94 protein-coding genes are annotated in these 107,360 nt (G+C 71.7%); 33 read left to right on the forward strand and 61 right to left on the reverse strand.

Going from position 1 to position 107,360, the window contains the following annotated elements:
- The 5 genes from V5O40_RS08715 to V5O40_RS08735 all read right to left on the reverse strand — a co-directional run.
- Window positions 1-203, reverse strand: a 203-nt coding sequence (locus V5O40_RS08715; RefSeq protein WP_332905002.1) for a hypothetical protein, incomplete at its 3' end; no start/stop codon positions are given.
- Between the two features lie 242 nt (window positions 204-445).
- Window positions 446-1,120 (reverse strand): HAD family hydrolase, encoded by a 675-nt coding sequence (locus V5O40_RS08720; RefSeq protein WP_332905077.1) that lies wholly within the window; start codon window positions 1,118-1,120, stop codon window positions 446-448.
- 161 nt (window positions 1,121-1,281) lie between these two features.
- A complete protein-coding gene (locus tag V5O40_RS08725) occupies window positions 1,282-2,277 on the reverse strand; it encodes an acetyltransferase (RefSeq protein ID WP_332905003.1) in 996 nt (331 codons plus the stop codon).
- Between the two features lie 314 nt (window positions 2,278-2,591).
- A complete protein-coding gene (locus V5O40_RS08730) occupies window positions 2,592-3,164 on the reverse strand; it encodes a TetR/AcrR family transcriptional regulator (protein ID WP_332905004.1) in 573 nt (190 codons plus the stop codon).
- 74 nt (window positions 3,165-3,238) lie between these two features.
- Window positions 3,239-5,935, reverse strand: coding sequence for an MGH1-like glycoside hydrolase domain-containing protein (locus V5O40_RS08735; RefSeq protein ID WP_332905005.1), 2,697 nt, complete (start codon window positions 5,933-5,935; stop codon window positions 3,239-3,241).
- A gap of 41 nt (window positions 5,936-5,976) precedes the next feature.
- On the opposite strand from V5O40_RS08735, the gene V5O40_RS08740 reads away from it, so the two are divergent.
- From V5O40_RS08740 to V5O40_RS08750, 3 genes are all read left to right on the forward strand, one after another.
- A complete protein-coding gene (locus tag V5O40_RS08740; RefSeq protein WP_332905006.1) occupies window positions 5,977-7,908 on the forward strand; it encodes an amylo-alpha-1,6-glucosidase in 1,932 nt (643 codons plus the stop codon).
- A 140-nt stretch (window positions 7,909-8,048) separates the two neighbouring features.
- Complete coding sequence (locus V5O40_RS08745) at window positions 8,049-9,380, forward strand: glycosyltransferase family 4 protein (protein WP_332905007.1); 1,332 nt, start codon at window positions 8,049-8,051, stop codon at window positions 9,378-9,380.
- A 124-nt stretch (window positions 9,381-9,504) separates the two neighbouring features.
- Window positions 9,505-11,325, forward strand: a complete 1,821-nt coding sequence (locus tag V5O40_RS08750; protein ID WP_332905008.1) for a serine/threonine-protein kinase — start codon at window positions 9,505-9,507, stop codon at window positions 11,323-11,325.
- A gap of 8 nt (window positions 11,326-11,333) precedes the next feature.
- Here V5O40_RS08750 and V5O40_RS08755 read toward each other — a convergent pair whose 3' ends face one another.
- Both V5O40_RS08755 and V5O40_RS08760 read right to left on the reverse strand, forming a co-directional pair.
- Entirely contained in the window at window positions 11,334-11,711 is a 378-nt protein-coding gene (locus tag V5O40_RS08755; RefSeq protein ID WP_332905009.1) for a VOC family protein, read from the reverse strand.
- Window positions 11,712-11,788: 77 nt separating this feature from the next.
- Complete coding sequence (locus V5O40_RS08760) at window positions 11,789-12,175, reverse strand: bleomycin resistance protein (protein WP_332905010.1); 387 nt, start codon at window positions 12,173-12,175, stop codon at window positions 11,789-11,791.
- Window positions 12,176-12,445: 270 nt separating this feature from the next.
- Here V5O40_RS08760 and V5O40_RS08765 point away from each other — a divergent pair, with 270 nt between their 5' ends.
- Window positions 12,446-13,255, forward strand: a complete 810-nt coding sequence (locus tag V5O40_RS08765) for a metal-dependent hydrolase (RefSeq protein WP_269742430.1) — start codon at window positions 12,446-12,448, stop codon at window positions 13,253-13,255.
- A complete protein-coding gene (locus V5O40_RS08770) occupies window positions 13,252-14,169 on the forward strand; it encodes an amidohydrolase family protein (protein WP_408631844.1) in 918 nt (305 codons plus the stop codon). The genes V5O40_RS08765 and V5O40_RS08770 overlap by 4 nt, the downstream gene beginning before the upstream one ends.
- A gap of 123 nt (window positions 14,170-14,292) precedes the next feature.
- On the opposite strand, the gene V5O40_RS08775 is transcribed toward V5O40_RS08770, so the two are convergent.
- The 5 genes from V5O40_RS08775 to rox form a co-directional block, all read right to left on the reverse strand.
- The gene (locus V5O40_RS08775) at window positions 14,293-14,886 is read right to left on the reverse strand and encodes a nucleotidyltransferase family protein (protein ID WP_164448187.1); all 594 of its coding nucleotides are present in this window, start codon (window positions 14,884-14,886) and stop codon (window positions 14,293-14,295) included.
- A gap of 219 nt (window positions 14,887-15,105) precedes the next feature.
- Window positions 15,106-16,212 carry a hypothetical protein gene (locus V5O40_RS08780; RefSeq protein ID WP_332905011.1) on the reverse strand — a complete coding sequence of 369 codons (1,107 nt, stop codon included), beginning with the start codon at window positions 16,210-16,212 and terminating at the stop codon, window positions 15,106-15,108.
- A 203-nt stretch (window positions 16,213-16,415) separates the two neighbouring features.
- The gene (locus V5O40_RS08785) at window positions 16,416-18,122 is read right to left on the reverse strand and encodes a bifunctional 3'-5' exonuclease/DNA polymerase (protein ID WP_332905079.1); all 1,707 of its coding nucleotides are present in this window, start codon (window positions 18,120-18,122) and stop codon (window positions 16,416-16,418) included.
- Window positions 18,123-18,147: 25 nt separating this feature from the next.
- Window positions 18,148-18,522: a nitroreductase family deazaflavin-dependent oxidoreductase gene (locus tag V5O40_RS08790; protein WP_332905012.1), complete on the reverse strand. Its 375-nt coding sequence runs from the start codon at window positions 18,520-18,522 to the stop codon at window positions 18,148-18,150.
- 27 nt (window positions 18,523-18,549) lie between these two features.
- A complete protein-coding gene (rox, locus tag V5O40_RS08795; protein WP_332905013.1) occupies window positions 18,550-19,980 on the reverse strand; it encodes a rifampin monooxygenase in 1,431 nt (476 codons plus the stop codon).
- A 223-nt stretch (window positions 19,981-20,203) separates the two neighbouring features.
- Here rox and V5O40_RS08800 point away from each other — a divergent pair, with 223 nt between their 5' ends.
- Both V5O40_RS08800 and V5O40_RS08805 read left to right on the forward strand, forming a co-directional pair.
- Complete coding sequence (locus V5O40_RS08800) at window positions 20,204-20,845, forward strand: GyrI-like domain-containing protein (RefSeq protein ID WP_332905014.1); 642 nt, start codon at window positions 20,204-20,206, stop codon at window positions 20,843-20,845.
- Between the two features lie 31 nt (window positions 20,846-20,876).
- Window positions 20,877-21,845 carry a GNAT family N-acetyltransferase gene (locus tag V5O40_RS08805; protein WP_332905015.1) on the forward strand — a complete coding sequence of 323 codons (969 nt, stop codon included), beginning with the start codon at window positions 20,877-20,879 and terminating at the stop codon, window positions 21,843-21,845.
- Between the two features lie 112 nt (window positions 21,846-21,957).
- Here V5O40_RS08805 and V5O40_RS08810 read toward each other — a convergent pair whose 3' ends face one another.
- The 4 genes from V5O40_RS08810 to V5O40_RS08825 all read right to left on the reverse strand — a co-directional run bounded on the left by V5O40_RS08810 (window position 21,958) and on the right by V5O40_RS08825 (window position 24,246).
- Window positions 21,958-22,335 carry a YybH family protein gene (locus V5O40_RS08810; protein WP_332905016.1) on the reverse strand — a complete coding sequence of 126 codons (378 nt, stop codon included), beginning with the start codon at window positions 22,333-22,335 and terminating at the stop codon, window positions 21,958-21,960.
- 58 nt (window positions 22,336-22,393) lie between these two features.
- The gene (locus V5O40_RS08815) at window positions 22,394-22,576 is read right to left on the reverse strand and encodes a hypothetical protein (RefSeq protein WP_332905017.1); all 183 of its coding nucleotides are present in this window, start codon (window positions 22,574-22,576) and stop codon (window positions 22,394-22,396) included.
- Window positions 22,577-22,759: 183 nt separating this feature from the next.
- Entirely contained in the window at window positions 22,760-23,515 is a 756-nt protein-coding gene (locus V5O40_RS08820) for an alpha/beta hydrolase (RefSeq protein ID WP_332905018.1), read from the reverse strand.
- A gap of 134 nt (window positions 23,516-23,649) precedes the next feature.
- The gene (locus V5O40_RS08825; RefSeq protein ID WP_332905019.1) at window positions 23,650-24,246 is read right to left on the reverse strand and encodes a hypothetical protein; all 597 of its coding nucleotides are present in this window, start codon (window positions 24,244-24,246) and stop codon (window positions 23,650-23,652) included.
- 127 nt (window positions 24,247-24,373) lie between these two features.
- On the opposite strand from V5O40_RS08825, the gene V5O40_RS08830 reads away from it, so the two are divergent.
- From V5O40_RS08830 to V5O40_RS08840, 3 genes are read left to right on the forward strand one after another with little or no spacing between them, the layout of a single operon-like run.
- On the forward strand, window positions 24,374-24,922 hold the full coding sequence (locus V5O40_RS08830) for a TetR/AcrR family transcriptional regulator (RefSeq protein WP_332905020.1): 549 nt from the start codon (window positions 24,374-24,376) through the stop codon (window positions 24,920-24,922).
- Window positions 24,919-25,674: a class I SAM-dependent methyltransferase gene (locus V5O40_RS08835; RefSeq protein ID WP_332905021.1), complete on the forward strand. Its 756-nt coding sequence runs from the start codon at window positions 24,919-24,921 to the stop codon at window positions 25,672-25,674. Before V5O40_RS08830 ends, V5O40_RS08835 begins: the two co-directional genes overlap by 4 nt.
- Window positions 25,664-26,164: a polyketide cyclase gene (locus V5O40_RS08840; protein ID WP_332905080.1), complete on the forward strand. Its 501-nt coding sequence runs from the start codon at window positions 25,664-25,666 to the stop codon at window positions 26,162-26,164. The genes V5O40_RS08835 and V5O40_RS08840 overlap by 11 nt, the downstream gene beginning before the upstream one ends.
- Before the next feature lie 78 nt (window positions 26,165-26,242).
- On the opposite strand, the gene V5O40_RS08845 is transcribed toward V5O40_RS08840, so the two are convergent.
- From V5O40_RS08845 to V5O40_RS08865, 5 genes are read right to left on the reverse strand one after another with little or no spacing between them, the layout of a single operon-like run.
- Complete coding sequence (locus V5O40_RS08845) at window positions 26,243-27,205, reverse strand: carbohydrate ABC transporter permease (protein ID WP_332905081.1); 963 nt, start codon at window positions 27,203-27,205, stop codon at window positions 26,243-26,245.
- Between the two features lie 13 nt (window positions 27,206-27,218).
- Window positions 27,219-28,160, reverse strand: a complete 942-nt coding sequence (locus tag V5O40_RS08850; protein ID WP_093407322.1) for a carbohydrate ABC transporter permease — start codon at window positions 28,158-28,160, stop codon at window positions 27,219-27,221.
- Between the two features lie 23 nt (window positions 28,161-28,183).
- The gene (gene ngcE, locus V5O40_RS08855; RefSeq protein WP_332905022.1) at window positions 28,184-29,587 is read right to left on the reverse strand and encodes an N-acetylglucosamine/diacetylchitobiose ABC transporter substrate-binding protein; all 1,404 of its coding nucleotides are present in this window, start codon (window positions 29,585-29,587) and stop codon (window positions 28,184-28,186) included.
- Window positions 29,588-29,613: 26 nt separating this feature from the next.
- Window positions 29,614-30,363, reverse strand: a complete 750-nt coding sequence (locus V5O40_RS08860) for an SIS domain-containing protein (RefSeq protein ID WP_269742440.1) — start codon at window positions 30,361-30,363, stop codon at window positions 29,614-29,616.
- Window positions 30,360-31,358, reverse strand: a complete 999-nt coding sequence (locus V5O40_RS08865; RefSeq protein ID WP_332905023.1) for a MurR/RpiR family transcriptional regulator — start codon at window positions 31,356-31,358, stop codon at window positions 30,360-30,362. Before V5O40_RS08865 ends, V5O40_RS08860 begins: the two co-directional genes overlap by 4 nt.
- A gap of 251 nt (window positions 31,359-31,609) precedes the next feature.
- Here V5O40_RS08865 and V5O40_RS08870 point away from each other — a divergent pair, with 251 nt between their 5' ends.
- On the forward strand, window positions 31,610-32,974 hold the full coding sequence (locus V5O40_RS08870; RefSeq protein ID WP_332905024.1) for an acyltransferase family protein: 1,365 nt from the start codon (window positions 31,610-31,612) through the stop codon (window positions 32,972-32,974).
- Here the strand turns inward: V5O40_RS08870 and V5O40_RS08875 are convergent.
- The 3 genes from V5O40_RS08875 to murD all read right to left on the reverse strand — a co-directional run bounded on the left by V5O40_RS08875 (window position 32,946) and on the right by murD (window position 36,167).
- Window positions 32,946-33,776, reverse strand: coding sequence for a hypothetical protein (locus V5O40_RS08875; RefSeq protein ID WP_332905025.1), 831 nt, complete (start codon window positions 33,774-33,776; stop codon window positions 32,946-32,948). The genes V5O40_RS08870 and V5O40_RS08875 overlap by 29 nt on opposite strands.
- Window positions 33,777-33,783: 7 nt before the next feature.
- Window positions 33,784-34,647 (reverse strand): hypothetical protein, encoded by an 864-nt coding sequence (locus tag V5O40_RS08880; RefSeq protein ID WP_332905026.1) that lies wholly within the window; start codon window positions 34,645-34,647, stop codon window positions 33,784-33,786.
- Window positions 34,648-34,817: 170 nt separating this feature from the next.
- The gene (gene murD, locus V5O40_RS08885; RefSeq protein WP_332905027.1) at window positions 34,818-36,167 is read right to left on the reverse strand and encodes a UDP-N-acetylmuramoyl-L-alanine--D-glutamate ligase; all 1,350 of its coding nucleotides are present in this window, start codon (window positions 36,165-36,167) and stop codon (window positions 34,818-34,820) included.
- An 83-nt stretch (window positions 36,168-36,250) separates the two neighbouring features.
- On the opposite strand from murD, the gene V5O40_RS08890 reads away from it, so the two are divergent.
- On the forward strand, window positions 36,251-37,606 hold the full coding sequence (locus V5O40_RS08890) for a hypothetical protein (protein WP_332905028.1): 1,356 nt from the start codon (window positions 36,251-36,253) through the stop codon (window positions 37,604-37,606).
- Window positions 37,607-37,716: 110 nt separating this feature from the next.
- Here the strand turns inward: V5O40_RS08890 and V5O40_RS08895 are convergent, their stop codons facing one another.
- From V5O40_RS08895 to V5O40_RS08920, 6 genes are all read right to left on the reverse strand, one after another.
- Window positions 37,717-40,014 (reverse strand): PucR family transcriptional regulator, encoded by a 2,298-nt coding sequence (locus tag V5O40_RS08895; RefSeq protein WP_408631845.1) that lies wholly within the window; start codon window positions 40,012-40,014, stop codon window positions 37,717-37,719.
- Window positions 40,015-40,061: 47 nt separating this feature from the next.
- On the reverse strand, window positions 40,062-40,871 hold the full coding sequence (locus V5O40_RS08900) for a TrmH family RNA methyltransferase (RefSeq protein WP_332905030.1): 810 nt from the start codon (window positions 40,869-40,871) through the stop codon (window positions 40,062-40,064).
- Window positions 40,872-40,968: 97 nt separating this feature from the next.
- The gene (locus tag V5O40_RS08905) at window positions 40,969-41,355 is read right to left on the reverse strand and encodes a VOC family protein (protein WP_332905082.1); all 387 of its coding nucleotides are present in this window, start codon (window positions 41,353-41,355) and stop codon (window positions 40,969-40,971) included.
- Complete coding sequence (locus V5O40_RS08910; protein ID WP_408631846.1) at window positions 41,355-41,651, reverse strand: ArsR/SmtB family transcription factor; 297 nt, start codon at window positions 41,649-41,651, stop codon at window positions 41,355-41,357. The genes V5O40_RS08905 and V5O40_RS08910 overlap by 1 nt, the downstream gene beginning before the upstream one ends.
- Window positions 41,652-41,684: 33 nt before the next feature.
- Window positions 41,685-42,230: an RNA 2'-phosphotransferase gene (locus V5O40_RS08915; protein WP_332905032.1), complete on the reverse strand. Its 546-nt coding sequence runs from the start codon at window positions 42,228-42,230 to the stop codon at window positions 41,685-41,687.
- Entirely contained in the window at window positions 42,227-43,090 is an 864-nt protein-coding gene (locus tag V5O40_RS08920) for a LysR family transcriptional regulator (RefSeq protein ID WP_332905033.1), read from the reverse strand. The genes V5O40_RS08915 and V5O40_RS08920 overlap by 4 nt, the downstream gene beginning before the upstream one ends.
- A gap of 71 nt (window positions 43,091-43,161) precedes the next feature.
- On the opposite strand from V5O40_RS08920, the gene V5O40_RS08925 reads away from it, so the two are divergent.
- On the forward strand, window positions 43,162-43,683 hold the full coding sequence (locus V5O40_RS08925; RefSeq protein WP_332905034.1) for a hypothetical protein: 522 nt from the start codon (window positions 43,162-43,164) through the stop codon (window positions 43,681-43,683).
- Window positions 43,684-43,847: 164 nt separating this feature from the next.
- On the opposite strand, the gene V5O40_RS08930 is transcribed toward V5O40_RS08925, so the two are convergent.
- Window positions 43,848-44,141 carry a hypothetical protein gene (locus V5O40_RS08930; RefSeq protein WP_332905035.1) on the reverse strand — a complete coding sequence of 98 codons (294 nt, stop codon included), beginning with the start codon at window positions 44,139-44,141 and terminating at the stop codon, window positions 43,848-43,850.
- 221 nt (window positions 44,142-44,362) lie between these two features.
- Here V5O40_RS08930 and V5O40_RS08935 point away from each other — a divergent pair, with 221 nt between their 5' ends.
- Together V5O40_RS08935 and V5O40_RS08940 are read left to right on the forward strand one after the other, a co-directional pair.
- Complete coding sequence (locus V5O40_RS08935) at window positions 44,363-45,160, forward strand: helix-turn-helix domain-containing protein (protein ID WP_332905036.1); 798 nt, start codon at window positions 44,363-44,365, stop codon at window positions 45,158-45,160.
- The gene (locus tag V5O40_RS08940) at window positions 45,147-45,335 is read left to right on the forward strand and encodes a DUF397 domain-containing protein (RefSeq protein ID WP_332905037.1); all 189 of its coding nucleotides are present in this window, start codon (window positions 45,147-45,149) and stop codon (window positions 45,333-45,335) included. The genes V5O40_RS08935 and V5O40_RS08940 overlap by 14 nt, the downstream gene beginning before the upstream one ends.
- Window positions 45,336-45,524: 189 nt before the next feature.
- On the opposite strand, the gene V5O40_RS08945 is transcribed toward V5O40_RS08940, so the two are convergent.
- Together V5O40_RS08945 and V5O40_RS08950 are read right to left on the reverse strand one after the other, a co-directional pair.
- Window positions 45,525-47,765: an ATP-binding protein gene (locus V5O40_RS08945; RefSeq protein ID WP_332905038.1), complete on the reverse strand. Its 2,241-nt coding sequence runs from the start codon at window positions 47,763-47,765 to the stop codon at window positions 45,525-45,527.
- Window positions 47,766-48,114: 349 nt separating this feature from the next.
- On the reverse strand, window positions 48,115-49,206 hold the full coding sequence (locus V5O40_RS08950) for a DNA glycosylase AlkZ-like family protein (protein WP_332905039.1): 1,092 nt from the start codon (window positions 49,204-49,206) through the stop codon (window positions 48,115-48,117).
- Between the two features lie 138 nt (window positions 49,207-49,344).
- Here V5O40_RS08950 and V5O40_RS08955 point away from each other — a divergent pair, with 138 nt between their 5' ends.
- On the forward strand, window positions 49,345-51,195 hold the full coding sequence (locus tag V5O40_RS08955) for a thiamine pyrophosphate-requiring protein (protein ID WP_332905040.1): 1,851 nt from the start codon (window positions 49,345-49,347) through the stop codon (window positions 51,193-51,195).
- Between the two features lie 116 nt (window positions 51,196-51,311).
- On the opposite strand, the gene V5O40_RS08960 is transcribed toward V5O40_RS08955, so the two are convergent.
- From V5O40_RS08960 to V5O40_RS09000, 9 genes are all read right to left on the reverse strand, one after another.
- Window positions 51,312-53,510 (reverse strand): transglycosylase domain-containing protein, encoded by a 2,199-nt coding sequence (locus tag V5O40_RS08960; RefSeq protein ID WP_332905083.1) that lies wholly within the window; start codon window positions 53,508-53,510, stop codon window positions 51,312-51,314.
- Window positions 53,511-53,604: 94 nt separating this feature from the next.
- Window positions 53,605-53,994, reverse strand: coding sequence for a hypothetical protein (locus V5O40_RS08965; protein WP_332905041.1), 390 nt, complete (start codon window positions 53,992-53,994; stop codon window positions 53,605-53,607).
- Window positions 53,991-56,726 carry a hypothetical protein gene (locus V5O40_RS08970; RefSeq protein WP_332905042.1) on the reverse strand — a complete coding sequence of 912 codons (2,736 nt, stop codon included), beginning with the start codon at window positions 56,724-56,726 and terminating at the stop codon, window positions 53,991-53,993. The genes V5O40_RS08965 and V5O40_RS08970 overlap by 4 nt, the downstream gene beginning before the upstream one ends.
- Window positions 56,727-56,790: 64 nt before the next feature.
- Entirely contained in the window at window positions 56,791-58,290 is a 1,500-nt protein-coding gene (locus V5O40_RS08975; protein ID WP_332905043.1) for a class I SAM-dependent methyltransferase, read from the reverse strand.
- Between the two features lie 12 nt (window positions 58,291-58,302).
- Window positions 58,303-59,190, reverse strand: coding sequence for an L-histidine N(alpha)-methyltransferase (locus V5O40_RS08980; protein WP_332905044.1), 888 nt, complete (start codon window positions 59,188-59,190; stop codon window positions 58,303-58,305).
- 336 nt (window positions 59,191-59,526) lie between these two features.
- Window positions 59,527-60,522, reverse strand: coding sequence for a hypothetical protein (locus V5O40_RS08985; RefSeq protein WP_332905045.1), 996 nt, complete (start codon window positions 60,520-60,522; stop codon window positions 59,527-59,529).
- A gap of 274 nt (window positions 60,523-60,796) precedes the next feature.
- Window positions 60,797-61,606 (reverse strand): hypothetical protein, encoded by an 810-nt coding sequence (locus V5O40_RS08990; protein WP_332905046.1) that lies wholly within the window; start codon window positions 61,604-61,606, stop codon window positions 60,797-60,799.
- Window positions 61,607-61,961: 355 nt separating this feature from the next.
- Window positions 61,962-63,071 (reverse strand): SPFH domain-containing protein, encoded by a 1,110-nt coding sequence (locus V5O40_RS08995; protein ID WP_269742464.1) that lies wholly within the window; start codon window positions 63,069-63,071, stop codon window positions 61,962-61,964.
- 4 nt (window positions 63,072-63,075) lie between these two features.
- Window positions 63,076-63,546: an NfeD family protein gene (locus tag V5O40_RS09000; protein ID WP_332905047.1), complete on the reverse strand. Its 471-nt coding sequence runs from the start codon at window positions 63,544-63,546 to the stop codon at window positions 63,076-63,078.
- Between the two features lie 82 nt (window positions 63,547-63,628).
- On the opposite strand from V5O40_RS09000, the gene V5O40_RS09005 reads away from it, so the two are divergent.
- Window positions 63,629-64,948, forward strand: a complete 1,320-nt coding sequence (locus V5O40_RS09005; RefSeq protein ID WP_332905048.1) for a serine hydrolase domain-containing protein — start codon at window positions 63,629-63,631, stop codon at window positions 64,946-64,948.
- 105 nt (window positions 64,949-65,053) lie between these two features.
- Here the strand turns inward: V5O40_RS09005 and V5O40_RS09010 are convergent, their stop codons facing one another.
- Both V5O40_RS09010 and V5O40_RS09015 read right to left on the reverse strand, forming a co-directional pair.
- The gene (locus tag V5O40_RS09010; protein ID WP_332905049.1) at window positions 65,054-66,358 is read right to left on the reverse strand and encodes an AI-2E family transporter; all 1,305 of its coding nucleotides are present in this window, start codon (window positions 66,356-66,358) and stop codon (window positions 65,054-65,056) included.
- A gap of 74 nt (window positions 66,359-66,432) precedes the next feature.
- Window positions 66,433-67,245, reverse strand: coding sequence for a DUF3097 domain-containing protein (locus V5O40_RS09015; protein WP_332905050.1), 813 nt, complete (start codon window positions 67,243-67,245; stop codon window positions 66,433-66,435).
- 204 nt (window positions 67,246-67,449) lie between these two features.
- Here V5O40_RS09015 and V5O40_RS09020 point away from each other — a divergent pair, with 204 nt between their 5' ends.
- A complete protein-coding gene (locus V5O40_RS09020; protein WP_269742469.1) occupies window positions 67,450-68,244 on the forward strand; it encodes a hypothetical protein in 795 nt (264 codons plus the stop codon).
- Window positions 68,245-68,461: 217 nt separating this feature from the next.
- On the opposite strand, the gene V5O40_RS09025 is transcribed toward V5O40_RS09020, so the two are convergent.
- Window positions 68,462-69,067 (reverse strand): TetR/AcrR family transcriptional regulator, encoded by a 606-nt coding sequence (locus tag V5O40_RS09025; protein WP_332905051.1) that lies wholly within the window; start codon window positions 69,065-69,067, stop codon window positions 68,462-68,464.
- 28 nt (window positions 69,068-69,095) lie between these two features.
- Here V5O40_RS09025 and V5O40_RS09030 point away from each other — a divergent pair, with 28 nt between their 5' ends.
- A complete protein-coding gene (locus V5O40_RS09030; protein WP_332905052.1) occupies window positions 69,096-69,872 on the forward strand; it encodes an alpha/beta fold hydrolase in 777 nt (258 codons plus the stop codon).
- Window positions 69,873-69,900: 28 nt separating this feature from the next.
- Here V5O40_RS09030 and V5O40_RS09035 read toward each other — a convergent pair whose 3' ends face one another.
- From V5O40_RS09035 to fabG, 4 genes are all read right to left on the reverse strand, one after another.
- Window positions 69,901-70,770 (reverse strand): HAD-IIA family hydrolase, encoded by an 870-nt coding sequence (locus V5O40_RS09035; RefSeq protein ID WP_332905053.1) that lies wholly within the window; start codon window positions 70,768-70,770, stop codon window positions 69,901-69,903.
- Complete coding sequence (locus tag V5O40_RS09040; RefSeq protein ID WP_332905054.1) at window positions 70,719-71,750, reverse strand: ferrochelatase; 1,032 nt, start codon at window positions 71,748-71,750, stop codon at window positions 70,719-70,721. The genes V5O40_RS09035 and V5O40_RS09040 overlap by 52 nt, the downstream gene beginning before the upstream one ends.
- 82 nt (window positions 71,751-71,832) lie before the next feature.
- Window positions 71,833-72,600, reverse strand: coding sequence for an enoyl-ACP reductase FabI (gene fabI, locus V5O40_RS09045; RefSeq protein ID WP_332905055.1), 768 nt, complete (start codon window positions 72,598-72,600; stop codon window positions 71,833-71,835).
- 26 nt (window positions 72,601-72,626) lie between these two features.
- Window positions 72,627-73,331, reverse strand: a complete 705-nt coding sequence (gene fabG / locus V5O40_RS09050; protein WP_164448237.1) for a 3-oxoacyl-ACP reductase FabG — start codon at window positions 73,329-73,331, stop codon at window positions 72,627-72,629.
- A 153-nt stretch (window positions 73,332-73,484) separates the two neighbouring features.
- On the opposite strand from fabG, the gene V5O40_RS09055 reads away from it, so the two are divergent.
- From V5O40_RS09055 to V5O40_RS09070, 4 genes are all read left to right on the forward strand, one after another.
- Entirely contained in the window at window positions 73,485-74,771 is a 1,287-nt protein-coding gene (locus tag V5O40_RS09055) for a sensor histidine kinase (RefSeq protein WP_332905056.1), read from the forward strand.
- Window positions 74,768-75,430 carry a response regulator transcription factor gene (locus tag V5O40_RS09060; RefSeq protein ID WP_332905057.1) on the forward strand — a complete coding sequence of 221 codons (663 nt, stop codon included), beginning with the start codon at window positions 74,768-74,770 and terminating at the stop codon, window positions 75,428-75,430. The genes V5O40_RS09055 and V5O40_RS09060 overlap by 4 nt, the downstream gene beginning before the upstream one ends.
- A 97-nt stretch (window positions 75,431-75,527) precedes the next feature.
- On the forward strand, window positions 75,528-76,457 hold the full coding sequence (locus tag V5O40_RS09065) for an alpha/beta hydrolase (protein ID WP_332905058.1): 930 nt from the start codon (window positions 75,528-75,530) through the stop codon (window positions 76,455-76,457).
- On the forward strand, window positions 76,454-77,581 hold the full coding sequence (locus V5O40_RS09070; protein WP_332905059.1) for an acyltransferase family protein: 1,128 nt from the start codon (window positions 76,454-76,456) through the stop codon (window positions 77,579-77,581). The genes V5O40_RS09065 and V5O40_RS09070 overlap by 4 nt, the downstream gene beginning before the upstream one ends.
- A 565-nt stretch (window positions 77,582-78,146) precedes the next feature.
- Here the strand turns inward: V5O40_RS09070 and V5O40_RS09075 are convergent.
- The 3 genes from V5O40_RS09075 to V5O40_RS09085 are packed head-to-tail and all read right to left on the reverse strand — an operon-like array spanning window position 78,147 to window position 81,192.
- Window positions 78,147-79,097 carry a VWA domain-containing protein gene (locus tag V5O40_RS09075; protein WP_164448242.1) on the reverse strand — a complete coding sequence of 317 codons (951 nt, stop codon included), beginning with the start codon at window positions 79,095-79,097 and terminating at the stop codon, window positions 78,147-78,149.
- A complete protein-coding gene (locus V5O40_RS09080) occupies window positions 79,094-80,107 on the reverse strand; it encodes a DUF58 domain-containing protein (protein WP_332905060.1) in 1,014 nt (337 codons plus the stop codon). The genes V5O40_RS09075 and V5O40_RS09080 overlap by 4 nt, the downstream gene beginning before the upstream one ends.
- A complete protein-coding gene (locus tag V5O40_RS09085) occupies window positions 80,086-81,192 on the reverse strand; it encodes an AAA family ATPase (protein ID WP_332905061.1) in 1,107 nt (368 codons plus the stop codon). The genes V5O40_RS09080 and V5O40_RS09085 overlap by 22 nt, the downstream gene beginning before the upstream one ends.
- Before the next feature lie 236 nt (window positions 81,193-81,428).
- On the opposite strand from V5O40_RS09085, the gene V5O40_RS09090 reads away from it, so the two are divergent.
- The 3 genes from V5O40_RS09090 (at window position 81,429) to V5O40_RS09100 (ending at window position 83,866) form a co-directional block, all read left to right on the forward strand.
- Window positions 81,429-81,659: a hypothetical protein gene (locus V5O40_RS09090; protein WP_332905062.1), complete on the forward strand. Its 231-nt coding sequence runs from the start codon at window positions 81,429-81,431 to the stop codon at window positions 81,657-81,659.
- 81 nt (window positions 81,660-81,740) lie between these two features.
- Entirely contained in the window at window positions 81,741-82,271 is a 531-nt protein-coding gene (locus V5O40_RS09095; protein ID WP_332905063.1) for a PH domain-containing protein, read from the forward strand.
- 119 nt (window positions 82,272-82,390) lie between these two features.
- Window positions 82,391-83,866, forward strand: coding sequence for a PH domain-containing protein (locus tag V5O40_RS09100; RefSeq protein ID WP_332905084.1), 1,476 nt, complete (start codon window positions 82,391-82,393; stop codon window positions 83,864-83,866).
- Between the two features lie 18 nt (window positions 83,867-83,884).
- Here V5O40_RS09100 and V5O40_RS09105 read toward each other — a convergent pair whose 3' ends face one another.
- A complete protein-coding gene (locus V5O40_RS09105; RefSeq protein WP_332905064.1) occupies window positions 83,885-84,907 on the reverse strand; it encodes a phosphatase PAP2 family protein in 1,023 nt (340 codons plus the stop codon).
- 109 nt (window positions 84,908-85,016) lie between these two features.
- On the opposite strand from V5O40_RS09105, the gene V5O40_RS09110 reads away from it, so the two are divergent.
- Window positions 85,017-85,421: a thioesterase family protein gene (locus V5O40_RS09110; protein WP_332905065.1), complete on the forward strand. Its 405-nt coding sequence runs from the start codon at window positions 85,017-85,019 to the stop codon at window positions 85,419-85,421.
- Window positions 85,418-86,254, forward strand: a complete 837-nt coding sequence (locus V5O40_RS09115; RefSeq protein ID WP_332905066.1) for an MBL fold metallo-hydrolase — start codon at window positions 85,418-85,420, stop codon at window positions 86,252-86,254. The genes V5O40_RS09110 and V5O40_RS09115 overlap by 4 nt, the downstream gene beginning before the upstream one ends.
- A gap of 37 nt (window positions 86,255-86,291) precedes the next feature.
- Here V5O40_RS09115 and V5O40_RS09120 read toward each other — a convergent pair whose 3' ends face one another.
- The gene (locus V5O40_RS09120) at window positions 86,292-87,227 is read right to left on the reverse strand and encodes a PfkB family carbohydrate kinase (RefSeq protein WP_332905067.1); all 936 of its coding nucleotides are present in this window, start codon (window positions 87,225-87,227) and stop codon (window positions 86,292-86,294) included.
- 397 nt (window positions 87,228-87,624) lie between these two features.
- Between V5O40_RS09120 and V5O40_RS09125 the strand changes: the two genes are divergently transcribed.
- Window positions 87,625-88,734 (forward strand): lytic polysaccharide monooxygenase auxiliary activity family 9 protein, encoded by a 1,110-nt coding sequence (locus V5O40_RS09125; RefSeq protein WP_332905068.1) that lies wholly within the window; start codon window positions 87,625-87,627, stop codon window positions 88,732-88,734.
- Between the two features lie 61 nt (window positions 88,735-88,795).
- Here the strand turns inward: V5O40_RS09125 and asnB are convergent, their stop codons facing one another.
- Window positions 88,796-90,757 carry an asparagine synthase (glutamine-hydrolyzing) gene (asnB, locus tag V5O40_RS09130; RefSeq protein ID WP_332905069.1) on the reverse strand — a complete coding sequence of 654 codons (1,962 nt, stop codon included), beginning with the start codon at window positions 90,755-90,757 and terminating at the stop codon, window positions 88,796-88,798.
- A 134-nt stretch (window positions 90,758-90,891) separates the two neighbouring features.
- Between asnB and V5O40_RS09135 the strand changes: the two genes are divergently transcribed.
- The 3 genes from V5O40_RS09135 to V5O40_RS09145 all read left to right on the forward strand — a co-directional run bounded on the left by V5O40_RS09135 (window position 90,892) and on the right by V5O40_RS09145 (window position 96,498).
- Entirely contained in the window at window positions 90,892-92,373 is a 1,482-nt protein-coding gene (locus tag V5O40_RS09135) for an aminopeptidase P family protein (protein WP_332905070.1), read from the forward strand.
- A 367-nt stretch (window positions 92,374-92,740) separates the two neighbouring features.
- The gene (locus V5O40_RS09140) at window positions 92,741-94,474 is read left to right on the forward strand and encodes a right-handed parallel beta-helix repeat-containing protein (RefSeq protein WP_332905071.1); all 1,734 of its coding nucleotides are present in this window, start codon (window positions 92,741-92,743) and stop codon (window positions 94,472-94,474) included.
- 353 nt (window positions 94,475-94,827) lie between these two features.
- The gene (locus tag V5O40_RS09145) at window positions 94,828-96,498 is read left to right on the forward strand and encodes a hypothetical protein (RefSeq protein WP_332905072.1); all 1,671 of its coding nucleotides are present in this window, start codon (window positions 94,828-94,830) and stop codon (window positions 96,496-96,498) included.
- A 108-nt stretch (window positions 96,499-96,606) separates the two neighbouring features.
- On the opposite strand, the gene pulA is transcribed toward V5O40_RS09145, so the two are convergent.
- The 5 genes from pulA to V5O40_RS09170 form a co-directional block, all read right to left on the reverse strand.
- Window positions 96,607-102,099, reverse strand: a complete 5,493-nt coding sequence (gene pulA, locus V5O40_RS09150) for a pullulanase-type alpha-1,6-glucosidase (RefSeq protein WP_332905073.1) — start codon at window positions 102,097-102,099, stop codon at window positions 96,607-96,609.
- Window positions 102,100-102,231: 132 nt separating this feature from the next.
- Complete coding sequence (locus V5O40_RS09155; protein ID WP_332905074.1) at window positions 102,232-102,927, reverse strand: cellulose-binding protein; 696 nt, start codon at window positions 102,925-102,927, stop codon at window positions 102,232-102,234.
- A 79-nt stretch (window positions 102,928-103,006) separates the two neighbouring features.
- A complete protein-coding gene (locus V5O40_RS09160) occupies window positions 103,007-103,858 on the reverse strand; it encodes a hypothetical protein (RefSeq protein ID WP_332905075.1) in 852 nt (283 codons plus the stop codon).
- Between the two features lie 155 nt (window positions 103,859-104,013).
- Window positions 104,014-104,403: a hypothetical protein gene (locus tag V5O40_RS09165; RefSeq protein ID WP_164448257.1), complete on the reverse strand. Its 390-nt coding sequence runs from the start codon at window positions 104,401-104,403 to the stop codon at window positions 104,014-104,016.
- A 37-nt stretch (window positions 104,404-104,440) separates the two neighbouring features.
- Window positions 104,441-105,100 (reverse strand): hypothetical protein, encoded by a 660-nt coding sequence (locus tag V5O40_RS09170; RefSeq protein ID WP_281603512.1) that lies wholly within the window; start codon window positions 105,098-105,100, stop codon window positions 104,441-104,443.
- 19 nt (window positions 105,101-105,119) lie between these two features.
- On the opposite strand from V5O40_RS09170, the gene V5O40_RS09175 reads away from it, so the two are divergent.
- Entirely contained in the window at window positions 105,120-105,308 is a 189-nt protein-coding gene (locus tag V5O40_RS09175; RefSeq protein WP_269742497.1) for a hypothetical protein, read from the forward strand.
- An 8-nt stretch (window positions 105,309-105,316) separates the two neighbouring features.
- Here the strand turns inward: V5O40_RS09175 and V5O40_RS09180 are convergent, their stop codons facing one another.
- Window positions 105,317-106,990 carry a right-handed parallel beta-helix repeat-containing protein gene (locus tag V5O40_RS09180; RefSeq protein WP_332905076.1) on the reverse strand — a complete coding sequence of 558 codons (1,674 nt, stop codon included), beginning with the start codon at window positions 106,988-106,990 and terminating at the stop codon, window positions 105,317-105,319.
- Window positions 106,991-107,360: the final 370 nt, after the last annotated feature.

The following is a 107,360-nucleotide window of genomic DNA, read 5'->3' on the forward strand; positions in this document are numbered from 1 at the left end:
TTGGGCCGGGGGGCGGTCGCCATCGTCCGCGGCGCCGCCACCTGACGGGCGCAGCTCGCCCGCCCCGACCGGGCCCGGGTCAGGACCGGGCCCACCGGCTCCGGTCCTGACCCGTCCGGAGGTGGACGGCGGGCCTGCTGAGCGCCGTCCGGCGGACCGGCCAGCCCCAGCACGGCAACCGACCCGCCCGCACTCAGCTCCACGGTGCCCCACGTCCGGACAGCGGCGCGCGACTCACCCCGGCGAGCCGCGACGCCGCGGCCGAGGCTAGGCACTGCCACCGGCAGCGGACAAGGTCCGCCGAGTCCCAGCCCGCACTATTCCCACCAGGGAACAATCCCGGCAGTCCGGCGTAACGCCTCACCCGACTCCGACGCTGATCGGCGTCGAACCGCCGTCGCGCGGTGGTGGCCTTCGCTGGGTGCGCCGCCTTCGATGGCGGTGGTCAGAAGTGACGCAGCAGGTCCGGGAAGGCTTGCAGGTGCAGCACACCGGCGTCCGCCGGGTCCAACTCGTCGTGCTCCAGCACCCAGGTGTTCGCGTTCGGGATGAACACCGCGTTCCAGCCGGCGGCCCGGGCGGGCAGGATGTCCGAACGTGGCGAGTTGCCGACCATCCAGGCCCGGCCCGGATCCAGCGCGTGCCGCCCAGCCAGCCACCGGTAGGTCTCGACGTTCTTCTCCGCCACGATGTGCGCGGCGGAGAAGTGGTGCAGCAACCCGCAGGCGTCCAGCTTGCGCTGCTGCTCCGCACGCTCGCCCTTGGTCAGCAACAGCAGCTCGTGCCGGCCGGCCAACTCGTCCAGGGCGTCGGCCACCCCCGGCATCAGCTCGACCTGGTGCGTCACCAGGGCCACCGCCAGCTCGTCGATCTCCCGGCGCTCCGCCTCGGTGGCCGGACGCTGGCGCAGCCGTTCCAGGCACTCCCGCAGGCTGCGCAGGAAGACCTTGCTGCCGTACCCGTGGGTGACGGCGTTGGCCCGCTCGATGTCGTCGAGCACGGCCCGCAGCTGCGCCCGGTCCAGCGTGGGATGGTCCAACCACTCCAGGAAGTCGTCGATCACCCGCTCGAACACGACGTTGTTCTCCCAGAGGGTGTCGTCGGCGTCGAAGACCAGCACCCGTCCCGGCTCGATGGCTGTCTCACGCGTCACCTGGCGGACTCTAGGCGAACCGGCGCACGCCCGACGACCCGATAACCGGAGACCTGTCCCCGATCGGCTGCATTCCAGTGACCGTCGTACCGGCGTGTGGAGTCACTGGAATGCAGCCGATCGTCGGCTCAGGCCGGCGTGAAGACCACCCGGGAGCGGATCCTCCGGAAGCCGGTCCGCTCCAGCTCCGCCACCACCGCCACCCGGTGCGCGTCCACGTCGGCGACCACCTCGTACGCCCCGCCGCCGGCCAACGCCGCGACCGCGTCGGCCAGCAGCTCACCCAACACCGACTCGTCCAGCAGGCCGAGGTAGGCGATCATCGGGAAACAGGCGTCGGCCGTCGGCCCCGCCAGCCCCACCGGTTCGTCGCCGTGCAGTCCGACGCGCCAGTTGCCGAGCGGCGTACCGGTCAACCAGGCCATTGGATCGCGGGCCAGGTCCACTCCGGCCACCGCCCGGGCGGTCTCGGCACCGGTCAGCACCACCGGTTCGGCGATCCGGGCCACCAGCGCCTCGATCTCCGCCGCGTCGGCGGCGGGGCGGAACGAGAACCGGCCGGACGGAGCCGGCAACGGACCACCCGCCCAACTGAACCGCAGCCGCTCCCCCCGCTCGACCAGTCCCGCGAGCCGGGCCGCAGCCATCGTCGCCTCGGCGACCGCCCGCACCTCGGGCTGCCGCCGCCAGTACGCCGGCAGCGCCGCGTGGTACACCTTCGGGCCACCCAGCGCGTCATGCGCGGCGCGCAGCAACGCCGCACCGACCTCCGACGCCGTGCCGACCGGCCCCGTAGGGTCGACCGGCCCCGCGGGATCGACCAGGCGCACGGCGTCGACCGACCCGGCGGGCTCGGCCGGCCGCGCCGCACCGGTGAACGAACTGAGATCCAGGTCGAAGCGTTCCAGCCACGGTTCGCCGACGGCACCGGGCAGCAGCAGCCAGGCGGCGCGCCCCACCACCCGGTCGCCGCGCAGCGCGACGAAGGTGTGCTCCGGCCGGTAGCCGCCACCGGCGATCCCGTCGGCGTAGCTGATCTGTCGCAGTTGCGGCAGCGGGTCAGTCATCGAGTCGAACAGTTTCTCCTCGCCCGCGACGAGCGGGCGGATGACCACATCGGTCATGGCAGATCCTCCGGGACAGCGACGCCCCGGGTCAGATCCGCGTGGACGCCGGGCCGCGGACGGGGCGCAGAACATCGGACATTGTTCTGACCTCCTCTCCACTCGATCGGCGTGCCCGCGAACCTACGCCCCCACCCCACCCCCCGCAACCACCCGCCCCCTCCCCCTCCCCGTCCTCCTTCCCCCTCTCGGTTGATCAAGAAGTTTGCGTCGTTCCCGCGCACGAACTCCGACCAAAACTTCTTGATCACCGCGCCGGGATGGGCCGGGAGGGGCCGGGAGGGGGCGGGGAGGGGGCGGGAGGGTGGGGTGGGTCAGTGGGGGTTGAAGAGGGTTTCGCTGAGGAGGTGTTCGCGGTGTTCCTGGGTGTCGGGGCGTAGGCGGCCGCCGCGGGTGAGCATCACCATGCCGTGCAGCAGGCTCCAGCCCAGCTCGGCGAGGATGTCGGCGTCGCGGCCGGCGGCCAGGGGCGTCAGCGCGGTGCGCAGCTCCGCGAAGGTCGCCGCGACCGTCTCGGGCACCTGCTCGGCGCCGAGGGTCAGCTCCGGTGTGTGGGCGAACATCGCGTCGTAGACCTCGGGATTGGCGTACGCGAAGTCCAGGTAGGCCGCCGTCACCGCCGGCCAGATCTCCGTCGGGTGGTCGACCGCCTCGCGTGCGCCGGTCAGTGCGGCGGCCAGGTCGGCGAAGCCGCGCACCGCGACGGCGGCGACCACCGCGTCCCGATCGGCGAAGCGCTGGTAGAGCGCACCGAGGTCGACGTCGGCGCGTTCGGCGAGCCGGCGGGTGGTCACCGCGGCCAGGCCCTCGGCCTCGGCCAGCTGCCAGGCGGTGGTGACGATAGCGTCGCCGTCCCGCCCGGTGCCTGGTTCGTCTGCTCCGGACACGCCGCCGATGCTAGCCCCACGTCACGCAGGGTCACCCGGTCGCGACGGATTGGCGACTGAAGGCGGCGGCCCGGTCAGCGGCGCAGGGTGAGGATGAGGTCGGCGACCAGGGCGGTCCAGCCCGTCTGGTGCCACGCGCCGAGACCGGCGCCGTTGTCGCCATGGAAGTACTCCGGGAAGGCGACCAGGTCGCGCCAGTCCGGGTGGGTCTGGAACAACTGGGCCGCCCCGTAGATCGGCCGGCGGCCCCAGCCGTCGCGGGTGAACAGCGCGATCAGCCGGGCCGACAGATCGTCGGCGATCTCGTCCAGGGTCTTCTTCACCCCGGAGCGGGTCGGGTACTCCACCTGCAGGTCGTCACCGAAGAACGCGGCGTAGTCACGCAACGCGCTGATCAGCAGGAAGTTGGTCGGCATCCAGATGGGGCCACGCCAGTTCGAGTTGCCACCGAACAGGCCGCTCGTCGACTCGGCGGGCTCGTAGCCGACGCAGAACTCCTGCCCGCCCAGGGTCACCGCGAACGGCTTGTCCAGGTGGGCGCGGGACAGCGTCCGCAGCCCGTACTCGGAGAGGAACTCGTCGGTGTCCAGCATCCGGGCGAGCAACCGCACCACCTGCTCCGGGCCGCACATGGACAGCAGCCGCTGCTGCCGCCCGTCCGGGCCGAGCCGCCGCGCGCCGACCACCGAGGCGTACTCGGGCCGGTTGGTCAGGAACCAACGCAGCCGGGCACCCAGTTCGGGCAGCCGGTGCAGGGTCCGCGCGGTCAGTCGGGTCACCGCGGCCAGCGGCAGCAGACCCACCACCGAGCGCACCTTCAACGGCACCTTCGTGCCGTCGGCCAGCCGCAGCACGTCGTAGAAGAACGCGTCCTCGTCGTCCCACAACCCCTGGTCGTACGCGGCCGCCGCGATGTAGGCGAAGTGTTCGAAGAACTTCGTCGCGGTGTCCACCCAGGTGCGGTCGTGCTCGGCCAGCACGATCGCGATGTCCAGCAGGTTGAGCGCGTACATCGCCATCCAGCCGGTGCCGTCGGACTGCTCCAGCACCCCGGCCACCGGCAGCGCGGCCGAGCGGTCGAACGGGCCGACGTTGTCCAGCCCGAGGAACCCGCCCTCGAAGACGTTGTTGCCGCCGGTGTCCTTGCGGTTGACCCACCAGGTGAAGTTCATCAGCAGCTTGTGCATCATCCGGGCCAGGAAGTCGTGGTCCCGGCTCCCGTCGATCTCGAACACCTTCAACGCCGCCCAGGCGTGCACCGGCGGGTTGACGTCGCCGAAGGCCCACTCGTACGCCGGGATCTGCCCGTTGGGGTGCAGGTACCACTCCCGCAGCAGGAGCAGCAACTGTTCCTTGGCGAAGTTGGGGTCGACCCGGGCGATGCTCACGCAGTGGAAGGCCAGGTCCCAGGCGGCGTACCACGGGTACTCCCACGGGTCCGGCATGGAGATCACGTCGAAACTGGTCATGTGCCACCAGTGGCTGTTGCGCCCGTACCGTCGACCGGCCGGCGGGGTCGAGCCGGGGTCGCCCTCCAGCCACCGTTTGACGTCGAAGTGGTAGAACTGCTTGCCCCACATCAGCCCGGCGATGGCCTGCCGCGCGATCAACGCCTCGTCGGCGCTGGCCTCGGCCGGGATGACCGCGTCGAAGAACCGGTTCGCCTCGGCGCGACGGGCCCACACCACCGCGTCGAAGCCGTCGCCCAGGTCGGCCGGCGGCGGCTGGCCGCCGCCCGGCGGCGGGGCGGTACGGGTCAGCCGCAGCCGGATCCGCCGTTGCTCGCCGGCCGGCACGTCCAGCACGTAGTGCAACGCCCCCTTGGTGCCCTCCAGGTCCGGGTTGACCGTCTCCGCCCCGTCGACCACGTGGTCGTTGATGCCGTCCTTCGGGTACGGGGTACGACTCGGCAGCCCCCACAGCCGCTCGGCGTTCGTGTCGTTGTCGCAGAGCAGCGGCGTCGGGTCGCCGTCGCCTTCGAGCATGATCTGACCGAGCACCCAGTGCTCGCCGACGAGCCGCCGTCCGGCTCCGACGATCCGGGGCACCCGGTCACCGCCGGGCAACCCCCATGCCCAGGTGTTGCGGAACCACAGGTGCGGCAGCACGTGCAGCCGGTCGGCCTCCTCACCACGGTTGGCCACGGTCACCACGACGCACATGTCGGTCGGGCCGGCCTTTGCGTAGTCGACGGTCACCGCCCAGTACCGGTCGTCGTCGAAGATGCCGGTGTCGACCAGCTCGTACTCGGTGTCGTCCCGGCCGCGCAGCCCGTTGACCGCGACCAGTTCGTCGTACGGGAAGGCGGCCTGCGGGTAGTGGTACCGCCACCGCATCCAGGAGTGGGTGGGCGTGGAGTCCTCGTACCACCAGTACTCCTTGGCGTCCTCGCCGTGGTTGCCGCCGTCGCCACCGAGGCCGAACATCCGCTCCTTGATGATCGGATCCCGTCCGTTCCACAACGCGAGCGCGAAACAGAACGTCTGCCGGTCGTCGCACACGCCCGCCATGCCGTCCTCGGACCACCGGTAGGCTCGGGACCGCGCATGGTCGTGGGGAAAGTAGTCCCAGGCCGTGCCGTGCTCGCTGTAGTCCTCCCGTACCGTCCCCCACGCCCGCTCGGACAGATAGGGACCCCATGCGCGCCAGTCCTGCTCCCCGGCATCGGCCTGGGCGAGCCGGATCCGCTCGACGTCGGGGGCGGAGGGCGAACTGTCATTGATCACCTGAACATCTTCGACGCCGCCGGGGTACTTCTCCACAGCGGCCATTGTCGTCGTGTCGTGTTACGCCTCGCCGCCGTGGAGGAAAGTTGATCGAGATTCGCTACGGTTCGCAGGTCTGCGGCGAGCTGACCAGCGCCGCCAGCCGCGAGTGGCTGGTCCCCGACGGCCTGGGCGGATTCGCGATGGGCACCGTGGGTGGGTTGCGCACCCGCCGATACCACGGGCTGCTGGTGGTCCCGGGCGCGACGCCGGCCTCCCGCACCGTGGGACTGGCGAGCCTCGATCCGGCGGTGCTGCTGCCCTCCGGCGCCCGGGTGCGCCTCGGCGCGCACGAGTGGGTCTCCGGCGACGTGGATCCGCGCGGCTTCGAGCTGCTGGAACGCTTCGACCTGGCCGACGGTCTGCCGCGCTGGCGGTGGCGGGTCGGCGACGTGGTGATCGAGCGGGAACTGGCCATGCTGCCCGGCCGTTCCTGTGTCGCGGTGGTGCATCGGCTGGTCAGCGGCCCTCCGGTCGAGCTGGAGCTGGCCGCCGCCGGCACCTGGCGGGACGCGCACGGCGAGCGACGCGGCGACGGGCCACCCCTGCGGATGGACCCGGTCGACCGTGGCGCGGTGATCGAGGGGGCGTACCGGCTGTCCGGGCCCGGCTGGTCGCCGCAGGGCCACTGGTGGCGGGGCGTGTACCACCGCGAGGAGGCGGCCCGGGGCCTGCACCCGGACGAGGACCTGTGGTACGCGGGCCAGTTCCGCGACACCCTGCACCGCCCCGGCGACACGCTGTCGGTGCTGGCCTGGGCCACGGACCTGGAGCAGGAACCGCCGCCCGGCCCGCAGGTGGTGGCGGCGGCGCGGCACCGCAACCGGCAGGTGGTCGCGGCGGCCAGGCCGGCCGACGCGGTCGAGGCGACCCTGGCGCTCGCCGCCGACGCGTTCGTGGTGCGGACCGCCACCGGGCCGGACGTGGTGGCCGGCTACCCGTGGTTCGGCGCCTGGTCCCGGGACACGATGATCTCGTACGAGGGGCTGTTTCTGCGTACCGGCCGGGCCGACCTCGGCCGCGAGCTGCTGCGCTCGTACGCGGCGACGCTGTCGGAGGGGATGCTCGCCAACACCGCCGACACCGGGCGGGTCGAGTACAACACCGTCGACGGCACGTTGTGGTTCCTGCACGCGGTCAGCCGGCACGTCACCGTCACCGGCGACACCGACCTCGGCGACGAACTGCTGCCGGCGCTGCGCGCGGTGGTCGACGCGCACGTGGCCGGCACCCGGTACGGCATCGCCGTCGACCCGGCCGACGGACTGCTCACCTGCGGCGCCCCCGGGGCCGCGCTGACCTGGATGGACGCCCGGGTGTACGGAGTGCCGGTCACCCCTCGGCACGGCAAGCCGGTCGAGGTCAACGCCCTGTGGATCAACGGGGTGGCCGGGATCGCCGAGCTGGCCGAACTCGCCGGACAGGACGCCGACGAACTGCACCGGCTGCACGATCGGGCGGTCAAGGCGTTCCGGGACCGCTTCCCCACCCCGGCCGGCTGGCTGCACGACGTGGTCGACGCGCCCGCGCCGGCGTACCCGCTCGGTGGTGCCGCCCACCACGACGACGACCTGCTGCGTCCCAACCAGCTGCTGGCCTGGTCGCTGCCGTTCGCGCCGATGGAGCCGGACGCCGGGGCACTGGGCCACCTCGGCGCGGGGCTGCTCACCCCGCTGGGCCCGCGCAGCCTGTCCCCCGACTGTCCCGGCTTCCTCGGCCGGCACCGGGGCGGACCGGCCGAGCGGGACACCGCGTACCACCAGGGCACGGTCTGGCCGTGGCTGATCGGCCCGTACGCCGACGCCGTCCGGCGGGCCGGGCTGCCGGTCGACGACCTGTTCACCGGTCTGGAGGCGCACCTGAGCGAGTACGGCCTCGGCTCGGTCAGCGAGACCGCCGACGGCACGGCCCCGCACACCGCCACCGGGTGCCCCTTCCAGGCGTGGTCGGTCGCGGAGCTGCTGCGCGTCCGCCGGTAGCGCTTTACACCCCCGCAACGGTTACGTCTCCGCCGGTTAGCCAGCTACGACCAGGATTGGTCCCGATCCGGCCGCAACGCGAACGCCACCCGTCAGGGGGCTTCCCAGGGGTGCGCGGAGACAACTCAAAGGGGGCGCGTATGTCACCGAACGCCGACGTGATCGACATCAACCCCGCACGCTCGCAGCGGGTGCTGATGCTGTCGTGGGAGTACCCGCCGGTGCTCGTCGGCGGGCTCGGTCGACACGTGCACGCCCTGTCGGTCGCCCTGGCCGCCGCCGGTCACCACGTCACCGTCGTCACCCGCCACACCGACGGCGCACCCCTGGAGGAATACGTCGACGGCGTCCACGTCGTCCGCGCCGCCGAAGACCCCGTCACCTTCCCCCTCGCCACCACCTCACTACTGGCCTGGACCATGGCCTTCAACCACACCCTCACCCGCGCCGCCCTGCACGCCACCACCACCGCCACCTACGACGTCATCCACGCCCACGACTGGCTCGTCGCCCACACCGCCATCACCCTGCGCGACCACCTCCACCTCCCCCTCGTCACCACCATCCACGCCACCGAAGCCGGCCGACACCAAGGCTGGCTCCCCGACGACATGAACCGCACCATCCACGGCGTCGAACACTGGCTGAGCAACGCCTCGAACCGGGTCATCGCCTGCTCCGGCTACATGCGCGATCAGGTCACCACGCTGTTCGACACCCCCGGGCACCGCGTCGACGTGGTGCCCAACGGCGTCGACGACCGGGCCTGGCGGGCCCGGCCCCGCGCGGTCGCCTCGGCCCGCGCCCGCTTCGCCGGTGACGGTCCGCTGGTCGGGTACGCCGGCCGGCTGGTCTACGAGAAGGGCGTGCAGCACCTGGTCGACGCGGTGCCGAAGCTGCGCGCGCGGCATCCCGGGCTGCGGGTGCTGATCGCCGGAGACGGCCCCTACCGGGGCGAGTTGGAGGACCGGACCCGTCAGCTCGGGCTCGGCGGCACCGTCCGCTTCACCGGTTTTCTCGACAACACCCAACTGCCGGCGGTGCTCGGCGCCACCGACGCGACGGTGGTGCCCAGCCTCTACGAACCCTTCGGCATGGTGGCGCTGGAGGCCGCGGCGGCCGGAGCCCCGCTGGCCGTGGCCCGCACCGGCGGGCTGGCCGAGATCGTCGAACCGGGCGTCACCGGCGTCACCTTCCCGCACAGCGACCCGTCGGCGCTGGCCGGTGCCGTGGGGCAGCTGCTCGGCGACGAGGTCTTCGCCCGCCGGGTCGCCCGGCAGGCACGCAGCATGGTCGGCCGGCGGTACGGCTGGGCCACCATCGCCGCCCGCACCGCCGAGGCGTACGCCGCGGCCCGCCGCGAGCACGTCACACCGCAGCCCCGGCGCACCGCCGCCGAGCTGCCCACGCGCCGACAGACCATCGCCATCCCGGACGGCAACCTCCTCGCGGTGGGCGGGGCCGCCTCCTGAATGGACCGGCCGGATAGGTGAATCCCGATCCGCTGGCTAGGGTCTGTGTCGACGTCCACGGTCCGACCGAAGACGTCGACACGGACCCTGGGGGTGTACGCCGGACGCGGCGGATGGGAGCGATGTGCGAACGGTGATCGCCGGCCGGTACCGGCTGCTCGACCAGGTCGGGCGCGGCGGGATGGGGACGGTCTGGCGGGCCGAGGACGAGCTGCTGCACCGCCAGGTGGCGATCAAGCAGGTGGTGCTGCCGGCCTGGCTCGGCGGGGACGAGCTGGACCAGTTGCGGGCCCGTACCCTGCGTGAGGCGCGGACCGCGGCGCGGCTCAACCACCCCAACGTGGTCCGCGTCTACGACGTGGTCTCCGAGGCCGACGTGCCGTGGATCGTGATGGAGTACGTGCCGTCGCGCACCCTCCAGGACCTCCTCGACGCCGGCGGGCCGCTGCCGCCGCAGCGGGCCGCTCGGATCGGTCTGGCCCTGCTGGACGCGCTGCGGGCGGCGCACGACGCCGGGGTGCTGCACCGCGACGTCAAGCCGGCGAACGTCCTCGTCGCCGACGACGGTCGGGTGCTGCTCACCGACTTCGGGCTGGCCGTGTTCGACGGTGGCGATCAGACGATGACCGGGCCCGGCACCATCCTGGGCTCGCCGCAGTACGTCGCGCCGGAACGGGCCGCCGAGGGGGTGTCCAGCGAGCAGGCCGACCTCTGGTCGCTCGGCGCCACGCTGCACGCCGCGGTCGAGGGCCGCGCCCCGTACGCCCGCAGCACCGCCATGGCGACGCTGAGCGCGCTGGCCGCCGCACCACCGGACCCGGCGCCGCATGCCGGGCCGCTGTCGGCGGTGCTGGCCGGGCTGTTGCGCCGCGACCCCGCGCACCGCACCGACCACACCGAGACGCGCCGTCGGCTGCTGGCCGCGGTCGGGCCCGCCGACGAGCCCGACCGGTCGGGTGCGGAGACCGCTGCCCTGCCCACGGCCGGATCGTCGCCCGCCGACACCGCCGCGTCGCCCGAAGCCGCAGCCGCTCCGGCGACGCACGAGCCGGACCGGGCCCACCGGCACGACGCGGACCGGAGTCACCGGAACGAGCCGGAGCAGACCAGCGGGCACGGCTCGGACCGGATCGGCGGCTCCCCGTCGCCCACGTCGTCCGCCGGCACCTCGACGGTCACGCCGGACGGCGAGCCGCGCCGGGATGCCGTGGCCCGGCCCTGGGCCCTGGCGGCGGTCGCCGTGCTGGTCGCCATGGCGGCCGGGATCGGCACCGCCCTCACGGTGGTCGGCACGGGCGCGGACCAATCCTCGGAGCCGGGCAGCCCTCAGTCGTACGACGTGGGCGCGCCCGGGCCGGACAACCCGTTACCGCGCGACGGACGACGCCCGCCCCCGCCCGGTCCGCCGCCCGGCGGCCTCGTCCCTCCGCCGCTGCCCTGCGTACGGCCGTGGGTGGACGGTGCCTCGCTGCGCTCCGCCCCGCCCCGGCCCGCCGACGGGTTCCGGCCGCCCGCCGGGTGGGTGTGGCATGCCGACGCCGGCGGCTTCCGGGTGGCGTTGCCGGCCGACTGGCGGCACTCCCGCGAGGACGACGTGGCCTGCTTCCAGGATCCGGCCACCGGTCGCGCGTTCACCGTGGCGGACAGCGCGGACGCCACCACCGAGCCGACGGCCCGACTGCGGGCGGTGCGGGATCGGGAGTTGGCCGGCGGCACCCTGCCGGGCTACCAGGAGTTCCGGCTCGGTCGGGTCGGCGAGGCGATCGAGTGGGAGTTCAGTTGGCTGACACCGCACGGTGACCGGCTGCGCGCCACGCAGATCGTGCCGGACGGTCCGGCGCGGAGCCGCTCCTGGACGCTGGGCTGGATCACGCACGAGCGGGACTGGACGACCGCGGCGAGCCAACTGGCCACCGTCCGGCTCGGCTTCCGAACCGGACGGTAGAACCGGTGTCAGCCGGTGAGTGCCACGATGCCGCGGATGGTCCAGCGGTTACCCTCCGCGTCTTCCGTGGTGAACGCACAGTCGCCGAAGATGTCGTCGGTGAGAACGTCCGTGACCGGGGCACCGGCCGCTCGCACCCGTTCCAGGAGTGTCTCGACCTCCCAGCCGTTGGTCCCGATGGTGAATCGGTGGTGTGCCCCGTCGGAGGCAGCCGGTCCGTTCGGACCGGCGCCGGCCTGACCGATCGTGACCCGGTTGAAGTAACCCAGCGAGAGGTCGACCCGGTGGACCGCACCGGTCCCGTCGGTTTCGACCGCCTTCTCCTCAAAGCCGAGGACGTCGACGAGGAACCGTCGACCGATCTCGATGTCCCGGTAGAGAACCATGAGACCTCCTGGCGTCGGAGCATCAAACGGTACGGGTCGATTCAGCGTAGCGACAGGCGGCAACACAGCCACCGGCGTCAACCGCCCGACACCGCACGGGAAATCGGCGAGCCCACCCGGTGCAGCGTGCCGTCGGGATCGACGAGAGCGAACTCGCGCAGGTCGTACGGGGTGTCCCGGGGACCGGTCAGCCGGCCCTCGACACCTGACGCGGCCCACTCGGCGTGCAGCGCGTCGACGTCGGAGACATAGAGGTAGACGGTCGAGGCGGTGCGGGCGGGATCATGCTCGGCCCACTCGGTGAGGTGCAGCGAGACAGCGTCGCGTTCGACGAATCCGTACCGCTCGCCCCCTGGGTAGGCACGCACGGTGAAGCCCAGCCTGCGGTAGCGGTCGAGCGCGGCATCCAGGTCGCGTACCGGCACGACCGGGGCGACACGCTCGAACCTGATCTTCTCGGCCATCCGGTCCTCCCGCCAGCACTCCGTCGGCCAGGACGGTAACCCGCCCCACCGACATCCACCCGGGCCTCGGGCGACACCGCCGTCCCATGGCCGACAGATCGTGCCGACCAACCGCCACGCGCTGCCATACTCCCTGGTGGTCGGCGCGGTCCACGGACCTACTCCGACAACCGTCCGAAGTGGACGACGAAGACGGTCCCCCTGCGGCGCCGCCGCGAACTACAGTGGCGTAGTTTTGGCGCTCAAGATCCCTGGGGAGGGCGAGCCGAGATGATGGGACCGTCGCACGCGCTGTCTGGCGCGGCGGTATGGCTGAGCGGGTCCTGGGCGCTACAGCACTTCTACGACTACGAGCAGTCGCCGTTGGCGTTGGCCGTCGGCACCGCCGTCTGCGCCGGTGGGGCGCTGCTGCCCGATCTCGATCTGTCCGGCAAGGTCACCCGCAACCAGGGTGGCGCCACCGTGGCCCGTACGTTCGGCGTCTTCTCGCTGTTCGTCGCCGAGGTGGTGGAGAAGGTCTCGCTGGGCGTCTACTACGCCACCAAGCTCAGCCGTGATCCCAAGCGCAGCAACGGTCACCGGACGCTCACCCACACCATCCCGTTCACGGTGCTGGTGGGTTGGGGCACCACCACGCTGTGCGCCCGGTACGGCAAGTGGGCGGTCATCGGCATCCTGTTCTTCATGATCGGTCTCGCCCTGCGTGGCCTGTTCGACGAGTGGGCCGAGCGCGCGGGCTGGGTCATCGTCACCCTGGTCTCGGCCGGCGCGGCCACGTTCACCGCGGCGAACCTGCCCGGCGACCGGGGTTATCCGATGATCGGGCTGGCCGTCGGCGTGGGCTGTTTCGTGCATATCATCGGTGACATGATCACCCGGGCCGGCGTACCGATCCTGTGGCCGATTCCGATCAAACGCCGGATGTGGACACCGATCAGCCTGCCCGACAGCATCGCGCTGCGGGCCGGCGGCAAGACCGAGATCGTCGTGGTCCGCACCGCGCTGACCGTCGTCTCGGTGCTGGCCGCGGTCGGGCTGGTCGCTCCATCGGTGCTGCAGAAGTTCAATCTCGACCTGTGAGCGTCGAAGCCGTCGACCCGGCGGTCGTGGCCGCCGACGAGGTGGTGCCACGGTTCTGGCAGCGGCTCGGCCTGCCCGGCCTGGTCGACGTGCACGTGCACTTCCTGCCGCCGAGGCTGCGCCGCCGGGTGTGGGAGTACTTCGACTCGGCCGGCCCGCTGGTGGGGCTGGAGTGGCCGATCCGGTACCGGTGGAGCGACGCCGAACGGGTCGACCACCTCCGTCGGCTGGGGGTGCGGGCGTTCAGCGCGCTCGCGTACGCCCACCGGCCCGGCATGGCCGAGCAGCTGAACCGGTGGACGCTGGACTTCGCCCGCGACACCCCCGGATGCCTGCCGTCGGCCACTTTCTTCCCCGAGCCGACGGCGCCGCGCTACGTCGCCGAGGCGATCGACGCCGGCGTCCGGGTGTTCAAGGTGCACGTCCAGGTCGGCGGTTTCGCGCCCACCGACCCGGCGTTGGCCCCGGTGTGGGACCTGCTCACCGAGGCCGGCGTGCCGGTGGTCGTGCACGCCGGGCACGCCCCGGTGGGCACCGCGCACACCGGGCCGGAGCCGTTCGCCGCACTGCTCGCCCGGCACCCACGGCTGCCCGCGATCGTCGCCCACCTGGGTGCTCCGGACTATCCCGCCTTCCTGGATCTCGCCGAGCGGCACGAGCGGGTACGCCTGGACACCACGATGGCGTTCACGCCCTTCTTCGACCGGTTCGTGCCCTTCCCCGCCGACGAACTGCCCCGACTGCGTGAGCTGGGCCTGGCCGGCAAGGTGCTCCTGGGCAGCGACTTCCCCAACATCCCCTACCCGTACGCCGACCAGTTGACCGGTCTGGCCCGACTCGACCTGGGCGACGACTGGCTGCGGATGGTCTGCTGGCGAGCCGCCGCCACCCTGTTCACCCTGCCCCCACCCTGACCGCCCCCACCCCACCCCACCCCACCCGTTGATCATGAGGTTAGCGGCAGTACTTGATCTTCAACCTGCCGCTAACCTCATGATCAACGAGGAAAAGGGTGGGTGGGGGTAAGGGGTGGGTGGTCAGACGCCGACGCGTTGTTCGGGGACGGTTAGGCCGTAGAGGGCCATCAGTTCGGGGGTGTCGACGCGGCTGCCGTCGGCGACCGCGTCGCAGGCGATGTCGACGATCTGGTCCTTGTGCGCCAACAGGTACGGGCGGGCGCCGACATCGGCGCTGGCCAGGGTGGCGATGCCCGGCCAGTGTCGACGGCCGAACAGCATCGGGTAACCGCGTAGGCCGTTGTAGGTGGCACAGACCAGCACGTCGGGGAAGGGCAGCGCGGCCACCCGACGGACCGCCGCGGCGGTGAGCCCCGGCATGTCCACCGGCACCACCACCGCCGCCTCGACCCGGTCGTCGTCGATGCCGGCCAGGCCGGCCCGGATGGACGAGCCGACGCCGGTGCCCCAGGCGCGGTTGACCACCACGGTGGCGCGACTCAGGTCGGCGGTCTCGCGGACCTGGTCGGCCGCGGCACCGAGGACGACCACGATCTGCCCGCAGCCCGCCTCCGTCAGCGTGTCGATCATCTGGTCGACCAGCGGCTTGCCGCCCTGGTGCAGCAGGGCCTCCGGCCCGCCGATCCGACGGCCACCCCCCGCAGCGATGATCATTCCTGCGATCCGGTTCAGAGCTGCGCTCCCTCCAGCGTGGAAGCGGTCGGGACCGCGCACGGCCCCGACCCTCCCGTCCTACGCACACCGTTTGCAACGACAGCGGTCGGAGGAGAGTGGCGGGGCATTTGGTGTAAATTGGGTATCTATCCGGACTGCATGGACACTTTTCGGGTACGACCGGCAGCGGCCGGCCACCAGTGCGTTCAGGATGCCGGGCTATGGCTCACGACGGGTGGCCAACCGCAGCCGGCGCTTGACACCGCCGGCCGCGCGGGTCCGCAGCCGGGAAAGGACGTTCACCTTGTCGGGTGGGGCGTCCAGCTGCCGGCTGAGGAGGTCGGCGTTGTCCAGCATGCCGACGATCGTCTCGACGGCGACCTGGAGCAGCTGGTTCTCGTCCAGTTCGTCGGGGCTGATGCTCTCCCGCATCACGGTCGGCCGCAGCTCGTCGAGGTCACCGACGATTCGACACGGATAGTCCTGAAGCTCCTTGATCTGCTGCTCGGCCAGCTCCCGCACCCAGTCGGCCCGGTCCAGACCGACACCGAACGGCGTCCCCTCGCGCTGCTTGAGCACGGCGTCGACCAGGTGCCGGTGTACCACCTTCTGGTACGGCGTCCGCAGCGGATACCTGTCGCCCAGCGCCAGGTTGACCCGGCGGAGCAGTTCGATCTCGGCGGCGCCGAGCGACGGATTCGAGGTGGGTTCGGCCAGTTCACACAGCCCGTCCGGGATACCGAGGATGCCGGCGAACCGCTGCCACAGCAGGTCCCTCGGTGCGCCGGGCGGCGGCACCGTCACCAGGTACCGGTGCTGCGCGGGGACCAGGTCGCCCCAACGGCGCAGCATGGCCGGTGCGGTGTGGTTGTGCCAGAAGGTGTCGGCCCTGCCCTCCTCGACGGCGCGCAGGAAGGCCCCGAACCGCCAGCCGCTGCGCGCCCGGACGCTCTGCTGCCAGAAGGACGGGAACGTCCGCCACAGGTCACGGCCGGCCGCGATGACGTGGACCTCGGTGGCCTCCAGGCTCTGCACCGCCCGGGCGGCCTGGGCATCGGTCGCCGCGCCCAGCCCCTCGTTGCTGATGATCGCGTCACCGGGCCAGTCGCGTACCTTCTCGGCCAGCCGGTCCCACGTCCAGTAGGCGTCGCTGTCCCGCCAGGGCGCCACGCGCAGATCGGCCATCGCGTGGTCGTGCGCCGCCGCACTGGCCGGCAACAGAATGCCGGCGTCCGCCAGGGCGGCACTGTTGTTCCAGAGCACGTTCTGCACATAGGTGCTTCCCGTTTTCGGCGCACCGATGTGCAGATAGACGCGCCTGGCCATGCCGCCTCCCTGGAATCGACATCACGTCGACCGACGTGGTCACGTTTGCGGAGCCAGGGTGACATACCGCAGGCGTACGCCAAAACAGCGGGCGACGCCTTTTCAGGCGGGCGAATTCCCGGTTGTTCGACGATGCACGGACCACGAAAAAAAGGTGAACATCTGGTTGCCGGCGTACGCGGTCGGCGGTTCGTCGAGGGCGATCACGCCGCGTCGGCGTAACACTCCACGATGGACAGATCCACCGGAAAGCGGACCGGCGTGTCACCGAACAGCAGCGTGGTGGCGCGCCGACCGGCCCGGTCGACCGCCTCGGCGACCTGCTCGGCCTGCTCCGCCGGACAGTGCACGATCACCTCGTCGTGCTGGAAGAAGACCAGCTCGGCCGGGCTGCCGGCCAGCTCGCCGCGAAGCACCGCGAGCAGGGTGGACGCCCACTCGGCCGCGGTCGCCTGGATGACGAAGTTGCGGGTGAACCGGCCCCGGGACCGGGCCGCCCGGGCGCGCGGCGACTGGACCTCACCGGCCTCGTCCGGGTCCGCCGGGGCGTCGTCGGCACCGAATCCCCCCGTACCCGGCGGACAGGTCCGCCCCAGCCAGGAGCGCACCAACCCGCCCGCCTCCCCGGTCCGCGCCGCCGCCTCGACGTAGTCGAACGCGGTCGGGTAGCTGTGTCGCAGCACCGCCAGGGCCGGCACCGCCGCCCCGCCGGTCTGCCCGTACATGGCGCCGAGCAGCGCCAGCTTGGCCCGGGCCCGGTCGCCGGCGAACGCGTCGCGGGCCAGCGCGGCGTAGAGGTCACCGGTCGCCCCGGCGGCGGCGAGCCGGACGTCACCGGAGACGGCCGCCAGCACCCGTGGCTCCAGCTGCCCGGCGTCGGCCACCACGAGCCGCCAGCCCGGGTCGGCCACCACCGCCCGGCGGATCACCTTCGGGATCTGCAACGCGCCGCCACCCCGGGTGGCCCACCGCCCGGACACCACCCCGCCCGGAACGTACTCCGGTCGGAACCGCCCGTCGCGGACCCAGGCGTCCCGCCACGCCCGGCCGTGTGCCGTCCAGATCCGGTACAGCTCCTTGTACTCCAGGACCAGCGGCACCGCCGGATGGTCGACGCCGCGCAGCACCCAGGCTCGGGTGTTCGGCAGCTCCACGCCGACCCGCGCGAACGCCTTCAGCAACTCGGCCGGGCTGTCCGCGTGCACCTGCCGGACCCCGAACGCGTCGGCGATCCGCGCGGCCAGCTCCGCCAGCCGGCGCGGCGGCCCACCCACCGGAGAGGGCTCGCCCAGCAACTCGGCGAGCACCGCGTCGTGCACGTCGGCCCGCCAGGGCAGCCCGGCCGTGCCCATCTCCGCCGCGATCAGCGCACCGGCCGACTCGGCCGCCACCAGCAGCCGGAACCGCCCCGGGTCGGCGGTCGCCGCGACCCGGGTGAGCTGGTCGGCGTACACCCGGGTCAACGCGTTGACGCCGGGGCCCGGCGGACCCGGAACGGCGTCGAAGAGCGCGGCCTGACCCGCGCCGGGCGGGGTGGCGGCGCGCGGCGGCGGATCGGCCGGCACCGGCGCACCGGTCAGCCGCGCCCAGGCCGCCGCCAGCGCGCGGGGCTCACCCCACCGGCCGGCGTACCCGAGCAGCAGCGCCTCGGTCAGCTCCACGTCGTGACACCGCTGCACCGCGACCCCGGCGCGGAGCAACGTCGGGTAGAGCGTGGCCCCGGACGCCCACACCCAGCGCGGCCGATCGGTGCGCTCGCGGGCGGCCACCGCGGCGGCCAGGTCGACGACCGGTTCGGGCGCGCCCAGCGGCGCACCGGTCGGGTCGAGGGGGTGCAACACTCCCCCACCCCGCTCGTCAGAGACCACCGCCACCAGCACGAACGTGATTCTGCCCGGCCCGTGCGACAGCCCGGTGCCGGCCTCCGTCCGCTCGTCAGCCCGGCCGGACGTTCATCCGCAGCAGTTCGGACTCGTCGGAGATGCCCGGTGGCGCCTTGGTGCCCGCCGGGAGCAGCGACCACACCTCCTGCTTGCGCACCAACCGGGGACCATCCAACTGCACCTGCTCGCCGCCGACGGACAGCCGCGCCGTGCCCGCCGCCAGGACGTTCCGCACCCAGTCGGTACGCGGCCCGTACAGGGGCACGAAGAGATATCCGTCGGGCAGCGGATGGGCGTCGAGCGGAGTCTGGTACGTCCTGCCGGACGACCTGCCGACGTGGGTCAGGATCGGCCGGACCCCCCGACGGATCTCCCGGGGGTTGACGACCCGCTTGTTGAACCGGGCGAGCCAGCGCGGTAACGGCATGCCGACCTCCTCGTTCTTCAGTGCGCGTCAGCGAACACCACCGAACCACCTGGCCAGCGCCACCTCAAGGGTCCGCTGGTCCTCGCCGACCCAGGCGACGTGTCCGTCGGGCCGAAGCAGCACCGCCGCCACGTCCAGTTCCTCGCTGGTGTCGACGACATGGTCAACCCGGTCACGCCAGCCGTCCACCGAGAGTCGCCCGGTCTGGTCGAGCAGCAGCCCGGCGCCGGAGCGCAGCAGCTCGAACAGTCGCCCGCGGGTGAGCTGGATGTCACGCAGCCGCCGCCCGAGCAGGGCATGGCCCTCGCCGAGGTCGTACCGGACGCCGATCGCCGTGATCTTCTCGATCAGGTACCGGTTGACGTCGTCGAAGTCCATCAGCTGCGTCAGCAACCGTCGGACGGCCCGCGGCCCCGGTTCGTTGGTGGTCAACTCCATCTGGGCACGCGTGTTGTCGAGCACGTCCGCCGCCACCGGATGCCGCTCGGACTCGTAGGTGTCCAACAGGTCGTCCGGCGCCCAGCCGTCGATCGCCGCCGCCAACTTCCAGCCCAGGTTGAACGCGTCCTGGATTCCGAGGTTCAGCCCCTGCCCACCCAGCGGCGGGTGGACGTGCGCGGCGTCGCCGGCCAGGAACACCCGTCCGACCCGGTAGCGCTCGGCCTGGCGGGTCGCGTCGCCGAAACGCGACAGCCAGCGGGGCGAACGCACTCCGAAGTCGGTGCCCGCGTACGCCCGCAACTGTTGCGTGAACTCGGCGAGCGTCGGCGGTGTCGACCGGTCCTCGGCCACGCCCTGCGCCGGCACGACCACCCGGAAGACCCCCGGTGTGCCCGACGGTCCGACGCCGAACCGTTTCTCGGTCCTGCGTACCCGCGCCACCACCGCGCTGATCTCCTCCGCGGAGGCGGTCACCACCATCTCGCCGAGCAGCGTGTCCACCCGCGACGGCTCGCCGGGAAACCCGACCCCGAGCAGCTTGCGCACGGTGCTGCGCCCGCCGTCACAGCCGACCACGAACCGCGCGCGCACCGGCGACGCGCCGTCGCCGAGCTGGACGGTCACCCCGTCGTCGTCCTGCTCCAGCCCGACCGCCGCGCAGCCCCGCCGGATCTCCGCTCCCACCTCGGCCGCGTGCGTGGCGAGCAGCCGGTCGGTGAGCGGCTGCGGAATGCCGAGCACATATCCGTGGGCGGTGTCCAGCCCGTCGGGGGCGGGCTTGTCGATGCCCGCGAAGAATCCCCGGATCGGAAACTGCTTACCGCTGCCGAGAAACCGTGCCAACAACCCGCGCTGATCCATCACCTCGATACTGCGCACATGCAGCCCGAGCGACCGTACGAACGGTGGCGGTTCGACCTCCTTCTCCAGCACGAGCACGCTGGCGTGCCGCAGCCGCAATTCGCTCGCCAGCATCATGCCGGTCGGCCCGCCACCGACGATGATCGCATCGAACATGAATCCCCCCGGGAATGCCGTTTCTTTCGCTCGGCGGACGATTGTGCGTCACGACCGGGGTCTTGCCGCAATACCGGGGGTGCGGTATATGTTGACAGTGGCAAGGAATTCTCCTCCTTGCCTTTGTGCTTTTCGAGTCCAGCACGCCGGTCCGCCTCCCGGGTCGTTAGGCTGGGCGCGTGATGGTCGACCTCTTCGCCGGGCGCACAGGTCCAGGCACGCGATGACAGAAAAGATCGACTTCAAGAAGACCATCGACGCCTACCGGGCACCACGGGGACGGTTCCGGATCGTGGACGTGCCCGACCTGCGGTATCTCATGATCGACGGCCACGGCGACCCGAACACCTCACCCGCGTTCACCACCGCCGTCGAAGCGCTCTATCCGGTGGCGTACAAGATGAAGTTCGCCAGCAGGCGCGACCTCGGCCGCGACTACGTCGTCCCGCCGTTGGAGGGCCTGTGGTGGGCCGACGACATGGCCGCCTTCACCACGTCGCGGGACAAGTCACAGTGGAACTGGACCCTGCTGCTCATGGTCCCGGACTGGATCGACGGTGCCATGTTCGACGCCGCCGTCGGGCAGGCAGGGGCGAAGAACAAGCCGGTACGCCTCGACGACATCCGCCTGGAACCGCTGTCCGAGGGACGATGCGTCCAGACACTGCACGTGGGCTCCTTCGACGACGAAGCCGCCGTGCTCGCGGAACTGCACGACGAGTTCATCCCGGCCCAGGGGCTGCGCATGACCGGCAGACACCACGAGATCTATCTCAGTGACTTCCGCAGGGTCGCGCCCGACAGCCGGCGCACCCTCCTGCGGCAGCCGGTCACCGCCGGGGTCGCGCCGTCGAAACCAGGATGACCGCGACACCGGCGGCACGTAGGGTCCGGCCATGTCCCGCACCGAGCTGCGGCCGTTCACGGCCGCCGACCTGGCTGCCTGCGCCACATTGCTCGCCGAACGGCACCGCCGGCACCGCGTCGCCCAGCCGCTGCTGTCCGCCCGGTTCGAGGACGCCGCCGCGACGCTGGCCGAGCTGACCACCGCGTACGAGACGCCGGACGCGTCGGGGGCGGTCGCCTACCGCGGCGGCGTCCCGGTGGGTTTCGTCCTCGGTGCGCCGAAGCCGTCCCCGCTGTGGGGGCCGAACATCTGGGTGGAGGCCGCCGGGCTGGCGGCCACCGACCCCGAGCTGCTGCGCGACCTCTACGCGCTCGCCGCCACCCGCTGGGTCGACGAGGGCCGCACGGCGCACTACGTCGTCGTGCCGGCGCACGACCCGGAGCTGGTGCAAGCCTGGTTCCGGCTGGGCTTCGGCCAGCAGCACGCGCACGCCATCCGGCCCGCCGCCGCACCGGCGGTGGTCACCCCGGCCGGGCTGTCGGTGCGTCGGGCGACCCGGGCCGACATTCCGGCACTCGCCCAACTTGATCTTGAGTTGCCGCTGCACCAGGGACAGTCGCCGACGTTCTCCGCCGGCCCGCTGGGCACGCTTGAGGAAGCCGCCGCCGAATGGACGGCGGACATCGACAACCCCGCGTACGCCACCTTCGTGGCCGAAGCGGACGGCCAGGTCATCGGCTCCGCCATCGGTTGCGCGCTGGAGAAGTCGAGCTCGCACCTGAGCCTGGCCCGCCCCGAACACGCCGGGTTCCTCGGCTTCGCGGCGGTCCTGCCGCACGCCCGTGGCGTCGGCGCCGGACGAGCCCTCGGCGCCGCTGTCGTCGACTGGGCGGTGTCGGCCGGTTTCGACAGCGTGGTCACCGACTGGCGAGTCACCAACCTGCTCTCCTCGCGAGCCTGGCCGAAGCTGGGCTTCACCGAGACGTTCCTCCGGCTGCACCGGCTGATCCGCTACTGACCGCGAAATCCGTCGCCGTCGTGGACGTGGGCCGGCTCGTCACGCCAGCCGGCAGTGAGCTACCACCGTCGACCCGGTCCGGCCGCTGCGATCAGGTGGCCGGCTGCTGCGATCAGGTGGCCGGCTGCTGTCCCGGCCAGAACGGCCACTCCTCGAACGACCGGCATCGACCGTCGTCGGCGAACCGCATGACCCAGAGGTCGCGGTACTCCTGGTCGACCGGGTCACCGTAGCGGACCTCCTGGCGCGACACCGCGGTGTCGCCGTCGACCGCGACGATGTCCGTGGTCATCTCGAACACCTCGTCGGGGCCCTTGCGCTGCTGCTCCCACATCCGGGCGATGGCCGGCAGGCCGACCACAGGCGTCCAGTACGGTCCCTGCTGATAGCTCGCATCCTCGGTGAAGAGCGTGACCAGCGCCTGGGTGCCCGGCGTCCGCCAAAGCCGCTCGTAGGCGGTGATCCAGTCGGCGACCTGCGTCCTGTCCATGGACAACACCCTGCCATCCGGCGGGCGGCCGGCGGCGGGATCGTGGACACCTCCGAGGCTATTCGCCGGTCCGAGTGCGCCGCTCGCGCAGCCACACGAGCAGCACCGTGCCGATGTTGACGACGGCGAGGATCAGTAGGGACGCGTCGTTCCACCAACTCATCCGCAGCTGGGCGCCGAAGGGTCGGGAGCTGTCGACCGCCGGTCGACTGGGGTTGCGGGCCAGGCGGATGGTGCACATGTGATCCATTGCAGCGCTCACCGCACCCCTCGGGACGTGCCACCAGGTCATCACCTGACCGTGACATCCAGCGGGCAGAACCATGACGCGTTGTCACTGGTGACCCGGCGCGAGGGCGGGCGGAACCACCTGGTCAGGGCTCTCGGTGGTCGGTCTTCGGGCACGGACGTGGACTTCTGCCGATCACGTCGTCGCGATCCGGTCGAGGAGGAACAGCGCCGTGGCATCGATGACATCGTCGAAGTGCCCGCCGTCGCCGGGGTAGTGGAACCCGTGTCCGGCGCGGTCGTACTCAACGAGTGTGCACTCGTTACCGGAGCGCACCATCACGTCCCGGAACTGCCGCACAGAGTCGATCGGCTCGACCTCGTCGCGGGTGCCGTGGTGAATCTGCATCGGCGGGTGGCCCGGCCGCGCGAACTCGATGAGTGAGTACTCGGTGAGTCTGCCCGCCGCGATACCGACCTGCTGTTCGAGGCGGCGCTGCGCCGCCGGCTCGAAGGAGCGCAGATTAAGTCCCGCGGGGTTGAGGGCCACCACGGCCGCGATTCCGGGCCCCGGTGCCGTGGTGGACTCCGGCGGGGTCATCGCCGCGACGAGCGCCAGATGAGCACCGGCTGAGCTGCCGCCCGAGGCCAGGTGCGGTACCTCGAGCCCGCGCATCGCGGCCAGCCCGGCGAACTGCTCGACCGCGCACCGAACATCGACGATGCAGTCGTCGATGCTGGCAGCGCCACGACCGAGCAGCCGATACCCGGCTGACCCGGCGAGGATCCCGCGCGACGCCATCTTCCGGCAGTGCGGGGCGAGCCCGTCGGGCGAGCCCTCGCGCAGGGCACCGCCATGGAACAACACGATTCCGGCCAGCGGCCGGGTGCCGCCGACCGGCTCGAAAACCAGCATGGGCAGCTCACTGCCGTCGGCGGCGGGAAAAAGCATCGAGGACTCTCGACAGGCCGCTGTCATGACCGGCATTCGACCACTCACCCCACGCGTCGGCAACCGAACGGGTGAACTCTGACACTGTCATCCCGCGAGTCCGGGTAGCACGGCCCCACCGGACCCGGCGAGGTTCATCGGCCGAGTGGATCAGTGTTGCTGGAATGCGGTCCGGTAGGCGAGCGGGGTGGTGGCGTAGGCCCGGCGGTCTCGGGGGTCGACGAGTGGGCCGGCGTTTCCGGCTCGGCCCGCAGCGACTCGATCGCCCGGATGTGCCGGTACGCGAACCACAGCGGCGGGAACGCCCCGACGGCGAAGGACAGGTCCACCACAGTCCAGAACCAGGGGATGTCCCGCAGCGGCCCGCAGATCAGCGCCAGCGGCACGATCCCGACACAGGCGATCATGCCGAGTTGGACCACCCAGACGTTGCGCACCGGGTCGCGCAGCGGCCCCCAGAACGCCACCGCCAGCACCAGGTGGGCGTAGGCGAGCCAGTCGGTCCCGTAGCGCATGAACGGGTACCGCTCTCCGGTCTCGACAAGTCCGACATGGACCCGCTCGATCCAGCCGACCAGGGCCGGGAACTGCCCGGCGAGCGGATCGGCCGCCCGCAGCAGCCAGCGCACCTCGATCTCCAGGGGAAACGCGGTGACTCCGCTCAGGAACAGGCCCACCACCACGATCCACAGCCAGCCCCGGATCCGCCGCAACCGCTCATCGACGCCCATTCCCGCAGCGTAGTGACGAGCCTCGGGCGCCCGTGGCCGGCCACGTGCGCCGTGAGCTGACCCACGGACCCGAGAGCGGACGGGTCCGGTCTTGTTTGTAAGTGGTTACTAGTGTCAGGCTCCGGTCGTGGCGGAACAACGGAGCACGGCCCGACGACGGCGTGCGGACGCGATCGACATCGGCATGCGGGTCTTCGCCGACCACGGGCTGACCACGGCGTCGATCCAGCGGGTGGCCGACCGGATGGGCGTGTCACAGCCGTACGTCTTCCGGCTCTTCGGCAGTAAGCGCAACCTGTTCCTGGCCTGTCTGGACGAGTTGGAGACCCGGATCGGGCAGGTGCTCCAGCAGGAGGCCGGCACGCACCCGGCCGACCCGTTGCCGGCGATGCGCGCCGGCTTCCGGACGCTCATCGCGGACGGCGTGATGACCGGCCTGTGGTTGCAGGCCTGCGCTGTGGCCCGCTCCGACGACGTGGTCGCGGCACACTGCCGGGCCGTGATCGGCCGGACTCTGGGGCACGCCGGGCGGCTGTCCGGCGCCGGGCCGCAGGAGCTGCGGGGCACCCTCGCGCTCGGCTCGTTGGTGGTGATGCTCCAGGCGTTGGGCATGGACCTGAGCGAGGGCAGCCAGGCCGCGATCGACTCGCTACGCGAGGCGGAGGCGGCGTCATGACCGGAAGGAGGACGGTGGTGGACGTCTTCGGGTCGACAGCCGAGCTGTACCAGAGCGTCCGGCCGGGCTATCCGCCCGAGATCGCCGACCGGCTCGTCACCTACCACGGCGGCACACCGGCGTCGGTTGTCGAGATCGGTGCCGGCACCGGCAAAGGGACCGACGTGCTCGCCCGCGTCGGCGCACCCCTGACCTGCCTCGAACCCGACCCACGAATGGCCGCGCTGTTGGCCACCCGGCATCCGCACGTTCGCATCCACGGCGACACCTTCGAACAGTGGGCACCGCCCGCCGGCGGGGTCGACGTGCTGGCCTGCGCCATGGCCTGGCACTGGCTGGACCCGGCCACCCGCAACACGCGCGCTCGGCAGGCCCTCGCGCCCGGCGGCACCTTGGCCATCTTCGGGCATCGCTACGACTACGCCGACCCCGGTCAACGAGCGGCGGTCCGGGCCGCGCTGCACGCGATCGACCCGACCGCACGGGAAAGGCCGGCGGACTGGTTCCATCAGGACGTCGTCGACCACGGGCAGTTTCTCGACGTCCGCAAGGAGGTCTTCGGTCACGAACTGCCGCTGGCCAAGGAACGCTACCTCGACCTGGTACGGACCTTCGGACCGTTCCTGACCCGGTCGCCGGAGCAGCAGCAACGCGGGCTGGCCGCGCTCGGCCGACTGGTCGACGAGTTCGGTGGCGCCGTGACGCTCAACCTGCGTACCACCCTGGTGCTGGGCCGTGTCGATGCTCGCTGACCGGTGGGGAGTGACCGAGACCGAGGTTCGGCGTGCCTATCCGTGTGACGACTTCGTCGACTCACCAACCCTGCGGCTGTGGCGGGGGGTACGGGTCGACGCCCCTGCCGCAGCGGTGTGGCCGTGGGTCGCGCAGGTACGGCTGGCACCGTACTCCTACGACTGGATCGACAACCTCCGCCGCCGCTCACCCCGGCAACTGGTCGGTCTCCCGGAGCCTCGGGTGGGCGAGGCGTTCACCACCGCGGGCGGGCGCAGGCGGGGCCGGATCCTCTCGGTGGAACCCGGGAAGCAGCTGACCGGGACGGTCATGGGTGCCGTCCTGTCCTACGTCCTGGTGCCGGAGCAGCACGACGCGACGCGGTTGCTGCTCAAGGTGGTGATGCGGACGAACCGGCTGCTCGCCGTCGGGTTGTCCGTCGGGGATCTGGTGATGGCCCGCCGGCAGCTCCGTACCTTCAAACACCTCGCCGAACATGGTCCCGAGTGAGCCGGGACGGCTTTTCGGGACCGGGCCCGATGTGAGGGTCGAGCCCGGTCCCGGTCCCGGAGCCGCTGGCGCGCCGGGCTACTTGCTGACGCCGGCGGTGAGGCCGGACTGCACCTGGCGCTGGAAGACGATGTAGACGATGAGCACCGGCAGCATCGCCATGGTGACCCCGGCGAACAGGCCGGACCAGTCGGAACGGTAGCCCTGGTTGACCGACAGCTCGATCAGGCCCTGGGAGATGACCTGGTTCTTCGGCTCCCCGGCCACCGACTGCATGAGCAGGGTCGGCAGGTACCACTGGTTCCACTGGCCGAGGACGTTGAAGATGCCGATGCTGATCAGGCCCGGCTTGGCCATCGGCAGCATCACGCTGAAGAACAACCGGCTGTGCGAGGCACCGTCGACCATGCCCGCCTCGGCGATCGCGTTCGGCAGGGTACGGAAGAACGAGTGCATGAAGAAGACGGTGAACGACAGCGACCAGGCCACGTAGACCAGGATCAGCATGAAGTGGCTGTTCGGCCCGAGGAACGGCAGCACCACGCCGGTGTTGTAGACGCCCTTGAACAGCGGCACCGCGGCCAGGTAGATCGGCAGCGTCAGCCCGGACAGGAACATGTAGTAGATCAGCCGGTTGCCCCGGAACTCGTAGCGGGCGAGCACGTAGGCGGCCATCGAGCCGAGCAGCATGGTGAGGAAGACGCTGCCGGTCAGCACCAGGACGGTGTTGAGGAAGAACGACCCGATGTGCCCCTCGGTCCAGGCCCGGGCGAAGTTGTCCCACTGCAACCGCTCGGGGATCAACGACAGCGGCTTGCGGATGACCTCCGAGTCGGTCTTGAGCGCCGACATCACCACCCACAACAGCGGGTAGACCACCATGATCGCCCAGACGGCGAGGAACAGGTGCGAGAAGCCGTTGAAGAACCGGGCCCCGGCCCGGCCGCCGCCGACGGCGGCGCGCGGTGCCGGCGTACGGGCCGGTGGTGGAGTCTGGTCGGGGCCGGCCAGGCCACCCGGGGTGTGGGTCACCGTGCTCATCGTCCAGGTCTCCTCAGTACTCGATCCGCTCACGACGGGTGATCCTCAGCTGGAGAGCGGCCAGCAGGATCGTGAAGATCGCCAGTGCCACGCCCATCGCGCAGGCGTAGCCGAACTGGCCCTTCTGGAAGGCGGTGAAGTTCAGCACCGACGCGAAGATCTCACTGGCGTGGTTCGGGCCGCCCTGGCTGGGCGTCATGACGAACACCAGGGCGTACATGTCCAGGGCGATGAAGCCCAGGTAGACCCAGGCCACCGAGACGGTGTCCCGCAGCAGCGGCAGGGTGATCCGGAAGAAGGTGTGGAACCGGCCGGCACCGTCGAGGATGGCCGCCTCGTAGACGTCCTTCGGGATGGACTGCATGGCCGCGGAGAAGAGCACCATGTAGAAGCCGGCGCCGCTCCAGACCGCGATCAGCAGCAGCCACCACAGCACCGCCGGTACGCCGAGGAAGGGCTCGGGGTCGTACATGAAGGTGATCGGGTCGTCCTCGCTGACCAGCCCGATCTTCATCAACATGCCGTTGATGAGGCCCTGGCCGTCGGCGCGGTAGATCTGCTGCCACATCACCGCGATGACGACCAGGGACAGCACCTGCGGGAAGAAGAAGATCACCTTGTAGAGCCCGGAGCCGAAGACTCCCCGGATGCCGGCCTTGTCCTCGCGTCCGCCCACGTTCAGCAGGAACGCGAGGAACAGGGCCAGCGCGATGGTGAACAGCGGCACGGTGATCAGGAAGAACACGTTGTGCCAGAACGCCTTCCTGATCAGCTCGTCGGAGAAGAGCCGGAGGTAGTTGTCCAGCCCGACGAACTGCTGCCTGTCGGAGTAACCTCCCCAGTCGGTCAGCGAGTACCCGGCGGCCTGCAGGAAGGGCCACACCACGTAGAAGAGGTACAGCCCGACCGGCAGGGCCAGGAAACCCGTGACGAAACGCGCAACACCGTGCCGCATGGGACTCACTCTTTCCGTTCGGATCAGGCGTCGCGGGTCTGCTTGGTGATCGACGAGTCCTTGGCGACCTTGTCGGCGGCGGCCTGCATCTTGTCGACGAACTGCGCGGCGGTCAGCCGGCCGGCCATCAACTCGGCGGACAGGTTCTGGCTCTCCTTGTCCAGGTCGGCGTAGAAGTTCCAGAGCTTGATCGAGATCAGGTCCGAGCTGGCGTTCTTCATCAGCTCGTTGGCGCTGGCCAGGGCGGCGTCCTGGACGTTGTCGCCGGAGCCCTTGGTGGAGGCCAGCGACTTGGTCAGCTCGGCGAACTTCGCCGAACCGGCCTTGGAGAGCACCGCGCGCAGGAACTCCTTCGCGGCGGCCTTGTTCGGCGCCTTGGCCGGGACGACGATGCCCTCGCCGGCACCGGCGTAGACGTCGTTGGGCGCCTTGTCGGTGGCGCCCAGGCCCCAGTAGTCGGAGATCTTCATCTCGAAGCCCGGCGGGATGGTCGCCGCCATCTCGTTCTTCAGCCAGGTGCCGACCTGGATGAACGCGGCCTTGCCGTCGAGCCACGCCTGCTGCGACTGGGTGTGGTCGAGCTTGCCCGGCAGCAGCAGCTTGTCCTTGACCAGCTTCTCCCACGCCTCGAGCGCCGGCAGGACGCCCTCGGCCCGCCAGGCGTTCTCCTTGAGGTTGTCGATGTCGATGACGGCCTGCTTACCGGCGGACTTCCAGACCGTCGCCATCAGCGCCCAGCGCGGGTAGTAGCCGTGCACGGCGTCGTACACGTACGGGGCCATGCCCTTGGCCTTGATCTTCGGAGCGAGCGCGAAGAACTCCTCGAAGGTCTTCGGCGGGGTCCAGCCCTCCTTGTCGAACAGCACCGAGTTGTACCAGTTGCCCCAGACCGTGTAGGCCACGTTCACCACGAAGAACTTGCCCTGGTAGGTGCCGTCGCCGACGGTGCCCGGCAGCAGCGTGTCGGCCACGGTGCCCTCGCTGTCCCAGGCGGGCGCGGCGAGCAGGTCGTCCAGCGGCTCGATGGCGCCCTCGTTGACCAGGGTGCTGATGTCCATCATGTCGGCGCCGGAGTTCATGACGACGTCGCTGGGCTGCGTCGCCATCTTCGGCTGCTCTTCGGTCTTGATCTTCTGGGTGGAGCTCATGTTGACGGTGACGTTCGGGTACTTGGCGTTGAAGATCGCCTGGTCCTCCTTGGCCCAGGCGTCACCCAACCCACCGTTGAAGATGACCACCTTGACGGCGCTGCCGTCCTGCACACCGAAGGGGTTGTCGTTGCTCTTCTCCCCGGCGCTGTCGTCGTTCTGGCTCGGCGTGCTGCCGGCGCAGGCGCTGAGCAGACCGGCGGCCGGGGTCACCAGGAGGCCCGCGGCCGCCGCGCGGCGCAGCAGGGTCCGGCGGTCGAGATCGGGGGTAACGGACATCGTGTGACTCTCCTTGTGATGTCGGGTCAGGCGGTACGCCGGAGACGCCCGGCGTACCGCGACTCGAGGGCGAGGTTGTGCTCGTCCCCACCGGGGACGTTGGCGGAGAGGTAGATAGGGGGTACCTCTCCGGCCTGGTGGAACCGTCGTACGACCTCCGCGGTCAGCAGCTGCGCCAGCAGCGCCGAGGTGACCGAGGAGACCGCACAGACCGCGCCGCCGCCCTCGAGCGGCAGCAGTGCGTCGCCGTACGGCGCGCCGTTGTCCAGCACGACGTCGGCGAGATCGACGAGCCGGCGGCCGGAGGGGTGCCGCGGGGACACCCGTCCGGTGTGCTCGACCGAGGTGACCGCGATCAGCGGGTGACCGCGCCCGGTGGCCAGCAGTGCCAGTTCGACCACCGAACCGTTGATGCCGGACTGGGACGCCACCACGAACACGTCCTGCGGCTGGGGTGCGGCGATCGCGTAGAGCTGATGCGCGACGGCGGGGTCGCGCTCCAGTTTGGGGTCGGCGAGCACCTGGCGCGCGGCGTCGCCGTGCAGCACCAGGTCGTGCAGGGAGATCCGGTTGGTGGGTACCAGCCCACCGGCCCGGGCGACCAGTTCGGCGGCGAAGACCTCCGAGTGCCCGGCGCCGAACGCCTGCAGCACCCCACCGGCGCGCAGGCTGGTGGCGATCAGGTCGGCGGCCCGGCCCACCGTCTCGGACCCCCGCTCGATCAGCCGGTCGAGAACCGGCCGGACCGCGTCGGCGTACCCCTGGGCGCTGATCATGCGGTGGCCTCCCGCGCGGCCTTGTGCCCGTCGACGGCCTGGGCGGTACGCCGGAAGGCCGCGTGGGCGCGGTCGTGAGTACGTTGGGCGACGGCGATGTAGAGCAGGTCGAGCACGACCAGCTGGGGGTGCCGGGCCGACAGCGCGTCCGGCCGGAACGTGGTGGCCTGGCTGGCGGTGAGCAGCACGATGTCGGCCAGTTCGGCCAGCGGCGACCGGCGGAACCCGGTGAGCGCGATGGTGGTCGCGCCCCGGCTGCCACCCTCGGCGAGCATCTCGATGGCCTCGCGGGTCTGTCCGCTGTGCGAGATGCCCAGCGCGACGTCACCGGGGCGCAGCAACGCGGCGGCGGCCAGCCCGGAGTGCACGTCGTTCCAGGCCCACGCGGCCACGCCGATGCGGTGCAGGCTGAACTGCATCTCCTCGCCGACGAGCGCGCTGCCGCTGGCGCCGAAGATGTTCACCCGCTCGGCCCCGGCGATGGCGACGGCGGCCCGCTCCACCTCGTTCAGGTCGAGCAGCGCGGCGGTGTCGTGCATGGCGCGGGTGTCGGCGGCCATGATCTGCTCCAGCACCCGCTCCAGCGGGTCACCGGGCTGGATCTCGCGGCCGATGTCGACGGTCCAGCCGGCCGAGCGGGCCCGGCCGGTCTCGGCGGCGATGCCCAGCCGCAGGTCGGCGTAGCCGTCGAAGCCCATCGCCCGGCAGAACCGGGTGACCGTGGCCGGCGACGTGCCGCTGCGTTCGGCCAGTTCGACGATGGTGGCCCGGGCCGCGGCCTCCGGGTCGCTGAGCACGTGCTCGGCGACCCGGCGCAGCGCTCCGGTCAGTTCGGCGGCACCGGTACGGACCCGAGCCAGTGTCCCGTCGGAGGTGACGAGGGCGGCGCGCCGGTCGATCCCGTCGGCGACGACGCCGAGGGCACCCCGTCGATCGATCTCGTCGGCGTCGGCCACCGCGGTGCCCGCGGAGGTGTCCGACTCGTGATCAACCATGGGATGCCTTTCGGAAAAGACTGTTAACTGTTAGTGGTAAAAGTTCTTACTGAAGGCCCCTCCGTGTCAAGACCATGGGCGAAGTTTTCAAACTGTTACCTGGCGCACAGCCCGCCACCGGGCCCGGCCGCTGCCCGGCATCGATGCCGTGACCAGCATGAACGCGAGCCGGACCAGGAGCCGACGCGGGTGTGCCCGGGCCGGCGCCGCAACCACCCCGACCGCCGCCGGGACTGGCCTACGCTCGAAGGATGCGCCGCGTGGCCCGCCTCGCCGCCCGTACGCCGCCGGACCGGGAGCGCTACCTCGACCTGCTCCGGGCTGTGGCCATCCTCCTGGTGGTGCTCGGCCACTGGGCGATAGCCGCGGTCGAGTACGACGAGAGCGGCCGACCCGACGGGCACTCGGCCCTGACCACGATCCCCTGGGCGTATCCGCTGACCTGGGCGGTCCAGGTCATGCCCGTGTTCTTCCTGGTCGGCGGGTACGCCAACGCCGCCTCGCTGGCCGCCCACCGGTGCCGCGGCGGCGACGCGATCGGATGGCTGCTCGGCCGCAGCGCCCGCCTGCTGCGCCCGACCAGCGCCCTGGTCCTGGTGCTCGCCGGTGGTGCGCTGGTGGCCCGGCTCGGCGGCGCCCAGCCGGACGAGGTTCGCCCGGTCGTCTGGTTCGCCACCATCCCGCTGTGGTTTCTCGCCGCCTACCTGGCCGTGGTGCCGCTGACCCCGGTCATGTACGCGCTGCACCGCCGCCTCGGGCTGCTGGTGCCGCTGGCGCTGGTGCTGCTGGTCGCCGTCGGTGACGCCGGCCGGGCCCTCGGACCGGCGAACCTGGCCCTGCCCAGCTACCTGCTCGGCTGGCTCGCCGTCCACCAGCTCGGCTTCGCCTGGTACGACGCCCGGCAGGGACACTGCCGCCCGGGCGGCCCACGCACCCGGTGCCTGCCGATGTCGCGCCGCGCCGCGATCGTCATGCTGCTCGGCGGTCTCGCCGTGGCGGTCCTGCTCACCGGCCCTGGCCCGTACCCGATCAGCATGATCAACCTGCCCGGTCAGCGGTTGGCCAACGCCGCCCCACCCAGCGTGGCGCTGCTCGCGGTCGCCACCGCCCAACTCGGGCTGATCCTGCTGCTCCGGCAGCGGGCGGAACGGTGGCTGCACCGCGTCCGCCCGTGGCAGGCGGTGATCGCGGTCAACTCGGTCGTGCTGACGGTCTTCCTCTGGCACCTGAGCGCGGCCGTACTGCTTGTCGGCGCGCTGCACGGCCTCGGCCTGCTGCCCACCCCGCCGGCCGGCACGGCGAGCTGGCTGGCCTGGCGGCTGCCGTGGGTGTTGATGCTGACGGTGGTGCTGGCCGTCCTGGTCGCCATCTTCGGTCCGATCGAGGCGTCCACCGGTCGTCCCCGGCACCTGCGGGCGCCGGCCAGGTGGGCGGGTGCCCGCGCCGCGCTCACCGTCGCCGGATTCGCCGCCGTCGGGTACGCCCTGGCGGCCAACGGCGTGGCGGCCAAGACCGCGCCGGAGCCGCTCGGGTGGCCGGTGGCGGCGCTGGTGGCCTACCTGGCCGGCGCGGGCACACTGCGCCTGCTCAGGTCCGGTTGGGGCAGCCGAGATTGACCGGGTGGCGGCTGCCGTGGCGCCGGGCGGGAAGGTGCAGCGCCACCGCGACCAGCGCGAACCCGGCCCAGCCGGCGACCAGCGCCACCACGGTCGAGACGTCCTGGCCCAGGTGGACCCCGACCAGGAACCCGATCAGCGCCAGGCTGTTGCGGGCGAAGTGCCGGCAGAAGGCCGGCAGATCCCGCCGCACCTCGACCGCCACCAGCACCCCCGCGTACGGGAAGGTCACCACCAGCCCCCGCAGCACCTGGCCGAGCAGCCCGGTCAGCACCGCACCGGCGAGGACCAGCAGCAGCCGGGCCACCACCGGCAACCGCGCCGGACCAGCCGGATCGGCCGGATCGGCCGGATCGCCCGGACCAGCCGGATCGGCCGGATCGCCCGGACCAGCCGGATCGGCCGGATCGCCCGGATCGGCCGGCTGCCCAGGCCCCGGAAGGCGGTGCAGCACCAGCATGGTGAGCAGCCAGCAGGCGACCGTGGCGGCCAGTGTCGGCCCGAACGGCAGCGTGATCGGACGCAGCGCCGCCGCGACCGCGAGGTAGCCGGCGACACCCGCCAGGTCGGCCAGCAGGATCGGCCACCGGAAACGGTGATGGGTCAGTGCCACGACGCCGAAGAACAGGTTGAGCCCGACCACCCCGACGAGTTGCGCGCCGTCGACGGGAAGACCGGTGGCCAGCAGCGCGGCGGTCATGGGCAGGGGCAACGCGGCCACGAGGGCCCGCCACCGGACCGGACGGATCAGGGTCACCGCCCAGACCACCGCGGTCACCAGCAGTACGCCCTCGGCGGTCATCCGTGCGTCAGGTATCGAAGGAGGCCCGGCTGAGGCACGCCTGGAACGTCTCGTCGGTCCAGGCGAGGTCGGCGGCGTTGACCGAGAACCGGTTCTCGTTGATCTCGCCGTGCGCGCTCATGCCGGCCGTCCAGCACGCGGTGCCGTCCCAGCGGATCAGGTTGACGTGCAGGTCGGCCGGGACCGCGCCGGTCGACAGCAGACCCACCCGGACACCCGCCCGACGCTGCGTCGCCACCAGGTCCGCCAACTCGTCGGAGAACTCGGCGTAGGTGAAGATCCGGGTGATCTCCACTCCCCGGGCCAGTGCGGCGAGATTCTCCGACCAGTACCGCCGGCCGATGTCACCGCTCCACCAGGCCAGTCGAGGCAACACGTTGGTCAGCGCCTCCAACCGCCGTACGCAGTCCCGGGTGGCACCCAGCATGTCCTGGTAGTCCGTACCCGGTCGGATGATGCGTCCCTGCCGGAGCTGCGCGAGGTCGGCCTGGAACCGCTCGAACCGGCGCTGGGTCTCCTCGGCGACCCGGGTGCCCGGATGCCGGTCGACCGCCTCGGTGGCGGCGGTGGCGACTTCCGGCACCGCCCGCACCAGCCAGTGCGGTCCGGCCAGCAGCGACCGCAGGTGGAACCGACGCTCGGCCCGGGCGATGGAGTCCACGAGCAACGAGATGGTGATACCCATCAGACCGGCCAGCAACGACTCCACGCCGGTGGCGGCACCGGTCAGGTCGAGCGTCACGGAGAGCGAGATCGACAGGGCGACACCGACCAGCGCGACCGGGTCGGTGTGCGCCATCAGCCGCGCGACGCCGACCGCGTGCGCACGGGGTCCGGTACGCGGACGGCGCAGCAGCTGAACCACAACCACCTCCGGGAACCGACTCCCGTCAGCGTAAAACCCCCCAACCACATCCCCCGCCGCCCGCACCTCAGCAAGGTTGATCATGAGGTTAGCGGCAGCTGGGGAGATCGACAGTGCCGCTAACCTCATGATCAACAAGGGAGGGAGGGAGGGAGGGAGGGAGGGAGGGAGGGGTGTTAGGCGGGGGCGGTGGTGCGGATGGCTTCGGCGAAGACCTCGGAGCGGTGTTCGAAGTTGCGGAAGCGGCCGTAGCTGGGAGCGGCGGGCGAGAGCAGCACCACCCCGCCGGCCGGGGTCACCTGCCGGGCCAGTTGGACCGCCTCGGCGAGTTCGTCGACCAGTTCGGTGCGTACCTTGGGCAGCCCGTCGAGCGCCCCGATGATCCGCGGGCCACTGTCCGGGATGCCGATCACGGTCAGTTCCCGCTCGGCCAGGTGCTCGCGCAGGGGCGTGTAGTCGACCCCCCGGTCGTTGCCGCCGACGATCACGGTCAACGGCCGCCCGTCGTAGGCGTCGATGGCGTGGATGGCCGCGTACGGGCTGGTGGCGAGGGTGTCGTCGACGAAGGTCAGGCCGGACGGGTCGGCGATCTCGGTCAGCCGGTGGGCCAGTCCCTGGAACTCGGCGACCGCCACGGCCAGGGCGTCCTTGCGGTCGACCAGGTCGATGCCCAACGCGTCGAGCACGGCCAGGGCCACACAGAGGTTGCCCTCGTTGTGCCGACCGACGAGGGGCAGCACCGCCCGGGGGAAGAGTGGCTGGTCGACCCGGTGGAACCAGGGGGTACCGTCCGGGCCGGTGGCGACGTTCACCGAGTCGGCGGTGCCGGCGCGTACCGCCGCGCGGTCGCCCAACTCGAACGCCAGCCGGGGGTCCGCGCCGTTGACCACCACGGTGCGTGGCCCGTACGCCAGCAGGTTGAGCTTGTCCCGGTAGTACTCCCGTTCTCCGCCGTGCGCGTCGAGATGCTCGGGGAACAGGGCGGTGACCACCGCCACCCGGGGCGAGTCGGTCAGGTCGCTGCACTGGTAGCTGGACAGCTCCAGCACGTACAGCTCCGCCTCCGGCAGGTCCAGCGTGGGTACGCCGATGTTGCCGCCGAAGACGTTCGGCCGGTCGACCGCGGTCAACAGGTGGCTGATCAGGCTGGACGTGGTGCTCTTGCCCTTGCTGCCGGTCACCCCGATGGTGCGGTCGCCGTGGTCGGCCATCCACAGCGAGGTGCCCTGGGTGACCGTCGCGCCCTGGCGGCGCAGCTCCATCAGCCAGGGGTGCGTCTGCGGCACGCCCGGCGAGCGGACCACCACGTCGGCGGCGGCCAGCCGGGCGAAGCCCTCGTCACCGGTGACCAGCGGGGCGGCCTCCGCCAGCGGGCCGTCCCAGGGCAGGGTGAGGAAGTTCGCGCTGTCGTCGACCGCGACGAGGTCGGCGGGGCCGTGGGCGGCGATGGCGGTCACCGCGGCCCGCCCCTCTCGGCCGGCCCCCCAGACGGCGACTTTACGTCCGCGCAGGTCAGACAGGCGCACAGGCTCTCCTCGGGTACGACGGCGGTAGGGCGCGGTCCGGCCGAGCCGGGCACGACCGGACGAACCAGGGCCTAGTATGGCGTGTGCTCAACACGCAGCTGGCGCGGATGGACGCGTTCACCTTCCCGTCCTACTCGATCGACCTGGCCACCGGCGAGGTGTTGCTCGACTACGCCCTGACCGGACCCGACGGCGAGCAACGGTTCACCGAGGTGGTCACGTTGCCGGTGCCGGCGGAGTCCCCGTCGGACGCCGCCGTGGCGGCGCTGGGCCGGGTACTGGAGCTGCTGCACGTGGTGGCCGGGGTCAGCTACTACAAGACGGCCGCGCCGGGGCAGCTGGTGCTGCCGGCACCGCTCGGCCCGGCCGCCGTCGAGTTCGTCACGGCCGTCTACACCAAGGGCCTCGCCGAGTACGCGTACCGCAACCAACTGCCGCACGTGCTGGAGCTGACCCCGCGCGTGCCCGACGGACGGGTCAAGCCGGCAGCCGAGTACGACAACTCCGACCGGCGTCCGCTGTCGGCGGTCGGCGGCGGCAAGGACTCGATCGTCAGCCTGGAGGCGCTGCGTCGCGCCGGCCTCGACCCGGTGCCCTTCTCGGTCAACCCGAACCACGTGATCAACGCGGTGAACGCGGCGTCGGGGCTGCCCGCCCTCGCGGCCCGGCGGCGCATCGACCCGGTGCTGTTCGAGCTGAACGCGGCCGGGGCCCGCAACGGCCACATCCCGGTCACCGCGATCAACTCGCTGATCGCGGTCGCCACGGCGGTGCTGCACGGCCTGGGCCCGGTGGTGATGTCCAACGAGCGCTCGGCGTCGGACCCGAACCTGATCTGGAACGGTCACGAGATCAACCACCAGTGGTCCAAGGGCGTCGAGGCCGAGGGGCTGCTGCGGGCGGCCCTCGCGGAGCACGCCGGGTTGGCCGAGCCGTACTTCTCGCTGCTGCGCCCGCTGTCCGAGCTGCACATCGCCCGGCTGTTCGCCGGCATCGACCGCTACGACGACGTGGTCACCAGCTGCAACGCCGCGTTCAAGCTCCGCGACGCCAGTGAGCGGTGGTGCCGCGACTGCCCCAAGTGCCGCTTCGTCTTCCTGGCCCTGGCTCCGTTCATGCCCCGCGAGCGGATCACCCGCATCTTCGGCGGCGACCTGCTCGCCGACTCCGCGCAGCTTCCCGGTTACCGCGAGCTGCTCGGCATCGACGGGCACAAGCCGTTCGAGTGCGTCGGCGAGGTGGAGGAGTCGGTGGTCGCGTTGAGCCTGCTCGCCCAGCAGCCCGACTGGCGCGACACACCGGTGGTGACCGCCCTGGTCGCCGCCGTCCCCGACAGCGCCTGGACGACGGCCGCCACCTCCGACACCTTCACTCCCGCCGCCGCCGACCACCACATCCCCCCCACCTACCAGAAAACCCTCCAAACCCTCACCCCCTAACACCCCCCACCCCCACCCCTACCGCGCCGCCGCGTTGATCAAGAAGTTTTGGTCTTCAGGAAGATCCAAAATGACGCAAACTTCTTGATCAACGCCGAAGGTGGGGGTGGTCAGGGGGTGCGGATGGCGTCCAGGGCCAGGAGGGCTACGTGGAGGGAGAGGCAGGCGTCGACCGAGTCGAGGTCGACGTCGAGGATCCGGCCGATCCGGGCCAGCCGCTCGTAGAACGCCGGGCGGGACAGGTGGGCGGCGGACGCCGCCGCCGACTTGTTCCGGCCCTGCTCCAGGTAGGCGCGCAGGGTGCCGAGCAACTGCTCCCGAGGATGCTGCGCGTCGTAGGCGAGTAGTGCGCCGAGCTGCCGTTCGACGAAGGTCTGCACCCGGGGCTCGTCCCGCAGCAGGTGCAGCAGCCCGGCCAGCCCGACGTGCGGCAGCCGGAAGACCGGCAGGTCACGCCGGTCCCGGCGGGCCGCGTCGGCGACCTGACGGGCCTCGATCAGTGACCGGCGCGCCTCCCGCAGGCTGCCCACACCGGATCCGGCGGCGATCAGCAGCCCGGCGACGGACCGTCGGCCGGCGCTCAGTGCCAGCGCGTCATCGGCACGGCTGGACGCTCCGGAGCGTCCCAGCGGGTCAGCGCGCCCAGACAGGTCGACGCGCCGTAACTGGTCAGCACGCCCAGACAGGTCGACGCGCCGCGACTGGTCAGCACGCCCAGACTGGTCAGCACGCCCAGCGGACAGGTCGACGCGCCCAGACTGGTCAGCACGCCCAGCAGACAGGTCAGCACGCCGCGACTGGTCAGCGCGCCCGTACAGGTCAGTCCGACCTGGCGGGTCGGTCCTACCTGACGGGTCGGTCCTACCTGACGGGTCGGTACGCCCGGGCAGGTCGAGGCGGGTCCGGCGCAGCGCGGCGGCGAAGGCGGACAGCGCCCGCTCCTCCGCCGCCGCATCGGGCAGGGCCAGCAGGACACCGACCGTCTGGTCGTCCAGGGCGCTCGTGAGCCCGGTCAGCCCGGCCTCGCGCAGCGCCTGTCCGGCGGCCTCGGCGAGGTCACGCAACCGGGCCGGCCCGGTGTCGGCGTGGTCGAGCACCTCGCCGGGGTGTCCCGGCTCGGTGCGCGGTCCGCTGCCCGCCGGTTGCCGGTGGGGCACGGTCTCCGCACCGCCGTCGTCGGCCCGGTGCCGGACCACCACGCCGACGAGCAGACGACGTTCCAGCACCACCCCGAGCGCCCGCGCCCGCAGGGCCACCTCGTCCACCGGCCAGGAGTGATCGAGCAGGGCGGTGAGCAGGCTCCGGTGCAGTTGACGTTCCAGCCCTTCGGCGTCGCGTCGGATCAGCCGACCGAGGGCCAGCGTCGAGGCCGCCCGCTCCACCAGAATGGTCAGCCTGGTCGGCGGCGCCGACAACGAGCCGCCACCTCCGGCCGGAACCGCGTCGGCCCGTCCCCAGGCCGACGCCGAGGCGGACCGCCCACCAGCCGACGTTGAGGCCGACCGCCCACCAGCCGACGCCGAGGCCGACCGCCCACCAGCCGGGGACGAGGCCGACCGCGAACCAGCCGGGGACGAGGCCGACCGCGAACCAGCCGGGGACGAGGCCGACCGCTTACCGGCCGACGCCGGAGCGGACCGTCCGTCGGCTGGCGTCGGCAACGGCTGCCCGCCGGCCAGGTCGCCGCCGGGCGGCCAGCGCAGCAGCAGCCGCCCCCAGTCCTGCCCCCGGGCGCCCACCATGGTGACCAGCCAGCCCCGGTCCGGGTCGTACGCCGTGCGCCCCTCGGGCCGGATCCGCCGTGAGTGCTGCTCCCACCCGTCCAGCAGCAGCTCGGCGTTCTCCCCCGCCGGGTCGTACGCCAGCACCTGGCGGGACAGGTTCTCCAACACCACCGGGCAGCCGGACAGCTCGGCCGCCTGCCGGACCACCTCGCCCGGGTCCGCCCCCTCCACCGACAGCTCGGTGAACCGCTGGTGGATCTCCTCGGTGGCCCGCAGCTCGGTGAGCTGGGCGTCCACGATCAGGGCGTGCACCGCCTCGGTGATCCGCACGAACGGGGTGGCCCGGCGCAGCTCCACCAGCGGCAGCCCGTGGCGTTCGGCGGCGGCCACCATCACCCGGGGTACGCCGTCGAGGTAGCGCCGACCCAGCTCCACCACCAGTCCGGAGACGCCGACGCCGGCCAGGTCACCGATGAAGGCCCGCAGCCCGGCGTCGTCGCCGGGCAGCCCGATCCCCGTGGTGAGCACCAGCTCGCCGCCGCCGAGCAGGGTGGCGATGTCGGGTACCTCGGCGACGTGCACCCAGCGCACCCGACGGTCCAGCCCGCTCTCCCCCGCGACCAGGCGCGGCGCGCCGTGGCGGACCGGGTCCAGGGCGAGGACCTCACGCACGGTAGGGAACACCCGCGACACGCTACCGTCCGTGATACCTGGGGGCGCTTGGCGGTGTCTCAGAGCGGGTCGTCGCGGCCCAGTTCCCAGCAGGCCACGGCGGTGGCGGCGGCGACGTTCAGCGAGTCCACGCCACGGCGCATCGGGATCACCACCCGGGCGTCGCTGGCGGCCATCGCCGTGTCGGTCAGCCCGGCGCCCTCGGCGCCGAGCAGCAGCGCGGCCCGGGCCCGTTGGGCCGGGTCCAGTCGTTGGATGGGCACCGCGTCGGGTGCCGGCGTCATCGCCAGCACGGTGAACCCGGCGGCCCGCACGTCGGCCAGCGCCGCCGGCCAGGGTTCCAGCTTCGCGTACGGCACGGCGAAGACCTCACCCATGCTGACCCGTACGCTGCGCCGGTAGAGCGGGTCGGCGCAGGTCGGCGAGAGCAGCACGGCGTCCACCCCCAGCCCCGCCACCGCCCGGAAGATCGCGCCCAGGTTGGTGTGGTTGTTGACGTCTTCGAGGATCACCACGCGGCCGGCGGTGGCGAGCACCTCACCGGCGGCCGGCAGCGGTTTGCGCCGGAACGAGGCGAGCACGCCCCGGTGCACGTGGAATCCGGTGGCCTCGCGCAGCACGTGGGGGGTGGCGGCGTACACCGGGGCGTCGCCGGTGTCGAGGTCGGCCAGTTGGTCGACCCGCTTGGCGTCGACGAGGAAGGACCGGGCCGGGTAGCCGGCCCGCAGCGCCCGTCGCAGCACCAGCTCACCCTCGGCGATGAACAGGCCGTGCGGCGGCTCCCAGCGGGTACGCAGCTCGACGTCGGTGAGCGCCCGGTAGTCGGCGATCCGCTCGTCGTCGGGCTCGGTGATCAGGTGGACGGGCACCCGCCGATTCTGCCGGACCCCCCGACACCGGCCGTCGCAGGTGCCGACGGTACGCCGGCAGCCGCGATGTGATCGTCCGGCAGAATCGGCGGGACGGCTACTTCATGGTGGCGATCTGGATCAGGTTGCCGCAGGTGTCGTCGAGCACGGCGGTGACCACCGGGCCGAGGTCGGTCGCCTCCTGGGTGAACTCGACGCCCAGTCCCTTGAGGCGCTCGACCTCGGCGTACACGTCGTCGACGGCGAACGAGGTGACCGGAATGCCGTCGGCGACCAGGGCCTGTCGGTACGGACCCACCGCCGGGTGCGCGTCCGGTTCGAGCAGCAGCTCGACGCCGTCGGGGTCGGCCGGCGAGACGACGGTCAGCCAGCGGTACTCGCCGGCGGGCATGTCGTGCTTTTTGGTGAATCCCAGCTTCTCGGTGTAGAAGGCGAGCGCCTTGGCCTGGTCGTCGACGAACACACTGGTGACATGGATACGGATCATGGATCTGGTGCCTCTCGGTCGATGGGCCACCGCTCGACGATCGAGCGCAGCGGACTGGTGTCGATGTGGTGGAACTTGTAGCGGCCTTCTCGCCGGGTGCGGACCAGACCGGCCTGTTCGAGCACCGCGAGATGCTGGGAGATCGCCTGGCGTGACGAGGTCAGGTTGTGCTTCATGGTCAGCCGGTTGCAGATCTCGAAGAGTGTCTGGCCGTCCCGGTCGATCAACTCGTCCAGGATCGTGCGTCGCGTCGGGTCACCGATGGCCTTGAACAGGTCAGGGTCGGCGTCCACAGGCACAGTTATAGGCAAGTGGCCACTTGCCTGTCAAGCGGACCCGGCGCCGATGATCCAATCGGGTGGGACGTGGTCGGTGAGCCAGACGCCGTTGACGGCCCGGTAGAAGACGAACCCGTGGCGGTGCATGCCCGCCGCGTCGATGCTCAGCACCACCGGAACACCGCGCCGGGCACCGACCGTGGCGGCGGTCTCCCGGTCCACCGACAGGTGGACGTGGGTACGACCGCGTGGTCGCAGCCCCTCCGCGCGGATGCCGGGCAGGTGACGGGCCACCGTGCCGTGGTAGAGCAGCGACGGCGGCGCCACGGGATCGAGCCGCAGGTCGACGCGGATCGAGTGGCCCTGCGCGGCCCGGATCCGCCCGGCGCGCAGCTCGAACCGCCGCTTGTCGGTACCGGCGACCAGCTCGGCCAGCACCTGCCGGCTGACCGGACGGCCGTGCCGGGCGAGCGCGGCGAGCAGCACGTCCACCTCGACCCACCCGCCCTCGTCGAGGGCGAGGTCGACGACGTCCGGACGATGACGCAGCACGTACGCGAGGAACCTGCTGGCCGCGGTGAGTTGGTCGGTCACCGCTCCGTGCCGAACTGGTCGAGCAGGTCCCGCACCACCGGGCGTCGAGCCGGCCGCCAGGCGGCCCAGTAGCGGATCCGCGGCAGGCCGTGGATCGGGACGGCACGGAGACCGTCGGGCAGCCCGACACAGCCGTTGACCACGGTGGCGCCGACCCCCAACGCGGCCAGATGCACCAGCAGGTCCCAGCCGTCGACCTCGGCGGCGACCTGCCAACGCACGCCCGCGTCGAGCAGGGCACGGTCCAGCGCCCTGCGATGCGGCCGCCCGGCCGGCGGTACGACAAGATCCAGGCCGTCGAGATCACTCAGCCGGACCTGCCGGCGCGTGGCGAGCGGGTGCCCGGCACCGAGTACGAGCACCTGCCCGTAGGCGGCGATCTGTCTCGCCTCGACCTGCCGGCCGGGCGGATCGTGGGCGACCACGGCCAGGTCGGCCCGACCGCTGGTGACGGCGGCGAGGGCGGCGTCCCGGTCGGCGGTGATCACGTGGACTCGGCGACCCTGGCGGCCGACCCGTTCGATCGATTCGCCGATCACCCACCGCAGCGCGCCCCGGCCGGCCGCGATGGTGAGCGCCGGCGCGGTCTCGTGGTCCAGCTCGCGCAGGAACTCCTCGGCCCGGCGGCGCGAGTCCAGTGCGTACGCGGCGAGGCGGTCACCGGCGGCCGTCAGCGTCAGCCGGCGACCGTCACGCTCGTACAGTTCGACGCCGAGCGCGGTGGCCAGCTTCCGGATCTTCACGTGCAGGGACGGCTGGCTGATGTGCAGCTCCCGCGCGGCGGTGGTGAAGTTGCGGTGCTCGGCGAAGACCGCGAACGAGCGCAGCGCGTCGGCTTCCAGCAGGTCCCGCCCGTCCATAGCCGGTAACTATAGCGGGCATCGCTAATGATAGTTCCGGATGGTAGTGAGAGCGCCGCATCCTGAGCGGCATGACAAAGATCCTCCCCCGCCTCGGCATTGACATCGGCCGGGTCGTCATCGACGGTTCGGCCCATCCGGGCGGTGGTGACACCGCCTTCTTCAGCGGGGACGAGGCGACCATGCTGGCCACCCCCGAGGTGCCCGGTGCCGTCGAGACCATCGCCCGCCTCGTCCCCCTGTTCGACGGCCGGGTGTGGCTGGTCTCCAAGTGCGGCCCGCGCGTCCAGGCCCGTACCCTGCGCTGGCTTGCCGGCCACGACTTCCACCGGCGCAGCGGCGTCCCCCACGACCACGTCCGGTTCTGCCGGGCGCGGGCCGACAAGCGGGCCCACTGCCTCGACCTCGCTCTCACCCACTTCGTCGACGACCATCCCGAGGTGCACGCCGCCATCCGGGGCACCGTCGCCCACCAGTACTTCTTCGGACCCCAGCGCCGACCGGTGCCCGCCTACGGCCGACCGACACCCACCTGGGCCGATGTGGAGCGACACGTCGTCGCTTCGCTGCGCACCAGCGCGGCCCGCCGGTGAGACACCACCGGCACGTCACGCCGGCAGGTCGACCGCAGGCCACCGGCACGTCACGCAGCTTCGCTGCGCACCAGCGCGGCCCGCCGGTGAGACACCACCGGCACGTCACGCCGGCAGGTCGACCGCAGGCCACCGGCACGTCAGGTCGGCAGGTCACCGGCACGTCAGGCCGACGGGTCGGTCGCGGGCCGCCGGCGCGCCCAGGCGAGGAACCGGTCGAACAACGCCGCCGGCGCGGGAGCATCGCGGGCGTTGAGGCGGTACAGGTCTCGCATGGCCTCGTGCATCAGGCCGGCGAGGTAGATCGACAGGCCTGGGCGGTCACCGTCGTACTCCGCCCGCAGGCGCAGTCGCGCCGGGCCGCACGGCCACGGCTGCCCGCAGGTCCGGCAGCACCACACCGGTCGCAACGGGGTGTGTGGGGCGTCGCCGCCGCTCGCGACGGCACGGGACGGCACGGTGCCGGATCGGGGCCGCCCCCGGCACGGGGGAAGCGGGGACGGCCCCGGCGCAGGATCCGCCCCAGCTCTGCCCGGCGTGAAGCGGATCCGCATGCGTGACAGTCTGCTGAGGACACGACTACGCTCGGAACATGTCAGGCCCAGCCGCGGCGACAGTCGGCGGATCTTGGCGGTCGCTCGGCAGCGGTTGGGGATCTTGACGAGTTCCTGGAGGTCGGATGGAAGGCGAACAGGGCGTGGATCTGCTCCGCGTCCAGTTGCGCAAGCAGCGGGCGTTGGCCGGCATGAACCAGGACGAGTTCGGCAGGCGGACGAACTACTCGGCCTCCACGGTGTCCGCCGTGGAGACCGGCACCCGTGCGGTCGACCTGCCGTACGCCCGGCGGGCCGACGAGATCCTGGAGACCGGTGGCCTGTTCGAGTCGCTGCTGCGCACCGCCCAGCAGGACGGTCGGCCGGCCTGGTTCATGCCCTGGCTCAAGGCCGAACGGGCCGCCCGGCAGCTCCGGTGCTTTCATCCGACGCTGGTCCCCGGCCTGCTCCAGACCGAGAACTACGCCCGCGCGGTGCTGCGGTTCGACGACACCCGTCCGGAGCAGGAGATCGAGCAACAGGTGGCGGTCCGGCTGGAACGGCAGGAGATCCTGCACCGCGACCGTCCACCACAGCTCGTCGCGGTGATCGACGAGTCCGTGCTGCGCCGCCGGGACGCCATCATGGCCGAACAGCTCGCGCACCTGCTGCGGATGGCCGAGCTACCGCACGTCCACATCCAGATCATCCCGGCCAGCGCCGGCCTGCACGTCGGCCTCGACGGGCCGCTCCTGTTGGCGCGGCTGCCCGACGGCACGTGGCTTGGGCACCTGGAGAATCACCTCGGCGGCGATGCGATCGGCACTGAGGACAAACTGGCTACCATGCTCGCCAGATGGGAGTGCGTGCGGGGCGTCGCCCTTCCCGAAGACCTCTCGATCGCCCTGATCAAGGAAGTTGAGAGCCGACATGGACCTCAGTAACGCCCGGTGGCACAAGTCCTCTCGTAGCAACTCGTCCGGTGGCGACTGCGTGGAGGTGGCCGACAACCTGCCCGCGACGGTCGCCGTCCGCGACAGCAAGGACCCGTCCGGCCCGGTCCTCGCCTTCGCCGCGGCCGCCTGGCGGTCCTTCCTCGACCACACCAAGCGGCGCTGACCCCCGTCCCCGGCTCCGCCTGACACCGCTCACCCCAGCCAGATCCTTGACGCCGCCGACGCAGGCCCCTCCGCGCTCGCGAGTTGCGGCATGTCGCGCCTTCCCGCTCCGCTGACACCCCAGGATGCCGCAACCCGCGAGCACAGCCTCCGCGAGGGCCGCACCGCCGCCGCGCGTGCAGCGCGGTGGTCAGCGTGGCGACAGCCGGGACAGCGTGCGGTGGGCATCCTCGGCCGCCGGGTCACCGAGATCGTCGAGGATCTGCGCCGCCCGTCGCCAGGCGTCGACCGCCCCGGGTAGGTCGCCCGTGGCCTCGCGGGCCTCACCGAGCCGCTGGAGGGTCTCGGCCTCGTGATAGCGGTCCGCGGACTCGCGGAACAGCGCGATGGCCTCCTCGTAGCAGGCGGCCGCCCGATCGTGCTCGCCCAGCCGGGCGTGGGCGAAACCCAGACTGTCCAACGTCGCCGCCTGGCCGTTGTGGTCGCCGCTCGCCCGTTGCTGGGCGAGCGCCTCGGTGCAGCTCTCGATCGCCCGTGGATAGTCCCCGGTGGCGGCGTGGAGCCAGCCGACCGCGTTCAGCGCCCGGGCCTCCCCGGCGCGGTTGCCGACCGACCGGTACAGCCGCAGCGCCTCCTGACCGTGGCGCAGACCCTCCTCGGGTCGATCGCGCATGTAGCAGACCTCGGCGTGGTTGTGCAGGGTGAGCGCCTGGCCGGTCGGGTCGTCCAGCCGTCGGTGCAGCTCCAGGGCGCGCAGCAGCCGCTGCTCCGCCGCGTCGAGGTCGCCGAGGCGGGTCTGGGCACGGGACAGCAACCGGTTGGCGACGGCCTGGCCGGCGAGGTCGTCGACGCGCTCGGCCGCGGCGAGGGCGACCTGTTGGGCGGCGCGTTGCTCCTGCCACAGACCACGCGGGGCGAAGAACGTGGTGAGCGCCCAGGCCAGTTGCCAGGCGTACGCCTCGAAGCCGGTCTCAGCGGCCTGGCGCACCGCCCGCAGCAGCACCTGGTGCTCCGCCGCGAACCAGCCGAGCGCGGCGTCGTGGTCCCTGGAGACGGACCTGACGTTCGACGGCACTGTGGGGACCGGGTCGATCGTCGGCCACTGCGGCTGGAGCAGCACCGCCGCTGGATAGGAACTGTGCAGGTAGTAGTCGAACAGCCGGTGGCGTGCCTGCCGCGACTCGTCGGCCTTCCCGGCGGACCGGGTCAGCTCGGCCGCGTATGCGCGGAGCAGGTCGTGGAAGGCGTACCGGCCGGGCAGGTGCTCGGCCAGCAGGTGCAGCCGGGTCAGCTCCCGCAGCGACGACGCGACGCTCGCCGGGGTCTCACCGGCGAGGGCCGCCGCGGCCTCGGCGGTCAGATCCGGGCCGGGGTGCAACCCCAGCAGGCGGAACAGGCGGGCCGCCGGCCGGCTCAGCGCCAGGTATGACCAGGAGAAGACGGCGCGTACGTCGCCGTCGGCCAACGCGTCCAGCATCGCCTCGTCGGGGCGCAGGCTGGCGGCGAAGGCGTCGAGCGGAAAGCCGGGATGCAGCGCCATCCGGGCCGCCACGATCGACAACGCCAGCGGCAGCCGGCCGGTCGAGCCGATGATGTCCGCCGCGGCGGCCGGCTCGGCGGCCAGCCGACCGGCGCCGAGCCGACTGGCGAGCAGACTCATCGACTCGGTGCCGGTGAGCACGTTCAGCCGGATCGGGTGCGCTCCTTCCGCCGCGATCAGCCCGGACAGCTCGTCCCGGCTGGTCACCACGACCACGCAGCCGCCCGCGCCGGGCAGCAGCGGCCGGACCTGCGCCGAGTCGCGGGCGTTGTCGAGCACCAGCAGCATCCGCCGGTCGGCCAGCAGGCTGCGGTGCAGTCCGACGCGGGCGTCCAGCCCGGCCGGTATGCCGGTGGCCGGCACGCCGAGCGCCTCCAGGAAGCCGCGCAACGCGTCGCTCGGATCGACCACGTCGGCCTCGTCGTAGCCCCGAAGATTGACGTAGAGCTGACCTTCGGGAAACGAGCCGGCGGCCCGGTGCGCCCAGTGCAGGGCGAGCGCGGTCTTGCCCACCCCGGCCATTCCGGAGATCGTGAAGATTGCCACCGCCGGACGTTTCGCCGGTTCCGGGTGGCGGCCGGAGTCGAGCGTCTCCAGTTCGGCGCAGCGGCCGACGAAGCCCGGCACCGCCAGCGGCAGTTGCTGCGGTCGTTCCCCCTCCGGCGCAGCCAGGTCGGGGTCGGCGGCGTGGATGAAGTGGACCCGGTCGGCGGCGGACAGGTTGAACGCCTCGGCGAGCAGCCGCACCGTCGACGCGCGCGGCCGGGCCACCCGCCCGCTCTCCACGTCCCGGATGCTGCGTACGGCCAGCCCGGTGGCGGCGGCGACGTCCTCCTGGGTCAACCCGAGCCGTCGCCGGTGGGCCGTCACCATCTGACTGAACCGGGCCATGCCCATCCACTCACGGCCTGCGGTCCGAAGTGGACCACTCGGCCTCTCGACGGGGAAATGGATGTCCGGTGATGGTTTCTACTGGATGGCGTCGCCCTTGTCGAGCCGGAGCCCGACGGCCGGGACGGCCCGGGCGGCCCGCGCAGCACGGCGTAGACCGCCAGCAGCATGTGTCGGGGAAAAAACCGCTGCGGGAGGGTCCCGTTGACACCCGCAGCGGTTGCCAGGAACGCTATTTCCACAGGCTGGGGGTTATCCAGGAGATTGACCGGCAGTTGACCGGCAGTTGCCGGCTGGACCGCGCCACGCCGACCCGGTGGCCGGGAAGCCGAGGCGGTCCGGGCGGCGACTACGACGACCGGGATCGGATGGTCTCCAGACCCAGCCAGGTGGCGAGAGCCTCGATCTCGGCGTCGACCTCGGCCGTCATCGCCCGGGTGAAGGGGACGTCCTCGTGCAGGGCGTTGACGACGAGGACGCCCGCCTTGCGGTCGGCGGTCGCGTCCAGCTTGCCGACAAGCCGGTCATGATGAAGTACCGGCAGGGCGAAGTAGCCCCAACGGCGTTTCTCCCGGGGCTTGTACATCTCCAGGAGATACTCGTAGCCGAACAACTGCTCGGTGCGTACCCGGTCGTGGATCAGCCGGTCGAACGGCGACAGCAGTGCGGTGCGCCCCTCGAACGGCAACCCGAGGTACGCCGGATCGACCCGCCAGGTTCCGGGTACGCCCTCGACCACGGCCTCCTCCCCGGCGGAGCCGACGAACGGCGACTCGCCCGGGGTCAACGTGCCACCGGACCGGGCGATGCCCAACGCGGCGAGCCGGCGCTCGTCGCGCAGCCGGGCCGCCTCGCCCGGATCGAGGTCGGGCAGGTCGACCAGGTAGACCCGCTCGGGGAGATCCCAGTAGCGCTGCCGTCCCTTCCGGCCGGCGATCGCCACCTCGCCGTGTCGAGCCAGCAGTTCGAGCATCTTGGTGACGTTGCGGTTGTTGGTCCAGCCGCTCGACGGCCAGGGCACCACGCTGGTGTCGGGGATGTCCCGGGACAGCAACGGGCCCTTCGCCGCCAGCACCGCCAGGATGTCCCGGCGGAACGACGCGTTCTGTTCCAGCCAGTCCCGGGCGGACGGATGGGTCGCGGCGCGGGCCTCGGCGATCACGGCGGGCAGGTCGCCCGGCGTCCGGATGTAGGCGACGGTCTCGACCAGGCGGCGCTCGACCTCGATCGCCCTGGTCAGCTGCGCGGGATCGTAGGTCGGACCGAGTCGGCTGAACAGCACGAGGTCGGCGCTCGGCGCGATGGCCGCCGTGGGATCGAGTTGCAGGACCGTGAGCCGCTCGACGACCTCCACCAGGTCACTCGGGCGCGGCACGGCGAGCAACTGGGCCCGGACCGCGATCCGCCGGGCGTCGTCCCGCGTCAGTCGATGGGCGACCATGCCGCGACCCTACCCGGTCGGCCGGCTCTCCAAGATCCGCGCACTTTCGGGGATATCGCCGCCCCCGGCACCCGCGACGCCGCACCATCAGGAAAGTTGCGGCGCAGTGCCGGTAGTCCGACCCGGAAGGCGTACCCGATGAGCGCAGACCACGTCGGCACGTACGTGCCGGCCGACCCGTGGCCGTTGCCCCGTGACGCCAGCGTCGCCGACCACCTCGTGCAGCGGCTCGCCTGCTGGGGCGTACGCCGCTACTTCGGCTTCCCCGGCGACGGCATCAACGGGATGACCTCCGCCCTGCAACGCACCAACGAGCAGGTGCAGTTCGTCCAGGTGCGGCACGAGGAGACCGCCGGGTTCGCCGCCTCGGCACACGTCAAGTACGGCGGCGGGCCGCTCGGCGCGGTGCTGGTCACCAGCGGTCCGGGTGCCATCCACGCCCTCAACGGGCTCTACGACGCGAAGCTGGACCACCAGCCGGTGATCGCCCTGGTCGGACACACCGCGCTCACCGCCGAGGGGGGCGGCTACTACCAGGAGGTGGACCTGCTCGCCCTCTACAAGGACGTGGCGGCGGCGTTCCTGGCCCAGCTCGACCACCCGTCCCAGGTACGCCACCTGGTGGACCGGGCGTGCCGGACCGCGCTGGCCCGGCGTACCGTCACCGCCCTGGTGCTGCCGCTCGACGTGCAGGACCTGCCGGCGGTGCCCAACCCACCGCACGCGCACGGCTTCTACCACACCAGCAGCGTGCCGAGCAGCGGTCCGACGACGCCCCCGGAGGCCGACATCCGGCACGCCGCGCAGGTGCTGGGCAGCGGCGAGCGGGTGGCCATGCTGGTCGGCCAGGGTGCGCTCGGCGCCGAGAACGAGGTCCGCGAGATCGCCCACCGGCTCGGCGCGGGCGTGGCGACGGCGCTGCTCGGGTTCACCGCCGTGGACCACCGGGAGCCGTGGGTGACCGGCGCCATCGGTCTGCTCGGCACCCGGCCCAGCTGGCAGTTGATGAACCAGTGCGACCGGCTGCTCATCGTCGGCAGCAACATGCCGTACTCGGAGTTCTACCCGCCGCCCGGCCAGGCGCGCGCGGTGCAGATCGACCACGACGGCACCCAGCTCGGGTTGCGTTACCCGACCGAGGTGAACCTGACCGGAGACGCCGCGCCGACCCTGCGGGCGCTGCTCGCCGCCCTCGGTCCCGGCCCCGGACCGATCCGTTGGCGGGAGACCGTCGCCGGGGCCACCGCCGCGTGGCGGCAGTCGCAGCGGGAACTGGCCGAACAGGTCGCCGACCCGGTCAACCCGCAGTTGCTCTTCGCCACCCTCAGCGAACGCCTGCCCGACGACGTGATGCTCGCCGTGGACTGCGGCACCACCACCGCCTGGTACGCCCGGCACGTCAAGGTGCGTCCGGGGATGCTGGCCAGCCTGTCGGGCACCCTGCTGTCGATGGGCGGCGCCATGCCGTACGCCCTGGCGGCCAAGTTCGCCCACCCGGACCGTCCGCTGGTGGCCCTGATCGGTGACGGCGCGATGCAGATGAACGGGGTCAACGAGCTGATCACGGTGGCGAAGTACTGGCGGGGCTGGGCCGACCCACGTTTCGTGGTGCTGGTGCTCAACAACCGGGACCTGGCCTTCGTCAGCTGGGAGCAGCGCTCCGACGAGGGCACCCCGATGTTCCCGGACAGCCAGCAACTGCCCGACATCGCGTACCACCGGTGGGGTGAGGTGCTGGGGCTGCGCGGCGAACTGGTCGACCACCCGGACCAGGTGGCCGACGTGTGGGACCGGGCACTGCGCGCCGACCGCCCGACGGTGATCAACGCCCTGGTCGACCCCGCCGAGCTGATGATGCCGCCACACTTCACCGTCGACCAGGCCCGCAAGACCGCCGCCGCGGTGCTGCGCGGCGACACCGACTGGGCCGGCATCCTCCGCCGCGGCATCCCCAGCGTCGTCACCACCTACCGCCCCCGCCGCCCCTAACCCCCCCACCCCTCGCCCACCTCGTTGATCATGAGGTTAGCGGCGGTTTGAAGATCAAGTACTGCCGCTAACCTCATGATCAACGGGGGTGTGGGCAGGGATGGGGTGGGTGGGGGTCAGCCGCGGGTGCGGTTTTGGAACCAGCGGCGGAGGTCGGACAGGGGGTCGGCGTCGGTGCGGCGGGGATCGGTGGGCGGGTCGCGGTCGACCGGGCGGCGGGGAGTGCCGACGAGTTCGCGGGTGGGCGGGGTGAAGGACTGCTCCGGCTCGCCCTCGACGGCCGTGGCGATGATCCGGGCGACCGCGTCGATCACCCGGGCCTGTACGGCGGCGCCGACGTGGTCGGTCGGGTCGTCCGGGTTGGCGGCGATGCCGGCGACCGCGACCTGCGGGGTGTACCCGACGAAGCTCTCCGTGGCGGCCTGGTCGGAGCTGCCGGTCTTGCCGGCCACCGGACGGCCGTCGAGGATCCGGTTCACCGCGGTGGCGGTGCCACCGTTGCACTGCCCGAAGGCGGACTGCTGACCCACCGGGCAGCGCGCGGCGTCGGTGGCGGCGCGGGCCACGTCGGCGTCGAGCACCTCGCGGCAGTCCGGGTCGCCGACGGGCAGCCGCTCACCGTCCGGTGCGGTCACCGACACCACCGGCAGCGGCGCGCAGTACGTCCCCTCCGCCGCCACCGTGGCGTACGCGTTGGCCAGGTCGAGTGGGGTGGTGGCGGCCACGCCGAGGGTGAACGCGCCCCAGTCGGCCGCGTCGTTCTCGGCGAAGTCGGCGTCGGACTCCGCCCGGAAGGTGATGCCCAGCCGCTGGGCCATCTCGACCACCTTCTCCGGCCCGACCTGCTCGGCCAGCCAGACGAAGTAGGTGTTCACCGAGCGGCCGAAGCCGTCCCACATCATCCGGTACCCGTCCATCCACTCCGGGTTGGCGTTGGCCGGGCACCAGCGGCCGTCGCAGCTGCCCTCCCCGTCGGCGGCGTACCGGGTGGGCAGCCGGCTGGGCGCGTCGAAGCCGGTGGACAGGGTCCGACCGGACTCCAGCGCGGCGAGCATGGTGAACAGCTTGAAGGTGGAACCGGCCTGGTAGCCGGCGACACCGGCACCGCCGGAGATCAACGGGTTGACGGTGTTCGGGTAGTTGACCTGGCCGTCGGGGTTGCCGTCGAGGCTGTAGTGCCGGTTGACCGCCATCGCCAGCACCCGACCGGTGCCCGGCTCGACGGCGGCGATCGGTACGGCGCGCGGGTTGTCGTACCCGTAGATGCCGGTGGCCTGGCGCTGCGCGGTGGCCTGGATCTGCGGATCCAGCGTCGTCACCACGGTGTAGCCACCGCGTCGTAGCGCCTGCTCCCGCTCCTGCACGGTGTCGCCGAACTCCGGCTGGGCGACCCACCAGCGGCGCAGGTAGTCGCAGAAGAAGCCCCACTCGTCGTCGCGCCCGCCGGCGGTTGCGGCGCAGCCGTTGGCCTGCTCGCTCGGGTCCAGCGTCAGCTTCTCGGCGCGGGCCTCGGCGGCCTGCTCGGCGGTGATCGCCCCGGTCTCGACCATCGAGTCCAGCACGTAACCTCGGCGTTCCAGCGCCGCGTCGGCGTCGCCGTCGATCGGGCTGTACGCCTCCGGCGACTGCACCAGGCCGGCGAGCAGCGCCGCCTCGGCGAGGCTCAGGTCGGCCGGCGCCTTGGAGAAGTAGCGCTGACTCGCGGCCGCCACCCCGTACGCCCCGGACCCGAAGTACGCGATGTTGAGGTAGCGGTTGAGGATCTCGTCCTTGCCGAGGCGCTGCTCCAGGGCGTTCGCGTACCGGATCTCCTGGAGCTTGCGGCCGATCGTCGGTTCGGTGGCCGCGGCCCGCTCCGCCGCGGTGCGGTTCGGGTCGGTCTTGAGCACGTTGCGGACGTACTGCATGGTCAGCGTCGAGCCGCCCTGTCCGCTGCCCTCGGTGACGTTGCTGACCACCGCCCGCATCATGCCGCGCAGGTCGACCCCGCCGTGGTCGTAGAACCGCCGGTCCTCGGCGGCCACGATCGCCTGGCGCATCACCGGCGCGATCTCCGCCAGCGCCACGTCGGTGCGGTTGACGTCGTAGAACGTGGTGATCAACGTCGTGCCGTCGTTGGCGTAGAGGTAGGACCGCTGCGGGGTGGCCGGGGTCCGCAGCGCGTCGGGCAACGCGGCGTAGTTCCCGAGTGCCGCCTTCGCGGCGAAACCGAGCAGCAGATTGCCCGGTAGCGCGGCGACCGCCAGGACCAGGCCGGCGAGTACGCCGGTCAGCACGACGGTGAACAGCCGCGACAGCGGCGTAGGGGTGGCCATGGTCACCAGGATTGCCGCGAAAGCCATCTTCCGGCCACCACAATCGGCCAATTGTCAGGCAATTCACCGCCATTTGCCAGCTGCTCCGTGCTGGTCAGGCCCCGATCAGGCGATGCCAGCTGATGAAACCTGGCAACAGGAGCACCGCACCCACCAGGGATAAAACGGTAAGAATCAACGGCAATCGGGCCCTCCGCAATGCTCGGCTCAGGTACGCCTGCCTGATCTCCAGCTTCTCCGCCTCGCTGAAGTCCCGATCGATGTAGAGGTCCGCCTCCCGTTCCGCCGCCTGAAACAGGTGTGCCGCCCAGGTGGTGAACGCTGCGGCGATGACCCAGAGCGCGGAGTCCAGGGCGACCTTGGCCGTCGAGATCTGCGGGTCGGGAGGGCCGGTGGACACCGAGGTCAGCATGTTGATCCCGGCGCCTGCGAAGAGCCCGGCCAGGAAGTTCAGCGTCGAGGGTGCCGGGATCGCGGCGCTCACCGGCGCGGCTCCGACGGCGGTTCGGGCCAGGGCAGGTCAGGCCACGCCGTGCCGCAGATCCGCTTGCCCAGCGCGTCGACGCGGTCCAGCACGTCGATGCTGACGTTGCTATCCAGCTCGTTGGTAAGCGCGGTGAGTTCGGCACGGTATTCCAGTAGTTCGCGGAGTTTCTCCTGAACCGCCGGCGTCTGCACCGTGCCGTCCCGTTTGGCGATCTGCTCCCGGATGGTGCCTTCGATCTGCTCGATCCCCCGCCGCCAGGCATGCAGTTGACGGGAACTCAGCGGCACCCCGGCCGGCGGCACGGCGGCCTCCGGCAGGGCCGGCTGCGTGGCGGGTTCGACCGGGTCGGCCCGCTCGTGGTTAAGCACCTCCCCGTAGAGCTTGAGGCTCTCCATCTGCACCACGCGCCACACGATGTCGGCCAACTGAGCGGCCACGAACGGAATCCGCAACCGCTCCTCGGGAGCGGTGGGCAGCAGGACCGGGGTCTTGATCGCGCTGAGCACCCGTTGGAGCAGCGTCTGGAGGTGGTCGCGCGCGCCGGCGGCGGTTTCGGTGCAGAGCAGGTTCGCTTCCAGCACCTGCGACAGGTCGATCTCCCGGCCCACCGTGGTCCACTCCTGCTCCCGCCCCATCAGCCTGGCGTGCGCGGTCAGCATCTGCTGGCGCATCGGAAACCCAGCCCGGATCAGGGCGCTGAGGCACATGGCGGTGGTGGCCTCATCGCGGTTCCAGGTGCCCGTGCCGCTGCGCCACCAGTTGTCGAACGGCCCGCCGTCAGCAACGTGGCGCAGCAGCCAGTTGCAGGCATCGCGGACCACCGGATGATCGACGCGCAGGTTGGCCTGGCACAGGCCGAGCACCACCCGGGCGGTCACCCAGGGCACCCGCGCCGGGTAGAAGTTGCCGTCGGCCTCCTGCGCCCGGGCCGCCACCTCCACCAGGTGATCGATGCGATCCTGCTTGCGGAAGCGGGCCGGCGCGGACCCCTCGAAGCCCAGCAGCAGACCCAGCACCCAGTTGCGGTACATCCGGTCGGCGTCCAACTCCCCGGCGGTCATGCCGGCCAGGTGCGGCTCGGCACCCAGCAGTGTGTCCTCCTGGGCCATCGAGCTGCGGATCTCCTCGAAGTCGGCGAAGTCGGCGGTCACCGCCCCCACCGGCTCGGGAAGCACACAACCCGGTTTCTGGTAGTGCCACCGCGCCCGCACCCACTCGGCGATCGCTCGCCACGCCTCGTCGTGGTTGAGCTGGTGCAGGGCGCTGGCGGCGAAGACCGCGGCTCCCAGGTTGTCGTCCCAGGTGGGGTCCTGGGCGCTGCGCTGGTTCAGCGAGCGGCCGAGCCGGGTCAGCGTGTCCCAGGTAGTCACCAGGTAGAGGCTGTCCCGGCGGGCCTCGTCTGGGGAGATGAGGCTGTCCAGACGGCTGAGGGTGGCCTTCATCAGCCGGTCACCACCGCGTTGCAGGTGCAGCCAGACGATCCGCTCCGGGCGTCGCCACCGCCGGTCGGCGTCCCACTGGTTGCGGGCCCGGTTCATCACCAGCCACGCCCGTCGTCGCGACCCGATCTGGTACGCGCCGTCGATCTGGAACACCAGCCCGGCGTCCCGCAACTGCTGCAACGGCTCGCGCAGATGCCCCGCCTCCCGGACCGCCATCTGCAACTCCAGCATGCCCAGGCAGGCCAGGCGGTACAGCGCCTCCTGCTGGCCGGCGCCGGTCACCGCCCTGGTGTAGTACTCCTCCAGATCTGACTCCGTCGGCACCCGCCCCAGGGACTCGGACAACTCGATCGCGGTCAGCGCGATGTGCGCGTCCTCGCGCGCCAGGTCACGAATCCTCGGCCAGCTCTGCTCCTCGATGTCGCTGTCAATCAGAAGCTGACTGACCAGTTGCCGCCCCTCGGCCAGCACCGGGATCAGCGCGCGGGTTGGTTCCCCCTTGCGCAGGATGTCCGCCGCCGACTTCCAGCTCGTCGCGAGCACCTGCAGGCTGAGACCGAAGTCGCTGCGCAGCCGCTCCAGACAGTCGAACAGCTCGTTGCGCACCGGCAGGTTCGCGTGCAGGTTCTCCAACACCACCAGGTATTCGCCGGTCCTGCTGCCCGGCTGCTGCAACAGGGCCAGCACGATCGACGCCGGCCCGTCGGCCGGGTCGCTCAGATTGAGCCACACCACTCCGTCGCCCTGGCCCAGTCGATGCTCGACGACATTGGCCACCAACGCCGACTTGCCGCAGCCATGGTCACCGACCACCACCACGTCGTGCCCGGCCTCCAGCATCTCCTCGACCGCGCTCGAACTCCGCGTGATCCGGTGCAGCCGGGCGTAGTACTCCATCGTGGTCTGATTTGGAAGCTGGGCGTGCCCGACCCGCTTGGGCTGCCACCACGGACCCAGTGGCTCCCCCCACTGGACCAGGGCGTAACTCAACAACACCAACGGGGAGATCCCGACCGACACCGCAGCGACCCGGACCGCCGCTTCGGGCAACCACACCTGCAACGGCTCGTCATGCGTCTCGACCCGCACCTTCAGACCGTGCATACCGTTGGTGAACTCCGTGTTCACATCGGCGGAGACGGGCAGCGCCGCTCGGCGGTTGCCCGTCAGGGACAGCTGCGCCAGCAGATCCTGACGCGCAGCCTCCAGCAGGTCGAGAATGGCGGCCTTCGGGCCGAGGGAATTCACGGCCTTCCAGTCGGTGGTGGGTGGTCCGTCCGTCGTCACCGGCGCATCCCCTCCTCCGGCGGCTCACCCTGGGTCAACCGGCGATCACCGGGACAACTCGATGCTAACCGCCGCGGCTGCCACTGTCGTCTTCGGACAGCGCGGCACAGAGCCGGAGGTACTTCGTGCGGACCAGTTCCCCCTCAACCTCACCGATGTCTGTCTCGGCGAGAGTGAAACCACGACCGCCGAACGCTTTCCGGACGTCGTCGGCATCGCCAAGATCGTGGCTCTCCATCCGGGACGCGTACTCACGGACCGCCGCGGACAGCTCCTCCAACTGGACCTGGAGCAGCCCGCGCCAGCCGAGGGCACGCTGCCGGAATCGCAACTCGAAGTCGTCGACCAGGTCGCTCACCTGGTGCCGATCATCCTGCTCGTCGACGGTGGGCCACTCGTTGCCGGGATGCAGCCGCACGGTGGTCACCACCTGACCCCCCGGACGCAGCAACGCCGACCAGTTGTCGATCACGGTGGCCGCCGCCGCCCGGTCGAAGCGGGTCAGGAAGGCGTCGGCGACGACCATGTCGAACCCCCCTTCGGCCGTCAGCCGGCGCACCGTGTCCGGGCAGGTGATGTCGGCCTTGTGCAGCAGGACCTCGGTGCCCGCCTGGCGGGCGTACCACTGGCAGGCAAGCAGCGGCGTCTGGCACTTGTCGACAACGTGAACGTCCAACTGGTCGGACAGCGTGCCGGTCGTCGATCGCATCGCGTCCAGCACGAACGCCAGCGTGGTGTAGTCGGCGGTGCCGCTGATCAGGATCCGCCGGGTACCTCCGCGGATAGCCTCGACCAGTCGCCGGTGGTAGAACTCGGCGTGCCACTGTGGGCTGCTAACCATGTCGAAGAGTCGCAGATACTGCCAGGCGGAGTGGTACCAGGAGCAGTTGGTGCTGTCCTGGTGCGAGGGGCCGCAGGACATGGGCGCCATCGCGTAGAGCATCTTGGCCGACTGGATCAAGGAGTGGGTCAGCGCCGGGCCGGGCGGACGTGCCCGCTGCGCGCTGGCCGGCACCCGACGCATCAGCGCCTCCCAGAGCAGGCTGGCCCGTTCCACGTCCTCGGAATGCCGGCTGACCACCCACGACGTCACCCCGTCGCGGCCCACCTCCTGACGTACTACCACCTGACGATCGATCAGCCACATGTCCGCCATCGGGACCTGGAGCGTCTCGCCGCCGATGCTCAGTGCGACCTTCACCGGGTGCAGGTGATGTTGGCGGTCCTCGTCCACCTGCCGGTCCACCTCGGTGCCACCCACGTCCTCGCCCGGCACCAGATACATCCGGCGAATCGTCGCGTGCCGTGCCAACTGCTGGAACACGGCCCGGGAGAACAGCTCCGCCGGCCGGCTGACCGCCGAGTACGGCACGATCTGGCACAGTTCCTGGTGCACACCCGAGGCCAGGCTCTGGATCAGCTCGTCGACCGCGGCACCTGGCAGCCGTACGCTCTGCGGGTCGGTACCCTCGTACGACGCTCGGAAGAACAGGTTCGCCCGACGCGCCCGCTCTATCAGGTCGGCTGATGACATCTGTTGCGTGCCGCTACCAGGCTCGGTCATCCGGCTCTCCCCTCACCGCCGCGCCGCCGTCACGACCAGGTGGGCGTCACCTGGTGCGTACGCCACGGCGCGAACCTGCCAACCCGCTTCCTCGACGGCGACGATGACGTCATGAGGACGAAACCTGCGGGACTGGAAACATCGGATGCGGTGCCCGGCGGCCAACTCGCCGTCGTCCAGACGCGCCGGTCGGCGCAGCACCGCCTCGCCGACCACCACGTCGTCGTGCCAGCTCAGCGAAAAATCCAGATCGGTCCCGGCGAGGCCGGCGGCCAGCAGCGGTTGCAGCGCGGCCTCGCGGAACGCTGGCGAACGGTACGGGGCAAGCACGGCGTCCGCCGTGGCGGTGTGCCGCGTGACGAGGGCGACGCTGAGCAGCAGCACGTCACCGACGCGCAACGCGTCCCGGATGTTGACCAACACCCCGACGGGTTGTTCGACGTTGCCCAGCGTGTGTCCGAGCAGGCAGCCCACCACAGGTTCCGTACCGGCCCGCCACCGCTCCACCTCGCAGGAGGTGTCGCACTCGATGTCCCACACGTGGGAGTCAACGCTCATCCGGTCGCCCGCGAAGCGGGTGAGCCGGGCGCAGGCCATGCCAAGCAGGGTCTCGCTGAAGTCGAGAGCCAGATACCGCTGGCAGGGCCACCCCCGGCTGCCCAGCCGCTCGAGGAATGCCCTGCTGCGACCGCCGTTGCCCGGCCCGATCTCGGCCACCGCGAGTGCCCCCACGGTCAGCACACCGGCGGAGATCAGGGCGTCCGCCTCGTGATGAGCGGACGCCAGCATGCTCAGATAGTCTGCGGAACTGGCATACGCGTCGTGGGTGTGCGCGGCGCTGCCGGCGTAGGCGAACTTGAGCGGTACCCGGCCCGCCCGGATCGCCCGGAAAGCGGCCATCCGATGCGACTCACACTCGAAATAGGGCCGATCAGAGGGCGCAGACAACGACGGAGAGGGCGGGCAACCGGGCAGCGACGAGGCGGAGGCCAGCGTCCCGGCACCACCTGTCACCCTGTGCACGCCTCTCGCCTCTGCCACAAGTCCTCCGACGAGGTCAGGGCCGCCGCCGATTACTCGACAATAAGCGTGAGTCGCAACGGCGCGCACCCTCCCCATTGCCATCATTTCGCAGTCTGTAATTCAATACCGACAACAACTATCTAACATGCGATGAGGATAGAGAGGTCCGTCAATCAGTGGAGTAGTTTCTGCCCGAACGGGGGATAGCTGTACTCACCTCGACTCCTCTTCCCGGCCGCCACGGTCAACCAGTTGGGCCACCGCGTCCCGGGCGGCGGCGGTGAATGTGGTCGGCGTAAACATGTGTCGCTGCCAGTCGCCCTGTAAGCCACCGATGTCGTCGACCCCCTCCTCCACCAGCAGCACCATGTACTTGCGGAAGGCGAGCGCGGCACCCTTCTCCTCGATCAGCCAGGCGCTCGTGGCGTACTTCTCCTCGTCACCGGCAAACCGGCGGGCCCGCGTCATCAGCGACACGAAGTACTCGCAGTCGCGGATCCGGTTGAGCACCGCCGTGCCGACGTACCCGTCGGCCCGCCGCCCGGTGACCACCGTGAAGCCCCGATCCTCCAGTAGGCCGGAGAGCCCCCGCACGTACCCGTTCTCCTCGGTGAAGCGGTACGACAGGAACACGCTGTGGGCCGTGCAGGCGGACCCCGTCAGCTCCGAACGCGCCACCTCCAGGGCGCGAATCTCGCCGACGTCCTCCACCAACTGCTCCAGCTTGTCGTCACCGGTCTCGGCCGCGATGCCCCGGACCTGGTCGAACAACTGACCCGTGCGGGCCGGGCCGGAGGCCAGCAGCCGAAACTCGCGACAGGCGATCAACATCGCCTCGGTCTCCGCGGTCAACATCTGCGCCGGGGTGCGTTTGTCGAGGGTGTAGATCTCCCTCAACCCGCTCCGCGCGCCACGGTAGAACCTCGACGCCTGCTCCTCCACCGCCGCCAGGTCGACGTAGAGCACAACCGCGATGCCGGCGGCCGACCAGCCGAGTGCCAGATCGCCGGCGCGGGTCAGCCCGGTGGAGAGCGGATCGACGATCACCACGTCGAAGGCGGTCTCCGCGGCGGCGCGTTCCGCCTCGTCGAGATTTTCCTGCACGACCACCCGCTCCACGAGCGAGCTGCGGGTCAACTCCTCATAGAGCTGACTGACGGCAGGAACGGAGTCACACAAGAGCACGGTCAGTCGGGACAGCGCAGGCACCAGGGCTCCATGAATATCTCACTGACGGGGAATGAGCACCCATGGTGGCACGATGATGAGCGAAAACACCTCGCCAGAATGTCCGCCTAGATTGTCCGAACGGCCCCGCAGCTCCCGGCCCCCGGTGCGGTGCGCGCACCGAACTTCTACCCGCGCGGAAAGAACGGCGCGATAAGCATCCGGCGGCGCAGCGACGAGTCCAGAATCTGACAGCCTTCGGGCTTGCCAATTCACCCGTCAATAGACCAGATTCCAATATCGTTTTAGCGATCGATCAGACCGTGCCGAGTGGGCCCGCGCCACCGGGGCCCATCGGCGCGGCCGGACCGGCGGTGGCGACGCTGGCGCTTGTCGCGTCCCGGAGGATCTCCCGGGGCAGCAGACGGCCCGACCGGTAGCAGATGCCGATACCGGAGATCAGCACGAAGATCGCCCCGAAGGTCTGCAACGAGCCGATCAACGCGCCGCCGAGACCGAGCAGCGGGCTGGCGATCATCAGCATCGCCCCGTCCCCGATGCTGAACATCCCCGAACGGGCCACCGCCCACCCGGTGAGCAACCAGCCGGCGCTGTAGCAGGTGGCACCGACCAGCACCAGCGATCGGGCGGTGGTGCCGAAGACCGGAGTCTGCTCGGACAGCCCGGCGAAGGGCAGCATGAGCACCGTACCGGCGATGCTGACCAGCAGGCCGGCCACGGCGGCGTGCCGGCTGCGGGTGGCGGCGAGCAGCCCGGTCAGCCCGAGCAGGGCCAGCAGGCCCAGCCAGACGGCGGCCACCCAGCCGATCAGGTACAACGCCCGGCCGTCGGCCGGATACGGGTCGTTGCCCACCCCGCCGTCGCTGGCCATCGCCACCGCGCCGTAGAGGATCGCGTACGCCGGCAGCAGCCAGACCGCGGCCCGGGCCAGCCGCCGCAGCGACCAGGCCCAGCTGGCGTTGGTGGCCGCCCGGGGTGGCCCCGGTTCGTCGACGAAGGGCAGGACGCCGAACCCCCCGCCGGTACGTCGGGTGCCGATCGGTCCCTTCGGGTCGTGCGCCCCGGGCACCTCCGGCGTGGACCACAGCCGCCGTACCGGCTCCATGCGTCACCTCGCTCACCCGCGACTGGTGCCGGGGCACGCCGAGGCGCCCCGATGCCTGGTCACCAACCGCGCTAGGACCGATGGTGGCAGGCGCCGGGGCGCTTCATGAGACTTTCTCGCATTTGCCGCCACGTCCGAGCCCACCGGCCCCGCCGCCGCGCGAGACCACCGGTTACGCCCCGCCGGTGCCTGCCGTCGTGGTACCCGAGTTGCGGCATCCCGCGCCCACCAGCCCCGCGGAGACCGCAAGATACGGCAACCCGACGCGGCTCGCGGAGGCGGAGGTGGGCGAACCGGGTCAGCACGCCGAACCGGCCCGGACCGCCGAAGCGGTTCGGGCCGGTAGCGGATCGGGTCAGCCGCGCTCGCGCTGTTCCGAGGAGTCGTTGAGCAGGCTCGTCGGTGAGACCGGCTCCGGCGCGGGCAGCCCCTGCGGGCTGTTGCCGCCGGTGGCCTGCGCCTCGGCCACGCGTACCTCGTCGTGGATCTCCTGGGCCGCCGCGGCGGCGGCCTGCGCGGCCTCCGCCGCCTCCCGCTCGACCGCGCTGGCGTCGTCGGAGGCCTCCTTGCTCGGCGCGTCACCGACCATCTGGCCCAGACCGCCGAGAGCGCCGCCCATACCCTCCAGGGCCTTGGTCAGCTCGGTCGGCACGATCCACACCTTGTTGGCCGTGCCGTTGGCGATCTGCGGCAGTGCCTGGAGGTACTGGTACGCGAGCACCTTCTGGCTCGGGTTGGCCTGGTGGATGGCGTCGAACACGGTCCGGATCGCCTTGGCCTGACCCTCGGCCTGCAGGATCCGGGCCTGCCGGTCACCGTCGGCGCGCAGCACCGCCGCCTGCTTCTCACCCTCGGCGGACAGGATCTGCGACTGCTTGTGCCCCTCGGCGTTCAGGATCGCGGCCCGGCGGTCCCGCTCGGCGCGCATCTGCTTCTCCATCGAGTCGCGGATGCTCGGCGGCGGCTCGATCGCCTTGATCTCCACCCGGGTCACCTTGATGCCCCAGCGGCCGGTGGTCTCGTCCAGCACGCCGGAGAGGTGCCGGTTGATCTCCTCCCGGCTGGTCAGCGCCCGCTCCAGGTCCAGCGAGCCGATGACGTTCCGCAGCGTGGTGACGGTCAGCTGCTCGATCGCCTGGAGGAAGTTGGAGATCTCGTAGGTGGCCCGGACGGAGTCCACCACCTTGAAGTAGAGGACGGTGTCGATCGACACGACCAGGTTGTCCGAGGTGATCACCGGCTGCGGCGGGAAGCTGACCACCTGCTCACGCATGTCGACCTTGGTGCGCACCGCGTCGATGAACGGCACGAGGATGTTCAGGCCAGGGTTCAGCGTGCGCTTGTAGCGGCCGAGCCGCTCGACGACGTCCTGACGCTGCTGCGGCACGATCCGCACCGACTTGGCCAGGGTGACCACCGCGATCAGCGCCACTGCTATCAATAGGGCGGGAACTACGAACTCCATCCGTTCACCTTTCCGCTTCGGGTAGCTCACCGGGAGTGGTGACGTCCCGCCAGACCAGGGCTACCGCTCCCTTGACCTGGATAACCTGCACCCGCTCGCCGGGTGCCAAAACCTGGGTGGCGTCGTAGGCGCGGGCGCTCCACACCTCGCCGTCGATCTTCACCATGCCCCGGTCGGCGTCCACCTGCTCAAGCACCAGGGCGGTGGAGCCCTCGATCGCCTCGACCCCGAAGGTGGTGTCGCCGCTGTCGGAGCTGGTCTGTTTGTGTCGTTGGATGACCGGCCGCGCGGCGAAGACGGTGAGCGCGGAGACCACCGCGAAGACCACCGCCTGCACGGCCACCGGTGCGCCGAGCGCGGCGGCACCGGCGGCGGCGAACGCGCCGACCGCGAACATGATCAGGAACAGGGTCGCGGTGAAGATCTCAGCGACCGCCAGCACCACACCCAGCACGATCCACACCACGGCATCCACGTAACGATCGTGACATGTCCGTGCACGTGTCATCGAACTGTCATGATCTCAGGGCGACCCCACCGACCTCGAGGGAGACTTCGTGCCCCTGCGTCCCGAAACCGCCCGGCAGGTCGACGCTCTGGTGGCCGACGCCCAGCAAGCCGGCCACGCCCCATCGCTGATCCTCGGCGTGGTCCGCGACGGTGCGCTGGCCCACCTGGCCGCCGCCGGCACCCAGCCGCCCCCCGACGCCGATCTCCAGTACCGCATCGGATCGATCACCAAGACGATGACCGCCGTCCTGGTCATGCAGGAACGCGACGCCGGCCGGCTGGCACTCGACGACCCGCTGCGTCGGCACCTGCCCGAGGCCGCCGCGGCCGGGCAGGTCACCCTGCGGCAGTTGCTCGGCCATGCCGGCGGCCTGCAACGCGAACCCGACGGCCCGTGGTGGGAACGCAACGAGGGCGTCGACCTGACCACCCTGCTGACCGGGTTCACCGCCGCGAAGGTCGCGTACCCGCCGTACCGGTTCTGGCACTACTCCAACCTGGCGTTCGGACTGCTCGGCGGGGTGCTGGAGCGGACCACCGGGACGCCCTGGTCGCAGCTGGTGCGCCAGCGGATCCTGGAGCCGCTCGGACTGCGCCGCACCACCTACGCGGCCACCGAACCGTTCGCCCGCGGCTACGTGCGGCACCCCTGGCACGACACGCTGCGGGAGGAGCCGCGAACCGACAGCCGGGCGATGGCGCCGGCCGGTCAACTCTGGTCCACCGTCACCGATCTCGCCCGCTGGGCGGCTTTCCTGGCCGACCCGGATCCAGCCGTCCTCAGCCCCGCCACCGTCGAGGAGATGTGCGTTCCGGTGATCCTCAGCGACCTGGACGCCTGGCGCGGCGGGTACGGCCTCGGCATCCAGCTCACCCGCGACGGCGACCGGGTCCACGTCGGGCACGGCGGTTCGATGCCCGGCTACGTCGCCACGCTGGCCGTGCACCGCCCCAGCCGCACCGGCGTCGTCGGCTTCGCCAACTCGTACGGGCTCCGTACCGGCGGGATCGGGCCGCTCGGCCACGAGATCCTCACCCTGGTGCTCGACGCCGAGCCGGCTCCCGCCCAGCCGTGGTCGCCGGCCGAGGCACCGGCACCGGCGGACCTGGCCCTGCTGTGCGGCCGCTGGTGGTGGATGGGTACGGCGCTCGACGTCAGCTGGGACCGGGCGACCGGCGAACTGGTCGGCACGGTGCGCGGCGACCGGGTCAGCCGTTACGCCCCGGAGGACACCGACCGGTGGCGCGGCGTCAGCGGCGTCGAGAACGGCGAGGTGCTGGCGGTGCTGCGGGACGAGAGGGGCCGTCCGGTCGCGATCGACATCGCCACCTTCGTCTTCACCCGCGACCCAGACGACGAGCCCTGACCAGTCCGCCCCCGCCGAACCGGGACGCCGCTCGCCCGACCGGCGTGGCCCGACCGGCTGGCCCGACCGGCTGGCCCGACCGGCGACCGGTCCCGCCGACACCCGTCACGGCGGGGTGGATCGGACCACCACCGCCTCGGGTGCCGGTGGCGTCGGTGCCGGGGACACGGGGGTCGACGGCGTCGGCGTCGGTGGCGCCGGCCGGTGCCGGGACAGCCGGCGCACCGCGGTGTTGAGCACCGCGATCAGCGGTACCGCGACGAGCGCGCCGACGATGCCCTCCAGCACCACTCCGGCGGTCACCGCCAGCACCACGGGCAACGGGTGCAGCGCCACCGCCCGGCCCATGATCCACGGTTGCAGGACGTTGCCCTCCACCTGCTGCACCACGACGACCGCACCGAGAATGATCAACGCGGTGACCCAGCCAGCGTCGACCAGGGCCACCAGCACCGCGACCGCGCCGGACAACGTCGCGCCGACGATCGGGATGAACGCGCCGAGGAACACCAGCGCCGTCAGCGGAAAGGCGAACGGCACGTCGAACAGCACCAGCGCGATGCCGATACCCACCGCGTCGATGAACGCCACGAGCACCGTGGCGCGCACGTAGGCGACCAGGGTCAGCCAGGAGGCACGCCCGGCGTCGTCGACCCGCCAGCGGGCGGCGACCGGGAACATCCCGACCAGGAAGCGCCAGATCCGGTCGCCGTCCCGCAGAAAGAAGAACGTGGCGAAGAGCACCAGCAGCGCCCCGGTGAACACCTCGACCACAGTGCCGGCGGTCGAGATCGCGTTGCTGGTCAACGCCTGCGAATTCTCGTTGATCCAGTTCTGGCCGGACTCGACGTACCTGTCGAGCTGGGTGTCGGAGAGGTTCAGCGGTCCGTCGCGCAGCCAGTCCTGGATCTGGCCGATGCCGGCCGCGGCGCTGGAACTCAGCTCGGGCAGACCGGCGATGAACTCGTTGACCACGAGCGTCAACGTGCCGACCACCGCGGCCAGCCCGCCGATGAGCACCACGGCCGTGGCGAGCGTACGCGGGAACCGGGCGCGCAGCAGCCAGCCGACGGCGGGCGCCAGCAGGGCGGCGAGCAGCAACGCCACGAGCAACGGCACGATGACGACGCGGATGGCGCCGAGGACGCGCAGCAGTCCCCAGCCGACGATCCCGATGACGATGAGCCGCCACGACCAGGCGGCGGCGATCCGCAGCCCTCTCGGCACGTCCGCGTCGTCCCGGCTCGCCGTGGAGACGGCAGCGTCGTCGGTCGGCGGCACCGGTTCGGCGAGGAACCGGTCCCGCTCGGCGCGTCGGGCGTTCTCCCGCTCCCGAGCCGTACGCACCGACTCGCGTCCCGTCGCGTACGCCTGACGCAACCGCTGCCGCAGCTGCTCTGTCCGGCTCACGTGGACACCCCCGGGGTGGTAGGGATCAGGCCGTTCACGGTAACGGTCGACGACCGCGCCGGTGGGGCCGGCGGTCAGTCCGGTTCGGTCACGAAGTCGATCAGTCGCTCCATCGCGTTGATCAGCGGAGTCTCCACGTCGGCGAAGTTGTTCACCCTGGACAGGATGTGTCGCCACATGTCGGCCGGTTCGGCGACCCCGAGCGCGGCGCAGACACCTTCCTTCCACGGCCGTCCCGGCGGCACCACCGGCCACGCCGCAATGCCCAGTGCGGCGGGTTTCACCGCCTGCCACACGTCGACGTAGGGGTGACCGGTGACCAGGACGTGCGGCGAGTTGACCCGGGCCACGATGCGGCTCTCCTTGGAGCCGGGTACGAGGTGGTCCACCAGCACGCCGAGCCGGCGGCCCGGGCCGGGGCCGAAGTCGCGTACCTCGGCGTCGAGGGCGTCGATGCCGGACAGCGGTTGCACCACCACGCCCTCGATGCGCAGATCGTCGCCCCAGATCCGCTCGACGAGAGCGGCGTCGTGCACGCCCTCGACCCAGATCCGACTGGCCCGGGCGACCCGGGCACGCACCCCGTCCACCGCCACCGAGCCCGAGGCGGTGCGCCGCCGGGCCGCCGGCACCGCCGGCCGGGTGGGACGGCGCAGGGTGACCGGGCGGCCGTCGAGCAGGAACGCCGCCGGCAGCAGCGGGAAGTTGCGCCGCCTACCGTGCCGGTCCTCCAGCACGACCGCGCCGGCCTCGAAGCCGACGACCGCGCCGCAGAAGCCGGACTCGGCGTCCTCGACCACGAGGTCCGGTTCGGCGTCGACCTCCGGGGTCACCCTCCGCCGCCGCCAGTCCCCCGCCAACACGTCCTCGCCGTAGCGCCGCCCCATCCCGCCACGCTAGTCCCGCCGCCACCACCCCCCAACCCCGACACACCCCACCCCCGGCCGACGTACGCGATCATGCAGGTGTGGCACGTGACAAAAGCCGTGAAGAACAATCAATCGCGCGCCACAACTGCATGATCGGCGCGACGGGGAGGCGGCGGCGCGGCAGTCGAGACACGGACGGGCGTCACCACGTACTCTTTCGGCATGTCCACCCCCGCTGCGGGTGCGGCCATCCTGGCGCCGCGCCGGTCGAGCCGGTTCGTCGCCTGGGTGCGCGCGTGGCGCGCCGGGCTGGTGCCCTTCGACGAGGTCGCCGACGCGGTCGCCGGCACCGAGGAGCACCTGGTCGCCGACGCGCCCGGCACCTGGACCGACGTACCGCTGCGGGAAGCGCTGCCCACCCTGGCCAAGCTCTCGCCGGACGAGATCCGGCTGGTGCTGCCGGCGCCGGGCGACCCGCGTGGCCTGCCCGGCCCGGGTGACTTCGCCGGTGCCGCACTGCTCGCCGGCGAGGCCGTGATCGCCGGCGCGCTTGGGCTGATCCCCGAGGTACGCGTGCACACCTCCGGTTCCGGCGACACCTTCGAGACGGTGCTCTGGCGGGTGCACCCGCTGCCGGCGGACGCGCCCGCCGCCAGCCTCACCCTGCCCGGTGCCGCCGAGGCGGAGGCGGAGCTGGCCGCCGCACTGGCCGACACCACCGCCGCGCTCACCCGCCTCGACGTGGCGCAGTGGCGGCCGGAGCTGGCCGGCGCCCTGGAGGCGTTGCGCCGCCCCGACGGCACCACCGACCTGCCACCCGGGTTCGACCCGCGCTCGCGCCGGCTGTTCGCCCGCGCCGCGGTGCTCGACCGGGTGCTCGCCCTGGCCGGGCATGCGGCCCCCGGCGGCGCGGTCAACAACTACGAGGCCCAGCAGCGCGACGCCGCCCTGCGCCCGCTCACCGCCGCCTGCCGCCAGGCCCTCGTCGCCGCCTGCAACGCCCCCCTCCGCCCCTAACCCCCACCCCCACCCCGGCCCCGGCCCCGGCCCCGGCTCCGGCTCCGGCTCCGGCTCCGGCTCCGGCTCCGGCTCCGGCTCCGGCGATCTTGCACTTTCGGTCGCCGTTCTGTGGCTTTTGTCAGCTTATGCCCCGACCAAAAGTGCAAGATCCGCGGAGAGCGCGGAGAGCGCGGAGAGCGCGGAGAGCGCGGAGAGCGCGGAGAAACGGTGCCGGTCAGGGGGTGTGGGCGGCGAGGAAGATGCGGACCGCCTCGTCGGCCCAGCGGCGCAGGTCGGCCTCGGGGAACGACTGACGGACGGCGAACATCGCCTCGTTTAGCGGGATCGACAGGATCAGATAGTTCAGGTACTGCGCGGCGAGCAGCGGGTCCGACACCCGTAGCAGGCCCCGCTCGGCGAGGCGGGTGATGGCCCTGGCGAGGGTGGCGTGGCCGCGTTCCGGTGCGGCGTGGTGCCACGCGCGGGCCAGCTCGGGGAAACGGCCTGCCTCCCCGATCAGCATCCGACGCAGCTGGAGCAGGTGCGGCGCGGTGACCGTGGTGACGTGTTCGCGGGCGAAGGCCCGCAGGTCACCCGGGAGGTCGTCGGTGTCGGCCAGGGCCTCGACGTACGCCGAGCCGGCCCGCTCGGCCTCGGCGATCGCGCCGGTGAACACCGCTTCGAAAAGGCCGTGCTTGTCGGTGAAGTGGGCGTACACGGTCACCTTGGAGACACCGGCGCGGGCGGCGATCCGGTCCATCCCGGCGGCCAGGTAGCCGTGTTCGAGGAACTCGATCAGGGCCGCGTCGAGGATCCCGCGCCGGTTGACGTCCTTTCGCATCCCCGAACTGTACTGTACGGTTCAGTTCATGTCAGTGGTCACGTCCCAGGACGGCACCCGCATCGGGTACCAACGCGACGGCGCCGGACCGGCGCTGATCCTCATCGACGCCGCCGGGCACTTCCGTGCCAACAGCCCGCTCGGCGAACTCGCCGACCTGCTCACGCCTGACTTCACCGTCTACCGCTACGACCGGCGCGGGCGCGGGGACAGCGGCGACACCCCGCCCTACGCACCCGAGCGCGAGGTCGAGGACCTCGCCGCGCTGATCGCCGAGGCCGGCGGGTCCGCCGCGTTGTACGGGTACTCCTCGGGTTGCCTGCTCGCGTTGCACGCGGCCGCCGCCGGCCTCGACGTACGACGGCTGGTCCTGCTGGAACCACCGCTGGACAGCGACGGTGACGAAGCCGGCCAACGGGCCTTCACCGCGCACCTGAGCCGACTGACCGGCGCCGAGGCGGTGACGTACTTCCTGACCGAGATCGGCGTACCCGAGCACATGATCAGCGGGATGCGCGACACACCACACTGGAACGCCATGGTCTCGGTGGCACACACCCTGGCCTACGACAGTCTGCTCAGTGCGGCCACCGGACCGACCGTGCTCGCCCGCGTACGTACTCCGACGCTCGTCCTGCACAGCGCCGGCAGCAGCGACGACCTGACCGGGATGGCCGCCACCACCGCCGGTCTGCTGCCCGCCGCCGAGCGGCGCGGCCTGCCCGGCGAGTGGCACGGCGTGCCGGCGACGACCCTCGCTCCGGTGCTCACCGAGTTCCTGCTCCGCGACGCGGCACGGCACTGATCGGACGCGACCCCGACGAGGTGCCGGATCAGACCTCGTCGATCAGGTCGGCGACCGAGTTGACGATGCGGGAGGGGCGGTACGGGTAGCGTTCCGCCTCCGCCCGGGAGCTGATCCCGGTCAGCACCAGGATGGTCTCCAGCCCGGCTTCCAGGCCGCAGAGGATGTCGGTGTCCATCCGGTCGCCGATCATCGCGGTGCTCTCCGAGTGCGCGTTTATCGTGTTCAGCGCCGACCGCATCATCATCGGATTGGGCTTGCCGACGAAGTACGGCTCGACACCGGTGGCCTTGGAGATCATCGCGGCCACCGAGCCGGCCGCCGGCAGGGCACCCTCCACCGACGGCCCGGTGGCGTCGGGGTTGGTGCAGATGAACCGGGCCCCGTCGTTGATCAGCCGAACCGCCTTGGTGATCGCCTCGAAGCTGTAGGTGCGGGTCTCCCCCAGCACCACGTAGTCGGGGGCGAAGTCGCTGAGCACGTAACCCACCGCGTGCAGGGCGGTGGTCAGCCCGGCCTCACCGATGACGTACGCCGTACCGCCCGGCCGTTGGTCGGCCAGGAACTGGGCGGTGGCCAGGGCGGACGACCAGATCGCCGACTCCGGCACGTCCAGGCCCATCCGGGCCAACCGGGCCTGGAGATCGCGCGGCGTGTAGATGGAGTTGTTCGTCAGCACCAGGAAGGGCTTGCCGGAGGTACGCAGCCGCTTGACGAACTCCGGCGCGCCCGGCACCGGCTGGCCCTCGTGCACCAGCACCCCGTCCATGTCGGTGAGCCAGCTCTCGACGGGCTTACGGTCCTGCATGATCATCCCCAGGGGTGTCGTCGGGTGCGCCACGGTGGTCAGGACGGACGGCGAGCCGGGACGCAGCAGACCGTGGGACAGGTGTCCCACATCGGCAGCTCGCCCAGGCGACGGCGCGACTGCGCCCCGTCCGGGTCGATGCGTTCCCGCACCAGCTCCCGCACCATGGTCACGTAGCGCGGGTCGGTGCCCGGGGTGCCGGCGCGGACGAAGTCCACACCGAGCCGCTTGGCCGTGTCCAACGCCTCGGTGTCGAGGTCCCACACCACCTCGAGGTGGTCGGAGACGAAGCCGATCGGGCTGACCACCACGCCGGTCACGCCCTGCTCGGCGAGCGATTCCAGGTGGTCGTTGATGTCCGGCTCCAGCCACGGCACGTGGGGCGGGCCGGAACGGCTCTGCCAGACCAGGTCGTACGGCAGGTCCGGGGCCGCCGCCGCGTGCACCAGCCGGGCCGTCTCGGCGAGTTGGGCGGTGTACCGGCCGCCGTGCGGACCGGCGCTGTCGGCCGCCGAGATCGGCACCGAGTGCGCGGTGAACACGAGCCGGGTGCTGTCCCGCCGCGCCGGATCGAGCTGGGCCAACGCGGCGCGCACCGCGTCGGCGTGCGGCTCGACGAAGCCGGGGTGGTCCCAGAACTGGCGCAGCTTCTCGATCACCGGTGCGTCCGGGCCGACCGCCGCCCGCGCGGCGGTGATGTCCTCCTGGTACTGCCGGCACGAGGAGTACCCACCGAAGGCGCTGGTGACGAACGCCAGTGCCCGCTGTACGCCGTCGTCGCGCATCTGGGCCACCGTGTCGGCGAGCATCGGGTCCCAGTTCCGGTTGCCCCAGTAGACCGGCAGGTCGAGCCCGTTGGCGGCGAAGTCGGCGCGGACCGCCGCCAACAGCTCCCGGCACTGCTGGTTGATCGGGGAGACCCCACCGAAGTGCTGGTAGTGCTCGGCGACCTCGGCCAGCCGCTCCGGCGGTACGCCCCGCCCCCGGGTCACGTTCCGCAGGAACGGCAGCACGTCGTCGGGCCCCTCCGGGCCACCGAAGGACACCAGCACCACCGCGTCGTACGCCATGGTCCCATTCTTGCCGGTGGCCTGCGGCGTCCCGGCAACGCCCCCGGGTCCCGGTCGTAAACAGACCGCGGGATGGTCGGCGTCAGGCGCCGACCGCGTGGTAGCCGCCGTCGACGTGCACGATCTCGCCGGTGGTCGCCGGGAACCAGTCCGACAGCAGGGCGAGACAGGCCCGGGCGGCCGGCTCCTGGTCGGTCAGATCCCAGCCCAGCGGGGCCCGCCCGGCCCAGGCGTCCTCGAACTGCTCGAAGCCGGGAATGGACTTCGCGGCCATGGTGCGCAGCGGACCGGCGGCCACCAGGTTGCTGCGGATGCCCTGCTTGCCCAGGTGCAGGGCGAGGTAGCGGGAGGCCGACTCCAGCCCGGCCTTGGCCACGCCCATCCAGTCGTACACCGGCCATGCCAGGCTGGCGTCGAAGGTCAGGCCGACCACCGAGCCGCCCGGCGACATCAGCGGCAGCGCCGCGACGGCCAGGGACTTGTAGGAGTACGTCGAGACGTGCAGCGCCGTCGACACGTCCTGCCATGAGGCGTCGAGGAACCCGCCGCCGAGGCAGCTCTGCGGGGCGAACCCGATCGAGTGGACCAGCCCGTCGAGCCCGTCGACGTGCTCGCGGACCTTGTCGGCCAGCCCGGCGAGATGCTCGGGGTCGGTCACGTCCAACTCGATGACGGGCGCCGGCTCGGGCAGCCGCTTGGCGATCCGCTCCACGAGTGACAGTCGGCCGTAGCCGGTGAGCACGACCTGGGCGCCGTTCTCCTGAGCGAGCTTGGCCACCGAGAAGGCGATCGAGGCGTCGGTGATGACGCCGGTGACGAGCAGCCGCTTACCGGCCAGCAGTCCGGACATTACGCTCATTCCTCCGTACTCGGGATTCAGTGGCCCATGCCCAGGCCACCGTCGACCGGGACGACCGCGCCGGAGACGTACCCGGCGCTGTCCCCCGCCAGCCAGGTGACCACCGCCGCCACCTCGTCCGGAGTGGCCATCCGGCCCGCCGGGATCGACTTGAGGATCTCGGCCTTGCGCTGGTCGGTCAGCCCGGCGGTCATGTCGGTCTCGATGAAGCCCGGCGCGACCACGTTCGCGGTGATGTTGCGGCCGCCCAGCTCCCGGGTGATCGAGCGGGCCACCCCGACCAGGCCGGCCTTGCTGGCCGCGTAGTTGACCTGGCCGGCACCGCCGGAGAGGCCGACCACCGAGGAGACGAAGATCATGCGTCCCCACCGGGCCCGCAGCATCTTCCCGGAGGCCCGCTTGGCGCAGCGGTACGCGCCGGTCAGGTTGGTGTCCAGCACCCGGGTGAACTGCTCCTCCGACATGCGCAGCAACAGCGTGTCGTCGGTGATGCCGGCGTTGGCGACCAGCACCTCCACCGGCCCCAGCTCCGCCTCGACCGCCGCGAAGGCCGCGTCGACGGACTCACCGTCGGTGATGTCGCACCGCACGCCGAACAGCCCCTCCGGCGCCCCACTGCCCCGGTGGGTGATCGCCACCCGGTCGCCCTGCTTGGCGAAAGCCTGGGCGATGGCCAGACCGATCCCCCGGTTGCCCCCGGTAACCAGCACAGTTCGCGACACGGTGCGTCCCCTCCCAAAGATCGCTGCGGCTTGGAGACTAGGCGTTACCGCACGGTAATCACTAACCCGGCGCACGTCGTACCCGGGTACCACCTGGCGGATCACCCCGTGGTCGCACGACGCGGCGCGCCGATCGAACTACCCTGCCGGGATATGGACCGCAGTACCGTCGATGCCGCCCTGGCGGGGCTGCGCCGCACCATGGCGGGGCCGGACTATCCGGCCAGGCGCCGACCACTGGACCGGTTGCGACACCGGCCCCGCACCGTCGCCGTGCTGCGCACGCTCGGGCTGCTGGCGCTGCTCGGGCTGGTCCTGATCACCGCGCAGTTCCTGCTGGACACCCGGCGCCTGCCGGTCGCCACCGCGTGGGTCATCGCGCTGCTCACCGTCGCACCGCTGCCCCTGCTGCCCACCCGACCACTGCTGGCCTGGCGGATCATGTTCGTCGGGCAGTTGTTCGGCACCTTCAACCGACGCACGACTGACGACGCCGTGGTGCTCGGCCCCGCCACGTACGAGTTCTGGCCGTGGAGCCCGACGCAGCTCCTGGTCATCATCGTCGTGCTGGTCACCGTGGCCGCCCGGGTCGACCGGGCCGTGCTCGCCTGGACGGGGCTGTTCAGCCTGATCCCGGTCTGGATGTTCGTGCCGCCGGGCAACCAGGTGGCCGTCACCCTGCTGTTCGTGGTGCTGCTCATCGTCGGCGACCTGCTGCGGCACAACCTGCTCACCAAACGGGCCCTGGCCGAGCAGGCCGAACTGAGCGAGTTGGAGAAGGCCCGGCGGGCGGTGCTGGAGGAACGCACCCGCATCGCCCGGGAGATGCACGACGTGGTCGCGCACCACATGTCGCTGATCGCCGTCCAGGCCGAGACCGCGCCGTACCGACTCGCCGTGCCCGAGCCCGCCCGCGCCGAGTTCACCGCCATCGCCGAGGCCGCCCGGGCGGCGCTGACCGACATGCGGCGGCTGCTGCGCGTGCTGCGCAGCGAGACGGAGGACCCCCGGACCGCCCCGCAGCCGACGCTGGCCGAACTACCGGCGCTGGTGGTCGCCGCGCGGCGGGCCGGCATGACCGTGGAACTGGACACCGACGTCACCGTCGAGCCACCGGCCCCGGTCGGGCTGGCCGCGTACCGGATCGTGCAGGAGGGACTGGCCAACGCGGCCCGCCACGCGGCCGGCGCCGAGGTGCGCGTCACGCTCCGCGACCGCCCCGGCGCCCTGGCGGTACGCGTCCAGAACGCCACTGGCGGAACCCCGGCCGGCCCCGACGCACGCGGCGGCGGGCAGGGACTGACCGGCATGCGGGAGCGGGTCCTCGCCCTCGGTGGCAGCTTCACCGCCTGTCCCACCGCCGACGGCGGCTACGCGATCGACACGCTCCTGCCGGCCGACCCGCCACCATCCGACGAGCCCGAGGACGGACCATCATGATCCGGGTGCTGATCGCCGACGACCAGGCGATGGTCCGGCAGGGCTTCGGCGCCCTGCTGGCCGCCCAGCCGGACCTGCTGGTGGTCGGCGACGCCGCCGACGGCGCCCAGGCGGTCGCCCAGGCCCGCCGACTCGACCCGGACGTGGTGCTGATGGATGTGCGGATGCCGGTGCTCGACGGGCTCGCCGCGACCCGCAAACTGCTCGGCGACAGGCCTGCCGACCGGCCCCGCGTGCTCATCCTCACCACCTTCGACCTGGACGACTACGTCTACGAGGCGCTGCGCGCCGGTGCCAGCGGCTTCCTGCTCAAGGACGCCCCCGCCGCCGACCTGATCCACGCGGTACGCGTCGTCGCCGGCGGTGACGCGCTGCTCGCCCCGACCGTCACCCGCCGCCTGATCGCCGAGTTCGCGGCCCGGCCACACCGGCAGCGGCCCCGACCCACCGCCCTCGCCGCGCTCACCCCGCGCGAGACCGAGGTGCTGCGGCTGATCGCCCAGGGACGCTCCAACGGCGAGATCGCCGCGGAGCTGGTCGTCGCGGAGCAGACCGTCAAGACCCACGTCGGCCGGATCCTGGCGAAACTCCAGTTGCGCGACCGCGCCCAGGCCGTCGTGCTCGCCTACGAGACCGGTCTGGTCGCCGCCGGGGAGTAGCTCCACCGTGGTAGCCACGAACGGCTCCCCGGGGTGACGACCGGCACCACACCGCCGACACATCCTGCACTCCACGACCGGGTGGAGGGAGCACGTGATGGTGGGCAGCAGGATGTTCCGGCTGGGCCTCGCGGCGATGCTGGCGGCCGGACTGGTACGGCCTTCGGCGGTGTCGCCCGACCCCGCGCCGGCCGGCTTCGTCGAGGCGTACCCGTCGACCGCCGCCGCGCTGGACGCCGCTGGCTTGCCGTACACCCACTGGGCCGCGCAGGGTCGGCGGTTCCTGGCCTTCGACCCGCGCGGTGACGGTCGGGCCGTCGAGGTCCTCGGTGACCTGGCCACCGCCGATCGGATCGCGGTGCTGGTGCCCGGCGTCGGAACCCGGCTGGCCGACTTCGATCGAGGGCTGGGCGGCGTCGCGCGGCGCGCTCCGGCCCGGCAGGCCCGAGACCTGCGTGCCGCGTTGCAGGCCGCCGATCCGCACGCCCGGGTGGCCGTGCTGGCCTGGCTCGGCTACGACCCGCCCGACAGTCCCGTCACGGCAGCCACCCCGGCCGCCGCCCGTCGCGGTGCCGACCAGCTCGGCCACCACCTGCGGACACTGGCCGGGCGGCTACCGGCCAGCCGGATCACCCTGGTGGGTCACAGCTACGGCGCGCTGGTCGTCGGGCTGGCCGCCTTGGACGCCCCGCCGCAGGTCACCGACGTGGTCACCCTCGGCGGTGTGGGCGTCGGCGCGGAACACGCCGACCGTTTCGGGCCGGTCCGCGTCTGGGCGGCCGAGGCACCGGACGACTGGATCCGACGCGTGCCGCGGCTTCGCCTGCCCGAGTTGGGACACGGGGCCCGACCGGCCGACGCCGCCTTCGGTGCGCGACCGCTGCCGGCCGCCTCGACCGGCCACGACGGATACCTGCTACCCGGCGGACCGACCCTCGCGGCGGTCGCCGAGGTGGTGCTGCGTGGTGCGATCGGCACGGGCCAGATCCGTTGGGACGTCACGGTCACCCCGGGAACGGCCCGATGAGCGGCCCGCACACCGCCCACCGGCCGGTTCGGGATCCGCTCGTCGACGGGCTGCGTGCCGCCGCCGTCGCCGCGGTGGTGCTCGGGCACTGGTTGGTCACCGGCCTGGTGCTCGACGGGGCGGGCGCGTTGCACCTGGCCAGCCCGCTGACCGCGATGCCGGCCCTGGCCCCGGCCAGCTGGGTGCTGCAGACTCTCGGGCTGTTCTTCTTCGCCGCCGGTCACGCCTCCGCCCGTTCGGCGGACCGGCATCCCGGACCCGGTTGGCTGGGACACCGGCTGCGGCGGCTGCTCCTGCCGGCGGTCGCCCTGCTCGGCACCGGGTCGGCCGTACTGCTGGCCGCCGCCGTCGCCGGCGTCGCCGACGACACCCTGTCGGTGGCGCTGACCCTGGCGATCAGTCCCCTGTGGTTCCTGGCACCCCTGCTGACCCTGGTGGTGCTCACCGGCCCGCTGCGCGCCGCCGTACGCCGCTGGGGCACGCCGCGCTGCGCGGTCACCGCGGCGGCCATGGTGGCCGGCGCCGACCTGGCCGTGCGGCTGCTGCCCGCCGGTGCCTGGCTGCCACCGGTGACGCTGCTGGCCGCCTGGGCCGTGCCGTACCTGCTGGGACTGGCCCACGCCGACGGCCGGCTGGGCCGACAGCGTGACGCCCGCTGGCTGGCCGCCACGGGGGCGGTCGGACTGGCCGCCGTGCTCTCCGTCGGCTATCCGGTCAGCGCGGTCGGGATCCCCGGCGACGGCCGGTCCAATCTCGATCCGCCGTCGCTGCTCGTGGTGGCGCTCGCGGTCACCCAGACAGGTCTCGGCCTGCTGGCCCGGCCGACGCTGGTCCGACTGCTGTCCCGGCCGGTGCCGCGCCGGCTGACCGCCGAGATCAACCGGCACGCGGTACGCGTCTATCTCTGGCACCAACCGGTGCTGGTCGCGGTGGCGGTGCTCGCCGCGCACGGCGGGACCGCGCTGCCGGGGCTGCACACCGCGCCGGACGACCCGACCTGGCTGCTGGCCCGGATCGGTTGGCTGCCGGTGCTCACCGCCGTGCTGGTGCTGCTCGTCCGACGCCGGGACCCCCGGCGGACGACGGCAGCCGTCAGCGCCGGCCGGGCCGCCGACGACCGATGAACGGGCGCGCTCCGTCAGCCGGTCGGCCGAGTGGGACGGGCGCGTACGCGGGGTGTACGATGATCGACGTTTGCGGGTCGCTCGGCGGCCCGCGTCGCCCCGGAACCGACCCCAGGAGGTGATCGCTGTGCGAGATAGCGATCCTCCCAGTCGTGGCCGGGCCGACCGCCAGCCACGCTGAGCCCCGCTCCGCCTGAGCTGGCCCGCTCCCCCGCGCGCCCGTCCCACCGCCCGGCGACCCTGTCGCGGCGGCCGATCGGACGGGCGCCGCCGGAAAGCACCCCGGTCACGACTTCGCGTGTGCGCGTCCCGATCCACCCCTCCCGCGGTCCGCCCTGCCGGGGCCGCCGAGCCGCCACGTCGGAGCTGTCATGAGCCGCTACGTCGCCCCGCTGGGCTTCACCCTCGCCGCCGTCTGGGTAGCCGTCCTCTTCGTCCTCGCCAGCGCCAGCCACTAACCCCACCCCACCCCACCCGCCCACCTGCATCGATCATGAGGTTGGCGGCGGGTTTGATCTTCAAAAGTGCCGCTAACCTCATGATCAACCAGGGGCTCTGGCGGTGGTCAGATCATGCGGGAGGACCAGAGGAGGCTGAAGGCGCCGGCGCAGAGGGCCAGCAGCAGGGCGATGCCGGCGTACCACTGGGTGATCTCGCGCGGTTCGGTGCGGAAGCCGATCGAACTGCCCATGTCCTGGTACACCTGCTTGAGTTCGTTGACCGTCGCGGCCTCGTAGAAGAAGCCCTCAGTGGTCTCCGCCAACTCGGCCAGGGCGAGCCGGTCCACCGGCACCCGCTGCAACTGACCACCGATGTCCACGTGCCCGGAATCGGTGCCGAAGGCGATCGTGGAGACCGGCACGTTAGCCGCCTGCGCCGCGGCGGCCGCCTCCTCCACCGACCGTCCGGCCGTCCGGAAGCCGTCCGAGAGCAGCACGATCCGGGCCGGCGGGATGCCGGCCGCCCCGTCGGCCGGCACCGACCGGATCGCCTCCAGGCAGGTGAAGACCGCCTCGCCGGTGGCCGTCGCCTCGGCCAGCACCAGGCCCTCGATGGCACTGGTCACCGCCGGGCGGTCCTTCGTCGGCGGCACCAGCACGTTCGCCGACTTGGCGAACGAGACCAGTCCCAGGTTGTACGTCTCCGGAAGCTCCGCCACGAACTGCATGGCCGCCTCCTGGGCCGCCTCCAGCCGGTTCGGCGGCACGTCGTCGGCCTGCATGGACAGTGACACGTCGATGGCCAGCATGATGGTGGCGCGTTCCAACGGCTCCCGGGTGTCGACCGCGGGCCGGGCCAGCGCACCGGCCAGCACGAGCAGGGCCAGCAGGAACGCGGTGGCCGGCACGTGCCGCCGCCAGCCGAGACCCTTCGGCGCCACGGTACGCAGCAGGTCCACGTTGGTGAACCGCAGCGCGTAGTCGCGCCGGCGCAGCTGCCGCCAGACGTACAGCGCGGCGAGGGCGAGCACCGGCAGCACGGCCAGCAGCCACCACGGTTGCAGCAGTCGAATCATCGTGTCGTCCCCCGGGTGCGGGCGTGCCGCTGGGCGGCCACGAAGCGCACCATGTCCAGCAGCCAGTCTCGGTCGGTACGCAGTCGCAGGTGGGCGGCGCCGGCGGCGCGCAGGGCGGCGGAGATCTCCGCCCGCTGGGCCGCGGCGGCTGCCGCGTAACGATGCCGCAGGCTCGGGTCGGCGGTCTGCACCTCGTGCAGTTCGCCGGTCTCCGGGTCGACCACCGGGAGCACCCCGACGTCGGGCAGTTCCAGCTCCCGCGGGTCGACCACCTCAATGGCGAGCAGATCCTGTCGTACCCGCAGCTTGCGCAGCGGGCGCGCCCACTGGGCCGGCGGGGCGAGGAAGTCGGAGATGACCACGGCGACACCGCGCCGCCGGGGTGGCCGGTTGAGCATGTCGATGAGCGCGCCGAGGTCACCGCGGCCGGGCCGGATCTCGGTGCCGGCGATGGCCCGCAGCATGCCCTGGGCCTCCTTGCGGCCGGACCGGGCCGGCAACCGGACCAGTCGCCCCGGGCCGGCCGGGGGCGACTGCCGCCGGCCACGGCGGGGCACCGGCACGTCGCCGCCGCTGCCGACGACCGCGCCGATCCGGTTGCCGCCCCGCACGGTCAGGTGCGTGATCGCCGCGGCCGCCGCGATCACGACGTCCCGCTTGAGCCACCGGCCGGTGCCGAAGTCCAGGCTCGCCGACAGGTCCACCGCCAGCCACGTCTCCAGCTCACGGTCGGCCACGGTACGCCGCACGTGCGGGGTGGTGGTCCGGGCGGTCACCGGCCAGTCCATCCGGCGCACGTCGTCGCCGGGACGGTACTCGCGCGACTCACCCGCCTCGCTGCCCGGCCCGGGCAGCAGGCCCGCGTAGTCACCCTGGAGAAGCCCGTCGAGTTTGCGGGTGACCAGCAGTTGCAGCCGGGACAGCACGGCACCGGAACGGTCGCCGGCCGCCATCCGGTCCGGCTCACCGGGTCGAGGGGTGGTGGAGGTCACGGCCGCTGCCCGGGCCACCCTGAGGTAGGTGCCACCGCCCCGGCGGGCGGGGTGGCCTGCTGCCGGGGTGCCACCGACGGCAGCGGGATGGTCGACATCACCCGGTGCACCACGTGGTCGGCCGGTACGTCGTCGGCGAGCGCGTCGTAGCTGAGCACCAGCCGGTGCCGCAGGATGTCCGGTGCGATGTCCTGCACGTCCTGTGGCAGGGCGTAGTCCCGGCCGCGGAGCAGGGCCAGCGCCCGGGTCGCCCGGACCAGCCCGAGCGAGGCCCGGGGGCTGGCACCGTACTGGATCAGTTGCGCGACGTCGGGCATGCCGTGTTCCGCCGGCGTACGGGTGGCGAGTACCAGCCGGACCGCGTAGTCGACCAGGGCGTTGTGCACGAACACCTGGTCGGCCTTGAGCTGGAGGGCGACCAGATCGTCGGTGTCGAACACCGGGGTGGGCTCGGGTGCCGCGACACCCATCCGGTAGACGATCTCCCGCTCCTCGGCGTCCGTCGGGTAGCCCACAATGATCTTCATCAGGAAGCGGTCCCGCTGCGCCTCCGGCAGCGGGTACACCCCTTCCTGTTCGATCGGGTTCTGCGTCGCCATCACCAGGAACGGGTTCGGCACCCGGTGGCTCTCGCCACCGATCGACACCTGCCGCTCGCTCATCACCTCCAGCAGCGCGGACTGCACCTTCGCGGGCGCCCGGTTGATCTCGTCGGCGAGCAGGAAGTTGACGAAGACCGGGCCCAGCTCGACGTCGAACTTCTCGCTGGACTGCCGGTAGATCCTGGTGCCCATGATGTCGGCCGGCACCAGGTCCGGGGTGAACTGCACCCGGGCGAACGACCCGCCGACCACCTTGGCGAGGGTCTCCACCGCGAGGGTCTTGGCCACCCCCGGCACGCCTTCCAGCAGACAGTGGCCCCGGGCGAGCAGCGCGACGAACATCCGCTCGACCATCCGGTCCTGCCCGACGATCACGCGCTTGATCTCGAACAGCGCCCGCTCCAGCAGGGTGGCGTCCTGCGCCGGGGTGGTCGGCGGCGCGGGCGCCTGCGGTTGGGCCCCGTTCGGCGGCGGGGCATCGGGCGTGGTCGGCTGGGCCACTGGTCCTCCACAGCGTGAGCGGTCGTCGCGGTGTGTGCGGTACCAAGCCTCGCATGCCCGACTGAGTGCCGACTGGGGGAGCGACCGATTTCCGCCACGCCGTTCCGGGACGGAAAAATCGCCGATCACCAGTGGACAAAAGCCATCCCGGCGTGTGTACCATTCATCCGTCGCCGGGCGGCTTCCCCCGTGGCCGCCCGGCGCTCACTCTTCCCCGCCGTCCTAGACTGAGCGGGATGACCCACCCCGACAGCCCCGCCGAGACGCTGCCCTGTTCGGCCCGTGGGTGTCGCGCCCCGGCCCGATGGGCACTGCGCTGGAACAATCCCCGCCTGCACCGGCCCGAGCGGCGCAAGACCTGGCTCGCCTGTGACACGCACCGGCCCTTCCTCGGCGACTTCCTCGGCGCACGAGGCTTTCTGCGTGAGGTCGCCCCGATGGCGGAATCGCCTACGCTCGAAGGGTGAACGCGTACAACGAAAGGCTGGGCCCGTGAGCGCGAGGAGTGAGCTTGCGAGCCCCGCAGTCGCGAACGAAAGGCTGGACCCGTGAGCGATGACGAGCCTGAGGTTCCGCCGTCGGCCGCGCCGACCAGCCCGCTGGAACCGTGGCCGGACACCGTGCGGTGGCAGTCGATATCGACCGACCTGATCTGGGTGGAGCTGCTGCGCCTGGCGACCGGCGTGGCCGTCGTCGCGGCGGTGCTCGGGGTCGGCTGGGCGCTCACCGGTTCCTGGCCGTTCGGGTTGGCGCTCGGTGCGGTCGTGCTGTTCGCTCTCTGGCGGGTGGTGACCATCGTGCGGGCGGTACGCGCCTGGGGCTACGCCGAACGTGAGGACGACCTGCTGGTCCGGCACGGCCTGCTGGTCCGCCGGCTGTCCATCGTCCCGTACTCGCGGATGCAGTTCGTCGATGTCAGCGCCGGCCCGCTGGAGCGGGCGTTCGACCTGGCGACCGTCCAGTTGCACACGGCGGCCGCGGCCAGCGACGCCCGGGTGCCGGGGCTGCGTCCGGCGGAGGCGTCCCGGCTGCGGGACCGCCTGACCGCGCTCGGCGAGGACCGGGCGGAAGGACTGTGAGCGGCCCAGCCGCTCCGGGTCCGGACCGGACCCCGACCGGCGCCGACGAGCGGGATCACGTCGGGGAGGCGGTGCGCGGCCAGGCTCCCGGCCGGCCCGCCGAACGCGCCGTACCGGCGATGCCCGCCGAGGCACCACCGTCCGACCACGCCGTGCCGGCGGCACCCGGGGCAGCACCACCGGGCGAGCGCCCGCAGCCGGGCCCGTACCAGGTGGCGGGGCCGTCATCGCCGGTCGGCGCGCCACAGCCGCCCGGCGGGTGGGTCGGTCCACCCCCGCCGGATCCGTCGGCGCGGCAGCGGCTGCATCCGCTCAGTCCGGTGCTGCACGGCGCCAAGTCGCTGGCCGTGGTCATCGCCGGGCTGTCCTGGTCGACCCTGTCGCGGGTGGGGTTCGGCTGGTTCGCCGCGATGGTGATCGTGCTCGCACTCGGCGCGAGCGTGCTGGCCGTGGTCAGCTGGTACAACACCGGCTACCAGGTGGTCGGCCGGGAGTTGCGCATCCACGAAGGGTTGCTCTGGCGCCGCAGCCGGGCGATCCCGTTGGAACGGCTCCAGGCCGTCGAGGTGGTCCGGCCGTTGCTCGCCCAGCTCACCGGGCTGGCCGAGCTGCGGCTGGAGGTGGTCGGCGGCGGCAAGACCGAGGCGCCGTTGGCGTACCTCAGCCTCGCCGAGGCCGGGGTGCTGCGGCAGCGGCTGCTGACCCTGGCCGGTAACTCCTCCGGCACGGTGCCGGCGGCCCAGGCGCAGCCGGTGCCGGCCGGTGCCCAGCCGCCCACGCAACCCGGGCGGCCGTTGCACGCGGTGAGCAACCGGGACCTGCTGATCAGCCAGCTGCTGACCCCGCAGGCGTTCCTGCTGCCCTTCGGCGTGGCCTTCGTGGCGACGCAGTTCCTGTCCGAGGGGTCCTGGTCGTTCATCGCGGTGGCGAGCACGCTCACCGCGATGGCCGGTGTCCTGCTGCAACCCGTCCGCCGGGTGCTCGACGACTGGCGGTTCCAGTTGGCCCGCGACGACGACCGGCTGCGCATCCGCAACGGCCTGCTGGAGACCAGGTCGCAGACCGTACCGTTGCATCGGGTGCAGACCGTGCGGGTGACCTGGCCACTGCTCTGGCGGATGAAGGGCTGGCTGCGGCTGCGGCTGGAGGTGGCTGGCTACGCCGCCGGCGAGGCCGACGAGCGCAACCGGCCGGACCGGCTGCTGCCCGTCGGTGACCAGCCGACGGGCGAGATGATCGTGGCCGAGGTGCTGCCCGGGGTGGCGCTGGCGGCGCTGCCGTTGCGGCCCCCACCGGCCCGGGCCCGCTGGGTGCACCCGTTGAGTCGCCAGGTGCTCGGTGCCGGTCTGACCGAGCAGGTCTTCGCGGTCCGGTCGGGTCTGCTCACCCGTCAACTGACGGTCGTGCCGTACGCCCGGTTGCAGAGCGTACGGGTGGTGCAGGGGCCGGTGCAGCGGCTGCTCGGGTTGGCCACCGTGCACGCCGACACCGCCGGTGGAGCCGGCGCGGCGGCGGTCGACCGGGACCTCGCCGACGCCTGGGCGTTGGCGGCGGAGCTGACCGCCCGGGGTCAGGTCGCCCGCCGCGCTGGCTGACCTGACCCGCCGACGGGGTCAGCGGCGGCTGGGCAGGGCGGACGGCGCCACGGGTACGGGCTCGGCGGTGGCGGTGTCGGGCGGGGTGCGGCGGGCCTTCCGGCGGGCCCACCAGCGTTCGGCCCAGCCGACCGCCAGGAAGGTCATGGCGACGTACGCCCAGCCGACCAGCACGTCGATCACGTAGTGCTCGCCGCTGTAGACCAGGGTGAAGGTCATCGCCAGCGGGTAGGCCAGCAGCAGCGGCCACCAGCGACGCCGGACGTCACGCAGGAAGAACAGCACCACGAACAGGGCGAAGGCGGTGTGCAGCGACGGCATCGCGGCCACCGGGTTGGAGGCCAACTGCCCGGCGTTGAGCAGGTTGCCCGCCCCGTGCATGCCGAACGCCTTCCAGCCTCGGGTGGAGATCCGGGCGACCTCCTCGATGAGCCCGTTCTGGGCTGCCCACCACGGCGGGGCGGCCGGGTAGAGGAAGTAGGTGATCAGGCCGGTGGCGCAGAGGAAGAACCAGCGGCGCATGAACGCCGCCCACCGGCTGCGCCTGACCATCCACAGCACCGCGGCGGCGGCCAGCGCCGCCACGAAGTGCGAGAAGTACACCCAGCTGACCAGGACGTCCCACCAGCGCACCTCCGGCTGGTACAGGTGCTGCTGCAACCAGACGGTCGGCACCTGGCCGTCCATGGCCCAACCGAACATCAGGCGGTCGGCCAGGATCAGTTCGTAGGCGTGCGGCACGGTGCCGTCGTGGTAGGCGAACCCACGGGAGAGGTTGTAGGCCACCAGCAGCAGGACCACCGGCACCCAGTCCCGGGCGAACTGCAGGTGGCTGCGCCACGGTCGGGTGGAGTACCAGGCGATGGTGCCGGCCCAGATCCAGAAGAACGCGTACACCGGGTCGGTGGGCAGGCCGATGACGAGCCAGCCCGCCACGAAGGCGACGGCCCAGACCGACATCGCGATCACACGGCGGCGTCCGCCGTCGCGGGCGGCGGGCTCGGTCGAGGCTGGGGGCTGGGGACTGGTCTCGGCAGACATCGCGGACAAGGTTAGCGGCGACCTGCGCCGGACCGGACGCAGGAGCACCTGCGTGGCGCATCTGTCCGGCCGCGTGGCCCGGGCTCCGCCGACCACCTACGCTGTGGCCATGCAGGAGCTGACGGAGCAAACCCTGGCCCCGGGTCTGACCGGCCGGGTCGAGTTGACCGTCACCGACGCCGACACCGCTCAGGCGGTCGGTTCCGGTGACGTCCCGGTGCTCGGCACGCCACGGGTGCTCGCCCTGGCCGAGGCGGCGACCGTGGCCGCGACCGCCCGCCACCTGCCGAGTGGCTCGACCACCGTGGGGACCCGGGTGGAGCTGGAGCACCGGGCCGCCACGCCGGTGGGCCGCACGGTCGCGGCGCAGGCCCGGCTGACCGAGGTCGACCGACGCCGGCTGGTGTTCGAGATCACCGTCACCGACGGCGGGCAGACCGTCGCCGAGGGGCGGGTGGAGCGGGCCCTGGTCGACCGGCACCGGTTCCTGGAACGAGCCGGCGGGGCCCCGTGACGACGACCGGCCGCTTCGTCGAGGTCGCCGACCGGGTGCTGGTGCTACGCGAGCCGGTCCTCGCGGTGAACGTCACGCTGGTGCTGGGCGACGGCGCGGCGCTGCTGGTCGACACCCTCTCCACCGCCGGGCAGGCGGCCGAACTGGCCGCCGCCGTACGGGCGGTCACCACCGACCCGCTGACGCTCGTCAACACCCACCATCACTTCGACCACTGCTTCGGCAACGCCACGATCGCCGGTGACCCGCCGCGCCCGGTGTGGGCGCACGAACTGGCCGCCGTGGCGATCCGCGACGAGGGAGACCGGCTGCGCCGGGAGGCGTACGCGGAGTTGCACGCCGGGCATCCGGAACTCGCGGCCGAACTTGCCGACACCGCGCTGCTGGCCCCCACCCACACCGTACGCACCGAGGCGGTCCTCGACGTCGGCGGCCGACAGGTGGTACTGCGCCACCCCGGACGTGGACACACCGACGCCGACCTCGTCGTGCGGGTGCCCGACGCCGACCTGCTGGTGGCAGGTGATCTTGTCGAGCAGGCCGGTCCACCGGCGTTCGAGGACTCGTACCCGTTGCAGTGGCCCGACGCGCTGGCCGAGCTGGCCCGGTCCATGTCACCGGCGACGGTGGTCGTGCCCGGGCACGGCGAGCCGGTCGACGCGGAGTTCGTCCGGGCCCAGCACGCCCAGCTGGTGGAGCTGGCCTGGCTGATCCGGGCCGGGCACACCGGCGGCGCACCACCGGAGCGGGTGGCCGCCGACGCCCCGTTCCCGGCCCGCCACGCCCTGGCCGCAGCCCGGCGCGGGTACGCCGAACTCGACGGCACCGCCTGACCGGGACCGCTGTCGGCGACGGCGGGCCGGTTCGTCGTCAGGCGCCGAAGCGCTGGCGCACCTCGTCGCGGGTGGGCATGGCGACCGCGCCACCGGGACGTTCGCAGACCAGGCCGGCGACCCGCAGGGCGTACCCGACCCGCTCGTGCCAGCCGGACGGCTCGACCGGCTCGCCGCCGGTCAGCAGGTCGGCGACGAGGGCGGCCATCACCGAGTCACCTCCGCCGGTGGCGTCGACGGCGTCGACCTTCGGGGCGGGTACGCGTACCGGGTCGGCATCGGCGGCGGCGACCACCGCGCCGGCGGCGCCGAGGGTGACCACCACCGTGGCCGCGCCCAGTTCGCGCAGGTAGGCCGCCACCGACTCGACCGGCTCACCCGGATAGAGCAGTTCCGCGTCGGCCGCACTGAGCTTGACCAGGTGCGCTCCACCGGCGAACTCGGCGACCACCTCCCGCAGTCCGGCCAGCGCCTGCGGGCCGGCCAGCAGCCGGGGACGGACGTTCGGATCGAACACCCGCAGCCCCGGGGCGGCCGCCCAGGCCCGGCGGGCGGCGGCCAGGGTCGCCGGCGCCAGCAGCACGATCGAGCCGCAGTAGAGCACGTCGGCGCCCTCGACCAGCGCGACGTCGAGTTCGTCGGGACCGAGCAGCGCGTACGAGGGCGGCTCGCCGTAGAAGCGGAAGTCCGGCTCCGCGCCGGAGAAGGTGGCCACGGCCAGCGTGGTCGGCACCGCGGCGGTCACCGCACCGGCCAGCCCCACCTGTTCGGCGGTGAGGAAGTCACGGATCCGGCCGGCGAGCACGTCGTCGCCGAGCGACCCGACGAACTGCACCGCGCCACCGAGCCGGGCGACACCGACCGCGACGTTCAGCGGTCCACCACCGATCGCCTGTCGGTAGACCGGCGCGCCGTCGCACTCGCTGTCCAGCAGGTCGACGAGCGCCTCGCCGAGCACGACCGCGTATCCCATCGTCAGGTCCTTCCGTCTGCCGTACGTGATGCCCAGGCTGGCACAGCGGGTGTGTGCCGGGCGTGGAAGCCACCGTATTGGCGCGACCTGGGTGTCGCGCAGCGGGTCGGTTCCACGCATCGAGGAGCGACTATTGCGCCGAGCGGCCCGGCGTGGTGGGATGGTGGTGCCGGGTGGCGCGGGGGCTGCGCGTCCACCGGCGCCGGGCTTCATATCGCGCGAGGGCATTCACGCGTCGACACTCCGCTGGCGGCAGCGTGCCGGCTGGGCCATCCGTCCCCATCCGCACGGTCGCCACGTAGTCGCATTTCGCCCGCAGCGGGGCGGCACCATATCCGCCACCCGCTCGTTCGGCGGGGCGCACCCACGCAATGCGCTCCGCGAGTCAGGAGAACCCGTGCACCGTCCACGCTTGGCCGCGCTGCTAACCGCGGCTTTCACTCTTCTCGCGGGTGCGGTCGTCGTGACCGCCAGCCCTGAACCGGCCGTCGCGCACGGCGCGGCGATGACGCCGGGCGCCCGCACCTTCCTGTGCTGGCGCGACGGCCTCACCCAGACCGGTGAGATCAGGCCGAACAACCCGGCCTGTGCCGCCGCCGTCGCGCAGAGCGGGACGAACTCGCTCTACAACTGGTTCAGCGTGCTGCGTTCGGACGCCGGTGGTCGGACCACCGGCTTCATCCCGGACGGCCAGCTGTGCAGCGGCGGGGCCACCGGCTTCCGTGGCTTCGACCTGGCCCGCAACGACTGGCCGCTGACGCACCTGACGGCTGGCCGGTCGATCGAGTTCAAGTACAGCAACTGGGCCCACCACCCGGGCACGTTCTACTTCTACGTGACCCGGGACAGCTGGAGCCCGACCCGGCCGCTGGCCTGGAGCGACCTGGAGGCCCAGCCGTTCCTGACGGTGACCAACCCGCCGCAGCGCGGTGCGGTCGGCACCAACGACGGTCACTACTACTTCACCGGGAACCTGCCGTCGAACAAGAGCGGCCGGCACATCATCTACTCCCGGTGGGTGCGCTCGGACAGCCAGGAGAACTTTTTCGGCTGCTCCGACGTGACCTTCGACGGTGGCAACGGTGAGGTGACCGGTATCGGTGGCAACAACCCGCCGCCGAACCCGACCACCCCGCCGCCGAACCCCACCACCCCGCCGCCGAACCCCACCACCCCGCCGCCGAACCCGACCACGCCGCCGCCGGGCCCCGGTGGCTGCACCGCCACGGTCAAGGTGACCAGCAGCTGGTCCGGTGGGTTCCAGGGTGAGGTCGAGATCCGCAACACCGGCACCTCCGCGCTGAGCGGTTGGACCGCCAACTGGAGCTGGCCCGGTGGCCAGCAGATCAGCCAGGTCTGGAACGCCACCCAGACCACGTCCGGATCGTCGGTGACGGCCCGCAACGTGTCGTACAACGGCACCGTGGCGGCCAACGGCAGTACGAGCTTCGGCTTCCTCGCCAGCGGCAGTGGCGCGACGCCGACGGCGACCTGCTCCAGCAGCTGACCGTCAACAGCACGAAAGGGGGCCCCGCGAGGGGCCCCCTTTCCGCTTGTCCGCCCGTCGGTCAGCGCACCATGGAGCCGACGACGGGCTTGGTCAGCAGGGCCGACTGGTTGCGTTGGATGCCCGGGTCGAGGGTCTTCGCGACGAAGATCGCGTGCCAGATGCAGAAGATCAGCACCGTCCACACCTTGCGGGAGTGGTCGAACTCCTCTCGCTTGTGCTCCTCCAGCAGGCGCAACGCGTACGACAGGTCGAGCAGCTCACCGGCGCCGGAGGTGGACAGCACGTGCCGGGCCCACTCGTACATCTCGCCGCGCAGCCAGACCCGGGTCGGGGTCGGGAAGCCCAGCTTCTTGCGGTTGACGATGGCCGGCGGCACGACACCCTGCAACGCCTGGCGCATGGCGTACTTGGTGGCGTCGGAGCGCGGCGGCAGCTTCAGCTCCACCGGGATCTTCGCCGCCACCTCGAACACCGCCCGGTCGAGGAACGGCACCCGCACCTCCAGCGAGTGCGCCATGGAGATCCGGTCCGCCTTCACCAGGATGTCGCCACGCAGCCAGGTGTAGAGGTCGACGTACTGCATCTTGGTGACGTCGTCCAGCTCGGTGCACTCGGCGTAGATCGGCGCGGTCACGTCGGTGTAGCGCACCGACGGGTCGTAGCGGCGCAGCAGGTGCCGCTTCTCCTCCTCGGTGAACATCCGGGCGTTGCCGTAGTAGCGCTGCTCGATCGGCGTGGTGCCGCGCTCCAGGAAGCTCTTGCCCTTGACCCCCTGCGGGATCGCCTTGGAGACCGCCCGCAGGCCCTTCTGCACCCCGTCGGGCAGCCCGTTGACGCCGCTCAACGACAGCGGCTCCCGGTAGATCGTGTAACCGCCGAAGAACTCGTCGGCCCCCTCGCCGGAGAGCACCACGGTGACGTGCTCGGCGGCCTTCTTGGCGACGAAGTAGAGCGGCACCAGCGCCGGGTCGGCGACCGGGTCGTCCAGATGCCAGACGATCTTCGGCAACGCCTCGATCATGTCCTGCGGCCCGATCTTGGTCGGGATGGTGGTCACGTCGAGGTGGCGGGCCGAGTCCTGGGCGACGTCGATCTCGGAGTAACCCGGGACGTCGTAGCCGACGGTGAAGGTGAGGATGTTCGGGTTGAACTCCCGGGCCAGGGCGACCACCGCCGTGGAGTCGATCCCGCTGGACAGGAACGAGCCGACCGGCACGTCGGAGCGCATGTGCATGCGTACGCTCTCGCGCAGCGTCTCGCGGATCTCGTGGTAGAGCTTCTGCTCGTCGGAGACCGGCGCCGGACGGAACACCGGCCGGTACCAGCGTCGCACGTCGATCCGGCCGCCCGGGGTCCAGGTGAGGTACTCCCCCGAGCCGATCCGGTTGATCCCCCGGTGCAGGGTGCCGGGCTCGGGCACGTACTGCAGGGTGAGGTAGTGGCTGAGGTTGGCCGGGTCGACCCCGGCGTCCCCGGCGTACGCCGACTGGGCGAAGGGCAGCAGGGCCTTCTTCTCCGAGGCGAGGTAGAGCCCGTCGGCGGTCTCCAGGTAGTGCAGCGGCTTGATGCCGTAGTAGTCGCGGGCACCGAACGCGCGCCGCTGCTGCCGGTCCCAGATGACGAAGGCGAACATGCCCCGCAGCCGGGTGAGCACCTGCTCGCCCCAGTAGTGGTAGCCGGCGACGATGACCTCGCCGTCGCCGTTGGTGGCGAACCGGGCGCCGAAGTCGCGGATCAACTCCTCGCGCAGCTCGATGTAGTTGTAGATCTCGCCGTTGAAGGTCAGCAGGTAACGCCCGTCGGCATAGGGCAGCGGCTCGTGACTCAGCGCGACGTCGATGATCGCCAACCGTTTGTGGGCGAACACCCCGTCCGCGTACCGGCCGGAGGCGTCGCCGACCACCTCGACCCCGGTCTCGTCCGGGCCGCGGTGGTGCAGGCATTCCAACGCCCCGGCGATGTTGTCGCGGTGGGCGGCGGCATCGCCGCGCGCACTGAAGAAAGCCAGGAGTCCGCACATGTCCGTCATCTTTCCACGCGCGTTTGTCGGCCGTCGCGGCACTGCCGGGCCCGCCGGGACGACCACCGGCGGGTCGGCCCGGGACCGAGTTCGCGGTACCGTCGGGACCAGCAACGAGGCGAAGGGAGCGGGGCATGACCGAGGAACGCACCGACGGCGAGCCGACCGACGGCACCGAGTCGCACGACCCGGACTTCCCACCGGCGTTCCTGTCGTTCATGCGGCAGGGCTGGCGGGACACCACCCTGCCGGTCGGTCCACGGCCGGAGGTGCCGAACTACGCCAAGCGTCGGGCCGCCCTCTCGGCGGCCTTCCCGGGCGAGACGCTCGTGATCCCCACCGGCGGCGAGAAGGTACGCGCCAACGACACCGAGTACCGGTTCCGGCCGGGCAGCGACTTCGCGTACCTGACCGGCGACCACGACCCGGACAGCGTGCTGGTGCTGCGACCGACCGGCTCCGGCCACGACGCCACGCTGTACATGCGCCCCCGCTCGTCGCGGGAGAACGACGAGTTCTTCCGCAGCCGGCACGGCGAACTGTGGGTGGGCCGGCGCCACACCCTGAGCGAGAAGTCGACCGAGCTGGGCCTGCCCACCGCCGACCTGACCGAGCTGGACGCGGCGCTGGCGGAGCTGGCGCCGGCGCGCACCCGGGTGCTGCGTGGCTTCGACACCCGGGTGGACGCCGCGGTGCGGCCCTGGGACGGCCCGCGCGAGGAGGGGCAACCGGCCCGCGACCGCGAGCTGGCCATCGCCATCTCGGAGCAGAAGCTGGTCAAGGACGAGTGGGAGATCGCCCAGCTCCAGGAGGCGGTCGACGCCACCGTACGCGGCTTCGAGGACGTGGCCCGGGCGCTGCCGGCCGACCGGGGTGTCTCCGAGCGGCTGCTGGAGGGCATCTTCGCGCTGCGGGCCCGGCACGACGGCAACGACGTCGGCTACGGCTCGATCGTCGGCGCCGGCGAGCACGCCACGATCCTGCACTGGGTGCACAACCACGGTGCCACCCGTCCGGGCGAGCTGCTGCTGATGGACATGGGCGTGGAGGGCCGCCACCTCTACACCGCGGACGTGACGCGGGTGCTGCCGGTCAACGGACGGTTCAGCCCGTTGCAGCGCCAGGTCTACGACGTCGTGTACGCCTCGCAGCAGGCCGGGATCGATTTCATCAAGCCGGGCGTGACCTTCAAGGATGTCCACCTGACCTGCATGCGGGTGCTCGCCGAGGGGCTGGCCGACCTGGGGCTGCTGCCGGTGAGCGTGGACGAGGCGATGGACGAGAACTCCATGGTCTACCGCCGCTGGACGCTGCACGGCTTCGGGCACATGCTCGGCATCGACGTGCACGACTGCTCGAACGCCCGCAAGGAGATGTACCGCGACGGCACCCTGGGTGAGGGGTACGTGCTCACCGTCGAGCCGGGGCTGTACTTCCAGCCGGAGGACGAGCTGGTGCCGGAGGAGTTGCGTGGCATCGGCATCCGGATCGAGGACGACGTCCTGGTCACCACCTCGGGCGCGGTGAACCTGTCGGCCGGCCTGCCGCGCCGGGCCAACGAGGTGGAGACCTGGTTGGCCGAGCAGCGCGAAGCCGGGCCGCGACTGCCTGGCTGAGCGGACGCCCGAGAAGATCGGGCGAGACGCGTAACCGAGTTACCCAGGGCTCGTCCGAGCCGTGGAACCGGGCCACCCGAGGGCGGACCCCGCCGGAGCGACCAGACCGACGCTCCCGGTACGGGGTCCGCCCTCGTCTTGTCGTGCGGATCGGGCGTTCGTCCTGGTCAACCGCTTTCAACCAGATCCTGCGGGATGGTCGGCTGATGCCCGATCAGGTGCCAATGCGGGGTTGTTTCGGATTCATCCCTCTCGCGAGGAACATTCTCATACGGTGGTCGTCAGAGGCTGCAACCCATTTGTAGCTGCTCGCGCCTATTCGCTCGGTGCGGGCCATTCTGGTAGCAGGAAAGGGCGGAAGGCTCTGATGTCTGATGACGTGACCACTTCCTACGGTGGGCCGCCCCCGGCACCACCGCCGGCGGCACCGCCGGGACTTCGACGACGAAAACTGTGGCTGACAGCGGGTGTGGCCGGCCTGACCGGCGTCGTCGGTCTGGCCGCGCTGGGCGGGGTGGCCGCCCGGGACGACCGATCCGGCACGTCCGGTAGGTCGGACGCGCAGTCGAACGCCCGGCAGAACGTCAGCGACGCCGGGACGGCAGACGCGGCCGACAGCGGCGGCGAGCACGAGGCGACCGATGAGCACACCGGTCGCAAGGGCGCTGGTCGCAAGGACGCCGCTGGCGGCAAGGACCGGGCCCACGAGGTGCCCTGCGACACCGACAAGCTGATCCAGGCGATCGTGCACGCCAACCAGAACCACGGTGGCGTACTCACCCTGGCCCGGCACTGCACGTACGAACTGACCCGCAGCGACGACGGCAACGGGCTTCCGGTGATCACCAAGCCGATCACGTTGAAGGGTGACGACAGCAGGATCGTCCGGGCCGCGAACGTCGAGCGGTTCCGCATCCTCAACGTCGGTCGAGGGGGTCACCTGACGCTGAAGGGCGTCACGGTCAAGGGCGGCCAGACCGCTCCGGGCCTCACCGCCCCGGCGCCGCTCGCGGGACTCGAAGGCGGCACCCGGAAGCCCACCGGGACCGTCCCGAAGGCCGCGGCCAAGGCCGGGACGGACCGGCCGAAGGCCACGGCCGACGGAGCCAAGGCGGCCGAGGTGAAGGTGAAGGCGGCCGGAGCCGAGGCGGCACCGACGGTGAAGCCCGCACCGGCGGCCAAGGCCACCATCGGAGTGGACGTCGCTCCGCCGAGCATCGCCGCCGACGGCGTCGACGGGGGCGGAATCCTGGTGCAGCGGGGCGGCACCGCCGACCTGGAGCACAGCCGGATCGTGCAGAACCAGGCGAGCCGTAACGGAGGTGGCGTCGCCAACTACGGCACCACCACGATCCGCAGCAGCATCGTGGAGCAGAACAGCGCCGGCAGCTTCGGCGGCGGCGTGTTCAACGCGGGCACGCTACGGATCGAGGAGTCGAAGATCGTCTACAACACCTCGGGCGCCGGGGGCGGCGGCATCGCCAACGGCTCCACACCCAACGGCTTCGCCGGCACGGGTGGCACGGTCTGGATCTGGAAGAGCACGGTCAGCCACAACCGGACCGGGGTGCTCGGCGGCGGCGTCTTCGTCAACGGTGGTGACACGACCGCCGTGCAGAGCCAGCTCACGGACAACACCAGCAGCCTCGACGGCGGCGGTCTGGTCGCCCTCGGCGACAGCCGGGTGAGCCTGGAACACCTGCTGGTCGTCCGGAACTACGCCAGCGACGACGCCGGCGGCCTCGGGATCGCCGAGGACTCCACCGCCGTCGTCGACCACAGCGTCGTCAAGGAGAACGTGGCCGCCAACGGCGCCGCCGGCGGGCTGTTCAACGACGGCGCCTCGGTGACCCTGCGCGACTCCGAGCTGTGGGGCAACCAGGCGTCCGGTACGGCCGGCTTCGCGGGGGGCATCGCCAACCAGGACGGCGTGACCACGCTCATCCGGACCAGGGTCGCCGACAACGTGGCCACCAACCAACCCGGCGGCATCTACACCGACAACAACCGGGTGGAGATCGACCGGAAGTCCGCGGTCACCGGCAACCGACCGACCAACTGCCTCGGCAGCCCGGTCATCCCCGAACGCTGCTTCGGCTGAGCCATCGCCGAGGCGAGCGACGAGCAACCAGGACAGCACCACCACATAGCGGGGCTCCTCCGTGCCGCTCGGCGTCACGGAGGAGCCCCATTTTCGCCCCGCTTCCGTGCCATCCAGGGCTGTCCGCGCAGGTCAGAGCAGGTCCGGGAGGAAGCCGCCCGAGCGTGCCGATCAGCACAGCCCTGGGCCTCACTGGTCCCCGCCGTACCCAATGTGTGGTTATTTCGGATAAGGGCCTGAGGCGAGGAACATTCTCATACGGTGGTTCTGGGAGCTACAACCGATTTGTAGCAGGGGACGCTCGCCTGTGCGTGACGACCCTGTCTGGTACGACGAGAGGGCAGAGAGCTCCGATGTCCAACTATGTAGCTAAGAACAACGCCAGCGAGCCGGAGGCGACGCCCAAGCGGCGTCGCAAGCTCTGGCTCGCCAGTGGCGTCGCCGGGCTCACCGGCGTGGTCAGCATCGCCGCCGTCGGGGTCGCCACCGGCGCCGGTGCGGTTGGTACCGATGGTCTGCGCTGGTCCACCGCCCAGCAGGTCAGCAGGGACGGCGACCAGAACGCGGTAGCGCCCGAGGAGCACAAGGGCAAGAAGGAGGATCGTGCCGACAACGCCGCCGACGAGCGTGCCCGGCACGACCAGAAGCGGGACGGCGACAAGCGGGACCACGGCAAGGAGGTGCCCTGCGACAGCGACAAGCTGATCCAGGCCCTGGTCTACGCCAACGAGAACCACGGCGGTGTGCTCAACCTCGCCAAGGGGTGCACCTACAGCCTCACCCGTTCCGACGCGGGCGACGGGACCGGCCCGAACGGGCTTCCGGTGATCACGGAGAACGTGGTGCTCAAGGGCCACGACACCAAGATCGTCCGGGACGCCACGGCCGAGGAGTTCCGGATCCTCAACGTCGGACGCGGCGGAAACCTGACCGTCAAGGGCCTGACCATCAAGAACGGACAGACCCGGGCGCTGCCGGTCAACGGCGACACCCCGGAAGCGGTCTGGTCACGGTTCTCCAACTCCGTGGAGGCGACGAAGGCCGCCGAGGCGAAGAAGGAGTACCTGCCGTTGCTCCAGGCCAAGCCGAAGGGCATCGCGCTCAAGGCGAAGGCCGCGAGCGCGCCGTCGGTGCTCGTCGACCCGGAGTCGAACGACGGTGGTGGCGTGCTCGTGCAGCCCGGCGGCACCGCCTCCTTCGAGGAGACGCACATCGTCGCCAACCAGGCCGGCGGCGTCGGAGGTGGCCTGGCCAACTTCGGCAAGGCGAGCCTGCACCACACCACGGTCGCCGACAACACCGCCTTCCTCTACGGCGGTGGCATCTTCAACGCGGGCGTGCTGCGGGTGGCCGAGTCGACCGTGAAGAACAACGACGCGATCATCGGCGGTGGCGGCATCGCCAACGGCGCGGCGTTCATCTTCCGTGACGACATCGACGGCGGCACCGCCTGGATCGAGAAGACCGAGGTCGTCAGCAACGAGGTGCTCGGCTTCGGCGGTGGCGTGCTCGACATCGAGGGCAACACGACCGTCCGGTACTCCAAGGTCACCGGAAACACCGCGGTCCTGGCGGGCGGCGGCGTCACCGCGGCCGGCGACGACAGCACCCTCGAACTGGCCCACGTGGAGGTCGCCAAGAACACCACGGTCGGTGTCGGCGGTGGCCTGGCTCTCGGCTTCGGTGCGATCGCCAACGTCGAGGAAAGCAAGATCGTCGAGAACAAGGCCGGCTTCTTCGGCGGTGGCGTGTTCAACGGCACCGGTGAGGCGACCTTCCGGCACAGCGAGATCAGCGGCAACCGGGCCGTCGGTCCGCTGGGCATCGGCGGCGGCATCTTCACCGTCTCCGGTGTGATCGACCTCGAGAAGACGAAGGTGGCGCACAACTTCGCCACGCTCACCGCAGGCGGCGTCTTCAGCTTCATCGGTGTGGTCAACGTGGACGACAAGTCGGCCATCACGGCCAACAAGCCGACCAACTGCGCCGGCACCGTCACCGCGATCCCGAACTGCTTCGGCTGATCGACGCGGTACCGGCACCCGCCGGACCGAGGTGACCGGACCTCGGCCCCGCCGGGACGATCCAGCAGGATCGGACCGGCGGGGCCGAGGCGTGTCACCGACGCGGCACTACCGCTGCACGAAGACCGCCACGCTGCGCCCCGGTACGGTGAACGTGCCGCTGGACCGGTCGAAGCCCGCGGTACGCAGCACCGGGTCGGCCGAGGAGCGCAGCACCGGGTGCAGCGCCACGTCCGCCCCGCGCAACCCGGTCACCCGCTGGGTGGCGGCCTGCGGGGTGGCGTTGAAGACGACCGTCACCGACTTCCACTTCCCGCCGAGCCCACGGGCGTCGAGGGTCATGGTGAGCACGCCCGGGGTCTCGTCCGCACCGGACAGCGGGAAGGCGACCCGCCGCTGCACCTCCTTCGCGGTGGGCAGACCGAAGACCGGCGACGAGGCCCGGATCCGCAGCAGCTCGGCGTAGCGGGCGTCGGTCAGCTCGACCGCCGCGCAGTCCGGCACCAACTTCGGGTCGGTCAGCAACGGCTTCGCGTACGGCCACTTGTCCCGGTTGTCCTCGGCCGGGGGCAACCCGATACCGAAACCGTTGCCGTCGGCGCAGTCCCACCGGATCTGGTTGAACCAGTCCCCCGAGTTGTACGAGTTGCGGTCCAGCGACTTCGACCGCAGCCGCTCGGTGCCGGTGGTGACGAAGCCGGTGCCCTGACCCATCACCACGGTGCTCAGTGCCAGCACCTGCATCCGCGCCCGATCGGCGGCCGAGGTGGCCTGCGGCAGCTTGTACGCCAACGCGTCGTACAGGATCTCGTTGTCGTGCGCGTCGACGTAGGTGACCGCCTCCCCGGGCGCGTCGGTGTAGCCGGCCGGCGAGCCGTTGTAGTCCACGTCGGCCCCGGTGACCTGCCGGCCCGCCGAGTCGACGAACCGGTAGCCGCGCAGGTTGCCGGTCAGCCCCACCTTCACCAGGTCGTGCTGGAGCAGCAGCCGGGCCCGCTGCTCCGCGGTCGAGCCGTTGACCGGGTCGCCGTTGGGGTCGGTGAACAGCCCGGAGGCGAAGCCCTGCCGGCGTGGGTTGTCGTCGAACGGGCCGCCGCCGCGTACCGCGTCGCGCAGCCGGTCGTTGAACGTGCCGATCCCGGTACCGGCCATGTTGGCCTGGGTGGCCTGCACGAATCGGGCGTCGTCGGCCACCTCGCCGAAGTTCCATCCCTCGCCGTAGAGCAGGATGTTCTTCCCGTCCACCCCGTCGCGGGCCACCGTCAGCCTGTCCAGCGCCTTGCGTACGGCCAGGATGTTCGCCTTCGGGTGGTGGCCCATCAGGTCGAACCGGAAACCGTCCACCTTGTACGCCTTCGCCCAGGTGACAAGCGAGTCCACCACCAGCTTGCCCATCATGGCGTGCTCGGGTGCGGTGTTCGCGCAGCAGGTGGAGGTGGCCACCGTGCCGTCGTCGAGCAGCCGGTGGTAGTAGCCGGGGACGATCTGGTCCAGCACCGACTTGGGGTCGGTGCCGGCGGCCGAGGTGTGGTTGTAGACCACGTCCATGACCACCCGCAGGCCGGCGTCGTTGACACCGGCCACCATCTGCCGGAACTCGGTGGTGCGCCGGGCGCCCTCCGGGTCGACCGCGTACCCGCCCTCGGGGACGGTGTAGTGCAGCGGGTCGTATCCCCAGTTGTAGCCGTCGGTCTCCTTCACCGCGGCGACGCACTCCTGCTGACGCTCCGAGTCCGGTGGCAGGGCGGCCAGGTCACAGTCCGGCTGTCGCTGGTCGGCCCGACGTTCGGGAATGGTGGCGAAGTCGAACGCCGGCAGCAGGTGCAGGTGGGTCACCCCGGCGTCGCCTATCGCCTTCAGGTGGCGCATGCCGGCGGTGGCCGGGTCGGTGAAGGCGAGGAAGGTGCCCCGCCGCTGCGGCGGCACGGTGTCGTCGGCGACGGAGAAGTCCCGCACCGACAGCTCGGTGATCTGCACCTTGGCCGGGGGCACCGCGGCCGGCTTGCGCAGCCGCGCCCAGCCTGCCGGGGCGAGTCCCGGGTCGGCCAGGTCGACGATCTGGCTGTGCGTGGAGTCCGCCGCCAGCGCCACCGAGTACGGGTCGGTGACCGAGGCGGTGACCATCTGCTGGGTGGCCGGCTGCCACGCCTGCACCCGGTAGCGGTAGTACTTGCCGCTCCAGGACCGCTGCCCGCGTACCGACCAGACGCCGGTGCGGTCGTCGCGGCGCATCGTCACCGGCCGCGCGGTCGCGGTCGGCGAGTCGTACAGCTCCAGCGACACCGTCCGGGCCGTGGGCGCCCAGACCGACAGGGTCGGTACGCCACCGGCGAACGTGGCGCCGAGTCGGGCGGCGGTGGCCGGCGCGTACACGTCATCGAGCACGCCGGGAATCTGCACGCCGGTGGCAGCGAGCAGGGTGCCGTCGGCGGCCCGCTCGGTCACCAGCAGCTGCCCGCGCAGCGCCGCCGGCACCTTGGCCAGGTCCCGCCGGTCCAGGGTGAGGGCCCGGTGGTCCCACAGGTGCGGGAAGGCCGCGCGCTGGGCCTCGGTGAGCCCGTTGCGCCGCGCGGTCAACGGCAGCGAGGTGTACGTCCCGACCAGCTCGCCGTCCACCACGCTCACCCCGCCGGTCGGCGCGGTCACCAGGGCGTACGCCCGACCGTCGGTGGGGCCGGTGCGCCAGGCGACGGTGGACCTGTCGATCCAGTGCGCCCACTGCTTGCCGATGTCGGTGTCCCGGCTGCTACCGGTGGCCGTCGCCGGCAGCAGCCGGCCCGGTGTCGCGGCGAGCAACCAGACCTCGCGGCCGGCGTCGGCGAAGTCGAGCCGCTGGTCCTGCGGCAGATCCTTCTCGTCGCCGCGATGGACGATGTAGCTGAGCCCGGTCGCGCCCTCGGCCAGCGGCACCCGGAACTCGGCGCCGAAGGAGTCGATCCGGGTCGGCGGCATCGGCTTCGCCCAGTCGGTGGGGGTGGCGGCGCCGTCCCACAGGTGCAGGCCCCAGCCGTCGTAATCGCCGTCGGGGCGGTGGTAGTGGATGACCGCCACGCCCTCCTCGACCGGCGGGGCGGGTTCTCCGGCGGCCTCCTCCCGGGTCTGGTACGTCGCCGGGTCGCCCTGCTTGACCCAGACCTCGCCGGTGCGGGTCACGTCGACGGTCCGGTCGTTGTCGACGTCCTTGTTGCCGTCGGCGTCGACCACCAGGAAACCGACGGTCTTCGCGCCGGGCTTGAGCTTGACCCAGGCGAACCGTCCGTACGCGTCGGTGCCGGCGAACGGCTGTCCCTGCGGCCACTCGGTGGCGTACTCCGGGTCGATGTCACCCCAGGCGTACAGCCCCCAGTCGGCGTAGTCGCCGTCGGGGCGCTGGTGATGGACCACCAGCCAGTCCCGGGACGAGCCGGGCAGATCCGGGGTGCCGACGGTGGTGGTGGAGCGGGCGGCGGCGGTGCGGCCCCGACCGTCGCGGACCACCGCCTTGTACTCGATCCTGGTGCCGGCGGCCAGACCGGTCAGGTCGTGGTGCACGGTGTAGGGCGCACGCTGGGCGGAGCCGAGCAGCGTCCACTTGCCGCCGGCCACCCGGACGGCCATCGCGACGCGCGCCAGCGGGTCGCCGGTCACCTGGGCGGTCACCTCGGCCCGGGTGGCCGGTGCCCCGGCGGGAGCGGTGATGGTGATGCCCGGCCTGGCGTCGGGCAGCGCGACCGGCTTGCCGGCCCGGTGCACCACCGCCGACAGGGGCGGCACGGTCAGGGTCAGCTTGCCGTCGCCCGCGGCCACCGGCCGGGCGGTGGCACCGTGGATGCCGGTGAAGGTGGCACCGGCCGACCAGGTGTCCACGGTGACGGTCTGCGCACTCGTGGCGTTGTTGACCGCGACCAGGTACTCGGTGCGGTCGTCCGGGTCGAACCGGGAGAAGGCGAAGACCCCCGGTCCGTCGGCCGCGTACCGGGTGACCTGCACGCCGTCGCGCAGGGCCGGGTGGGCCTGGCGCAACCGGCCCAGCTCGGCGATGGTGCGGTAGAGCGGGTGCGTCGGGTCGAACTGGTCGACCGCGTGGGTGCGGTCGGTGCCGAGCAGGTCGTCGTCGAGGTAGTCCGGGGTGCGCGAGGCGAACATCGGCTGCCGGGCGTCCTTGTCCCCGCCGGCGCCGGTGAAGCCCTGCTCGTCACCGGAGTAGATCACCGGCTGGCCCCGGGTGAGGAACATCAGCTCGTGAGCGAGCTGGTCCCGACGGAGGTGGCTGGCCGGGTCGGTGGGACCGTTGGCGATGAACGAGCCGATCCGGCCCATGTCGTGGTTGCCGAGGAAGGTGGTGAGTCGCCCGGCGTGGGTGTCCCGGGCGGCGTAGAGGTCGTCGCGGGCGTACAGGTCGGCCAGCGTCCGGGCCGATCCGTCGTTCGCGGTGTAACCGCGCGCGGCCTCCTGGAAGCCGAAGTCCAACGTGGCGGGCAGCCCGCCCTGTCGCACGTAGCTGGAGGCGATCTCCGGGTCCGCGCTGTACACCTCGCCGAACATGAAGAAGTCCTGCTTGCCGGCGCGGGCCGCCGCCTGCTGCACCCCCTGGCTGAACTGGGGCCAGAAGTCCATGTTGACGTGCTTGACCGTGTCCAGCCGGAAGCCGTCGACACCGGTGGCCCGCACCCAGTCAGCGTAGATCTTCGTCATGCCACGGACCACCTCGGGCCGCTCGGTCCACAGGTCGTCGAGACCGAAGAAGTCGCCGTACTCGCTGTTCTCTCCGGCGAAGGTGGAGTCACCGCGGTTGTGGTACATGGTGGGGTCGTTCAACCACGCCGGGACCTTGACCTTCGCGTCGGCCCGGGTCTCGAAGGTCGGGGTGTACGGGAACGAGTCGCCGTCGACCTTCGGGAAGTCGCGGCTGCCGTCGGCGTAGTTGCGGTCCTCGAACGGTCGGCCCTGCGCGTCGCGGTAGGGTGCGGTCGCCTTGTCGACGTAGGTGTACGTGTCCTCCTCGTAGGCGATGACGTCGGCGGTGTGGTTGACGATGACGTCGAGGTAGACCTTGATGCCGCGCCGGTGCGCGAGCTGGACCAGCTTCTTCAGGTCCGCGGGGCTGCCGAAGTGCGGGTCGACCTGGGTGAAGTCGGTGATCCAGTAGCCGTGGTAGCCGGCCGACACGTCGTCGCCCGCCCCCTGCACCGGTCGGTTCTGGAACACCGGGGCGAGCCAGATGGCGGTGGTGCCCAACCCGTCGATGTAGTCGAGTCGCTCGGTCAGTCCCTTGAGGTCGCCGCCCTGGTAGAACCCCTTGTCCGTGGGGTCGTACCCGGTGCGCAGCCGGTCGCCGGTCAGGCCGCCGCGGTCGTTGCGCGGATCGCCGTTGGCGAACCGGTCCGGCAGTACGAAGTAGAACTGCTCGGCCTTCGCCTGGTTGCGGCCGGCCGCGAGCAGGGCCGTGGCGGAGGGTTCCCGGTGCCAGGTGACGGCTCCGGTGGCGCTCGGTGCCCCGATGCCGGCGGGCCGTCCGGTCGCGGCGGCGGGGGTCACCGCGACGGGCGTGCCGACCAGGGTGACGGTGAGCAGGAAGACGAGGGCGAGCAGGATTTTTCGCGGTGTCGGCGGGGGTTTCATCGACGGCCTTCCTCTGGTCGCTGATTGGCCCGCACGCTAGCCCTTGCCGAAAGATTCTGCAATACCTTGCAAACAGACCCGCAACAAAGCAGACACTTGCGCAAGACGGGAACCGTCACCCGTGCGCGCGAGCTAACGACGACTGCGGCAGGTGCGCCCGGAGACGCTGCAACTCGCCGGACGGGGATCGGCCGACTCGATGTGGAAGCGCAGGTACACCGACGACCAGCCGTCCAGGTCCGGCCCGCTGCGGTAGGTCAGCGTCCCGCCGGTACCGCTGAACGTTCCCTGCGGCACGCCCTCCAGCCAGGCGGTCACCACCCGCCCGCCCGGATAGTCCACCCGCGCCACCCAGTCCAGGTCGCGGGGGGAGGTGTTGCGGATCGACACCTCGGCGATGAAGCCGCCATGGAACGTGTGCAAGACCCGGTAGCGGGCGTCGATCGGCGCGGGCGACGGTGCCGGTGACACCGTCGTACGGGAGGGTGCCACCGATGGCGGTGCGGAGGTCGTACGGGAGGCGCTGGGGGTGGGGCTCGGTGGATCGGTCCGGCGCGGGGACAGCCCCGGCACCGCGAGCGACGGTGGTGTCGACACCTCCCGCCCTGACGAGGAGGCCCGTTCGGGTATCGGCGCGGCGGCGACCGGTGGCTGTCCCGGTGGCCCCGGCTGGAAGTCCGGCCCGGGACCCCGGTACGCGCCGACCGCGATGACGAGCAGCACCACCATGATGACGACCCCGACCGACACCAGGATCCACGGCGAGGAAGCCACGGCGGCGGAGCCGTGCGGCGGGAACTGACGGGGAGCGCGACGCGTACCGGACATGTCTCTCCTCAGCGGGCAGCCCGGCAAGCGTAACGATCTTCAGCCGCGCCGGAAAGTGCCCGACGAATCATGAACTGTCCTAACCCATCCCACAGCCGGAACCATTCACCGTGCACTGTGTCGGGTACTCCCCGCCCCCGTTACGGGTGAACCGCAGTTGCACCGACTGCTGGGCGCCGGCGGCGAGCTGACCGGTGCCGCTGAGCAGGTACCAGCCGCTGCCCCTGATGGTGACCGACACCCCCGGGCCGCTGGAGGCGCGGACGCCGGTGACGCCGCCGGCGAAGCGCAACTCCACCTGCCAGTCGTCCGACCGGCTGGTGCCGTTGCGGACCACCAACTGCGCCTCGAAGTGGTCCGCGTCGCTGTCCTGCACCCGGTAGCTGGCGGTGACCGTCCCACCCTCGTCGGCCGGCACCGCCGGCGCCGACGCACTCGGCGACCGGCTGGCGTCCGGCTGGGTGGCCGCTCCGGTACGCGACGGGTCGGTCGGCGGCTCCGGCGCCCCGGACCGGGTGGGTGAGCCGGTCGGGCTCGCCGAGGCCGTCGCGGTGGCCGGGGCGGACGGACCGGTCGAGGCGGTCGACGGTGCCGTGGGCGTCGACTCGCCGCCCGGCCCGGCTGTCGGCAGGCTCATCGGGGGGCCCGGCGACCAGGCCGACGGACGTTCGGGGCCACGGAACGCCAGCAGCGCCACCACCAGCAGCACCGCCAGGACCGCGACGCCGACCAGCACCACCACCCAGGGCGCGGAGGCGATCATCCTGGACAGCGCGTTTCCACCGGGTGCGTCACCGTCGCCGGTGGCGTCGCCGTTCCGGTCACCGGTGGCGTCGCCGTGCCGGTCACCGGTGCCGGCACGGTTGTCGTCGCCGTACCCGTCACCGGTGGCATCGTCGTTGGCGTCATCACCGGACGGCCGCACTGACATTGAGGTCCCCACTCGTCGTCGCCGACGGGCCAGCCTAGTCACGCCGACCCGGGGCGCGGAACGGGCAGGTGCCGAAGCCGTCCGACCCGGCCGACGGACCGGACGCATCGACGTCGCGTACCTGGCCGGTCGGCGGCCACGGTCGTCCCGGCGGCTCAGCCCGTCCGCACGACGGTGCAGATGGCCAATCCCTGCTCGGTGCTGCGCAGCAGGTAGCGGTACCGTTCGCCGGGCACCTGCCGGCCCTGACTGTCCAGGAACTCCCACCGCACCGCCACCTCCACGAGCAGCGCGGAGATCTGCTGCACCTGCTCGATGTCGGCGTGCGCCGCGACCAGTTCGCGCTCGGTGTAGTCCGGCGCGGCACCCACGAAGGACAGCGCCACGGCGGCCGGGGAGTTGAACGAGAAGCTGTAGGTGTCGGCCACCACCAGCCCCGGCAGGGCGTAACAGCCGGCGATCGCCGGCACGTCACCGACGGTCAGCGCCACCCCGTACCGGTCGAAGAAGTCGGTGAGCAGGTCGAGATCGGTGGAAGCAGTCACGTCGCAAGCAATTGCCGCAGCGCGGCTCGCCGAAACCTCAACGCGGCGGGATCCGCACCTCGATCTCGCTGCCCAGCCGGGCACCACCGTGCAGGCCCAGGTCGTCCCCGCTCCAGAACCGGCCCGGGTCGTACCAGCTCGGTCGCCGCCCGACCGGCAGCAGACCCATCGCCTCGTAGGTGACCGCGACGACCTCGGCACAGTACGCGGTCTCCAGCGCCAGGTCCCGCGCCGCCGGGCCGCGCCGCCGCGCCGCCGGCAGCGGCAACCGCGGTGACGGCACCCGGCCCCGCAACCACCGCCAGGCCAACTGGGCGGTGGACGGAAACGGTGTGCCATCCAGCCGGGCGATGGTCCGCAGCACCGACCGCTCCATCTCCGCGTCCGCCGGCGGCTCGAGCTGGCGCAGCCAGCCACGCTGTCCGTACCGGTTGCCCCAGACGCAGACCGCGTCGCGCAGGTCGTGCAGCTGCACACCACGTTGGTGCGTGCCGGTCCACAGGTCCGGCAGCGACCGGCCCAGCTCGGCGTGCCACATCAGTGGCGGCATGTCGTCCAGCACCACCGCCATGCCGACGTGGTTGACCGGGCTGTTGGTGGTCAACTGGATGGCCCGGTCGGGCACGCTCCGGCCACGGAAGACCCACAGATCGCCGGTACGGGTCAGCTCCACCGCCTCGTCCAGGCTGATGCTCATAGGGGACTACCCTAAGCCGATGCGGCAACGGATGCGGTGGTGGAAGGTCCTCGGGTTGGCCGGACTGGCCGGTGTCGCGGCCTCCGGCGTGGTGATCGCCCGAGCGGAACGACGGCGACGCGCGTACACCCCGGAGGAGATCCGGGCCCGGCTGCGCGACCGGCACGCGGAGGCCAGCTCGGCCGCCCCGGCCGACGAGGACGGCTGAGGCGTCCCTCAGTCCACGTCGACGTGGTTGCGGTCCCAGCGGCCGCCGACCGGTTGGGTGTCCAGCCGCAGCGCTCCCTCGGTGTTGCCGGCGAGGTCGTTGTCCTCGACCCGGCAGGAGACACACGCGCCCTGATCGCTGATCCAGATGCCGTAACTCTGCGTCGGGTCGTCGCGGTTGTCCCAGATCCGGTTGCCGCGCAGCGTTGCGGACTCGAAGTGGGCGTTCACCGTGATTCCGGCCCGTGCCGGTGCCGCCGGCGGCAGGTCGTAGCGCGCACCGGGTGGCGGCACGTCCTCGTTCCAGGCGATCGCCGCGTCCGGTCGCAGGTCGGCCAGCTCCAGCTCCATCTCGGTGTTGCCGACCACAAGGGCCAGTCGGGACCCCACCCGGAGCAGCTTGCCGCGGTGCCCGTCGACCGACCACGCCGCCGCCCGGTCGGAGACGGCACGCCGGCCGTACCGCACCGACTCCCCGGAGCCGGTGGCCGCCGGGGCGCACTGCCGCCCGTTGCTCCGGATCCGGTTGTTCGTCACCGTCGCGTCGACCATCGGCCGGTCCACCCGGATCCCGTCCAGACCGTTGTCCCAGAACTCGTTGTTGTCGATCACCACGTCCGACGCCGGGCCCTCATAGCCGTTGCCCAGGCTGTGCTGGTGGTACCCGTACCAGCCGTTGCCGCTGATCCGATTGCCCCGGATCGTGTACGACCCCGGGGTGTTGCCCATGCTGATCCCGTCGCGGACATTGCGGTCGATCACGCAGTCGGTGAGAATGCCACCCCGACCGGCGATGCCGGCCGTGCCGTTGGCGGAGACGTCGAAGCCGGCCTCCAGGTTTCCGGTGATCGTGCAGGCCGAGACGATCAGGCCGTCGGCACCCCAGTCCGAGATGCCGAACCGGTTGGCCTGGCTGTGACAGCCGATGATGCGGTAGCCGCGCGGCGGCGTCCAGTACGGCTTCTGCAGTTCGAGGAAGATCCCGTTGGTGCCGTTGCCCAGGGTGGTGCAGTTGCTGATGGTGCAACGCTCCACCGCACCCCAGCCGCCGATGCCGATGCCGATGCCCGCGCCGCCCATCTCCTCACCGGTGTCCAACCGCCCGCACCCGACCACCACCACGCCGTCGATAAGGCTGTCCTGCAGGAAGTCGCAACCGAGTCCGGTGGCGCCGGTGTGGTGGATGTAGAGATTCCGGAAGACGCCCCGCACCACGTACTGCAGGCCGAGCCCCTTGGCCAGGTAGCTGTACTCGGCCATGGCCACGCCGGAGCCGTCGATCTCGAAGTCGGCGAAGGTGCAGTCGGCGATGTGCCGGTCCCGGTCGGCACCGTGCTGCACGGTGGTCCAGAAGGCCAGTGGTGTCGGGTCTGCCCGGTTGCCCTCGTTGCTGAGCACGAACCGGGTGGCACCGGGCCCCGCACCGATCAGCGACACCCCGCTGCGCCAGATCGTGCCCGCGTCCCGGATCGAGTAGATGCCCGGCGGGCAGTAGATGACCCGCGCCCGGCTGTCGGCGGCGTACCCCTCGCCCAAGCGGTCGACCAGGGCAGACAGCGCGGGCTGGTCGTTTGTCACGCCATCGCCCCGAAGTCCGAAATCAAGCGCGTCGCACCACAGCGGCGCCCCGGCGACCGGTGACAGGCGCTCGCGGATGGCGATGGACCGGTCCTGCTGCCGCACGGACCTCTCCCCTCGGTCGTGACCTGCTGCCCGGCCGCCGCTTCCCCCTTCCCCGGCCCGAGAAACGCCCCGCCAACCCTGCCCTGCCCACCGCGGGCCTCGGCTCGCGCAGGCAGGGGCCCGGCGACGGGGCGACGATCGACCCGATGTCCGGTATGACGAACTTTGTGGTGACCCGGCTCACGCCCTCGGCGGAATCGGGGGCCCGGTCCGGTGGTTGTACATGGCGTAACCACGAGCGCCCCCGAGCGCCACCCCCGACGGGTCGGAATGACCCCCCACCGTCGGGCGTTACATCCCCCGGACACCGCCAGGGCAGCCAGCCTCCCCGCGAGGTCCCGGAATGCACCCGGCCCGCCCGGCGTTACAT

It is taken from the genome of Micromonospora palythoicola (genome assembly GCF_036689795.1).
GTDB lineage: Bacteria > Actinomycetota > Actinomycetes > Mycobacteriales > Micromonosporaceae > Micromonospora > Micromonospora palythoicola.

What these genes read in the sequence shown, in the direction of transcription:
- V5O40_RS08975 (WP_332905043.1), bottom strand. Translation starts at nt 58,290, where the DNA reads ATGACCGAGCCTGGTAGCGGCACGCAACAGATGTCATCAGCCGACCTG.
- V5O40_RS09020 (WP_269742469.1), top strand. Translation starts at nt 67,450, where the DNA reads ATGTCCACCCCCGCTGCGGGTGCGGCCATCCTGGCGCCGCGCCGGTCG.
- V5O40_RS09015 (WP_332905050.1), bottom strand. Translation starts at nt 67,245, where the DNA reads ATGGGGCGGCGCTACGGCGAGGACGTGTTGGCGGGGGACTGGCGGCGG.
- asnB (WP_332905069.1), bottom strand. Translation starts at nt 90,757, where the DNA reads ATGTGCGGACTCCTGGCTTTCTTCAGTGCGCGCGGCGATGCCGCCGCC.
- V5O40_RS08820 (WP_332905018.1), bottom strand. Translation starts at nt 23,515, where the DNA reads ATGCTTTTTCCCGCCGCCGACGGCAGTGAGCTGCCCATGCTGGTTTTC.
- V5O40_RS09175 (WP_269742497.1), top strand. Translation starts at nt 105,120, where the DNA reads ATGCGGCAACGGATGCGGTGGTGGAAGGTCCTCGGGTTGGCCGGACTG.
- V5O40_RS08840 (WP_332905080.1), top strand. Translation starts at nt 25,664, where the DNA reads ATGCTCGCTGACCGGTGGGGAGTGACCGAGACCGAGGTTCGGCGTGCC.
- V5O40_RS08950 (WP_332905039.1), bottom strand. Translation starts at nt 49,206, where the DNA reads ATGGTCGCCCATCGACTGACGCGGGACGACGCCCGGCGGATCGCGGTC.
- V5O40_RS08850 (WP_093407322.1), bottom strand. Translation starts at nt 28,160, where the DNA reads ATGCGGCACGGTGTTGCGCGTTTCGTCACGGGTTTCCTGGCCCTGCCG.
- V5O40_RS08725 (WP_332905003.1), bottom strand. Translation starts at nt 2,277, where the DNA reads ATGACCGATGTGGTCATCCGCCCGCTCGTCGCGGGCGAGGAGAAACTG.
- V5O40_RS08810 (WP_332905016.1), bottom strand. Translation starts at nt 22,335, where the DNA reads ATGGACAGGACGCAGGTCGCCGACTGGATCACCGCCTACGAGCGGCTT.
- V5O40_RS09060 (WP_332905057.1), top strand. Translation starts at nt 74,768, where the DNA reads ATGATCCGGGTGCTGATCGCCGACGACCAGGCGATGGTCCGGCAGGGC.
- V5O40_RS09075 (WP_164448242.1), bottom strand. Translation starts at nt 79,097, where the DNA reads ATGATTCGACTGCTGCAACCGTGGTGGCTGCTGGCCGTGCTGCCGGTG.
- V5O40_RS09070 (WP_332905059.1), top strand. Translation starts at nt 76,454, where the DNA reads ATGAGCGGCCCGCACACCGCCCACCGGCCGGTTCGGGATCCGCTCGTC.
- V5O40_RS09100 (WP_332905084.1), top strand. Translation starts at nt 82,391, where the DNA reads ATGCCCGCCGAGGCACCACCGTCCGACCACGCCGTGCCGGCGGCACCC.
- V5O40_RS09170 (WP_281603512.1), bottom strand. Translation starts at nt 105,100, where the DNA reads ATGAGCATCAGCCTGGACGAGGCGGTGGAGCTGACCCGTACCGGCGAT.
- V5O40_RS08935 (WP_332905036.1), top strand. Translation starts at nt 44,363, where the DNA reads ATGGAAGGCGAACAGGGCGTGGATCTGCTCCGCGTCCAGTTGCGCAAG.
- V5O40_RS08800 (WP_332905014.1), top strand. Translation starts at nt 20,204, where the DNA reads ATGACAGAAAAGATCGACTTCAAGAAGACCATCGACGCCTACCGGGCA.
- V5O40_RS09110 (WP_332905065.1), top strand. Translation starts at nt 85,017, where the DNA reads ATGCAGGAGCTGACGGAGCAAACCCTGGCCCCGGGTCTGACCGGCCGG.
- rox (WP_332905013.1), bottom strand. Translation starts at nt 19,980, where the DNA reads ATGTTCGATGCGATCATCGTCGGTGGCGGGCCGACCGGCATGATGCTG.
- V5O40_RS09120 (WP_332905067.1), bottom strand. Translation starts at nt 87,227, where the DNA reads ATGGGATACGCGGTCGTGCTCGGCGAGGCGCTCGTCGACCTGCTGGAC.
- V5O40_RS08870 (WP_332905024.1), top strand. Translation starts at nt 31,610, where the DNA reads ATGCGCCGCGTGGCCCGCCTCGCCGCCCGTACGCCGCCGGACCGGGAG.
- V5O40_RS09105 (WP_332905064.1), bottom strand. Translation starts at nt 84,907, where the DNA reads ATGTCTGCCGAGACCAGTCCCCAGCCCCCAGCCTCGACCGAGCCCGCC.
- V5O40_RS08845 (WP_332905081.1), bottom strand. Translation starts at nt 27,205, where the DNA reads ATGAGCACGGTGACCCACACCCCGGGTGGCCTGGCCGGCCCCGACCAG.
- V5O40_RS08875 (WP_332905025.1), bottom strand. Translation starts at nt 33,776, where the DNA reads ATGACCGCCGAGGGCGTACTGCTGGTGACCGCGGTGGTCTGGGCGGTG.
- V5O40_RS08755 (WP_332905009.1), bottom strand. Translation starts at nt 11,711, where the DNA reads ATGGTTCTCTACCGGGACATCGAGATCGGTCGACGGTTCCTCGTCGAC.
- V5O40_RS09065 (WP_332905058.1), top strand. Translation starts at nt 75,528, where the DNA reads ATGGTGGGCAGCAGGATGTTCCGGCTGGGCCTCGCGGCGATGCTGGCG.
- V5O40_RS08745 (WP_332905007.1), top strand. Translation starts at nt 8,049, where the DNA reads ATGTCACCGAACGCCGACGTGATCGACATCAACCCCGCACGCTCGCAG.
- V5O40_RS08780 (WP_332905011.1), bottom strand. Translation starts at nt 16,212, where the DNA reads ATGGCCAGGCGCGTCTATCTGCACATCGGTGCGCCGAAAACGGGAAGC.
- V5O40_RS08765 (WP_269742430.1), top strand. Translation starts at nt 12,446, where the DNA reads ATGATGGGACCGTCGCACGCGCTGTCTGGCGCGGCGGTATGGCTGAGC.
- V5O40_RS09025 (WP_332905051.1), bottom strand. Translation starts at nt 69,067, where the DNA reads ATGCGAAAGGACGTCAACCGGCGCGGGATCCTCGACGCGGCCCTGATC.
- V5O40_RS08835 (WP_332905021.1), top strand. Translation starts at nt 24,919, where the DNA reads ATGACCGGAAGGAGGACGGTGGTGGACGTCTTCGGGTCGACAGCCGAG.
- V5O40_RS09140 (WP_332905071.1), top strand. Translation starts at nt 92,741, where the DNA reads ATGTCTGATGACGTGACCACTTCCTACGGTGGGCCGCCCCCGGCACCA.
- V5O40_RS08775 (WP_164448187.1), bottom strand. Translation starts at nt 14,886, where the DNA reads ATGATCATCGCTGCGGGGGGTGGCCGTCGGATCGGCGGGCCGGAGGCC.
- fabI (WP_332905055.1), bottom strand. Translation starts at nt 72,600, where the DNA reads ATGTCCGGACTGCTGGCCGGTAAGCGGCTGCTCGTCACCGGCGTCATC.
- V5O40_RS09135 (WP_332905070.1), top strand. Translation starts at nt 90,892, where the DNA reads ATGACCGAGGAACGCACCGACGGCGAGCCGACCGACGGCACCGAGTCG.
- V5O40_RS08860 (WP_269742440.1), bottom strand. Translation starts at nt 30,363, where the DNA reads ATGATCAGCGCCCAGGGGTACGCCGACGCGGTCCGGCCGGTTCTCGAC.
- V5O40_RS08920 (WP_332905033.1), bottom strand. Translation starts at nt 43,090, where the DNA reads ATGGACGGGCGGGACCTGCTGGAAGCCGACGCGCTGCGCTCGTTCGCG.
- V5O40_RS08865 (WP_332905023.1), bottom strand. Translation starts at nt 31,358, where the DNA reads ATGGTTGATCACGAGTCGGACACCTCCGCGGGCACCGCGGTGGCCGAC.
- V5O40_RS09055 (WP_332905056.1), top strand. Translation starts at nt 73,485, where the DNA reads ATGGACCGCAGTACCGTCGATGCCGCCCTGGCGGGGCTGCGCCGCACC.
- ngcE (WP_332905022.1), bottom strand. Translation starts at nt 29,587, where the DNA reads ATGTCCGTTACCCCCGATCTCGACCGCCGGACCCTGCTGCGCCGCGCG.
- V5O40_RS08805 (WP_332905015.1), top strand. Translation starts at nt 20,877, where the DNA reads ATGTCCCGCACCGAGCTGCGGCCGTTCACGGCCGCCGACCTGGCTGCC.
- V5O40_RS08825 (WP_332905019.1), bottom strand. Translation starts at nt 24,246, where the DNA reads ATGGGCGTCGATGAGCGGTTGCGGCGGATCCGGGGCTGGCTGTGGATC.
- V5O40_RS09145 (WP_332905072.1), top strand. Translation starts at nt 94,828, where the DNA reads ATGTCCAACTATGTAGCTAAGAACAACGCCAGCGAGCCGGAGGCGACG.
- V5O40_RS08760 (WP_332905010.1), bottom strand. Translation starts at nt 12,175, where the DNA reads ATGGCCGAGAAGATCAGGTTCGAGCGTGTCGCCCCGGTCGTGCCGGTA.
- V5O40_RS08995 (WP_269742464.1), bottom strand. Translation starts at nt 63,071, where the DNA reads ATGGAGTTCGTAGTTCCCGCCCTATTGATAGCAGTGGCGCTGATCGCG.
- V5O40_RS08960 (WP_332905083.1), bottom strand. Translation starts at nt 53,510, where the DNA reads ATGGCCACCCCTACGCCGCTGTCGCGGCTGTTCACCGTCGTGCTGACC.
- V5O40_RS08735 (WP_332905005.1), bottom strand. Translation starts at nt 5,935, where the DNA reads ATGGCCGCTGTGGAGAAGTACCCCGGCGGCGTCGAAGATGTTCAGGTG.
- V5O40_RS08980 (WP_332905044.1), bottom strand. Translation starts at nt 59,190, where the DNA reads ATGGCCGCTTTCCGGGCGATCCGGGCGGGCCGGGTACCGCTCAAGTTC.
- V5O40_RS08815 (WP_332905017.1), bottom strand. Translation starts at nt 22,576, where the DNA reads ATGTGCACCATCCGCCTGGCCCGCAACCCCAGTCGACCGGCGGTCGAC.
- V5O40_RS09040 (WP_332905054.1), bottom strand. Translation starts at nt 71,750, where the DNA reads ATGGCGTACGACGCGGTGGTGCTGGTGTCCTTCGGTGGCCCGGAGGGG.
- V5O40_RS08955 (WP_332905040.1), top strand. Translation starts at nt 49,345, where the DNA reads ATGAGCGCAGACCACGTCGGCACGTACGTGCCGGCCGACCCGTGGCCG.
- V5O40_RS08990 (WP_332905046.1), bottom strand. Translation starts at nt 61,606, where the DNA reads ATGGAGCCGGTACGGCGGCTGTGGTCCACGCCGGAGGTGCCCGGGGCG.
- V5O40_RS09090 (WP_332905062.1), top strand. Translation starts at nt 81,429, where the DNA reads ATGACCCACCCCGACAGCCCCGCCGAGACGCTGCCCTGTTCGGCCCGT.
- V5O40_RS09030 (WP_332905052.1), top strand. Translation starts at nt 69,096, where the DNA reads ATGTCAGTGGTCACGTCCCAGGACGGCACCCGCATCGGGTACCAACGC.
- V5O40_RS08790 (WP_332905012.1), bottom strand. Translation starts at nt 18,522, where the DNA reads ATGCCGTTACCGCGCTGGCTCGCCCGGTTCAACAAGCGGGTCGTCAAC.
- pulA (WP_332905073.1), bottom strand. Translation starts at nt 102,099, where the DNA reads ATGAAACCCCCGCCGACACCGCGAAAAATCCTGCTCGCCCTCGTCTTC.
- V5O40_RS09155 (WP_332905074.1), bottom strand. Translation starts at nt 102,927, where the DNA reads ATGTCCGGTACGCGTCGCGCTCCCCGTCAGTTCCCGCCGCACGGCTCC.
- V5O40_RS08925 (WP_332905034.1), top strand. Translation starts at nt 43,162, where the DNA reads ATGACAAAGATCCTCCCCCGCCTCGGCATTGACATCGGCCGGGTCGTC.
- V5O40_RS08940 (WP_332905037.1), top strand. Translation starts at nt 45,147, where the DNA reads ATGGACCTCAGTAACGCCCGGTGGCACAAGTCCTCTCGTAGCAACTCG.
- V5O40_RS08945 (WP_332905038.1), bottom strand. Translation starts at nt 47,765, where the DNA reads ATGGCCCGGTTCAGTCAGATGGTGACGGCCCACCGGCGACGGCTCGGG.
- V5O40_RS09160 (WP_332905075.1), bottom strand. Translation starts at nt 103,858, where the DNA reads ATGTCAGTGCGGCCGTCCGGTGATGACGCCAACGACGATGCCACCGGT.